Below are 114,433 nucleotides of genomic sequence, written 5' to 3'. Positions count from 1 at the left end.
GATTAGACGCATATCGCCATCAACGGCAGACGCCACCAGATTGTTGCCTGCGCCTGAGGTATGCCCGGTTTTAATGCCGTCCACTTTCAGGTTGGAGCTCCAGAGCAGCCGGTTGCGGTTGCGCTGTTTGATATTGTTAAACGTAAACTCTTTCTCGCTGTTGAGCGCATACTCATCCGGCACATCGCTTATCAGCCGCTGGCCGATAATCGCCATATCGCGGGCGGTGCTGTACTGCCCTTCCGCGTCCAGACCATGCACCGTCATAAAATGCGTATTTTGCAGACCGAAGGCTTTAACGTAGTTGTTCATCAGCCCGATAAAGGCGTCCTGACTGCCGGCAACATAATCTGCCAGCGCAATACAGGCATCGTTGCCGGACTGAATAACAATGCCTTTATTTAATTCTGATACCGGAATACGGTCACCGGGCTTGAGGAACATCAGCGATGAGCCGCGCAGTTTTGGATTACCGGTTGCCCAGGCATCCTGACCAATTGTCACCATATCACCGTTATTGATCTTTCCTGATTTCAGCGCCTGCCCTACCACATAGCTGGTCATCATCTTGGTCAGACTGGCGGGATCGAGCCGCTGATCGGCATTCGATTCAGCCAGAACTTTGCCGCTGTTATAGTCCATCAGAACCCAGGCTTTGGCCTCGATTTGCGGAGCAGCCGGAGCGTCAACGGCCTGAGAAACAGCCGGGAAAATAAACAACAGCGAGGTGGCAGCCAGAGGCCGTAATAACGATGCGCAAAGGTGTAGTTTCATGGGCGTAACCAGATTGTCCTTGTAAAATCGGGGCTTTCGCGGGCGGGGAAGATCTCGTGTAAAACGCTAACGGTTCGCGCTGGCGAAAAAAACCGTTGAATCGTAAAGTTAATTAAGTTTTCTTATATTAATCCAGGTCAACATCCTGTCCGGTCCAGTGTATGCCGTCACCCGAAGTAAAAAACTGCGCACAATTCTGAATTTGTCCGGAAAAGCTAAGCCTGTCACAAAATTCCGCTACGCTGGAATCAGTCAGCCTGAGGAGAGCGTTATGGATCTTGCCGTGTTCGATCTCGATGAAACCCTGATATGTGATGACAGTACCAGCCTCTGGTTGCGCTGGCTGGTGTCACAGGGATTTGCGCCTGAAACAGTGATTGATGAGGATCGCAGGCTGATGCAGCGTTATTACGCTGGCGAGCTGCCCATTGAAGAGTATATGCACACCACACTGGCACCGCTGGCTGGCATGGCCACGCCGACCGTGGCTGGCTGGATAAGACGCTTTATCCACCGCGACATCCTGCCGCGTGTGTTTCCTGCCGCGCGGGAGCGCATTCAGTGGCATCAGCAGCGCGGTGATAAGATACTGATCATTACCGCCAGCGGCGACCACCTTGCCATTCCTATCGCTGAACGTCTGGGCGTGGACGGCGCGCTGGCCATCCATGCTGAAGTGGTTAATGCGCGCTACAGCGGTGCTATTCTCGGTACCGCAACCTATCGCGAAGGTAAAGTGGTTCGCCTGCGCGACTGGCAGGCCCGTCAGCAGGCGCTCAGTTTCACACATACCTGGGCCTATAGCGACTCGTTTAATGACCTGCCGCTGCTGGCCTGGGCTGACCACGCCTGGGCAGTCAATCCGGATGCGCGCCTGCAGCACGAGGCGGAGCAGCGCGGCTGGCAGATTTGCCGCTGGGCGCGCTGATTAGTTACCTGTTTCAGCCTGCTCCGGCTGCACGCCTACCCGGAGCAATTTACCGCTGGCTTCATCAGTCAGTACGTAGAGCCAGCCATCCGGTCCCTGACGCACATCCCGGATACGTTCATTACGATCGCTCAGCAGCCGCTCCTCCTCCGTGACCCGATCGCCCTCAACGCGCAGCCGGATCAGGCTTTTATCTTTCAGTGCACCGATAAACAGCGCGTTTTTCCACTGCGGAAAGCGCGTACTGGTGTAGAACGCCATGCCGCTGAGAGCCGGTGACACTTTCCACCAGAACAGCGGCTGGTCAGTTCCTGCTACCTGCGTGCCCTTCGCTTCCGGCACCGGCTGCCCGCTGTAATCGATGCCGTAAGTGGCAAGCGGCCAGCCATAGTTGTGACCTTTCTCCAGCCGGTTTACCTCATCGCCGCCGCGCGGCCCGTGCTCACTCTCCCACATCTGCCCCGTCCAGGGATTCAGCGCCAGCCCCTGAGGATTACGCACGCCATAGCTCCAGATCTCCGGACGAGCGCCCTGCGTGTGAACAAACGGATTATCCTGCGGTACGCCGCCCTCCTGCGTCAGGCGAACAATTTTTCCTGACAGCTTATCCAGCTGCTGGGCGCTACTGCTGACAAAATTGTCGCCGAAAGCCACATAGAGAAAGCCCTGCCGGTCAAAGGCCAGCCGCGTACCGATATTCGCACCACCGGAGAGTTTAGGCGTCTGCTCCAGCACCACGCGAAACCCGTTAAGCTTCTGCATATCCTCGCTCAGCTGACCGTAACCCACGACGCCGCCGGCACGCCCGCGGCTATCGGCCGTGGTGTAACTCAGCCATACGCGGCGGCTTTGCGCGAAATCAGGTGCCGGAACCACATCCAGTAATCCGCCCTGCCGCTCAGCCCAGACCTGCGGCACGCCCTGTATCGGCTTCGACAGGCCGCCTTCAGGCTGCCAGCTGCGCAGCTGACCGGTGCGCTCGGTGATAAGCAGCGTGCGATTATCCGGCAAAAAGGCCACCGACCAGGGATGAGAGAGGTTGTCCTGCAGCACCTCTACCGCTACATCCGCGGCCAGCGCCAGAGAAGAACAGCTTAGTGCGCCGGAAATCAGCGCTGCTCGCCAGATATGCATAGGTTGCTCCTGTATTCGCTCTGCCGTTAAGGGTAGACAGCGCGTACGCAGCAGCGGGGGAAATTTACAAAACATTAAGCCCGGCGCAGGCCGGGCTGGAGGGGATTACTCGAAGCAGGTTTCCGGGTTGTCAGACAGGCAGATAAACTCCGCGCCGCCTTTAGTCAGGGCGTTGATTTTCCCCGTTTCGATATCGTAAACCCAGCCGTGCAGACGCAGCTTGCCTTTACGCAAAGCAACCGAGACGGAAGGATGCGTTTTGATATTGTTCAGCTGCGCTATAACGTTCTCTTTCACCATCTCATTAAGGCGCACCTCAACAGAATCGTAGTTGCGCTCGTCAACCACAGATTTTGCTGCGTTAGCGTAGTGCAGCCAGTGATCGACCGCCGGCATGTTTTTCAGGTCGGCATTGGAGGCGATCGCGTTCATTGCGCCACAGTTAGAGTGTCCGCAAATGATAATTTCCGTTACGCCCAGCGCCAGTACCGCATACTCGATGGTGGCAGAGACGCCGCCTGGCTCCGGGCCAAATGGCGGCACAATGTTGCCGGCGTTACGGATCACAAACAGCTGTCCTGGCTCCTGCTGCGTGACCAGCTCCGGCACCAGACGGCTGTCTGAACAGGAGATAAACAGCGCTTTAGGATTCTGGTTGGAAGCCAGACTCTTGAAAAGATCCTTCCTTTCAGGGAATACGTTCTGTTGAAAATTCAGAAAACCTTTGACGATCTCTTGCATTTGTCTGCTCTCACTCTATGCACTGCTGCGCTGTCATCTCGTAGCCTGCCAGCGCATGCGTTTAAATTCTTCAGCGTTGAGAATAAGTTACCTTCAACAACCCGTCATTTAAGCAAAATCGCAGCAACCGCACAACCCGCTGCGGGCTGAAATACCCGGCGTCAGGCTGCGCCATGCACTCTAAGCATAGCCATGCATTCATATTCTGCAGGCAGGCAGATTATTGCTTAAGCTATACATTTTCCGCTGCAACCTCTGTACAATCGCGCTCCTGTCCATACTAATTATGATGAATTTTTATCCTTATGAGCCATGTCACTAATCCGCCACGCGTGGGCTTCGTCTCACTCGGTTGTCCTAAAAACCTCGTTGACTCAGAACGTATCCTGACGGAACTGCGTACTGAAGGCTATGACGTGGTGCCACGCTACGATGACGCGGAGATCGTTATCGTTAATACCTGCGGATTTATTGACAGCGCGGTTCAGGAATCTCTGGAAGCGATTGGTGAAGCGCTGAATGAAAACGGCAAAGTGATCGTCACCGGCTGTCTGGGCGCCAAAGTGGATCAGATCCGCGAAGTGCATCCGAAAGTGCTGGAGATCACCGGTCCGCACAGCTATGAGCAGGTGCTTGAGCACGTGCATACCTACGTACCTAAACCTGTTCATAACCCGTTTCTGAGCCTGGTGCCTGAGCAGGGCGTGAAACTGACGCCGCGCCACTACGCCTATCTGAAAATCTCGGAAGGCTGCAACCACCGCTGTACGTTCTGTATTATTCCATCCATGCGTGGCGATCTCGACAGCCGTCCGATTGGCAGCGTGCTGGATGAGGCGAAGCGTCTGGTTGAGTCAGGGGTGAAAGAGCTGCTGGTGATTTCGCAGGATACGTCTGCTTACGGCGTGGATGTAAAACATCGTACCGGTTTCTGGAACGGCGCGCCGGTAAAAACCAGCATGGTAAGCCTGTGTGAACAGCTGGCGAAACTCGGCGTCTGGGTACGTCTGCACTATGTTTATCCCTATCCGCACGTGGATGATGTCATTCCGCTCATGGCCGAAGGCAAAATTTTGCCCTATCTCGACATTCCGCTGCAGCACGCCAGCCCGCGCATTCTGAAGCTGATGAAGCGTCCGGGCGCCGTGGAGCGTACGCTGGAGCGCATCAAGCGCTGGCGCGAGATCTGTCCGGAGCTGACGCTGCGCTCTACGTTTATCGTGGGCTTCCCGGGTGAAACCGAAGAAGATTTCCAGATGCTGCTCGATTTTCTCAAAGAGGCGCGTCTCGATCGCGTAGGCTGCTTCCAGTACAGCCCGGTAGAAGGCGCCACCGCCAATCAGCTGCCGGATCAGGTTCCTGATGAGGTAAAACAGGCGCGTTTTGACCGCTTTATGCAGCTGCAGCAGCAGATCTCCAGCGAACGCCTGCAGGAGAAAGTGGGCCGCGAAATTCTGGTCATCATCGATGAAGTGGATGAAGAGGGTGCCGTCGGACGCAGCATGGCAGACGCACCGGAAATCGACGGTGCCGTCTATCTCAACGGCGACCGGCAGGTAAAAGCAGGTGATGTGGTGCGGGTGAAAGTAGAGCACGCGGACGAATACGATCTGTGGGGCAGCCGCGTCTAACCATATTTCTGCTGGTGCGCTTTTTTACGCTTCAGATAATCTTCGTCGGCGCGTAATTTATCCCAGCACGCTTTAAAGATGGCCGCCGCTGCGGCCTTCTCTTTTTCTACCGTTCGCGGCAGCTCTTTGCCATCCGCATCATATTTACGTCCACCCTGATGATTGCTGTAGCGCCGGGCGCGCGTATACCCCATCTGAATAAATTTGCGCGCCATATCCATACCGACAAAATCATCTTTTTCGCGATACTCTTCAAACAGCTGCATAATTTTTTCAGAAGACTCTTTCGCTACCTCTACGGTACGAAAACGCCACCAGGGCAAAATTTCACTTTTGTAAGGCTCTACCATCAGTACGCCCTGCTCGCCCCGCCCTACGCGATAAAGCTCGGGGTGCTGTCGTAAATCAAGATTTTTATAATCCTGCTGATAATCAAACGGTTCCATCTCTTTTCTCCTTTACGCCCTGAGCTGTCACCGGAACTGCTTTGCGCCGGCAGCATCCTTACCGGCGGAGCAACGTCCTGCGCAACGGCCCGGGAAAAATCTGTGAAAGCGTTATCGCTGCTCCTTCAATATTAGACACATTTAGTGGCCCGGGCCGGTTTGCTGCTCAGCTTTTCAGTTTCGGATCCAGCGCATCGCGCAGGCCGTCACCCAGCAGGTTAAACGCCAGAACGGTCAGGAAAATCGCCAGGCTGGGGAAAATGGCGACGTGAGGCGACATGACCATATCTGCCCGCGCTTCATTCAGCATCGCTCCCCACTCCGGCGTGGGCGGCTGTGCGCCGAGCCCCAGAAAAGAGAGGCTGGCGGCGGTAATAATTGAGGTGCCAATACGCATGGTGAAATAGACCATGATGGAGGAGATCGTGCCGGGCAGAATATGCCGGAAAATAATCGTGCGATCTGACGCGCCAATACTGCGCGCCGACTCGATATAGGTCTGCTGCTTGAGCACCAGCGTGTTACCGCGCACCAGCCGGGCGAACGCAGGTATGCTGAAAATCGCCACCGCCACAATAACGTTGCTCATCCCGCTGCCCATAATGGCGACGACCGCTATCGCCAGCAGAATACCGGGAAACGCAAACAGCACGTCGCAGATGCGCATAATCAGTCGATCCCACCAGCCCTCATAGTACCCCGCCAGCAGACCCAGCAGCGTACCGATAAGCGCACCGATGATCACAGAGAAGAACCCCGCCATCAGCGAAATACGGGTACCTGCCAGCACCCGGCTGAAAATATCACGCCCCAGCGAGTCCACGCCAAACAGGTGCAGCCACGACGGCCCTTCATTCAGACGATCGTAGTCAAAATAGTTTTCCGCATCGAAAGGGGCGATCCACGGCGCAACAAAGGCCAGCATAATCAGCAGCAGGACAAAGCTGCCTGCCAGCAGCGCCACATGCTGCTGGCGAAAACGGCGCCAGAACTCACGCCACGGGGTACGCACCCGGTTTTCCGTCAGGTGCGGCAGCTGTTTCACTGCCGCATCACGTCGCCAGTTTTTCAATTGCGACTCCTTATTTGTAGCGAATAGCCGGATTGATTGCCGCGTAAAGCATATCGACAATCAGATTGATCAGGATAAATTCCAGTGAAAACAGCAGCACTTCCGCCTGGATCACCGGGTAATCCCGCATCTCAACGGAGTCCACCAGCAGGCGACCGAGGCCAGGCCAGTTAAACACCACCTCCACCACAATGGATCCGCCCAGCAGAAAACCGAACTGCAGGCCCATCATCGTGACCACCGGGATCAGGGCGTTGCGCAGCCCATGTTTTACCACCACCAGCGATTCGCGCACGCCTTTGGCCCGGGCGGTGCGCATGTAATCTTCCTGCAAAACCTCAATAAATGAGGCGCGGGTAAAGCGCGCCATGATCGCGGCAACGGCCGCGCCCAGCGTGAGAGAGGGCAGAATATAGTGCTGCCAGCTATCCGCGCCCACGGTGGGCAGCCAGCCCAGCTCCACCGAAAAAATCTGCATCAGCAGCATCCCCAGCGCAAAGGCCGGGAACGAGATGCCGGAAACCGCCAGCGTCATGCCGATGCGATCGGGCCAGCGGTTGCGCCACACGGCAGAGATAATACCCAGCGCCATACCCAGCAGCACTGACCACGCCATACTGGTCAGCGTCAGCCACAGCGTCGGGTAGAAGCGCATCGCGATTTCGTCCGCTACCGGGCGTTTAGAGACCAGCGACTGGCCGAACTCCCCCTGCAGCGCGTTGAAAATAAAATGCCAGAACTGCTGGATCAGCGGCTGATCCAGTCCGAGCTCGCTGCGTACCAGCGCAACAACGGAAGCATCCGCTTCGGGACCGGCAATCAGACGTGCCGGATCGCCAGGCAGCAGATGCACGAACAGAAACACCAGTACGGCAACAATCAGCAGCGTGGGGATCAGTCCCAGCAAGCGTTTTAAAAAGTAGTTGAGCATGCAACATCCTGCGCAGCAGCGGCCAGCCGGAGCGGCTGGCCAGTCTGGTTACTTCAGATCCGCTTCGTCGAAATTAAACGAGGTATCCGGCATGACGTAGAACCCGGTCAGGTTTTTGTTGCTGGCCGAGAGCAGCTGTTCGACAACCAGCGGGATCCACGGATGGTCATTCCAGATGCGATCCTGTGCATCTTTGTAGAGCTGCGCTTTGCGTTCACGATCGGTGGTCTTTAATGCATCAGCCAGATCTTTATCCACCTGCGGATTACTGTAAAACGCGGTATTGAAGATCGCTGGCGGCCAGGAGGTCGTGGCGAACAGCGGCGTCAGCGCCCAGTCGGCCTCACCAGTCGAGGCGGACCAGCCGGTATAGAACATGCGTACGCCACTCTCTTTTTGCCCTTTGCTTTCCACTTCCGCAGCGCGCTGTCCGGCATCCATAGCGGTGACTTTCACCTTCACGCCCACCTGCGCCAGCTGCTGCTGGGTAAACTGCAGCACTTTCTGCGCCGTGCTGTGGTTATGCGAAGACCAGAGCGTGGTCTCAAAGCCGTTGCCGTAGCCCGCTTCTTTCAGCAGCGCCCGCGCTTTAGCCGGATCGTATTTGATAGCCGGATAACGCTGAGCGAAATCGATAGAGGGCGGCACGATACCGGTAGCGGGCGTGGCATAACCGGCAAACGCCACTTTTGCCAGCGCCTCGCGGTTAATGGCATATTCCAGCGCTTCACGCACTTTCGGGTTATCAAACGGCTTTTGCGTCACGTTCAGGCTGATATAACGCTGCATGATTGAAGGCGTGGTAATGACGTTCAGCTTATCGTTGCTTTCAAGGCGTTTGGCCTGCTCAAAAGGCACCGGAAAAGCAAACGTCGCCTCGCCGGTCTGCAGCATGGCCGCGCGGGTGTTGTTATCCACGACTGGCCGCCAGGTAATGGTATCGAGTTTCGGATAGCCCGGCTTCCAGTATCCCGCCCACTTTTTCACTTTGACAAAATCGGTCTGATTCCAGGTTTCAAACTCATAAGGTCCGGTGCCGACCGGATGGAAGCCAATCTCTTTGCCATATTTTTTCAGCGCGGTGGGTGAAATCATCGCCGCCGCCGGATGCGCCAGATTGTTGATAAACGCTGAAAATGGCTGCTTCAGCGTGATTTTTACCGTGAGCGGATCGACCACTTCCGTGGTCGCAATATATTTGAACAGGTTATAGCGTTTAAGATGGTTGTCGGGGTTACTGGCGCGATCGAGGTTAACCTTCACCGCCTCAGCGTTGAAATCGGTACCATCCTGAAATTTGATGCCGGAACGCAGTTTGATGGTGTAAGTGAGCCCGTCAGCGCTGGCCTGAGAGCTTTCGGCCAGCACGTTTACCAGCTTCATCTCTTTATCAAAGCTGAACAGCCCCTGATAGAAGGATTTGGCAACCGCCTGCGACAATGTGTCGTTGGCGTCATAAGGATCCAGCGTGGTAAAGGTTGAGCTCACGGCAATGACTGCATCTTTTGCCGCCCAGGCGGGCAGCGACAGCGCAGCGCTCAGCACGCCAGCGGTGATAATCCCGTTACGCATAATCTGGTGCATGATGGTGCTTCTCCTGTAGTCCCTTGTGCTGCGTCCTGGGTTCAGGACGCTCTGTTATTCGTCAGGCGCCACCGATCGCATGGCGTGCCACAAAGTGTCCTGGCGCCACCTCCAGCAGCGGCGCGACTTCCGGCTCATCCCCCAGCGGATGTACGGCGCTGGGGATCTCATCAACCATTAACGCCCGTTCGCGATGCCGGTGTGCCGGATCCGCCACCGGTACGGCCGCCATCAGTTTGCGGGTGTAGGGATGACGCGGCTGCTCAAACACCGCCTGGCGCGGTCCTGTCTCAACGATCTGCCCCAGATACATCACCGCTACACGGTGGCTGATACGCTCCACTACCGCCATATCGTGCGAAATGAACAGAAAAGCGATGCCGGTTTCCCGCTGCAGATCCAGCATCAGATTGATGATCTGTGCCTGAACCGAGACATCCAGCGCTGACACTGATTCATCCGCGATGACCACTTTGGGATTCAGCGCCAGCGCTCGCGCAATACAGATGCGCTGACGCTGGCCGCCTGAAAACTCATGCGGATAGCGCTGCGCATGCTCCGGCTGCAGCCCTACCCGCTCCAGCAGCCAGGCAACGCGCTTCTCCGCCTGCGCGCGACTCATCACGCGATGGACCAGCAGCGGCTCCATCACAGAAAAGCCCACGGTGAGGCGCGGATCGAGCGAGGCGTAGGGGTCCTGAAAAATAAACTGAATATCGCGCCGCAGCGCCGCCAGCGCGCTTCCCTGCAGCGCGTCGATACGCTGACCGTTAAAGGTGATGCTGCCGCCCTGACTGGCGACCAGCCGCAGCAGTGAACGACCGGTGGTTGACTTACCGCATCCCGACTCACCGACCAGCGCCAGCGTCTCACCGGCATAGAGATCAAAGCTCACTTTCTCTACCGCGTGTACCCGGCGCGTAACCCGGTTAAAGAGACCGCTACGCAGGTCGAAGCGGGTTGTCAGGTCACGCACCTGCAGCACCGGCGGGCGATCGCGACGCACGGTATCCTGCGGCAGAGCCGGCGCCTCCTGTCCGGCGGCGTTCAGCAGAGGAAATTTTGCCGGCAGTGGCTGCCCGCTCATCGCACCGAGCCGGGGCACGGCCGCCAGCAGCGCGCGGGTGTAGGGCTGAGCCGGTGCGTTGAACAGCTGCTGCACCGGCGCCTGTTCGATAACATCGCCGCGATACATGACCTGTACCCGATCGGCCATTTCAGCGACGACGCCCATGTCGTGCGTGATAAAAATCACGCCCATCTGCATCTCTTTTTGCAGCACGCGGATAAGCTGCAGGATCTGCGCCTGAATAGTGACATCCAGCGCCGTCGTCGGCTCATCGGCAATCAGCAGTGCAGGCCGGCAGGAGAGCGCCATCGCAATCATGACGCGCTGGCGCATCCCGCCAGAGAGCTGATGCGGGTAGCGCGACAGGATAGCGTGCGCATCCGGAATGCGTACCAGATCCAGCATGCGCCGCGCTTCAGCGAGCGCCTGCTGATGGCTCATCTTCTGATGTAATCGTACTGACTCAGCAATCTGTTCGCCCACGGTAAATACCGGATTCAGCGAGGTCATCGGCTCCTGAAAGATCATCGCCATGTCAGCGCCGCGCACCTGCCGCATCTGACCGGCCGACGCGCGCATGACGTCCAGGATCTCCCCGTTTCGGCGGCGCAGCTTTATCTCACCGCTTATCTCGCTGCCCGCCTGCTGAATCAGGCGCATCAGCGCCAGTGACGTCACGGATTTCCCTGAGCCAGACTCCCCGACCAGCGCCAGGGTTTCTCCCCGCAGCAGATCGAGCGAAAGATGACGCACCGCTTCAGTTTTACTCTCTTCATGCTGAAAAGTGACGCACAGATCGCGTACCGCCAGCACCTGTTGCTGTTCCATTCTGCCTGCTCCTTAGCTGTCGCGGTAAATGGCCACCTCGACTGTACCCTCAACGTAAGCAAAACCGCGGTACATGCCTTCGCTGTTAAACGGCAGAGCAAGGTTGCCCTGTGCATCAACCGCAATCAGCCCGCCGCTGCCTTCCAGCTCCGTAATGGTGTCGTGGATGACGCTGGCGGTCGCCTGCTGCAGCGAGCGTCCTGCATATTTCATCTGTGCCGCAACGTCATAAGCGGCCAGCGTTCGCATAAAGACTTCGCCGGTACCGGTACAGGAGACAGCCGCGCTGTCGTTGCTGGCATAGCAGCCGGCGCCAATCAGCGGCGAGTCGCCCACGCGGCCAGCCTGCTTGTTGGTCATGCCCCCGGTTGAGGTCGCCGCGGCAAGATTGCCGTGCAGATCCAGCGCCACCGCACCTACGGTGCCGAGTTTGCGATCCTCATCCAGCGGCGTGGCAGCCGCGTCGTGATCGAGCTGCGTGGTGTTGCTGTCGCGCACGCGCAGCAGCTGCGCCAGGCGTTCTGGCGTTGAGAAAAAGTCAGCGGCAACGGGTTCCAGCCCCTGCGCCACGGCAAAGGCTTCTGCGCCGGCGCCGATCAGCAGCACATGGGGACTCGCCTCCAGCACTTTACGCGCGGCGAGGATCGGATGTTCAATATGGCTGACGCCCGCTACTGCGCCCGCCTGCAGCGTGCGGCCATCCATGATGCTGGCATCCAGCTCGTGTGTGCCCTGATGGGTGAACACCGCGCCCCGCCCGGCATTAAACAGCGGGCACGCCTCCAGCCGCCGCACCGCGTCAGTCACCGCATCCAGCGCGCTGCCGCCCGCGGCCAGGAGCTGCTGTCCTGCTGCGACAATGTCGTGCAGCTGCTGCCGGTATTGCTGCTCGCGCGCCGCGCTCATGGTACTGCGGGAAAGCGCACCCGCGCCGCCGTGGATAGCGATTACTGCCCTGGTCATTAGCTGCACCTGTCAGGATTATCAGCAGAAAAAACACTGATTTAGAATGGTTTTCATCATTTTCAGACAATTTTCGACTATAGGAAGCACCCGGCAGCTTGTAAAGCAGAAAGTGCATCAGCCCTCATAACCTTTTTTCAGGCTTTATATCTTTTTCCTTTTCCGGCAGGCCCCGTTTACGGCTCACCGCGCGATCTGTGCGGCCGCGCCAAACGGGTCTGGCCTTACGCCAGCGCCTTAACCCATAATAGATGACATCTGACATTTATCCGCCAGGGAGCGATATGGAACCTAACACCGCAGGCTTAATTTCACTGGAAGAGGCGCAGCACATGATGCTGCAACCGCTGCAACCGGTCAGCGGGACCGAACAGGTTAGCCTGGCTAATGCTGCCGGGCGTATTACCGCAGAGGCGGTGGTTTCACCGCTGGATGTCCCCTCATTTGATAACTCCGCAATGGATGGCTACGCGGTGCGGCTGAGCGATCTCCGCGCTGGCGCACCGCTCGCGGTGGCGGGCAAAGCCTTTGCCGGCGCCCCCTGGCACGGTGAATGGCCGGCAGGCAGCGCGATCCGTATCATGACCGGCGCCCCGATACCGGCAGGCTGCGACGCGGTGGTCATGCAGGAGCAAACGGAACAGCACGCAGAGGGTATTGTGATCACTGCGCCGGTCAGCGCAGGCCAGAATATCCGCCGTATTGGTGAAGATATTCGCGCCGGTCATCAGGTTCTGGCAGCGGGTGTGCGGCTGGGTGCCGCTGAGCTGCCGCTGCTCGCCTCGCTGGGCATTGCCCGGGTAACGGTACGGCGCAGGCTGCGCGTAGCGATATTCTCTACCGGAGATGAGCTGCAGGCGGTGGGTGAACCGCTGGCAGAGGGCCAGATTTATGATACCAATCGCCTTACCGTCTCTCTGATGCTCAGCAAACTGGGCTGCGAGGTTATTGACCTCGGCGTTATCGCGGACGACCCGGCCGCGCTGCGTCACGCCTTCACGGCAGCAGACAGCCAGGCCGATGTGGTCATCAGCACCGGCGGTGTCTCCGTAGGTGAAGCTGATTTTACCCGCGAGATCCTCGACGAACTCGGATCTGTCAGCTTCTGGAAGCTGGCGATTAAGCCAGGTAAGCCGTTCGCTTTCGGCCAGCTGGCGAATAGCCTGTTCTGCGGGCTGCCGGGCAATCCGGTCTCCGCCGCCGTGACCTTTTATCAGCTGGTGCAGCCGCTGCTGGTCAGGCTGAGCGGCCAGACAACGCCGGCAATGCCGCTGCGCCAGCGTGCGCGGACGCTGGATCGTCTGAAAAAATCGCCGGGGCGCCTCGATTTTCAGCGTGGCGTACTCAGCCGCAGCAGCGAAGGCGTGCTGGAGGTGCGCTCCACCGGTGCGCAGGGCTCTCATGTTTTCAGTTCATTTGCGCTGGCCGACTGCTTTATTGTGCTGGAGCGCGAACGCGGTACGGCAGAAGCGGGTGAATGGGTTGAGGTTGAGCCCTTTAACAGCCTGCTGGAGGGGTAATGTCGCGTGAACTGACGCATGAAGAGATGCTGCGCTACAACCGGCAGATTGTCCTGCGCGGCTTCGACTTTGCCGCACAGGAGCAGCTCGCTGAGTCACGCGTGCTGATCGTCGGCCTGGGGGGGCTGGGATGCGCGGCTGCGCCCTGGCTCGCCTCCGCCGGCGTGGGGCATCTGACGCTGCTCGACTTTGATACCGTCAGCCTGAGCAATCTGCAGCGGCAGATCCTGCATCGTGATGAGATGATTGGCCAGCCCAAAGTAGAATCAGCGCGCGCGCAGCTGGCGGCAATCAATCCGCACTGCATTATTGAAACCTGTGACGTGCAGGCCGACGATGCGACGCTAAGCGCACTGATTGCGCGGCATGACGCGGTGCTGGACTGCACGGATAATGTGGCTACGCGTGAGCAGCTGAACCGCCTCTGTTTCCGGCAAAAAGTCCCGCTGATTTCCGGTGCGGCGATCCGCATGGAAGGTCAGCTGAGCGTTTTTACCTGGCAGCCTGGCGAGCCCTGTTACCGCTGCATCAGCCGCCTGTTTGGCGAACAGACGCTGAGCTGCGTGGAAGCTGGCGTCATGGCCCCGCTGGTGGGCGTAATCGGCGCGATGCAGGCGATGGAGACGCTGAAACTGCTTACCGCGTTTGGTGAACCCGCCCGCTCACGCCTGCTGATGTATGACGCAATGCGCGCTGAATTTCGCACTATGAAGGTGATGCAGGACGCACACTGTGACGTGTGTGGCGTCCCCTGAAATGCAAACAGGCCGCCCGGTCGGGCGGCCTGTTAAGCAGACAGAAAGAGCAGGGTTTATGAAATGCCCTGACTGCGCAGGTAATCTTCATAGTTACCGGTGAAGTCAACGATGCGCTCACCTTTCATCTCCATCACGCGCGTCGCCAGCGAGCTGACAAATTCACGGTNCGCACTATGAAGGTGATGCAGGACGCACACTGTGACGTGTGTGGCGTCCCCTGAAATGCAAACAGGCCGCCCGGTCGGGCGGCCTGTTAAGCAGACAGAAAGAGCAGGGTTTATGAAATGCCCTGACTGCGCAGGTAATCTTCATAGTTACCGGTGAAGTCAACGATGCGCTCACCTTTCATCTCCATCACGCGCGTCGCCAGCGAGCTGACAAATTCACGGTCATGTGAAACAAAGATCAGCGTGCCTTCATACATCTCCAGCGCCATGTTCAGTGATTCGATCGATTCCATATCCAGGTGGTTGGTCGGCTCATCCATGATCAGAATGTTTGGCTTCTGCATCATCAGCTTGCCAAACAGCATCCGTCCTTTCTCACCGCCCGACAGCACTTTAGCTGGTTTTTTGATGTCGTCATGGCTGAACAGTAAGCGGCCCAGTACGCTGCGCACGGCCTGTTCATCATCGCCATCCTGCTTCCACTGGCTCATCCAGTCGAACACGCTAAGGTCTTCGGCAAAATCTTCGGCATGATCCTGTGCGTAATAGCCGATGCGCGCATTTTCAGACCATTTAACGCTGCCGCTATCCGGCGTTAATTCGCCCACCAGCGTTTTCAGCAGCGTGGATTTACCAATACCGTTGGCACCCAGAATTGCCAGCTTCTCGCCCACTTCCAGCATCAGGTTCAGCTTATTAAAGAGCGGGCCGTTATCAAATCCTTTCGTCAGCGCTTCAACTTCCAGCGCATTACGGAATAATTTCTTATCCTGCTCAAAGCGAATATAAGGATTCTGACGACTGGAGGCTTTGACTTCATCCAGTTTGATTTTATCAATCTGTTTTGCGCGCGATGTTGCCTGACGGGATTTAGAGGCGTTAGCACTGAAGCGGCTGACAAAAGATTGCAGGTCAGCAATCTGCGCTTTCTTTTTCGCGTTATCGGCCAGCAGACGTTCGCGCGCCTGCGTCGCCGCGGTCATATATTCATCATAATTACCGGGATAGACGCGCAGCTCACCATAATCAAGATCCGCCATATGGGTGCAGACCATATTTAAAAAGTGACGGTCATGCGAAATGATGATCATGGTACTGTTACGATCGTTCAGCACCTGCTCAAGCCAGCGGATAGTATCAATATCCAGGTTGTTCGTCGGCTCATCAAGCAGCAGAATATCGGGATTAGAGAACAGCGCCTGCGCCAGCAGCACACGCAGTTTCCAGCCCGGTGCGATTTCGCTCATCGGCCCGTAATGCTGCTCCACCGGAATACCGACGCCCAGCAATAACTCACCGGCTCTGGATTCCGCGCTATATCCATCCATTTCACCGTAGGCGACTTCGAGATCGGCAACTTTGTAGCCTTCTGCTTCACTCATTTCTGGCAGTGCGTAAATACGATCGCGCTCTTCTTTTACGGCCCAGAGTTCCTGGTGCCCCATTATGACCGTATCCAGCACACTATATTGTTCAAAGGCAAACTGATCCTGACGAAGCTTACCAATACGCTCGTTGGGATCGAGTGAGACATTGCCGTTGGTAGGCACCAGATCGCCGCCCAGTATTTTCATAAAGGTCGATTTACCGCTGCCGTTTGCACCGATTAAACCGTAACGGTTACCTCCGCCAAACTTAACGGAGATATTCTCAAACAGCGGCTTGCTGCCGAACTGCATAGTGATATTGCTGGAAACTAACACGGCATTGACCTTTGTTACACGGTGGATGAAAAAACAGCGGGCATTATGCCAGAGATGGGCTATATGAGCCAGTCTGCGCCTGGCAATGGCGCAGCTTTTACGCAAAGGGATTGTTAGCAGACGCAAAATAGCGTTGCTGGCATCCGGTAGCAGACGCTTCTCGCCTGCCGACGTTACGTCATCGTTATCAGTTAGCGCAGTTTGTTACATAAATTAAAACGTCAGCCAATAAAAAAGCCGGAGGCAATATGCCTCCGGCTCCCATATACAAGGATTGCGTCGCTTATTTAATCAGGAAACTGTCCAGGCTCTTGCCGGCATCCAGCGCTTTTTTAATCGCTGCTGGCGTGCGGCCCTGACCGGTCCAGGATTTTTCATCACCGTTTTCGTCGGTATAAGTATATTTAGCCGGACGCGGTGCGCGCTTGGCGCGTTTTTTACCGGTTTCAAGTGCGCCCAGTAATTCGTTAGGATCGATGCCATCAGCCAGCAGCATTTCGCGATATTTAGACAGCTTCTCTTCTTTTTCGCGGTTTTGCGCTTCTTCGGCTTCAACTTCTTCACGACGCTCAGTCACAACGACAGTTAATTTTTCCAGAATCTCTTCCAGATCGCTCAGTGGCAGTTCACGCGCCTGCGCACGTAATGTGCGAATGTTGTTCAGTACTTTAAATGCGTCACTCATCACAATGTCCTTGTTAAGGGGTATAAATAAACTGTAGCGGCAAGATTACCCAATTCAAATAAAAAAATAAATTAATTTTGCAGACCGGATTATTCTTAACAGGTTCGCTTATTGTTATTGTTCAGTAAGGATAAGCCTTACCGGTTAACATTAAGCGTTAATAAACTGATAAGGTTTCCGGGCAGCTATTGCATTGATATCGATTTCATTTGCTAATCCCGCGAGCGAAACAAGTAGTTAGCGAAATTTTAGTTTGTGACATCCTGCAGGCGAAGCGTAAAAATAATTAATCATGTATCCGTTATTCACTTTTAATGCGCGTTTTATTGATGTGGCTCTCAGCCTGACTGACCGACTAAAAAGAAAAACCGGCCTGCGCCGGTTTTATCAGAGAAATCTATTTTTAACTCCCCTTCTGGGCCGATGGCCTCATTACCTGACGCGGCGATGTTTCCGTCAGCCAGTCGCGCAGATAATGCTCAATCTGCTCCAGCGAACGATTACGGGTTTCCGGTACGCAGCAGAAAACAAACAGCGTTCCGAACAGGCCGGCTGCGGCAAAAATAAAAAAGGCCCCTGACAGCCCCACCCATGCAAGCAGCAGCGGAAACAGTAACGAGATAGTAAAATTAGTCAGCCACATGGCAAATACCGCCCCGCCCATAAATATACCGCGCAGCCGCGTCGGAAAGATTTCGGATAAGAGCAGCCAGGTAACCGGTGATAATGCTCCCTGCTGAAAACTTAAAAACAGCAGCATGCCCAGCAGGACCATATAGCTGCGTAGCATATCAGGCTGACCATTTACCGTTTCCGGCATGAAGTAGCTGACGGCCCCGATAAAAACCAGGCAGGCGGTACACCCTATCTGTCCGATAAGCGCGAGGGGGCGGCGTCCGATACGCCCCAGCAGCCAGATCCCCGCAAAGGTCATCAGCACTGAGATAACGCCATTGGCGATGGTGGCAACCAGCGCCGCATTATCATCCATACCTACGGCTTTCAGCATTACCGGCGCATAGTACATGATGGTGTTGACGCCGGTGAGCTGCTGAATAGCGGCTATGCCTGTGCCGATGAAAAAGAGTTTCAGCAGCCAGGGCTGGCGTAACTCGCGCAGGCGCGGACGCTGCTGCTGCTCCTCTTCCAGCGTCTCAGTGATCTCGATCATCTCCCACTCCACGTCCTCACGTGCGCGGGTCCGCTCCAGGACTCTGCGGGCTTCAGCCAGACGCCCTTTCATGGCATACCAGCGCGGCGTATCCGGCATAAACATCATGCCAAACCAGAGCAGCACTGCGGGCAGCGTCGCCACCGCCAGCATCCAGCGCCAGGTACTTTCACCGCCCCAGGCGGCATGAAACCCGGCATTGGAGATATAGGCCAGCATCTGGCCGGAGACGATCATCAGCTCCTGCATTGTGACCAGCTGACCGCGTTTATTGGCAGGCGCCATCTCCGCAATGTAAACCGGAACGGTGGCAGACGCGCCGCCGACGGCGACCCCGAGGACCAGGCGGAAGAAAATCATCCATTCAGCATCCGGCGCCAGCGCCGTGCCCAGCGCGCCGGCCGCAAAAATGGTTGCCAGTACCAGAATGATTTTTCTCCGCCCGACCGCTGCGGCAAAATGCCCCGATATCAGCGCACCAAATGCCGCACCAAACAGCAGACTGCTGGTGACAAGGCCGGTGGTTAACGGCGTCAGATGTATATCATCCCCCATGAAGAGCAGTGCGCCGGAGATGACGCCGGTGTCATAGCCGAACAGCAGCCCGCCGAGAGTGGCAACGGCCGCTATCACTTTAACGAAGGGTTCAGTACGCGTATTACTGTTCGGTCCTGAGGCTTTATTGAGGGTAAGCCAGGTTTCACGAGGCATAGCTAACTCCATTTCTGAAAGATGCATCAAAAATAGAGTATTTTTGCCATAAAAATTAAATATGAAATTTTAGTTTTGCCATGTTCATCATAACTGATGCCAGGAAATTAGATACCGATCACATAAACTCAGCGTGAATCTCTTTTTATGTCAGCGACAATACGCTCAAAATTTAATCCTTACATAAAAAGGAACATTTATTTCAATTATCAGGTCGTCCTTTTATCGGGACGACCTGAACGTCAGTTGACCTGCGTGGCCGGACCAAATACTGCGTAGTCTGGCAGAGTCACCTGCTGATAATTTTCCCAGCCGCCGCCCAGCGCTTTATAGAGCGCGACCAGATCGAGCGCGCTTTGCGTACGCGCCTGTACCGACTGTGCTTTTGCCTGCGCCAGCTGTCGCTGCGCATCCAGCACGTCAAGAAAGGTTGTCAGGCCCTGTCGGTAGCTGTCACTGGCCAGATCGAATGTTCGCTGCAGTGCACCGGTGGTTTCATCCAGCGCGGTAACCTGCTGCTGATCCGCCCGGTAGCTGACCAGCGCATTCTCCACATCCTGCAGCGCCGTCAGCACTGTCTGCCGGTAATCCAGTGCGGCGCTGGCCTGCTGTGCCCGCGCCAGCTTCACGCTGGAAACCAGCCGTCCGCCCTGAAAGATTGGAATAGAGAGTGACGGACCGATGCTGAAAAAGTGGCTGCTCCAGTCATCAAGGTAGCTGGCGTCGGTATTGCNGGAAAGAGGCTGGCAACCGAAACGCCAATATTGGCGGTCTGCGCATGAAGCGTGGCTTCAGCCTGGCGAATATCGGGCCGCCGGCGCGCCAGCGTCGCCGGGATCCCCACTGGTACCAGGCCTGGCAAAGCCGGCAGCGCTTTCGCCGTCATCAGCTCACTATCCAGCGCGCCGGGCGTTTTCCCGAGCAGGACCGCCAGACCGTTCATCGCCTGCCGCGCCTGCGCCTCATACTGCGGCAGCTGCGCATTAAGCGAGGCGAGCTGTGCCCGGGCGTTTTCCACATTTGTCGCCGGTGCCAGCCCGTTTTGCTGCTGGCTTTGCGTCAGCTCCCAGGTCTCCTGCGCAACTTTTATCTGCGTCTGCAGCGTAGCCAGCACCGCCTGCGCTCCGCGCAGCTGCAGATAGGCGCGCGCCACTTCAGCTTCTACTGAAATCAGTACGTCATCACGCTGTGCAACAGCTGCCTGCTGCTGCGCATCGGCGGCCTCCATCTGCCGGCGTACCTTGCCCCAGATATCCAGCTCCCAGCTGGCATCGAAGCTGCCCTGATAGAGCGTGACGGAGTGGTTCAGTCCATCCAGCTGTCCGGCAATATCATCATCCACCCGATCGTATACGCCGTTGGATTTCAGCAGGCCTTTCAGACCCAGCTGCTGCCGCGTGACTTTGGCTGAGCCATTTAGCGCGGGAAACAGCCCCCCGCGCGCCTGCGCCAGCTGCTGCCGCGCACCGGCGATGCGTAACACCGCCTGCTGCAGCGAGAGGTTACCGCTGATGGCGCGATCGATCAGGCTGTTAAGCTGCGGATCGTTAAAGCTGCGCCACCAGAGCGGGTTGGGTGCAGCAGCCAGCGGCTTAGAGGTTTCCTGTGACGACAGTGCGTGAAAGCTGCCGGGCGTCTGCGGGCGCGGAGGCTGATAGTCGGGGCCGACGGCACAGCCCGCCAGCAGCAGCGTCAGCGGCAGCGCAACGCGTGAAAAGGTTCTCATTTTAGTGTGCTCCTGCACTGCCTTCGCTCTTAATCGGCGAAAGTAACCAACATAGAGGGATCAGTATCATGGCGACGATGCTCAGTCCCGTGAACACGTCGATATAGGCAAGGATGCGCGCCTGAGCGATCATCTCCTGATAGAGCTGACCCGCGGCAAGCTGCAGCGGATCGCCAGCCACTTGGGTAAAATCGCGGATCGCCTGAGCCCACTGCTGCAGTGTCAGGTTGAACTGCTCATTCAGCGGCGACATGTTATGCACCATGTGCGCGGAACGCACCTGTTCACGCTCGGTGATCCCGGCGGTTGCCAGTGAGATACCGATGGATCCGGCCACGTTACGAAACATGGTAAACAGCGCGGACGCATCGGCATTAAGCTTCTGCGGGATCGTGACAAACGCAATGGTGGTAAGCGGAACAAACAGAAAGCCCAGCCCGATAGACTGCGCGCTGCGCATCAGCACCAGGGTTTTGAAATCCACGTCCGGCGTCAGCGTACTGGAGTAAAAAAAGGCCAGCGCCAGGCAGCTGAAGCCGAAGGCGATAATATAGCGCGTCTGCACAACTGGCATCAGCTTCAGTACCAGCGGAATGGTCAGCACGATCAATACGGCACCGGGCGACAGCACCAGCCCTGACCAGGTGGCGGTATACCCCAGATCCTGCTGCGCCAGCTGCGGCAGCACTACTGAGCTGCCGTAGAGGATCATAGCCATACCGGCCATCAGCAGACCAGCGACCCAGAAGTTACGATCTTTCATCACGCGGATATCCACGACCGGTTTACGCGCATAGAGCAGCCAGTAAACCGCGCCCACCAGCCCCACCGCGGCCAGCATGGCGAACAGACGAATAAAGTGCGAAGCGAACCAGTCTTCATCCTCACCGCGATCGAGAAACACCTGCAGACAGCCAAGACCCAGCGTAATCAGGCTGATGCCGATATAGTCAATTTTCAGCCGGCCTTTATCCCATTTGCGCTCCCACGGCGGATCTTCAAGCAGCTGATAGATCGCCAGCACGGTTAAAATCCCTACCGGAATATTAATAAAGAAGACCCAGCGCCAGCTGTAATTGTCGGTGATCCAGCCGCCCAGCGTCGGGCCAATCACCGGTGCCACAATAATTGCAATCGAAGAGAGACCAAAAGCTTTACCGCGATCGGCCGGCTTGAAGTAATCGAGCAGTACCGATTGCTGAACCGGCTGCAGGCCGCCGCCAAAAAAGCCCTGCAGCACACGAAACAGAATGATTTGCCACAGCTCGGTGGCAATGCCGCAAAGAAACGAGCAGATAGTGAACATCACAATACAGATCAGGAAAAACTGCTTGCGGCCAAATAAGCGGCTGAAGAAAGCGGAGATCGGCAGCACAATGCCATTCGCGACCAGGTAGGAGGTCAGTACCCAGGTGGATTCGTCATAGCTGGAGGAGAGCGAACCCGCGATATGCGGCAGCGCAACGTTAACGATGGTGGTGTCCAGGATCTCCATGAACACCGCCAGCGTGACCGTAATGGCGACCAGCCAGGGGTTGCTGGCCGGGCGCCAGCTCTCGCCTGCACTCATTCTACCGTCACCTCAGGCTCTACCGAGAGTCCAAGCGGCAGCGGATGGTCAGGATCCAGTCCGCTATCAATAACGATTTTAACCGGGACGCGCTGCACGATTTTCACATAGTTACCGGTAGCGTTCTCTGACGGGAAGGCGGAGAAACGTGAGCCTGAACCCATCTGAATGCTGTCGACGTGGCCGTGCAGTTTCATATCAGGCCATGCGTCCACGCTGATCTCGACTTTGTCACCCGGATTCATGCGCGCCAGCTGTGACTCTTTGAAATTCGCGGTGATCCAGATATCGGGTGACACCAGCGAAAAGAGGGCTGAGCCCGCCTGCACCAGCGTACCGAGCTGCACGTTGCGTTTGGTGACAAAACCGTCGTAAGGGGCACGTACTTCAGTATAAGAGAGATTCAGCTCTGCGGTATTAAGCTGCGCCTGCGCCTGCTCCACCTGCTGCTGGCGCGCTTCCACATTTGTTTCCTGTTGCCGGATCTGCAGTTTGACCTGTGAGGCGACCTCAACCTGCGCTTTAGCACTCTGCAGCTGCGCTTCCGCTGAGCGCAGCTGCGCCGCGGCGGTGTCGATATTACGCTGAGACGTGGCGCGGGGATCCACGCCGCGCTGACGGCGGTAATCCGCCTGCGCATTGAGTAAGTTCGCCTGCGCGCTCGCCTGCTGCGCCAGCGCCTGATCGCGCTGCGCCGGATACTGCACGCGCGAAAGCGCCAGCTGCGCCTGCGCCTGATGCAGCTGAGCCTGAGCCAGCCCCAGCTGTGCTTTCGCCTGATCGCGCTGTGCAGCGCTGTCGCGCGGATCGATCACCACCAGCAGGTCGCCTTTTTTCACCCGCTGGTTATCTTTTACCAGCAGCTGCACCACGTAGCCTGAAGCTTTAGGTGCCACGGTAACGGCGTTACCCTCTGTAAAGGCGTCATCGGTGGTTTCAATATTGCGGGTGGTAAACCAGAACCAGAACCCCACTATCAGCATAATCACCACAACAATCGCGAGAATAATCAGCGGCTTTTTACCCGGCCGCTTACGCGGCTGATCGTCATCCTGATTATCTTTGTCCTGTTGCTGCTGCTGCTGACTGTTATCCTTCTGCGGATCGTTGTCGTTATCTGACGGCTTCTGCGGGTCCTGCTGCTGATTTTCGCTCATAATTTGTCATCACTGGCTGAAAGCCCGATCCCCGGGCATAAACGGTCAACTTAACATTAGATAATAAATTGACAAATTCCAGTGTAACTTTACATAAGTGGAGACGGGCGGCACGTTATGCCACAGCAGCGGCTAAGGCGCTGAAGAGCCAGCGCCCGTACTCAGTGAAGCCACTGCAGCAGCAGCCAGCCGCACAGCATTGACCACGCCAGCATCGGCAGTGAGAAGAGATGAAAACGCCACCACACTTTTTTATCCTGCGCCATGCGCAGCGCAATCAGGTTCGCCAGCGACCCTGGCAGCAGGCCAAAGCCGCCGATATTCACCGCCCAGGCGAGCACCACAGAGGGATCGGTTTTTTGCAGCAGCAGGATAGTGGCCGGGACGTTACTGATAAACTGCGACAGGCCGATAGCCAGTAAATAGATACCGCCCTCCCCCAGCTGTCCGATACGGGCAAACCACGGCTGCAGGGCAGGCAGATGCATGAGCAAAAAGACGTCGATAAACATCGCGACAAAAACCAGCAGCAGGCTCCAGTCGATTGCGGCCAGCACCCCTCGCGCCATGATCAGAAAGCAGGCGGCGACCAGCAGCAGCGCCCAGCCCGTCATCTTCAGCTCCAGCGCCACAATAAACACGATATAGAGCAGCAGACTGACGCTGAACAGGCGCCGGCTCCACTGCTGCGACCCGGCGTCGCTGTGTTTGTCTATGCGCTGTGCCGGGAAGCTCCACCAGGTCAGCGCGATCAGCGTTATCATCAGCACAGCCGCCAGCGGCAGCATCTGCAGGATGAATCCGCCCACGCTCAGCGAGCCGTGACTCCACAGCAGAATATTTTGCGGATTGCCGACCGGGGTCAGCAGCGATCCAGCGTTGACCGCCAGTGCTTCAAAGATAATGAGCCGCGAGACAGGCAGATGGGAAAATTTACGCAGCGTCAGCGTCAACGGCACCAGAATAAATAGCGCGACATCGTTGGTCAGGAAGGTTGAAAGCAGCGCGGCGGCGCAGACCATAAACAGCGCCAGCGCACGTTCATGCTGAAAACGCTGAATCAGGCGGGCGCCCAGTACGTCAAAATACCCGCTGTTCTCCAGCCCTTTCGTCAGCATCAGCAGGCCGGTCAGCGTCATGATGGTCTGCCAGTCTACGGCAGCCGGCAGCTGCGACCAGCGATACTCTGCCAGCGGCAGCAGTATCACACCCAGCAGTAACAACAAATGCAAAATACGGTCACGCATTAAGGATCGAAGCACGATGGGCATGATAGCGGCAGGCCTTATAAGTTAACGGTTCTCATAAAATTTCTGAAAGACGGCCAGGGTTTCGTCGCTGACGTGATGCTCCAGCCCTTCAGAGTCGCGGCGCGCGGTCTCCGGGCTGACGCCTAATGCCAGCAAAAACGTTTCAACGATATGGTGGCGAACGCGGCTCGCCTCTGCGAGTTTTTCACCTTCCGGCGTCAGGAATACGCCACGATAGGGCACCTGCTCTACCAGGCCGGTGGTGCTCAGACGCTTCAGCATTTTTGCCACGGTAGGCTGCGATACGCCGAGGCGCGCCGCCATATCTACCTGACGCGCCTCACCAAATTCACGAATGAGATCGGAGATCAGCTCGACGTAATCATCAATCAGTTCACGACGATGAGCTTCGCGCACCTGACGAAAGCCTTCAACATGCTCCTCAATATCCTTAAGCGGCCCCTGAGGGGTATTGATGGCACTTTTCGCACGACGACTCATTAAGCTTCCTCTTTATTATCTGCCGCACCTTACCTGCCGTGCGGACTGGCTGCGCTCATTGTAAACCAGGCGCAAATAAGCACAAATTTTTCATGAATAGTGTTGGCTAAAGAGTATAGCCAATGCTATCTTTGTACATGATGTAAGCGAAAAGCGTGAAAAGGCAGCAATGTCCGGTACGCACCAGCGCTTACGCATCATCTGTTATTCATGGGGAGGTGAAGATGAGCACCCTGAAAAACTGCCTTGATTGCGGCAAGTGCCCGCAAGCCGCTCAGCGCAAGCCCGCTTTTGATATCAAATCGCTGCTCTGCCTGTTCAGCCGCTCGCCCTTTGCGCTCCGCCTGATGCTGCTGGAAAAGCTCGCAGGCAAAAAGTGTGAACGCCCGTGCAACCAGATTATCTGGCGCGGCTGAAAGCCCGCAAGGCTACTGCTTAACCCGCCTGATGGCGGGTTTTTGTTTTTCTGCCCTGCTGTACCGGCATCCTCTTCAGGCAAAAAAAAACGGCCCCCTGCGGGACCGTTTCATGTGCAACTCTGGTCTAAGCTGAACTTAGAAGCTGTAGCCGACGCCAGCGATCCAGGTGCCTACGTCAACGTTGCGGATGCGGCTCTGCTCGTAGCCCACGTCCAGTGCAACGTTTTCAATTGGGTTGAACTGCAGACCTGCGCCATACGCGATGCCTACGTCGCTGCTGTCAGATTTAGACTGACCGGCAGATTCGTTCTGCTGGAATTTACCGTAGCCGATACCTACAACGCCGTAGATGCTCGCCCAGTCATTCAGACGGTAAGCCGGGCCGCCGGTGAAGCCGTAGTACTGGCCTTTGTTGTAAAAGCCATCTTCAGTACGATCTTTTTCGGTGTAGGTGAAAGAACCGATCCAGCCCAGTGGGTTGGAACCGTCTTCGTAGCGGTATTTCAGGTTGAAGCCGTTAGCTTTGTTAGCAACGCCCTGATAATCGCTCTGTGCGTAACCGCCAGAAACGGTGCTCTGTGCCATGGCTGAGCCAGCAGAAACTGCCAGTACACAAGCCAGTGCTGAAAGACATGCAATTTTTTTCATAACCACCTCAAATGTGAAAATACTTCTCTCCTGACAACGCTAAAAATATAACAAAAGTCAGGGAGAAACTCTGCCCGGATTTTGTTGTCCAAGAGATTGTTTGGTGTAACAGAAAGTTAATGAATTTTCCTATGTCATTCATTTTACTTATAAAATGCGTCGATATTTAGTTCAATAATTCTGCGAACAAAAAATGCCTTTAAGTAAATTCCTAAAGTAATCTGACAATTCTTTACAAAATTGGCCCTGTAAACGGCTCTTTTTTAGCCATTTTCTGAAGGGTAACTGGCCTTATTTTTTCCCGTCAGCCTGCATTTGCTTTAAGCTACTCTCCTTCGCTCACCCCTCATTTCCGGAATCGACAACAGGATGTCTGCGCCTCTTTCTCGTAAAAATAGCTTTCCCGTATGGCTGCCCATTGTGATTTTGCTTGTCGCTATGATGTCGCTGCAGGGTGGCGCCTCGCTGGCAAAATCGCTGTTTGACGTCGCGGGCGCGCCTGGCATCACTGCGCTGCGTCTCGGACTCGGTACGCTGCTGCTTTGTCTCTTCTTTAAACCCTGGCGTTTGCGCTTTACTCCGGCACAGCGTAAACCGCTGCTGATATATGGCCTGGCGCTCGGCTGTATGAACTTTCTGTTTTACCTCGCCCTGCGGACAATCCCGCTGGGTGTGGGCGTGGCCCTGGAGTTTCTCGGTCCGCTGGCGCTGGCGCTGGCAGGCGCACGCCGGCTGCTTGATTTTCTCTGGATAGCACTGGCGGTCGCCGGACTCTGGTTTCTGCTGCCAATCGGTGACGGCATCAGCCATATTGATCCGCTCGGCGCACTGCTGGCAGTAGGCGCCGGCGTCTGCTGGGCCATTTATATTCTTTCCGGACAGCGTGCCGGCGCGGAGCACGGCCCGGCAACCGTGGCAATGGGCTCGCTTATCGCTTCCGTTATCTTTGTGCCGCTGGGACTGCTGTTTGCCTCGCCCGGCATCTGGCACTGGGAGATTCTGCCGCTGGCGCTGCTGATCGCGCTGCTCTCCAGCGCCATTCCCTATTCACTGGAGATGGTTGCCATGACCCGCCTGCCGGCGCGGATCTTTGGCACGCTGATGAGCCTCGAACCTGCTGTAGCCGCCCTTTCCGGCATGCTGTTTCTGGGTGAACAGCTCACCCTGCCGCAGTGGTCAGGATTGCTGGCGATTATCACCGCGTCGGCAGGCACCACGCTGACCATGCGCCAGAAAGCCCGTCTGAAAGAAGTCACCTGAATTACGCTTAATTATCGCTGTCCATCGCAGCCTGTTATTTCAGCAGGCTGCGCCGGCATCCGGAATCATTATCATTCCTTATTGCATTGCCGGGCCGTTATTATTTTGTCACACTGATAACATCTTTCAGACATATATAATAAACATATGATTATTAAGAACTAATGCATGATCTAATCCGCAGCGCTGCATGATGTCTTTATCTATCTCTGCTATCGGCCAGATCGCTTCAGCATATTTTATAACAGCTGCTATACTTATTTCCGTGCTTGATTAGGACAACATCAATTAGAGGACATAAATGATGAGTACCGCAAAACTGGTTAAAAACAACGCTTCCGATCTGATTTACACCCGCAATGATGTGGCTGACAGCGAAAAGAAAGCCACCATTGAGGTGCTCAACCGTCTGGTTGTGGAATTCATTGACCTGTCCCTGATCACCAAACAGGCGCACTGGAACATGCGTGGCGCAAACTTCATTGGCGTACATGAAATGCTGGATGGTTTCCGTGCCGCTATCACCGAACATCAGGACACCATCGCCGAGCGCGTTATTCAGCTGGGTGGTGTGGCGCTGGGCACCACGCAGGTCGTGAATGATAAAACGCCGCTGCAGAGCTATCCGCTGAACATTCACAGCGTTCAGGATCACCTCAAAGCGCTGGCCGATCGCTATGCCATTGTGGCTAACGATACCCGCAAAGCGATCACCGAAGTCAAAGATGAAGACACTGCCGATATCTTTACCGCAGCGTCCCGTGACCTCGATAAGTTCCTGTGGTTTATCGAAGCCAATATCGAATAACTATCAGAGGCGGGGTTAACCCGCCTTTTTTATTGCCTCAGCTCCGCTTTTTTGACCCTGTTAACACTTCTTTCATCCCACCCTTTCCTTGTCATCATCCTGATGCACACTGTGGCTGCACCAAAAATGTCGCATGCACCATAATAGTGCCCACAGATGGTGCAAATGATCATTTTTCTGCAAAATCGTGTCAGCTGATAGCCCCGCCATCAGTAATTTCGGGCTGTTATTAAAGTTGGCATAGTTTTTTCATATGACAGCCGTAGTGCAGGCCATCAGGTCTGCAGAGCAATAAAGGATAAAATGATGAAGTCTCTGTTTAACGTCTCTGTGGCCGCGCTGGCGCTGGCCTTTTCTCTTTCTTCTACTGCCGCAGATAAAAAACTGATTGTCGCAACCGACACCGCATTTGTTCCTTTTGAATTTAAGCAGGGCGACAAATATGTGGGTTTTGATATCGACCTGTGGGATGCGGTGGCAAAAGAGCTGAAGCTCGATTACACCCTGAAACCCATGGATTTCAGCGGGATTATTCCGGCTCTGCAAACCAAAAATGTTGATCTGGCCCTGGCCGGTATTACCATTACTGACGAACGCAAAAAAGCTATCGACTTCTCTGATGGCTACTATAAAAGCGGTCTGCTGGTGATGGTGCGCAATAACGAAAACGATATCAAAGGCATTGACGACCTCAACGGCAAAACCGTTGCGGTAAAAAGCGGGACCGGTTCGGTCGACTACGCTAAAGCGCATATCAAAACCAAAGATTTACGTCAGTTCCCGAATATCGATAACGCCTATATGGAGCTGGGAACCAATCGCGCCGACGCCGTGCTGCACGATACGCCAAATATTCTCTACTTTATCAATACCGCCGGTAAAGGTCGTTTCAAAGCGGTTGGCGAGTCGATTGAAGCTCAGCAGTATGGTGTGGCGCTGCCAAAAGGCAGTGATGAACTGCGTGACAAAATCAACGGCGCGCTGAAAACGCTGCGCGACAACGGTACGTACAACACAATCTATAAAAAATGGTTCGGTACTGAGCCAAAATAATGCCTGCATAAGCAGGCTTATGCAGCAGGGCGCCCTTTGCGCCCTGCTTTTACCTTTTCCATTGCAACATATTCCGGAGTAACACCATGGAGTTTGACTGGAGTGTCATCTGGCCAGCCCTGCCGATTCTGATCGAAGGCGCCAAAATGACCCTGCTGATTTCCGTTCTTGGCCTGATAGGCGGCCTGATTATCGGCCTGGTGGCTGGCTTTGCCCGCGCCTACGGCGGCTGGATCACCAACAACGTCGCGCTGGTATTTATTGAGCTGATCCGCGGCACGCCCATTGTCGTGCAGGTCATGTTTATTTACTTTGCGCTGCCAATGGCTTTTCCCGATCTGCGCATCGATCCTTTCACGGCGGCAGTCGTGACCATCATGATCAACTCAGGCGCCTATATTGCTGAGATTACGCGCGGCGCCGTGCTCTCTATCAACAAAGGGTTTCGTGAAGCGGGACTGGCGCTGGGCCTGTCACGCCGCGAGACCCTGCGCTATGTGATTATGCCGCTGGCCCTGCGCCGTATGCTCCCGCCGCTGGGCAACCAGTGGATTGTCAGTATTAAAGATACCTCGCTGTTTATTGTTATCGGCGTGGCGGAACTGACGCGACAGGGCCAGGAGATTATTGCCGGTAACTTCCGTGCGCTGGAGATCTGGAGCGCGGTTGCCATTATCTATCTGATTATTACGCTGGTGTTGAGCTTTGTGCTGCGCCGTATTGAGAAAAGGGTGAAAATCCTGTGATTGAATTTAAAAACGTCTCTAAAAATTTCGGTCAGACGCAGGTTCTGCACGACATCAATCTGAAAATTAATCAGGGCGAAGTGGTGGTAATTATCGGTCCTTCCGGCTCCGGTAAATCAACGCTGCTGCGCTGTATCAACAAACTGGAAGAGATCACCAGCGGCGAACTGATTGTGGACGGCATGAAAGTCAACGATCCGAAAGTGGATGAGCGGCTGATCCGTCAGGAAGCGGGCATGGTGTTTCAGCAGTTTCATCTGTTTCCGCAGATGAGCGCGCTGGACAACGTTGCCTTTGGTCCGATTCGCGTCCGCGGCGCGAAAAAAGAGGAGGCCCACAGGCTGGCGCGCGAGCTGCTGGGCAAAGTGGGCCTGGCGGAACGGGCGCATCATTTTCCGGCTGAGCTCTCCGGCGGTCAGCAGCAGCGCGTGGCCATTGCGCGGGCGCTGGCCGTGAAGCCAAAAATGATGCTGTTTGATGAGCCGACGTCAGCGCTCGATCCGGAGCTGCGTCATGAAGTCCTGAAAGTGATGCAGGATCTGGCCGAGGAAGGCATGACAATGGTGATCGTCACGCATGAAGTGGGTTTTGCACAGAAAGTCGCGTCGCGTCTGATCTTCATTGATAAAGGTACGATTGCAGAAGATGGCGATCCGGATACCCTGATCACCACGCCGCCAAGCGAACGCCTGCGCGAGTTTCTCCAGCACGTTTCCTGACGCGCTGCGCGCGTTGAAAAAGGCCGCACCGGGTAACCGGGCGGCCTTTTTTATCAGATAATACGCTTAGCGCTTCATCCGCTGCGCGCGGGTGGCGGGCGTCATAAAGCTCCAGGCAAGGAAGCGGCTCTGTTTCTGACCCTGCGCCATATTGACGATGCGCACCTCACAGGCTTCCGCCGCAAGCCGATCGCGCAGCGCCGGTAAGTTCTCTTTTCGCGAAACCAGCGACGTAAACCAGACAATGCTGCTGCCCTGCGCGACGCTCTCATCGATCATACTGCCGATAAACGCCAGCTCGCCCCCTTCACACCACAGCTCATTCTGCTGACCGCCAAAATTGAGCGGCGCGTTCTGCTTCAGTCCCAGGTTGCGTACTTTGCGCTGGCTGCCGGCTGCGGCATCAGCTGCCGATGCGTGAAACGGCGGATTACACATAACGGCATGGTAGCGCTCATTTTTATGGATCACGCCGCTGAAAATCGCCTGCGGCTGCTTCTGGCGGCGCAGGCGTACCGCACGCTGCAGGCCGGGGTTAGCCGCCACAATCTGGCTGGCGGCGGTAATCGCCTCAGCGCTGGTATCCGTTCCGGTAAAACGCCAGCCATATTCGGCGTGACCAATCAGGGGATAAATGCAGTTGGCACCGCAGCCAATATCCATGATGTCCAGATCGCGCGGGATCGCGCCGCCGTTATCACCCGCCAGCAGATCGGCCAGCGCATGAACGTAATCAGCACGCCCTGGTACCGGCGGCGTCAGATACCCTTCCGGCAGCTGCCAGTTAAGGTTATAAAAGCGCTTCAGCAGCGCCTGATTAAGCAGCATTACCGCCTGCGGATCGGCGAAATCGATCGACTGCTCGCCGTGTCCGTTAGGACGAACCTTCGGCGCGAGCGGCGGATGCGCGGCAATCAGCGCAGGAAAATCGTAACGCCCCTGATGGCGATTACGCGGATGAAAGGGCGCACTGGCGGCTGGCTTATTCATAGTCTCTCCGGAAAGTAAGGCGGGCGTAAGATACTCCGGCTGCCGCCAGCGCACAATCCGCTTACCGCAATTTTACGTTTACACCAGACTCTCTGCGAACCCTTTTTCCTGCAACGCACGCCGCCTGCCGCGACGTGCCTTCACCCTGACTCAGGAGTTTTTATGACGCGCCATCGCTACAGCTACCAGCCCCGGACCGGACACGGCCTGCCCCACGATCCGCTGAACGCCATTATCGGTCCGCGTCCGATTGGCTGGATCAGCTCCCGGAGCCGCAGCGGTCAGGACAATCTTGCGCCATACAGCTTTTTTAACTGCTTTAATTACCAGCCTCCGATCATCGGCTTTGCCAGCAGCGGCTGGAAAGATAGCGTGCAGAACATCAGCGAAAACAAGGTGTTTGTCTGGAATCTGGCCACGCGTCCGCTGGCGGAAGCGATGAACGAAAGCTCCGCTTCGGTCAGCAGTGATGAGTTCGCGCTCGCGGGCCTGACGCCGGTTGCCGCTTCCCATATCGACTGCAGCATGGTGGCAGAGAGCCCGGTTAACTTTGAGTGTCGCCTGACGCAGCTGATCCGGCTGCAGGATGCGCAGGGCGGAGAGCTGGAGAGCTGGCTGGTGCTGGGTGAAGCGGTTGCCATTCATATTGATGAGGCCCTGCTGGAGGATGGCATTTACCAGACCGCCAGAGCGCAGCCGATTCTGCGCGCCGGCGGGCCTTCTGCCTATTACGGCATCAGTGAGGCGCAGCGTTTTGATCTGGTTCGCCCGGACGCGCGTAAGCGGTAAGCGTTTAACGCTTTCCTGCCGCCAGCAGCGCGCCGATCAGCTGCTGCAGCACCGGCTGCAGCTGTGAGGCGCGCGCTGGCTGCCAGGCAAAAGGCAGCGACTCATCCATATAGTTGTGCTGCGCCAGCTCCAGCTGTACCGCCTCGACGCCCTGCGCCGGCTGACCATAGGCGCGCGTAATATAACCGCCTTTAAAACGGCCATTCAGTACCCAGCTATAGTGCTGCTGAGCGCTGCACACCTGCTCCAGCGCGTCGCTCACCGCCGCTGAACAGCTGGCGCCATCGCTGGTTCCCAGGTTCAGATCGGGCAGCACGCCGCTGAACAGCCGGGGCACCCGTGAAGCGATAGAGTGCGCATCAAACAGCAGCGCATAGCCATATTGCGCTTTCAGGCGCGCCAGCTCCTGCTGCAGCTGCTGGTGATAGGGCTGCCAGAGGGTCTGCAGATAGCGCTGACGCGTCGCCCGATCCGGCGTCATGCCCGGTTTAAACACCGGCGTGCCGTCAAACAGCGTATCTGGCCAGAGTCCGGTAGTGGCAGTGGTATAGAGCGGCCGGTCGTCAGGCGGTCGGTTGAGATCGATAACGAAACGGGAATAGTGCCCGGTCAGCACGCTGGCGCCGATATCCTGCGCAAAATCGTACAGCTGCGGCAGATGCCAGTCGGTGTCTGGCAGCGGGCGCGCTGCGTCACTCAGCCCCGCCTCAACCTCCGGCGTAAGCTGCGTACCGGCATGCGGTATTGAGATCAGCAGCGGCAGCCTGCCCGGTGTAAAATCAAAGCTCATTGTGCTTCTCCACGATAGATAACCCGGCACGGCAGTTCGCCGCCCAGCCAGTAAGCCAGCTCGCCCGGACGCGTCAGCGGCCAGTGAACGAAGCTGGCGACTTTGCCCGCCTCCAGTGAGCCGTGCGTCTGCTGCAGACCCAGCGCCTTCGCGCCCCACAGCGTCACCCCCGCCAGCGCCTCCTCCGGCGTCATGCCAAACAGCGTACAGCCCATATTCATCATCAGCCGCAGTGAAAGCGCGGGTGACGTCCCTGGATTGGCGTCGCTGGCGAGCGCCATCGGGACGCCGTAGCGGCGGAACAGGGCGACCGGTGGCCGCTGCGTTTCGCGCAGCAGGTAGAACGCGCCCGGCAACAGCACAGCAACGGTGCCATGCTCTGCCATCGCGCGGACATCCTTCTCGCTGGCGTACTCCAGATGGTCAGCGGAGAGCGCGCCATAGCGTGCGGCCAGCGCCGCCCCGCCCTGCGCCGAGAGCTGCTCAGCGTGCAGTTTGACCGGCAGATCCAGCGCGCGCGCCGCATCAAACACCGCGCTGACCTGCGCAGGCGACAGCGCCAGATGTTCACAGAACGCATCCACCGCATCCGCCAGTCCCTCCTCTTTTACCCGCGGCAGCAGCCGCTGGCAGATAATATCGATCCAGCCCGACGGATTGTCCTGAAACGCCGGCGGGATCGCATGTGCGGCCAGGCAGGTTGCGATGACATCAGCCGGCACGCCGGCTGCCAGCTGGCGTATGGCACGCAGCATTTTCAGCTCGCTCTCTTCATCCAGCCCGTAACCCGATTTGATTTCTACCGTGGTGACGCCCTCTGCCAGCAGATGCGCCAGCCGCCCGCGCGCTGACGCCACCAGCGCCTCCTGTGAGGCGGACCGCGTGGCGCGTACCGTGGCGAAAATGCCGCCGCCCTGCGCAGCAATTTCTGCATAGCTGGCACCGTTCAGGCGCTGCTCAAATTCCGCACTGCGATCGCCGGCGAACAGCAGATGCGTATGGCAATCCACCAGCCCCGGCGTAATGATGCCGCCGCTGAACCGATGACGCTGACGCGGCGCAAACGCCGGCAGTTCACTGCGCGCCCCAACCCATATCAGCACGCCGTTATCCACGGCCAGCGCGCCATCGGTGATGATGTTGTAGCGCCCGTCGCGCAGCGTAACGATATCTGCGCCCAGCCACAGGCTGTCGATCTGCTTCGCGTCTCTCATGCCCTGTTCCCTGCGTGCGGGCGATTTACACGCCCGGTTAAAGTATGTATATGTATATACAACTTTCCAGCCTGAAGGATCAACCATGACCACCTATTTTGCCCCGTGCGCTCAGCTGGCAGATGGCTGGCACAGCCACGTTACGCTGGAGGTTAGCGACGCCGGTTTTATCACCCGCGTTACGCCAGAGAGCGCGCCGGGCGCTGCCATACCGCTGGCGGGGGCTGTTATTCCCGCCATGACCAACCTGCACTCGCACGCCTTTCAGCGCGCGATGGCAGGACTGGCCGAGGTGGCGGGCGATCCGCAGGAGAGCTTCTGGACCTGGCGCGAGCTGATGTATCGCATGGTGGCGCGGCTGACGCCACAGCAGGTAGGCGACATCGCGACCTGGCTCTACATTGAGCTGCTGAAAGGGGGCTACAGTCAGGTTGCTGAGTTTCACTATCTGCATCACGATCCGCAGGGCCAGCCCTACCCGGATGATGCCATGCTGCAGCAGCTGATGCTGGCCGCTGAGCGCACCGGCATCGGCCAGACGCTGCTGCCGGTGCTTTACAGCTACAGCGGTTTTGGCGCACAGCCCGCCAGCGCCGGACAGCGTCGTTTTATCCAGCAGACCGGCGCTTATCTGCAGCAGCTGCAGCGCGTGGCCGCGGCCTGCGCAGATAAACCGCTGCTGAACTACGGCGTCTGCTTTCATTCGCTGCGTGCGGTCAGCGAAGCGCAGATGCACGACGTGCTGACCGCCGCGCCAGACGATCTGCCGGTCCATATCCACATTGCCGAGCAGGAAAAAGAGGTCAGCGACAGCCTGGCGTGGAGCGGTGAGCGTCCCATCGCCTGGCTGATGCGCCGCTTTAACGTTGATGCACGCTGGTGCCTGATCCACGCCACCCATCCGGATGAGAGCGAGCTGCAGCAGCTCGCCGCGAGCGGTGCCGTTGCAGGATTATGCCCGACGACTGAAGCTAACCTCGGCGACGGTATTTTTCCGGCGAGTGCCTATATTGCCCGGGGCGGGCGCTGGGGGATCGGCTCTGACAGCCACGTCTCGGTCAGCGCCCGTGAGGAGCTGCGCTGGCTGGAGTATGGGCAGCGGCTGCGCGACAGGCGGCGTAACCGTCTTGCGCTGCCGCAGCAGCCGTCGGTGGGCGATCTGCTGTGGCAGCAGGCCGCAGCCGGAGGTGCTCAGGCGTGCGGCATCCGCAGCGGCGTACTGGCACCCGGCCTGCGTGCCGACTGGCTGGTACTGCGCGACGACCCGCTGCTCAGCGCAACCCCTTCCGATGCGCTGCTCAATCGCTGGCTGTTTGCCGGCGCGCGCAGCGGGATCCGCGATACGTTTGTCGCCGGCCGGCAGGTGATCGCTGACGGCCAGCATGCCGAAGAGGCGCAGGCGGCCATCCGCGTGGCCGACGCGCTGCGGGCGCTGCAGTGATCCGCCGCTTTTGCTACGACGCGCTGCCGGTCAGCCGCTGGCGCAACGGCGGCGGCGAGACGCGCGAAATCGTCAGCTTTCCCCCCGGCGCGGCGGACTTCGCCTGGCGCGCCAGCATCGCCACGCTTGACGCCAGCGGCCCTTTTTCGCTGTTTCCTGGCGTAGACCGGGTGATTACCCTGCTGCAGGGCGACAGCCCGCTGCTGCAGAGCGGCGGGCTGTCGCACCGGCTGCAGCCCTGTCAGCCGTGGCGCTTTGCCGGAGAAGCTCCGGTGCAGGCGACGGTGCACGGCCGCTGCAGCGATTTCAATATCATGACCCGCCGCGACAGCTGGCGGGCGGAGGTCAGCATCCTGCAGCAGGCATCGCAGCCGGGCCGGCACGGCGTGGCGTATGTGTTAGCCGGTGCGTGGCAGTACGCCTCCGGTGAGATCCTGCTCCAGTCGCAGGGCATCTGGTGGCTGGATGAGGCGCTGACGCTGTCGCCGCAAAGCCGCGATGCCCGGCTGCTCTGGTGCCGGCTCAGCCATGTCCTTTAAAACGACCCAGCAGCTTATAGCGCGAGCCAGGATAGAGCAGCCGCGCATAGGTCACGATCTTACTGTCGCTCCACGTCTGCCGCCGAATCAATAAGCAGGGTTCATGCTCCTCCAGCGCGAGATGCCTGCGCTGGCGTAAATCGGGCAGTACCGCCTCAACAATATGCTCGCCGGCGGTCAGCGGCGCGACCCGCATCAGATAGGTATAAGGGGTAACGCTGTGATAATCCTGCTTCAGGTAGTCCGGCGCCATCTGCGGGTTCACCAGGCGATCTTCCAGCTGTACCGGCAGATCGTTTTCGTAATGCACCATCAGCGAATGAAATAACGGCTGACCGGTGCGCATGCCCAGCAGCGCCGCCTGCTCCGGATCCGCCCGCCCCTGCGTCAGGGTCAGGATCTGGCAGCGGTGCTGATGACCGCGCTGCGCAATCTCATCCGCAATATTATGCACTTCCAGCATCGCCGTGTAGCCTTTCATCTCCGCGACAAAGGTGCCCACTCCCTGCATACGCAGCAGGTAGCCCTCGGCGGTGAGTTCACGCAGCGCGCGGTTGATGGTCATCCGGCTCACGCCCAGCTCGCTGACCAGCTCGCTTTCAGAGGGCACGCGCTGCCTGGCTTTCCACTCTCCCGCGCGGATCTGACTGATAATCGCCTGTTTAACGCGCTGGTAAATCGGTGCCGGTTCATCGCCCATGGCGGCGGCTAACTGCGCCAGTGCCGTTTGCTCGGTCATCTGCTGTTCCTTTCTGCTCTGAGAAGGAAAGTTTACTGTTCCGCCCGGCAGATGTATAGACATGCAGTGGTGCAGCGCAGCGGCTGCAGGTGCAGTAGCTGCTGCTTTAGCGTGCAAGAGACTGGCTGATAAGCCTGTCTGCCCGCAGTGCGGCATGTTTCACAAATCACAGTGAAACTGGCATAGCGCTTGCTGCTTGTATAGACAGGAATAATAAACCTGTGCTTCACTCGGTTTACCGCGGGCGAAGTAACCTGACGTATGACGTCAAGAAGCATGACGTTCCCCCGCCACTTACTTGTATATACAGGAGTAGATCATGTCGCATGCACTGCAGGAAATCTGCCTGGAACCCGGTGAGGTGGATCTCGCGACCCTGCGCACTATCTATCAGCAGCCGGTGACGTTACAGCTGACGCCAGCGGCGCGCAGTGCTATTCACCGCGCCCATGCGACCGTCGACGATATCGTTGCGTCCGGCAGCGTGGTGTATGGCATCAATACCGGCTTTGGCAAGCTGGCACAAACGCAAATCCCCGCTGCCCGCCTGGCTGAGCTGCAGCGTAACCTGGTGCTGTCGCACAGCGTTGGTCTCGGCGATCTGCTGCCGGATAACGTCACGCGTCTGGTGGTCGCCAGCAAGATTATCAGTCTGGCGCGCGGTCATTCCGGCGTCCGTATTGAGCTGGTAGACGCCCTGCTGGCGCTGTTTAACGCCGGCGTTATGCCCTGTATCCCCGCTAAAGGCTCAGTGGGCGCATCGGGCGATCTGGCTCCGCTGGCACACCTGTCGCTGATGCTGCTGGGTGAAGGCGAGGTGCGCATTGCCGGTGAACGACTGCCGGCAACGGAAGGCCTGGCGCGCGCCGGGCTGACGCCGGTTCTGCTCGGGCCAAAAGAGGGGCTGGCGCTGCTGAACGGGACCCAGGTCTCAACTGCTCTGGCGCTGCGCGGCCTGTTTGAAGCGGAAAATCTCTTTGCCGCCGCACTGATGGCGGGCGCGCTCTCGCTGGAGGCGATTAAAGGCTCGGTTAAACCCTATGATGCGCGCATTCATCAGGCGCGCGGCCAGCCTGGCCAGATCGCTGTCGCCGCCGCCGTCAGCTCGCTGCTCAGCGGCAGCGGGATCCTGCAGTCGCACACTCACTGCGGACGGGTTCAGGATCCCTACTCTGTTCGCTGTGTGCCGCAGGTCATGGGCGCCTGCCTTGATAATCTCAGTCACGCCGCGCGCGTCCTGCAGATTGAGGCCAATGCCGCCTCGGATAACCCGCTGGTTTTCAGCGACAGCGGTGAAGTGATCTCCGGGGGCAACTTCCACGCCGAGCCGGTGGCGTTTGCGGCTGATATTATCGCACTCGCCGTAGCCGAAACAGGCGCTATCTCCGAGCGCCGTCTGGCGCTGCTGCTCGACAGCACTCTCTCCGGCCTGCCGCCTTTCCTGGTGCAGGATGGCGGCGTCAACTCCGGCTTTATGATTGCCCAGGTGACCGCTGCCGCGCTGGCATCAGAAAACAAATCGCTGGCGCACCCTGGCAGCGTAGACAGCCTGCCTACGTCAGCGAATCAGGAAGATCACGTCTCTATGGCCACCTATGCAGCACGTCGTCTCGGAGAGATGTGTTTTAACACCGCTGCGGTGGTCGGCATTGAAGCGATGGCCGCCGCCCAAGGCATTGAGTTTCACCGGCCGCTGCAGAGTTCGGCCACCCTTGAACAGGAGATGCAGCGCATCCGCAGCAGGGTGGCGTTTCTTGCCAGCGACCGCCTGCTGGCACCCGATATTGAAGCGATGCGTCTGTGGGCTGCGGGTACGCAGTGGCCCGACGCGCTAATAACGTTGCTGCCGAGCCAGCGCCAGAACCAGCACTGAGGAGTGAATCATGAGCGAAACCCTGACGCAGGCCGTGGCCCGCGAAATCCGTGCCCCGCATGGCAGTGAACTGCACTGCGCTAACTGGCTTATCGAAGCGGCCTGGCGCATGATCCAGAATAACCTCGATCCCGATGTCGCCGAGCGCCCGGACGATCTGGTGGTCTACGGCGGCATCGGTAAAGCCGCACGTAACTGGCCCTGTTTTGAGCAGATCCTGCGCTCGCTGCGCCTGCTGCAGCCGGATGAGACGCTGCTGATCCAGTCCGGTAAACCGGTGGGCGTGTTTCGCACCCATGCCGATGCACCGCGCGTGCTGCTGGCTAACTCTAACCTGGTACCGCACTGGGCCAGCTGGGATCACTTTCATGAGCTCGATCGCGCCGGCCTGATGATGTATGGCCAGATGACCGCCGGCTCGTGGATCTACATCGGCGCCCAGGGCATTGTGCAGGGGACGTTTGAGACTTTCGCCGAAGCGGGCCGGCAGCACTATAACGGCGATCTTGCCGGCCGCTGGATCCTCACCGCGGGCCTCGGCGGCATGGGCGGCGCACAGCCGCTGGCCGGGGTACTGGCGGGTGCCTGCGTATTAGCGATTGAGTGCCAGGAGTCGCGCATCGATTTTCGCCTGCGCACCCGCTATCTCGATCACAAAGCCCGCACGCTGGATGAGGCGCTGGCGCTGATTGAACAGGCCACGGCGGCAAAAGAGGCGATCTCTGTCGGCCTGCTGGGTAATGCGGCGGAGATCCTGCCGGAGCTGGTAAAGCGCGCCCGCGCCGGCGGCATACGCCCCGATATCGTGACCGATCAGACTTCTGCGCACGATCCAGTCAACGGCTATCTGCCGCAGGGCTGGGAGGTGGCACGCTGGCAGGCGGAGCGCCAGCGCAATCCCAAAGGCGTTGAACAGGCAGCGCGGGCCTCCATGGCGGTGCACGTCCGGGCCATGCTCGATTTTCACCATATGGGCGTGCCGACCGTGGACTACGGCAATAATATCCGGCAGGTGGCGCTGGACGAGGGGGTCAGCAACGCTTTTGACTTCCCAGGCTTTGTTCCCGCCTATATACGACCGCTGTTCTGCGAGGGTAAAGGTCCGTTCCGCTGGGTAGCGCTCTCGGGCGATCCGGAAGACATTTATAAAACGGACGCAAAATTGAAGTCGCTGTTTCCGGATAACCTCAATCTGCATCGCTGGCTCGATATGGCGCAGGCGCGTATCGCTTTTCAGGGCCTGCCCGCCCGTATCTGCTGGCTCGGACTGGGCGAGCGCCATCTGGCCGCGCTGGCATTCAACGAGATGGTACGCAGCGGCGAGCTGAAAGCGCCGGTGGTGATTGGCCGCGATCATCTCGACTGCGGTTCGGTGGCATCGCCTAACCGCGAAACGGAAGCGATGCGCGACGGCTCGGACGCGGTCTCTGACTGGCCGCTGCTTAACGCGCTGCTGAATACGGCTGGCGGCGCCACCTGGGTCAGCCTGCATCATGGCGGCGGTGTCGGTATGGGGTTTTCCCAGCACGCCGGCGTCGTGATTGTCTGTGACGGTACGCCTGAAGCGGATGCACGCCTGGCGCGCGTCTTGTGGAATGACCCCGCCACCGGAGTTATGCGCCATGCCGATGCCGGCTATGAGCAGGCGCAGGCGTGCGCCGTGCGGCACGGGCTGAACCTGCCGATGCTGACGTAACGGCCGGTTACGCAGGGAAGCGTAGCCGCTGCCGGTCGGGGTTATATATTCCACAAGGATATAATCTATAGCCAAATTATTCCTTTTAGCGATAGACGCTCCGGCGACATATCACTACAGTGATGACTTATCCCCTGCGCTGGCGCGCGTTGCAAACGGAGCCCTCTGCTATGAGTCTGCCTGCTCTCCTGCTGGAAAATGCCCTTAACTGGCGTCATCAGTTACATCAACTGCCTGAGCTGGGCTATCAGGAACAGCAGACCAGCGAGCTGGTCGCCCGCGTACTGGAGCAGGCAGGGCTTCAGGTATTCCGCGGCATAGCGGGCACCGGCGTCATTGGTACGCTGGAAAACGGTCCGGGACCGGTGATTGGGCTGCGCGCTGATATGGATGCGCTGCCGATTACGGAGAAAGGCAGCGCGGCGTGGAAATCGACCCGGCCCGGCGTCATGCACGCCTGCGGTCACGACGGCCATACCGCCATTCTGCTGGCCGCCGCCTGCCAGCTCGCTGCCACGCGCGATTTCAGCGGTACCGTCCACTTTCTGTTTCAGCCCGCCGAAGAGAACCTCGGCGGCGCACGCCGCATGACAGAAGAAGGTCTTTTCTCGCGCTTCCCTATGGATGCCGTCTATGCGATGCACAACTGGCCCGGATTGCCGCTCGGCACGCTGGCGGTGAATCCGGGAGCGATGATGGCGTCGCTCGACTCCTTTGAGATCACCCTTTCCGGCCGCAGCTGTCATGCAGCCATGCCGGAAAGCGGTGCCGATCCGATGGTCGTGGCGGCTGAGCTGGTGCTGGCGCTGCAGACCATCCCTTCACGCCGCCTTTCACCGCTGGCGTCCGCCGTGGTGAGCGTGACGCAGATCCACGGCGGCGAGGCGATTAATGTCATCCCGGAGCAGATCACGCTGCGCGGCACGGTACGCTGCCTGCAGCCGGAGGTGCGCGAGCGGGTGCGCGGCCTGATTGAAGAGTTTGTGACCGCACTGCCGCGGCCGTTTGGCGTCAGCGGTGACATTCACTGGTATCCCGGCTATCCGGTGACCGCGAATCACCCTGCCCCGGCACAACAGGTGCGCGAGGTGGCGGAGCAGATGCTGGGTGACGCGCAGGTAAAATGGGCGTGCAGCCCGTCGATGGCGTCAGAAGATTTCGCCTGTATGCTGGAAGCCTGCCCGGGCGCCTACTTCTGGCTGGGCGCCGACGGCGAGGCGCCTTCTGCGCCGCTGCACAACGCCAGCTACGACTTTAATGATGCGCTGCTGCCGGTGGGGATCGCTTTCTGGCAGAAGCTGGTGGAGAGCGTACTGGCGAAACGCTGAGCGGCTGCCGTCCGGTAAACCGGGTGCACAGCACGCCCTGCGCATCGCGCTTACATGCCCGCCTGCTGCAGCCTGATCTCAGCAGCAGATAAATTTGCCGCTTCACCCGTTGCCACCAGGCAGCAGGCGAGCTGCAGCCGCAGCGACTGCGGCACGGCACGCGTGCCGTTCAGCACCTCATCACTCCAGCGCGCAGTGGTTTCAGCCTGTTTGTTCTCCGGCAGCGCTTCCACACGTTCCGGCTGCCGCTCAACCCAGATCTGCGCCTCAGCCGCCGCGCCAGCAATATAGTTGATCGCCGGGCAGCGCAGCGGACTGGCATACACCTCACCTTCCGTGCCGTTGAGCAAAATAGCGGGCGCATCTATCGCCTGGAAAAATGCGCCGACGCGCGGCACATATTCAGGATGCGACACGCTGGCAAGACGCAGCGCGGCGCGTTCCGCAAACGGCGTGGCCAGCTTTGCCAGCGTATGCGCACTGTTGCGCACGCCCATCCGCCAGCGCAGCGCCAGCTGTCTGGCCACAGGCGGGCAGAGGTTATCGATGGTGATAAACGCCAGCTCGCCGTTATCCAGCGCCGCCTGCGCCTGCGCGGCGGTCGTTACCGCCGCGATGCCTGACGCGGCAAGCACCGCTTCACTGGTTACGCGCGTGGCGTCTTCGCTGACGCCGTGCAGCAGCACCGGAAAGCCCAGCTTTACCAGCAGCCGCGCCAGCAGCGGCGTCAGATTGCCCTGCCGGCGCGCGCCGTTATAGCTGGGGATCACAATCGGCATGGGCCGGCCAGCCGGTGCCTGCAGCCGCAGCATACGCTGCTGCATGGCGTGGTAGAAACCGCGCATCTCCGCTTCGCCTTCGCCTTTAATCCGCAGCGCAATCAGGATCGCGCCCAGCTCCAGCTCCGGCACTTCCTCTGCCAGCATGGCGCTGTAAAGCGCCACCGCACTGTCGAAATCGATATCGCGCGCATGATTTTTACCGCGCCCAATCTCTTTAATAATTTTATTCAGTTCCATAAATTCGCTTCCTGCTCTCTGGGCGCGCCGTAATACGACGGCCGGAACGAGTAGCCGCTCAGCGCGGCTACTCAGGCTTTTCGTTTGCGCCTGGCGCTTTTTTTCACTTCCGGCACCGCAGGCTGCTCGATCGGAAACACCGGCAGCGCCGCCAGCAGCCGGCTGCCGTAGCTTTTACTGAGCAGACGGCGATCGTAAATCACAATCTCACCAAAACAGTGATGGCTGCGGATCAGTCGCCCGACCTGCTGTATCAGCGTAAACGAGGCGCTGGGCAGGCTCTGGACTTCAAACGGATAGCGGCGCAGGCTTTTCAGCCACTCGCCTTCAGTCAAAATTACCGGACTGTCTACCGGCGGAAAAGCGATTTTGTGAATATGCACCTGTGACAGCAGATTGCCTTTAAGATCGAGCCCTTCGGCAAACGACTGCAGGCCTACCAGAATGCTGCTGTTTCCTGCGGCCACCCGTTCGCGATGCAGCGTCACCAGCCGGGAGCGCGGCTGATCGCCCTGCACCAGCATCGTGAGACGCAGCTCCGGCAGCTGCGCAACAAACTGCTGCATCGCCCGTCCGCTGGCAAATAGCACCAGCACGCCTTTATGTTCCCCTTCCGCCATCTGCTGGCGGAAAAAGCGCGCCATTTCGGCGATGTGCTCAGCTTCATTTGCCAGCAGCGGCTCATAGCGCATCTGCGGGATCACCAGCTTGCCCTGGTCGACATGATTAAACGGGGAGTCCAGCGCCACGAAACGATCGCCCGCTTTCTCACTCAGTCCCGACATCTCCTGCAGGCGGCTGAAGCTGCTGAGCGAACGCAGCGTGGCTGATGTCACGACCACATGCGGAATTTTACGCCACAGCAGCTTCTCCAGCTGGTCACTGACGCGGATCCCGGCACAGTGAAACAGCAGGTGCGCCTGCCCCTCGCGCAGTTCACGCGTAACCCATTTAGAGACCGGCGCGTTTGAGGCTTTTTCCATCGCGGCCAGCCGCCAGAGTTTGCTGATGGCTTCAAACCAGCCAAAGTGCCGGTTGAGCTGCAGAATCGCTTTATGCAGGCGCATAATATCCGCCTTACCGGTCTGCTCGCCCAGCTCATTCAGCAGCCCTTCACTCAGACCGCGCAGCGCGTCGCTGAGCTTAAACAGCCGCGCGCAGAGCGTGAGCAGCGTTTCCGGCAGCTCTCCCAGCACAAAACGAAACTCACCCGGCTGATTATCGGGCGGCAGCAGCGGATTGAGCGCCTGACTCAGCGTCTGCAGTAGCTCACGCATCTCTTCACAGTGCTGTTTAAGCCGTTCAGGATTGGCCAGCGGCGGGGGCGATTTGGGCCGGAACTGCGCCATGATCGTCTCCACCAGCCGTATGAAGAGATCGAGCTGCAGCCCGCTCCAGCCTGGCGTAATCTCGGCGCTCATCTCCAGCGCGTCACGCGCCACTTCCGGCAGATGATGGCCCTCATCCAGTACCAGCATCAGATGCTTTGCCGGCGGCAGCACCGACTCATTCTCCATGGCTGCCATCACCAGCGCATGGTTAGCGACGACGACGTCAGCCTGCTCAATCTCGCGCCGGGCGACAAAAAAGGGACATTCACGATACCAGCGGCAGTGGTGAGCCAGACAGTTGGCTTTATCGGTCGAGAGGCGCCGCCACAGGCTGTCATCAATCGCCTTCTCCGCGTGATCGCGCAGGCCATCCCATGTATGGCGGCTGAGATCTTTCTCCAGCCCGGAACAGATTTTCTGCTCCTCTTTTGAGCCGGTCACCGCCTCTTCATCCAGATAGAACAGCAGGTCGCCCTGCTGATCGTCGCTGGCGGCCAGCGCGGCCAGATTACGCGGGCAGACATAGCGCCCGCGGCCGAAAGCTGCCGTAAAGGTGAGATCGGGGATGATCTTTTTCAGCAGCGGGAGATCTTTGGTAAAAATCTGATCCTGCAGCGCCACGTTAGCCGTGCTGATCACCAGCCGTTTTTCATCGGCACGGCTTACCGCAATGCCGGGGATCAGATAAGAGAGCGTTTTACCCACGCCGGTAGGGGCTTCAATAGCCAGATGGCGCCCCTCATCGCCCGCCAGACTTTTTGCCACTTCGGCGATCATCTGGCGCTGCGGCGCGCGCGGGATAAAGTCAGGAACCTGCTGCTGCAGCGCCTTATACCATTGCGCAATCTGGCTTTTAATCGCTGCTGTCAGAGCCATAATTATTACTGTTGAGTTAATCCGGCCTGTATTTTTACACAGTAATCTGGCAGCGTCAGCCTCAGCGCATCTTTTTTCGCTCCCGCTGACTGTTACAGCAGTTTGTACATCAGGGTGGTTGCCTCCATGAGCCCTTCCGTTGAGCAGGCATAGTGCGGTATCTCTCCGGCAACCTGCCAGCCCAGAGAGAGATAGAGCCGGCTGGCCGCGTCTCCGCTGCGGGTATCCAGCACCAGCAGCGTTTTTTTCTGCGCCCGGGCCAGCTCTTCCGCCTGCAGCATTAGCTGACGCGCAATGCCCTGCCGTCGCTGCTGCGGGTGCACCAGCAGCTTGCTGATTTCTGCGCGGTGATAACCGTTAGGCATCGGACTGCCGCTCAGCGTTACGGTCGCCACCGGAATCTGATCCTGCCAGGCCACCAGCAAAATATGGCTTCCATCTGCCAGCGCAGCGGCTCTCGCCTGCCAGAAGCGCTCTATAACCTCCCGATCGCCGGCGTCGGTAAACCCCACGCTGGCACCGTCTGCAACACAGGCCTGCAGCAGATCGCTCAGCGGAGCGATAGCGTGTGCTGCGCTGGCAGCCGTAAGCTGAGAAAACGCGATCATGGTTTGCATACCGCCAGAATATAGCGGGCGCCCGCTTGCGCATCGGCGCTGAAGGCGGAGCGTCCCGTCAGGTGAAAACGCAGGCAATCGCCGGCAGCCAGCGTCCAGCGCTGCTGCTCCATCACGATCGTTAAGCCGCCGCTCTGCAGCCAGATATGCTGCTCAAGCCCCTGAAGAGGAGGCGTGTCATAATAAATATGTGCGCCTGGCGGGAGTACCCCTTCAATCAATTCTGTTTTAAACTGCCTTGCAGGAGGAGAAAGGGTGCGACGCTGAAAGCCGCTATCGGGATCGCGCCAGCAGGTTTGCTGGTCAGCTTTTATCAGCAGCAGCGTCTCATCTTCGACCTCCTGCAGCAAACGTGACATTGTCATGTTATAAGCATGACATAACCGGTTAAGTAATGCGGCGGTAGGACTGGTCTCAGCGCGTTCAATGCGCGACAATGAGGCCCGGCTGATGCCCGTAGCCTGAGCGAGTTCATCCAGCGACCAGCCCTGCTGTTCACGAAGCTCAGCGAGCCGCAGCGCCAGCCGGTTATCCGTTTCAGTTACTGACATAGTGCCCTCTCAGATATGAGAAATTACTCTCTTATTTGAGAATTAACCGAAAATCGGGAAAAAACTCAAGTTGTACAATAAAATAAAGATTGTACAAGGCAGCCCCGACGGTTAAGGTATTTTTATGCAGGTCGCAATATTTGAGGACATTATGGCCTTATACAGTATCGGCGATGTTGCCGAGCGCTGTGGAATAAACCCGGTAACACTTCGCGCCTGGCAGCGACGTTACGGTCTGTTAAAGCCCCAGCGCACCGAAGGTGGTCATCGACAATTTGATGATGAAGATGTTCAGCGTATTGAAGAGATTAAACGCTGGATAGAGAGCGGCGTGCCCGTTGGTAAAGTAAAAGCGCTGCTTGAGGGTGAAACGGTCAACGTGCACGACGGCTGGACGGCGCTGCAGGAAGAGCTGATGAGCGTGCTGCGTCACGTTCGCGCGTCAAAGCTGCGCACCAAGATTGCCACCATCGGTCGTGAGCATCCGATTGATGCACTGATCGATCACGTTTTTGTTCCGGTGCGCCAGCGTCTGGGCCTCGATCAAAACACCGCCCGCACCATGTGCAGCCTGCTGGACGGCGCTATCATCGATTACGTCGCGTTTTGTCTGTCAGGTGCCCGCAAAAAACCAGGTAAAGATGCGCTGATTATCGGCTGGGCAGTGGAAGATCGCACCCGCATCTGGCTGGAAGCCTGGCGTCTGGCGCAGCACGGCTGGCGTATGGATGTGCTGGCTGAACCGCTGGATATGCCGCGTCCTGAACTCTTTCCGGGCCAGCATCTGTTTATCTGGACCGGAAAACGGCCAACGCGGCGTCAGCAGGAGCAGTTTGAGCACTGGCAGGCGCAGGGTTTTTCCATACAGATGCATGAACCGGCTTAATGTAAAACCGCACGTCAGGCCTTTTTCCTCTGCCGGGCGCGCGTTATTATGCCTGACTCACAGCATTAATCAGGTACTGCAATGAACTGGAATAAAATATTTATCGGCACGCTGTTCGCAATCATGGCGATAGGCGGTATGGGTGGCATGATGCTGGTAGGTTACAGCCTTATTCTGCATACCCGGTAAACCAGCGCTGCACCCGCTCCAGCAGCCGGTCGCAAATCAGTGCCAGCAGCGCAACCAGTATGGCTCCCTGAATGACATAGGCGGTGTTAAAGCCGCTCAGACCAATAATCACGGGCGAGCCCAGGCTGGCCGCGCCTACCGTTGACGCGATAGCCGCAGTCCCGATATTGATCATCACCGATGTGCGTATACCCGCCATCATCACCGGCGCAGCCAGCGCCAGTTCAATCTGCCAGAGGCGCCGCCACGGTCCCATGCCAAGTCCGGTTGCGATCTCCCGGTTACTGGCCGGCACGCTCTCAATACCCGCCAGCGTCCCCTGCAATACCGGCAGCACACCATACAGAAACAGCGCTACGAGCGCAGGCGTTGCGCCAAATCCCATCACCGGCACGGCAATCGCTAACACCGCAACCGGCGGAATGGTCTGTCCTGCCGCAGCCAGCGTCTCCAGCGTTGGCCGGAACGCCTCGCCAGCGCGGCGCGTGGCGAAAATTGCCCCGCCCACGCCCACAATCGTTGCCAGCAGGGTGCCGCTGGCTACCAGCCAGAGATGGGCCAGCGTCAGACGCCAGAAGCTCTCCTGCTGATAGAGCGGACGCTCCAGCCGGGGAAACCACCAGGCAAACAGCGCTTCACTGTGCGGTAATCCCCACAGCAGCAGTAAAAACAGCGTAATCAGCCAGCTAAGCGGCTCGCGTAACAGGCGCTTCATTGCGCCTCCCGCGGGCGCAGCAGATCGCTGAAATGCAGCACACCCACCCGCTGCTGCTGCTGATCCACCACCGGTAAGGTATCGGTCCCGCGCGCAATAAACTGCGACAGCGCTTCACGCAGCGACAGCGTAGCAGTAATGGGCTCGGCATCAACCCATTCGCCGCGGCGCGCCATGCTGCCCGCCTGTCCCAGCGCCAGCAGCCGCACGCCCAGCTCGCTGCGGCCAAAAAAGTTGCGGACAAAGTCGCTGGCGGGCTGCGTTAGCAGCGTAACCGGTGCGCCCTGCTGCACAATCTTACCGTTATCCATCAATACCAGCTGGTCAGCCAGCGTCAGCGCCTCATCAATGTCGTGCGTCACCAGCACAATGGTGCGGCCAGTGAGCCGCTGAATGCGCAGCATCTCCTGCTGCAGCGCCTGACGGTTTACCGGATCGAGCGCCCCGAAAGGCTCATCCATCAGCAGCAGTTCCGGATCGGCAGCCAGCGCGCGCGCTACCCCCACCCGCTGCTGCTGCCCGCCGGAGAGCTGATGCGGATAGCGGGTCGCCAGCCGGGGATCAAGATTCAGCAGCGCCAGCAGCTCTGCCACCCGGGCCGCAATTTTCTGCGCGGGCCAGCCCAGCAGCGATGGCACGGTGGCGATGTTTTTCGCCACGCTCCAGTGCGGGAATAAGCCGATTGACTGAATGGCGTAGCCGATGCGCCGGCGCAGTGCGCGGACGTTCATCTGGCCGATAGGCTCCCCCGCAAAGCGGATCTCGCCGCTGTCATGCTCCACCAGCCGGTTGATCATCTTCAGCAGGGTCGATTTGCCGGAGCCGGAGGTGCCGATCAGGACCGTAAAACTCCCCTGCCCGATCTGCAAAGAGAGATCCGAAATCGCCGTTTTACCGGCAAATTGTTTGCTCACGTTGTGAAATTCAATCATCTTTTCTCTCCAGCAGCGCGGACAGCAGCCGCAGCAGCGCATCACAGAGTACCGCCAGCGCCACTACCGGGATCACCCCCAGCAGAACCAGATCCAGCGCGCTGCTCAGCAATCCCTGAAAGACGATAGCCCCAAAGCCGCCCGCACCAATCAGCGCCGCGACGACTGCCAGACCCACGGTTTGCACCACTACCACCCGCAAACCGGCAAGCCAGACCGGCAGCGCCAGCGGCAGCTCTGCCTGCCAGAACTGCTGTCCGGAACTCATGCCCATGGCGCGTGCGGTTTCGCGTACTTCAGGCGGCACCTGCTCCAGCCCGGCGACCACGCTGCGTACCAGCGGCAGTAGCGCATAGAGCACCAGCGCAATCAGCGCCGGCGCCATACCGATACCGCTGATGCCAAAACGGCCAAGCAGGGGAAAATGCGCAGCCAGTCCGGCCAGCGGCGCGATAAGCAGCCCGAAAAGCGCCACAGAGGGAATGGTCTGGATAAGATTCAGCAGGCTGAATACCGGCCGCTGCCAGCCAGGACGTCGCGCTATGGCCAGCCCCAGCGGCACTCCCACCAGCAGCACCGGCACCAGCGTACCGCAGACCAGCAGCAGATGCTGGCTAAAGGCCGCATGAAACGTGGTGCTGCGGCTGGCATACTCTTTCAGCAGCGCAAGCTGATCCAGCCAGCCGGTCAGTAAAAGCAGCAGCGGCAGCACGCCGGTCTGCAGATTCAGCAGAATACGCCAGACAGCCTGCCGGCTTATTGCCCTGATCGCTTCTGCTGCCAGCAGCAGGGTTAATCCGGCCGCACACCATAAACCGCTGCCAAACGCCGTGCGCGCCAGCGGTGAACTGCTGTGCGCCAGCTCGCTGGCACCGCTGCCGCCGAGGCCAATAAGCAGTGCAAACAGTCCCTGCGCGCCCAGCAGGGTTAGCAGAGCCGTACGCCGGTCCGGCGGTCCGAACAGGCTCAGCCAGAGCAGTGCGACCGGCAGCGCCAGCCAGCCGGCGTGCGCAACCTGCCACACCATCAGCGGCTCGCCCGATACCAGCCGGTTAGCCGCAAAGCGCAGAAACGGCAGCGTCAGCAGCGTTAACGTGATAAGCGCCGTCAGCAGCAGCGTGACCGGCTGACGGCCGGGGCGCAACAGCAGCTGTCGCACCTTTTACAGCAACTTGTTCTGCTGCAGCCACGCGGTTGCGACCTGGCTGGCGTCCTGCCCTTCTACCGCAATCTGCGCATTAAGCTGCTGCAGCGTTTTTTCATCCAGCTTGCTGAACACCGGCTGCAGCCACTCTGCCATCTGCGGATACTGCTTCAGTACCGCTTCACGCACGACCGGCGCCGGCGCATAGATTGGCTGTACGCCTTTCGGATCGCTCAGCGTCTGCAGTCCCAGCGCCGCGACCGGGCCGTCCGTTCCATACGCCATCGCCGCATTGACGCCTGAGGTTTGCTGCGCCGCGGCTTTGATAGTGACCGCCGTATCGCCGCCTGCCAGCGAAAGCAGCTGTGACTGACTGAGTTTGAAGTTATACGCTTTTTCAAACGCCGGCAGGGCATCCCCGCGTTCAATAAACTCCGCAGAAGCAGCCAGTTTGAACGTGCCGCCCTGTTTCAGATATGCGCTGAGATCGTCAAGCGAGTTCAGCTTATGCTGCTGCGCCACGTCGCCACGCACGGCGATGGTCCAGGTGTTATTGGCGGGTGCCGGCGTCAGCCAGATAAGATGATTCTTCTCTGCATCGAGCTGTCTGACTTTCTCATAGCCCTGCTGCGCATTTTTCCACGCGCTCGCTTTTTCATCGTTAAAAAAGAAAGCGCCGTTGCCGGTATATTCCGGATAGATATCCAGCTCGCCCGCAATGATGGCACCGCGAACAACCTGCGTATTGCCGAGCTGAATTTTGTTGACGGTTTTGACCCCGTGCTTATTGAGCACCTGCAGAATAATATTGCCCAGCAGCGAACCTTCTGTATCGATCTTCGACCCGACCTTGACCGCATCGGCGGCGTGCACCGCGCCCATGCTCAGCGACAGGGCAATCAGCCCCAGTAACCCCTGTTTAATCATGATGTTTTCCTTATGCCCTGTTTAGCACCTGGTGATAAACAAGCGTAGCCTGGCGCAGCAGGCGACGGGAAAAAAGCGCAGAGTTTACGTCTGTTTTGTTAAGCCGGGCAAAAATTGCCCCGCACAGAAGGTGCGAGGTGTGTCCAAAGAGAGGCGTGTCAGGCGGTCAGGCGAAAGTCACCCAGCGTATGCGGGATGCGCGGGAAGGTATGCAGAAACCACGGCGTAAACTGCTCCGGCTCGGTCTCCATCTGCTGCTGGATCTGCCCGACTGAACGGTAGCACCAGGCGTCCGCCTCTTCCGGGTTCAGCACCGGCTCTTCATCACTGATGGCAAAAAAGACGTGGCCATACTCATGTTCAATCAAACCGTTGCTGAGGGGCAGATTGTAGCTCAGCTCAAAGACCGGCGTCAGCGCCAGGTTCAGTCCCATCTCTTCACGCAGACGGCGCTCAGCGGCATCGAGCGTTGGCTCCTGCGGAAACGGATGGCTGCAGCAGGTATTACTCCAGAGTCCGCCGCAGTGATATTTACTGCTGGCACGCCGCTGCAGCAGCAGCTCATGACGCGAATTAAACACGTAAACCGTTACTGCGCGATGCAGTAAGCCTTTTTCATGCACTTCCAGCTTTTCCATCTTGCCGGTGGGACGATCGAGGTGGTCAACAAGAATAACTTCTATGGCAGGCATGAGGGCTCCTTCAGAAAAATCCCTGCTATTGTACACAATCGCCGTGGCAGCAGCGGAGAAAAACGCGCACGTTTCGTGCGCTGGCGCGGTAAAAAATAAGCTTAGCAGGCATAATCTGAATCGGCGAAGAAGAAGGTATGCAGAGGTAAAGCATGATGAGATTGCGGCAGCATGTAAGCCGCCGCAATGGTGATGAGTGCGGTTATAGTCTGAAGCTCTGCACCACCTGTTCCAGCTGCACGCTCTGCTCCTCCATCGCACGCGCGGCTGAAGAGACCTGCTCTACCAGCGCGGCGTTCTGCTGCGTGCTGCCATCCAGCTGCGTGATCGCGACGTTAACCTGATCGATACCCATGCTCTGCTCACGGCTGGCAGACATAATTTCGCTCATCAGGGTGGTGACGCTGCTGACGCCCTGCATCAGCTCATCCATGGTCTGTCCCGCCTGTTCAACCAGCTGGCTGCCGGTATCAATATTTGCCACTGACTCTTCAATCAGCTTTTTAATTTCCCGCGCTGAGTTAGCTGAGCGCTGCGCGAGGTTGCGTACTTCTGAGGCTACCACGGCAAAACCGCGCCCCTGCTCTCCGGCGCGCGCCGCTTCAACCGCCGCGTTCAGAGCCAGAATATTGGTCTGAAACGCGATGCTGTCGATGACGCTGATGATGTCGACGACTTTACGCGATGAGTGGTGGATCTCCCCCATGGTGGTCACGACCTGACGCACGACTTCACTGCCGCGTGCCGCCACGGTGGCCGCACCGTCAGCCAGCTGATTAGCATGGGTGGCGTTATCGGCGTTTTGGCGCACGGTGCCGGTCAGCTCCTCCATTGAGGCTGCCGTCTCGACAATGGAGCTGGCCTGCGATTCGGTGCGCGCCGAGAGATCGGCGTTGCCGCTGGCAATTTCGCGCGAGGCCGCCGTGATCGCCAGCGCGCTGTCGCCCACCTGACGCATCAGCCCCTGCAGGTAGCTGATGAACTGGTTAAAGCTCTCAGCCACGGCGTTAAATTCCGGACTATTGCTGGACGGCAGGCGCTGTGTGAGGTCGGCGCCGCCGGTTGAGAGTGCTTCAATATTTTTATGCAGCACGCCCAGACGCTTCATCATTGCGCGGACAAAGCCCAGCGATACCAGCAGCAGAATAATAGCCAGCGGGATCTGCACCACCCCCAGCCGCGTCAGCATACTGTGCGTCTGCGCATCCAGCAGGCTGGAGGGCACGTCGCTGGCGAGATACCACGGGCTGCCGGGGATCGCCTGCAGGAACAGCGTATGCTCACCATCCTCACCGCTAAACGTGGTCTGCGCCGGCTCACTCCCCGCCTGCGTCAGCAGCGACTTCAGCGCAGCGGCCATCGGCAGCCGGGTATCGCTCAGGTTTTCCAGCTTTGGCGCACCGTCCAGTAGCGCCGCGTTCCCGACCACTTTGCCATCCGCTTCAACAATCAGCACGCGGCCTTTAATGGCGTCACCCATCTGCTTCGCCAGCTGATTAAAAAAGCCCAGCGTGACGTCAATTGTGGCGACGCCCCAGACGCTGCCGTCGCGATAGATAGCCATCGCACAGTTGGTACGCGGCTGCGGGCTGGCCGCATCCTGATAGGCTTTAGCCCAGGCGCACTGCCCTTTTGCTGCGGCCATACCCGCTTTGTACCACGGCTGCTCCCAGTACTTATCGGCCGCATCGGAGTTCCAGTAGGTATTGACCTGCAGCTGATTGCTGGCATTGCGCGCAAAGAAAGTGCTGTCTTTCTCTTTTGCCGGATCGCGCCGGTTCGGCAGCGGCCAGATCCCGCCGCCAAATACGTTGCTATCCTGGTACTGGTTTACCAGCGCCGGCAGCAGCGTTTCTATCGTTGCGCTCTCCATCACGCCCGCTGCTTCCGTTATCGCCCGCTGCTGCGCCTGAACCCGGTTCATCTGTTCAACAATGCGTCCGGCCAGACCATCAACTTCATAGCGCACCAGGCGGCTCTCATTCTGACTCAGCTGCGGTGCGATAAACTGATTGATCACCATTACAGTGACCAGCATCAGCACAACAAAAAATGCGACCAGCGTCGCGGTAAAACGGGATTGTGTCGTTTTAAACATTCGGATGCCCTTACCCTGGTTGGCGAGTTGCCTGATCGAGGTTAACGGCGTGTTAATGGGGAACTTGAGAGGCGCGGGATCACAAAAAAAGCAAATAGTTGAATCGGGTGACTATTTTTATAGGGTAAGAATAACCGGCGGTCAGCAGAGCGGAGAATTGCCTGCCTGGAGACAGCGCGCCCCTCTTCACAGAAGAAGGGCGGGCGTTTACTGAGGCGGCGCCACCACCTCCTGACGCGGGCGGAAGATATGGCTGTTGCCCTCGGCCAGCAGCCGCTGAAGCAGCTGCTGACCGCCCTGTTCATCCGACTGCGCAAAGTGGCGCTCCGCTTCGGTGATCGGCGTCGCCCAGAGCAGTTCCGGCCGATCGCCGTCGCGCTTCGGCAATCGCAGCGACGCCGCCTCCGGTGCCAGCGCGTTAGCCAGCAGAAAACTTTCAAAGCCGACCGGTGCCACTTCAGATGCCAGCGTATGCCCTTCGCCAATCCACGTCAGCCGCGCCCACGGCAGATGGGCAAACTCAGCCAGCGCGCTCGCCATCTGCACCGCGTTGGCCTCGGTCATCACCTCGCCATCTACCGCCAGCGCCAGCTCAACCCGCCGGTACTGGGGGGCCAGCTCTTCAAACAGATAATCGACCTGCGGCATCGGACGAATGCTCATTCCCAGCGTGACAAAATACCAGACGCCGTTGTGCCAGTGCTGAGAAAGCGCCATCGGCGGCCAGCTGCCCTGATCGATAGCATAATATTTGACCGACTCACCCCACCGCGCCTGGTAGACCTGCAGCATTTCATGCTGGATTTTTTCCCACTGCTGGTCGTCGTGCCAGTCGCGCCAGAAGTGACGCTGCTGCTCAGCACGCGCATAGTATTCATTGGTAGAGGCGGAACCCAGCGGCGCCGTCAGGCGGTTTTTCCTGATACAGCCGGCTGAGAAGCTGACCTGTTTGCTCTGATAGAGACTCCAGCCGGGGATCACCGCCAGCAACTGACCGTAGTACCACAGGGCAGCCCCGGTATCATCCGGCTCCCACAGTACCTGCAGGCCTGCGGGATCGAGCATCGGCTCCGCCTCCAGCGTGCGGCAATACTCTGCGCTCAGCAGCGGCGCGATCCCCTGCTCCATCGCTTCACGATCTTCCTCTGCCGGTGCCGGCAGAAGGTTGCGCAGCCAGCAGCCGCGAACAGCGTACTGGCTGCGAAACAGGTCGCTGGGCCAGATATAAAAATAGGCGGTGCGCGCATCCTGTTCGACGATCGCGGTTAAAGTATGTTGCTGATTCGGCACCTCAGCAATCAGAGGGTAACTGGTCATAACGCCTCGACAATGCCTGGAGGGATCCATTTTCCCCGAGAATAGAGCAGGATCGGCACTCGCGCCATGTGAGACAAGGGTAAAACTCTCAAAGTGCGGCTGCGCTCGCGCTGAGCGCCTGGCTTTGCTTCAGCGGTAGCGGGCGTCACGCCCCATACGCTGCATCGCCCGTGACCAGGCGCCGCGCTGTATCGACCAGCGCAGCAGGCGCGCCAGCAGCAGCATCTGCCGATCGGTACGCCACTGCGTCAGCGGGCTGACCGGGCGCTGCAGCTGCTGCTGTGCCCACGCCGGCAGCAGACCGATGCCCGCCTGCAGCATCGTGCGCATTGCCGGTCGCGCCTGCCAGCCGGGTGCCGGCGCATTCATCAGCAGCGCCATCACCTCCTGCGTGCGCGCATCAAAACAGAGTTCCGGACGTATCGCCTCCAGATAGTGCGCGACGTCGGTCACGCTGCACGGCACCTGCTCTGCGCCCAGCGCAATCGCCACCTGCGCCGCCTCCTGATAGTAGCGATCCTGCTCAGCCCGGCTGAGCGTCGGGTTTTTATAGCGCAGATGGGCTGCCAGAAAACGGCTGGTTTCCGCCACGTGCACCCAGGTCAGCAGATGCGGATCGCTGGCAGCGTAAGGATTACCGTTGCTGTCGGTGCCGCTAACCTGCAGATGGATCCGCTTCACCCGATCAATCAGCGTCCGGGCATCAGCACTATTGCCGAAGGTCGTTACGGCGATGAACTGGCTGGTGCGGCGCAGCCGGCCGAGCATATCCTGACGGAAGCTGGAGTGATCCCAGACCCCGGCCAGCGCCGCCGGATGCAGCATCTGCAGCATCAGGGCGCTGATACCGCCGCAGAGCATCGCCGGAAAATCACCGTGGATGCGCCAGATAGTGGAGTCGGGGCCAAACAGGCCGGGATCGCCAGGCGGCTGCGAGAGGTCAAACTCGTTGAGTGCCAGCCCGTTAAGGCGAAAGATCTGCTGTTCAATGCGATTGCGAAGCGTCATGGTGGCGTGGTGTCGGATAAAAAGGCGTCAGGGATAGCGCTCCCGGCCTGGCGACCGGGAGACGCGGTTATCCGTTAAAGATAGTCGAACTGCGCATCCTGAGTGCGTACGGAATCCAGGCCAATCATAACGTTAAATTTGCCAGGTTCCGCCACGTGCTGCATCTGCTGATTCCAGAATTTCAGCGCGTCAGCATCAATCGTAAAGCGCACGGTTTGTGACTCACCAGCTTTCAGCATAATGCGCCGGAAGCCGCGCAGCTCCTGAACCGGACGGCTGATACTCGCCACCGGATCGTTGAGATACATCTGTACCACCGTTGCCCCGTCACGTTTACCGCTGTTGGTCACCGTTACGCTCGCTTCAATGCTGCCGCTGCGCGGCATCGTGCGGGCGGAGAGCGTCACCGGTGAAACGGTAAAGCGGGTATAGCTCAGGCCGTAACCAAACGGATAGAGCGGGCCGTTGATGGTGTCATAGTAGTGAGAAGTATATTTATTGGGTTTTTCCGGATTATAAGGCCGCCCGGTTGGCAGATGATTATAATACAGCGGGATCTGTCCCACTGACCGCGGGAACGTGACCGGCAGCTTGCCGGAAGGGTTGTAATCGCCAAACAGCACGTCCGCGATAGCATTGCCGCCTTCGGTGCCGCTGAACCAGGTTTCCAGCATCGCATCCGCCATGCGGTCTTCATTCACCAGCGTCAGCGGCCGGCCATTCATCAGCACAATCACCAGCGGCTTGCCGGTGGCTTTCAGAGCCGCCAGTAATTTCTGCTGGCTGGCGGGGATCGCCAGTTCGCTGCGGCTGGACGCTTCATGCGCCATGCCCTGCGCCTCACCCACCGCAGCGACGACCACGTCCGCCTTCTCTGCCTGGGCTACCGCCTCATCAATCATCTGCTGCGGGGTGCGTGTATCGACGCTGACCGCCTGCTCGTAGAGGTTGAGGAAGCCCTGAATACCTTTGTTGTCAGAAACGTTAGCCCCTTTGGCGTAGAGCAGCGTGCCTTTATCTGCCATGGCATTGCGCATCCCCTGCAGCAGCGTCACCGACTGCTTTGCCACGCCCGCGGCTGACCAGCTGCCCATGATATCGCGCTGGCTGTCCGCCAGCGGCCCCACCAGCGCAACGGTCGCGTCACGCTTCAGCGGCAGCGTTTCGTGCCAGTTCTTGAGCAGCACCATGCTCTTACGCGCCACGTCGCGCGCTTCAGCACGGTGCAGACGGCTCTCCGCGTTGGTGTCCTGCGGATCGCTGCTCTGCGGTCCGAGGTGGCTGTACGGATCGTTAAACAGCCCCATGTCATATTTGACGTTGAGCACGTGACGGGCGGCATCATCAATTTCACGCATACTCACCGCCCCGCTTTTCACCAGCGCCGGCAGATATTTGCTGTAGTACTCATCGCTCATGCTCATGTCGATGCCTGACTTCAGCGCAATGCGCACCGCATCCTGCGGATCGCTCGCCACACCATGTTTGATCAGCTCTTTAATCGCACCGTGATCGCTGATGGTAATGCCTTTGAATTTCCACTGGTCGCGCAGCAGATCTTTCAGCAGCCAGCCATCCGCGGTGGCCGGGGTGCCGTTCAGCGAATTCAGCGCCACCATCACGCCACCGCTGCCGGCATCGAGCGAGGCTTTATAAGGCGGCAGATAGTCCTGCGCCAGCCGCTGCGGACTCATATCTACAGTGTTGTAGTCACGCCCCCCTTCTACCGCGCCGTAGGCGGCAAAATGTTTCACGCTGGTCATCACGGCGTAACGATCGGCCGGGCTTTTGCCCTGCATCGCTCTGACCATGGTGCTGCCCATCTGCGACGTAAGATAGGTATCTTCGCCAAAGCCTTCTGAGCCGCGCCCCCAGCGCGGTTCGCGGCTGACATCCACCATTGGCGCCCAGGTCATATTCAGACCATCATCTGCGGCCTCATAAGCAGAAATACGCCCCACTTCACCAATTGCATCGCGATCCCAGCTGGCCGCAAGGCCCAGCGGAATCGGAAAAATAGTGCGCTGCCCGTGCACCACATCGTAGGCAAAGAAGAGTGGAATTTTCAGGCGGCTTAACTGCATCACCTGATCCTGCATGGCGCGGATATCCTGACGGGTGACGGTATTAAAAATCGCCCCAACCTGACCCTGCTGGATCATGTCGCGAATCGCCTCTTTCGGCGTGTCGGGTCCGACGCTGATCAGCCGCATCTGGCCAATCTTTTCGTCCAGCGTCATTTTGCTGAGCAGCTGGCTGACATACGCGTCGCGCGCCTGCTCCGTCATGGGATGTGTTTCACGCAGCGTATCGGCAAACGCCGGCTGCAGAGCCAGGGAGACCGCGAGGCTAACAGAGTAAATCCATTTCATCAGGTTGGGTTCTCTTAAGTAACTGCGCACAATGAAGATTACCGGGGCAGTGTGCCACAAGATGAGGATAGCAGGTAGCCGCCTTTGTCACACGGCGACCAGAGCCGCGCCGCGTGCTACAGTAGAAACGCCACGTTAACGACAAGGACAGGCTCATGAATTCTCACCTTTCTCACCCTGCACTGGTTGCCGACCTGCGCCGTCTGGTTGGTGCCTCTCATCTGCTGACTGATGCGGAACAGACCGCGCGCTATCGTACCGGCTTTCGCTCCGGCGCAGGCGATGCGCTGGCGGTGGTCTTTCCGGGGTCGCTGCTTGAACTCTGGCGGGTCCTGCAGGCGCTGGTCAGCGCGGACGCCATTATCCTGATGCAGGCGGCAAATACCGGCCTGACGGAGGGTTCCACGCCTAACGGCAATGATTACGATCGTCCGGTGGTGATCGTCAGCACCCTGCGTCTCGACCGGCTGCAGCTGATTGATGGCGGCAAACAGATCCTCGCGTTTCCCGGCAGCACGCTCTATCAGCTGGAAAAAACGCTCAAACCGCTCGGGCGCGAGCCGCACTCGGTCATCGGCTCCTCCTGTATCGGTGCGTCGGTGCTGGGCGGGATCTGTAATAACTCCGGCGGCTCGCTGATCAAACGCGGCCCGGCCTACAGTGAGATGGCGCTGTTTGCGCAGGTAGACGCCAGCGGTAAACTCAAGCTGGTTAACCATCTGGGAATCGATCTGGGCCACTCACCGGAAGAGATCCTCGGGCGGCTGGATGATGAGCGCTGGCAGCAGAGCGATGTCCGCTGGGATGAGCGCCACGCCTCGGACCATGAATACGCCGGGCGGGTACGTGACATTCACGCCGATACGCCGGCGCGCTTTAACGCTGACGCCCGCCGGCTGTTTGAAGCCTCCGGCTGCGCCGGTAAGCTTGCCGTGTTTGCCGTGCGTCTGGATACCTTTCCGACTGAGCCACAGCAGCAGGTATTTTATATCGGCACTAACGACCCCGCCGTGCTGGGTGAGATCCGCCGTCATATCCTGGCAGAGTTCACCCATCTGCCGGTAGCGGGTGAATATATGCACCGCGATATCTTCGATATTGCCGAAGTGTACGGCAAAGATACTTTCGTGATGATCGACAAGCTCGGCACCGATAAGATGCCGCTCTTCTTCACCCTCAAGGGCCGGGTTGATGCCTGGCTGAACAAGCTCAGCTTTGTGAAGCCGCACTTCACCGATCGTCTGCTGCAGCGTATCAGTCGCCTCTTCCCGGCTCATCTGCCGAAACGTCTTAAGCACTATCGCGATAAATATGAGCACCACCTGATGCTGAAGATGTCCGGCGAAGGCGTTGCCGAAGCGCAGGCGTATCTGCAGGACTATTTCCGTGAGGGCGGCGGCGAGTTTTTCGCCTGCGACAGCAAAGAGGGATCGCATGCGTTTTTACATCGGTTTGCCGCCGCCGGTGCCGCCGTGCGCTATCACGCGGTGCATGCGGATGAAGTGGAGGATATTCTGGCGCTGGATATCGCCCTGCGCCGCAACGATGAAGCCTGGTTTGAACAGCTGCCGCCGGAGTTTGATAACGATCTGATCCACCGGCTCTACTATGGCCACTTCTTCTGCCACGTATTCCATCAGGATTACATTGTGAAAAAAGGCGTGGATGTGCACGCGCTGAAAGAGAGGATGCTGGCGCTGCTCAGCGCGCGCGGGGCAGAGTATCCGGCGGAACATAACGTCGGCCATCTCTATAAAGCGAAACCGCAGCTGCAGGCGTTTTACCGTGAACTGGACCCGACCAATACCTTCAATCCCGGCATCGGCAAAACCAGCAAACAGAAAGGCTGGGCAGTCAAAGCCTGAGACCGGCAGTTATGTGCAGGGTGGTCTGATAACCACCCTGCCGTTGACTCAGGATTGCGGCGCATCCTGCTCCTGCGTAGCCGCCGCCAGGGCGCGGCGCTCAATGATCATGGTCTGCGGCGCCGACAGCACGATGCCCTCTTTACGCAGCCGCGTCAGAATATCGAACAGCAGATCGCTTTTAGCACCTGAAATCTGGCGCTGGCTGGCGACGTTCCCGGTTACGCTCAGCACTATGCCCGACGGGGTAAGATCTTTAAATGATACCGAAGGTTCAGGCGTCTCCAGAATGCGCTCATTCTCGTTATAGACCTCCAGCAGCAGCTCGCGCACCCGCACCGGATCGATATCGAGCGGGAACGTCAGCTGAATGGTCACCACCCCCTGCGCATTTCCCATAGTGGCATTACGTACGTTTTGTGAAATCAGCTGCGAATTGGGCACGATCACCGTTGATTTGTCGCCCAGCTGAATCTCCGTGGCGCGAACGTTAATCCGCCGGATATCGCCCTCAATGCCGCTGATGCTGACCAGGTCGCCTACTTTGACTGGCCGTTCGGTGAGCAGGATCAGACCGGAAATAAAGTTTTTAACGATCTCCTGCAGACCAAAACCGATACCCACCGATAGCGCGCTGACGATCCACGCCAGCTTGTTCCACTGCAGCCCCATGATGGAGAGCGTCAGCAGGATAATCAGCACGTAACCGATATTGCTGAACAGCGTCACCAGCGAGACGCGCATGCCGACATCCATGGTGGTTTTCGGCAGAAAATCGTTATCCAGCCAGCGGCGCACTGAACGCAATATCCAGATGCCCGCCACAAGGCAAATAAGGGCATTTACCATATGCGCCGGTACAATATTCAGCGACTCCAGCCCTTTGCCACCCCAGAACTCAATCACCTTCTGAATAAGCTCTACCGGCGTAGAGGAGGCAAACGTGCCGGTCATCAGCGCCAGCGCCACAATCCCCATCAGCAGCGCTTTACCCAGCGCGCTGAGCAGCGTGGCGGCCTGCTGCAGATAGCGCTCATCGATATTGAGCGAACTCTGCAGGCGGCGCCCGGCGGCGCTGCTGGTGGAAAACAGGCTTTCACAGCCGTCGGTAATGACGTGGCTTAAAAAGTAGAAGGAGCCAAACAGGATCCCGCACCACACCACTTCATAGCTCAGAAAGCGCGCCAGCGTCACATAGCCGATCGTCAGTGAAATCAGAATCGCAACGGCAGTCAGCGTGAGCGCCAGCTGAACCAGCCCGACCACCGTCGGACGCGCCTCCGGCGGATTGCCGAGCCGCGCCATGCGGCGGCGCACGCGGTTGGTACGCATACTGATAGCGAGCCCGGTGCTGCCAATCAGCAGCGCGGTCAGGCCATTAGCAAAAATCGTCGTGCTGAGACTGGTGCCTACCGTGTAGTTAAACGCTTCTGCGGTCTGAAAGATAAACACCAGCGCAGCGGTAATCGGCGGGAACGGCTTCAGCGCCAGCGCAACCTCATTAGAGATGGCCGGCAGACGCCAGCTGGGACGGCGGGTCGAGAGAAATGCCCGTCCCAGACCGGCAATCAGCCCGCAGTAGACGCTCAGCTGCACCAGACGGGTAACAAAATCCTGTACGTCGCCGGAGACTTCATCCCGGCGGGTAAACGCCAGCGCGCTGAAGTTAAAGGTCAGCACCACCGCAGCCAGCGTGGTCAGCGCGATGGCAGCCGCGAGGAAGCTGCGCCGCAGCCGCCCTTCGGGCAGCTTGTTAATACTCACCCAGGCGAGAAACTCTTCGCTATAGCGCCGTCCCAGCGTCATCACCAGCATCGCAGCCACCAGCCAGCCGATGGTACCGGCACGCCAGTCCGGCTCCCACGACAGTGCCGCCGACGCTTTCAGCTCCGTAATAAAGTCACTGATTTTTTCGCCATCAAGATCCTGCTGGCTCACCAGCGGCGCCCAGAAGCGCGGGCCAAAAATACTGCCGGAATTGAGCGCCAGCTGATTTTTCAGCTGATCGCGGCGCAGGTTCACGATTTGCGAAGAAAGCACCAGCGCACCGTTTTTAATGCCTTCGGCCTGCTTGATCTGATCGTCCAGCTTGCCTTTCTGGTTTTCCAGCGAGCGGCGCTTGCGCGTCACCTCCGGCGTCTCTTTAACGCCGCTGTCCGCTTTGGGCGCGGGGCCCAGTACCGCCAGCTGCGCATCAAGCTGCTGGCGCTGCGGGACTAACGCCTGCCCCAGCGTCTCTGCATTGCCCGACAGCTCCAGCGCCATCTCATTAAGCTGGTTGAGCTGGTTTTCGCTGGTTTCTCCCGAGACCTGTCCTTTGATCTTATCGAGAATTTTTTGCATTTTTGGCAGCTCAACCGCCGGATTCGCCTGCGGCGGCGCTTCTTCTTCCTGTGCCGGCTGCTGTTGCGTCACATCGGGCGCGTCATCCGCCTGGCTCAGCGCGGGCACGCACAGCATGAGCAGTAACAGCGGAACAGTGAAAAAACGAAACTTGATCATAGAACGACATTCCAGCGAAAAAGCCAGTTAAACGAGTATGGCGGCCAGTACAGGAGGTCGCCGCCGGGATGAAAACAGGTGTGATAAGGCTAAATCAGGGTACTGATGATACGCCAGTTTGCAAGTGGCGCGCCCCTCCTGCTGACGGGCGCGCCCTCGTCGTTACTCCACTACCGTATTGCTGGTGGTGAGGCCCGCTTTCTGTTTTTTATACGCCAGCGCTGCCGCCGGAACCGGGGCCGCTTTACCGGTTTCCAGCCAGTCGCGCAGGCGATTAGCATCGGCAAAGTGGGTATATTTGCCAAACGCATCGAGGACTACCAGCGCCACCGGGCGGTTGTTGATCACGGTACGCATCACCAGGCAGTGGCCCGCCTCATCGGTATAGCCGGTTTTCGTCAGCTGGATCCGCCAGCCCTCTTTGTAAACCAGGTGATTGGTATTGCGGAACGGCAGTGCGTAGTTCGGGTGCTGAAACACCGCCGTCTGCTCTTTCGTGGTGCTGAGCTGGCCCAGCAGCGGATACTGACGCGTCGCTTTCAGCAACTTAACCAGATCGCTGGCGCTGGAGACGTTCTGCGTGGAGAGACCGGTGGGTTCCACATAGCGCGTATGCGTCATACCCAGCGCGCGCGCTTTGGCATTCATGGCGCGGATAAAGGCGTTATAGCCGCCCGGATAGTGGTGCGCCAGGCTCGCCGCCGCGCGGTTTTCAGACGACATCAGCGCCAGCAGCAGCATCGAGCGGCGACTGATTTCGCTGTTGAGTTTGACGCGCGAAAATACGCCGCGCATCTCGCGCGTCTGGCTGATATCCACCGAAAGCATCTCATCCATCGGCAGCTTTGCATCCAGCACAACCATCGCCGTCATCACTTTAGTAATGGAGGCGATAGGCCGCACGCGGTCGGGATGGCTGGAGAACAGCACCTTGCCGGTATCGAGATCAACAATCATTGCGCTGCCGGAGGCGATTTGCGGCTGGGCCAGCGGCGCCAGACCCGACAGCGTGGCCGGTGCAGCCAGTACAGGTGTTACCGCCGCCGGGGCCGTCATAAACAGCGCCAGCGACAGCAGAGAAACAGGTAATTTAACAGACATCGTGTCAGTGAGATCCGATCAGGAGTTTTGCGCTGTGAAAGCTCCACAGGCCGCCCGCATCAGGCCTGTCAGGGTGCGGGCTGGCAGCGGCATAATACGCGCAAATGCGGCAAATTTCTTAGTGAGATTGTTTCCGGGCGTTAAAAAGGCCGCAGTTATGTGCGGCCTCAGAAAAAAGCGGGGAAATCAGAACAGCCGCGGTCCATAGCCCCACAGCACAACCGTCAGCGCCAGCAGCACTTCAAATACCAGCACCCCTATCGCCAGCGTTGAACCGGAGAAGCGCATGCTCTCTTCGCGGTCAATATTCAAAAACACCGGGATGCCGACATAGAGCAGGTAGCCGGTGTAGACCAGCGCCACGGCACCCGCCAGTACGCAGAGCCATACCAGCGGATAAAGCGCGACCAGACCGCTGAGAAACAGCGGCGTGGCGACATAGCCGGCGAACACGGTACAGCGCTGAATACCGGGACGCTGCGGATAGTCGCGCGCCATCCAGTGAATGACCCGCCCCATTACCGCGACGCCACCCAGAATCAACAGATAAAAGAGAATACCCAGACCGAGGCCAGTGAGCAGATTGAGCTGAATAAAGCGATTATCGCCCAGATTCCAGCCGAATTGTGTCGTGCCGATAAAGGCGCAGATAACCGGTATCGCTGCCATCAGCAGCACGTGATGCGTGTAATGATGTGAAACGCTTTCGTTTTCCTGCTTGATATGGCGCATTTCCTGATACGGATGCGCCAGAAGACCCCAGACATGATTCATAAAATCACTCCTCTGATGCAGTGGGCCGCCCCTTTAGCATTCAGTCAGACTCCGACAGGCAGCGTCTCTTCAAGTATAACCAGCGCGCCTGTTTTTGCGGCCCGCTGCACAAAAAAAGCCGCCTGCAGCTACACTGCTCAGGTGTCTGTTCTGTCCAGGGAGAAAAAATTGCATCTCGATATCAATGGATTAATCACTCAGTATGGTTATCTGGCCCTGATGATTGGCTGTATTGCCGAAGGGGAAACCTTTACCTTGCTGGGCGGCGTGGCGGCGCATGAGGGGCTGCTGCATTATGGCGGCGTGGTGCTGGCGGCGATGGCAGGCGGCATCATTGGCGACCAGCTGCTGTTCTGGCTTGGCCGCCGCTACGGTACGCGCATTTTGCGCCGCTTCAGTAAACATCAGGCGACAATTGGCAAAGCTAACCGCCTGATCCAGAAGCATCCCAGCCTGTTTGTTATCGGCGTGCGCTTTATGTACGGTTTTCGCCTGATTGGGCCGATTATCATCGGCACCAGCCGCCTGAAGCCGCTGCGCTTTTTTGTGCTTAATGTTATCGGTGCTGCGCTCTGGGCGCTGATTTTTGTCACGCTGGGCTATTTCGCCGGCGAAATCATTGCGCCCTGGCTGCATAAGCTTGATCAGCATCTTAAACATCTGGTCTGGCTGGCGGCGGCTATCGTCACCGGTATTGTATTACGCTATCTGATCCGCCGCTGGAACCACCGCCGCGCCGGTTAGCTATGGTAGCCTTTGAACTGCGGATTCGCCAGGGTGAATCCGCCGTCAACCACAAACGACTGCCCGGTGGTATAGGTTGCCCACTCTGAACAGAGCCACGCCACCAGACTGGCAATTTCACGCGTGTCGCCGGGGCGACCAATCGGGATCTCCGGCATATGGCGGCGATGCGCGTCGCTGTTTTCCATATCGTTCATGGGCGTGGCTATCGCGCCGGGTGCGACGGCGTTAACCAGAATATGATGCGGCAGCAGACTCAGCGCCATCGATTTGGTCAGCCCGCCCAGCGCATGCTTCGCTGCGGTATAGGCCACGGCGCCGGGGAGCGGCGTATGCTCATGAACGGAGGTAATATTGATAATTCGCCCGCCGTCGCCCTGATCCACCATATGATGCGCGGCAATCTGACCACAGACAAACGCGCCGTCAACGTCAACATCAAACACCTTACGCCACTCACTAAAGTTCATTTCAAGAAAATCAGCCTGCGACACTACCCCGGCGTTGTTAACCAGCACATCAATGCGTCCCAGCGAGTTAATCAACTGCGCCAGCTGTTTACCGCCCGCCTGCGGATCGGAGAGATCGAGCTGGCGCACCTGCGCCTGCTGCCCCTTGCTCTCCACCAGACGCGCGGTCTCCTGCGCGCCCTCCTCATCGGTGTGCCAGGTAATGCCCAGGGTATAGCCCGCTTCCGCCAGCATCACCGCACAGCTGCGGCCGATGCCTGAATCCGATCCGGTGACCACTGCGACTCTCTGTTTGCCTGTCGTCATCACGCTCTCCTCACTGTTAACGATTTTTTCAGTATAGAAGTTATCCATCCGTGCCACGGCGCTGCCCTGTCAGCCGTTTCGTCTATAGTTAACAGTCAGATAAGGTACCGGAGGCGGGATGAGCAAAATTAAACGCAGAATTGATGACCACGGGGTAATCGGCGATTTGCGCACCTGCGCCCTGATCGCAAACGACGGCACTATCGACTATCTCTGCTGGCCAGAGCTGGACAGCCCTTCTGTTTTTGCGGCACTGCTCGACAGCGAAGAGGCGGGCCGTTTTACCCTTGCGCCTGACTGGCCGCAGGCGCGTCGCCAGCAGCTCTACCTGCCTGATACCAATATTCTGCAGACCCGCTGGCTGGCTGATGAGGGGGTGGCGGAAATCACCGACTATATGCCGATCTGCGATGAGAGCAGCAAAGTCCCGCGGCTGGTACGCCGGGTAAAAATGGTGCGCGGCACCGCCACTTTTCAGCTGGTCTGCGCGCCGCGTCACGATTACGCCCGGGCTGAGACGCGCGCTGAAGCGCGTGAAGGCGGCGTGGCGTTTCTGGCGGAGGGGCAGCCCGCGCTGCGCCTGAGCGCCACGCTGCCGCTGCGCTGCGAAAATCAGGCAGCGGTAGCGGAATTTACGCTGCAGAGTGGCGAACACGCGGAGTTTGTCTTTGGCAACGATGACGATCCGCACGTTGAAACCATCTCAACGGCGCGCTGCTTTCAGGACACGCTCGATTACTGGCTGCGCTGGAGCAATCACAGCTCCTATCAGGGGCGCTGGCGCGAAATGGTGACGCGTTCAGCGCTGACGCTGAAACTGCTTACCTCACATGAGCATGGTTCGATCGCCGCTGCCGCCACCTTTGGTCTGCCGGAGGAGCTGGGCGGTGAGCGCAACTGGGACTACCGCGCCTCCTGGATCCGCGACGCTTCGTTCAGCATGTATGCGCTGATGCGCCTCGGCTATGTAGAAGAGGCGCACGATTTTACCCGCTGGGTTGGCCGCTGCATTGAGCACAGCCACGATGACACGCCGCATCTGCAGGTGATGTATCGTCTCGATAGCGGCACCGAACTGCATGAAAGCGAACTGCTGAATCTCTCTGGCTACGCCGATTCACGGCCGGTTCGCATCGGTAATGACGCGTGGCATCAGACGCAGCTTGATATTTATGGCGAGCTGATGGACGCCATCTACCTGGCCAACAAATATGGCGACGCCATCTCTCATCGCGGCTGGCTGCACGTCTCCAGCATGATTGATTACGTCTGTGATAACTGGAATCAGCCGGACGCCGGTATCTGGGAGATGCGCGGTGAGCCGGAGCATTTTCTTCACTCGCGCCTGATGTGCTGGGTGGCACTGGATCGCGCGCTGCGGCTGGGCATGAAGCGTTCACTGCCGATGCCTTACGATCGCTGGGACCGGGTGCGCAGCGAGATCCGCGACGATATCTGGCAGAACTTCTGGAACGCCGACCTGGGGCACTTCACCGCGACGCGTGGCGGCACTGCTCTGGATGCCTCAATGTTGCTGATGCCGCTGGTGCGCTTTGTCAGCTCCACCGACCCCGACTGGCTGGCCACGCTGGATGCCATCAAGGCTAATCTGGTCAGCGATGGCCTGGTACGGCGCTATAATATCAGCGAAACACCGGCTGACGGACTGGCCGGCGGCGAAGGCTCTTTTGTCGCCTGCTCTTTCTGGTACGTGGAGTGTCTGGCGCGCGCCGGCCGGGTACAGGAGGCGCATTTCGAGTTTGAAAAGCTGCTAAGCTACGCCAATCCACTGGGTCTGTATGCCGAAGAGTTTACCGAGCGCGGCTATGCCCTGGGCAACATTCCACAGGCGCTGAGCCACCTGGCGCTGATCAGTGCCGCCTTTTTTCTTAACCGGAAACTCAGCGGTGAAGTGACGCTCTGGCAGCCCTGACTATTCACAATTTGGGGCATTGCGCCAACAGATTTATCTGTTAAGAAGGACTTTTTGCGTAAAGTATCTTCAGGCAGTAAAAATCATCATTCCCATCGCCGCAGCAATGCACATATAATGCGCAGCGGGTCACACCGACCACGATGGGTTCGATACACTGACAAGCCTGAAACACGGCCATAACGACTTGTAAAAACATGAAAAAAAGCATTCGCGCGTTCGCTTCACTAGCTCTTGCCCTGGCCGCTTTCAGCCAGTCAGCCTTTGCTGTCGTCTATCCGCTTCCTGCAGCGAATAGCCGCCTGATTGGCGAAAATATTGAAATCACCGTGCCGGAAGAGAGTAAACTTCCGCTGGAAGCTTTTGCGGCTCAGTACCAGATGGGCCTCAGCAATATGCTGGAAGCGAATCCCGGCGTTGACGTTTACCTGCCTAAAGCGGGCAGCAAAATGGTGATCCCACAGCAGCTGATCCTGCCTGACGCACCGCGTGAAGGCATCGTGATCAACAGCGCTGAGATGCGTCTCTACTACTACCCGAAAGGCACAAAGACCGTGGTCGTGCTGCCTATCGGTATCGGTGAGCTGGGTAAAGATACTCCGGTAAACTGGACCACCAAAGTAGAGCGTAAAAAAGCGGGTCCGACCTGGACGCCAACCAAGGCGATGCACGCTGAATATGCGGCACGCGGTGAAAGCATCCCTGCGGTCTTCCCGGCTGGCCCGGATAACCCGATGGGTCTGCACGCACTCTATATCGGCCGCCTGTATGCTATTCACGGCACCAACGCCAACTTCGGTATCGGCCTGCGCGTCAGCCACGGCTGCGTCCGCCTGCGTGCTGACGATATCAAATGGCTGTTTGACAACGTGCCGGTCGGCACCCGCGTTCAGTTTATCGATCAGCCGGTTAAAGCGACCGTTGAGCCAGATGGCTCTCGCTGGATTGAGGTGCACAACCCGCTCTCCACCACGGAAGAGCAGTTCAACTCACGTGAGCTGGTTCCGATCAATCTGACTTCAGCCGTAACAAAAGTGGTTGCTGACGCCAGCACGCGTCAGGACGCGGTCAACAACGCCATCCAGGCTCGCAGCGGCATGCCGACCAAAATCAACGGTCAGGCTGACGATGCGCAGCCGGCAGCGATTGCCGTGCAGGAATCGGCTGATGCGATGCCAAAAGAGGAACCGATGACGCCGCAGGGCGCAACCGCCGTCGCACCGCCAGCCGATCAGCCTGCGGCGCAGCCGCAGGCCGACGCGCAGCCGGCACCGGTCGATCAGGCGCAGCCAGCGACCAGCAGCAGCCTTTGATACCCTACTGACGCCGTCAGAAAAGCCAGCCTCCGGGCTGGCTTTTTTATTGCCATCATCATTCTGTCACACTGCAGGCGTATCACACTGCCAGTAGCGGATGCCGTGGGCGCATCCGATCGTCAATGGGGTGTGTCATGGCTGAAACCAGTTTACCGGCGGCGCGCGGACGTCCCGATCTGCAGCGCGGCAGCGGTCCGCTCTCCCGCATACTGTTTCTGCTGCTGCTGGCTGCAGGGCTGATTTTTACCGGGGTTAATCTGTTTAACGATGTGGCGGAAACCGGCGCGGCGATCACCACCTATACGCCCTTTGTGCTGCTGACGCTGGCGTTACTGATTGCGCTGGGATTTGAATTTGTAAATGGCTTTCACGACACCGCCAATGCCGTAGCCACGGTGATCTACACTCACTCTCTGACGCCCGGCGTGGCGGTGGTCTGGTCCGGCATCTGCAACTTTCTCGGCGTGCTGCTCTCCAGCGGCGTGGTGGCGTTTGGCATTATTTCGCTGCTGCCGGTCGAGCTTATTCTTCAGGCGGGCAGCGGGCACGGCTTTGCCATGGTCTATGCGCTGCTCTTCTCTGCCATTATCTGGAATCTGGGAACCTGGTATTTGGGTCTGCCGAGCTCCTCATCCCATACGCTGATTGGCTCCATCATCGGCGTCGGGGTAGCGAATGCGCTGCTGCATGGCCGCAGCGGCACCAGCGGCGTTGACTGGGATCAGGCGCTGAAAGTGGGCTACGCCCTGCTGCTCTCGCCGGTTATCGGTTTTGTCTGCGCGGCTCTGCTGCTGCTGGCGCTGAAAGCGCTGGTGCGTAATCGTCAGCTCTACCGGGCGCCCGACAGCGCCCGCCCGCCGCCGGTCTGGATCCGCGGGCTGCTGATCCTGACCTGCACCGGCGTCTCTTTTGCACACGGCTCCAATGATGGTCAGAAAGGCATGGGGCTTATCATGCTGATTCTGGTCGGCACGATGCCCATTGCCTATGCGCTAAACCGGTCGCTGCCGCCGGAGCAGATCCCGCGCGTCGCCGCGCTGGCGCAGGTCACGGAGCAGCAGCTGCTGACGCTGCAGCCAGCGCCCGGCGCCATGCCGGCACCGCGTACGGTACTGACTGAGTTTGTCCGCAGCCGTCAGCCCCGGCCTCAGGTGCTGCCGGCGCTGGGCCTGCTGCTGGGTGATATCAGCGATCAGATCCGGCGCTACGGCTCGGTGAATAATATTCCGGCACAGGCGGTAACCAATACCCGTAACGATATGTACCTGGCTTCAGAGAGTATCCGGCACCTGCAGAGCAGCAGCGTAACGCTGCCCGAAGAGACCGCCCGCAATCTCAGCGCCGTGAAGCGCGAGCTGGACAGCGCCACGCGCTTTATTCCGCTCTGGGTAAAAGTGGTGGTGGCGCTGGCGCTGGGTCTGGGCACGCTGGTGGGCTGGCGACGAATCGTCATTACGGTAGGCGAGCGCATCGGCAAATCGCACCTCAGCTATGCCCAGGGTGCCAGCGCCGAACTGGTTGCGATGGCGACTATCGGCGCAGCTGATGCGTTTGGCCTGCCGGTCTCCACCACGCACGTGCTCTCATCGGGCGTGGCGGGAACCATGGCCGCCAACCGTTCCGGCCTGCAGCTTGCCACGCTGCGCAACCTGGCGATGGCCTGGATCCTGACGCTGCCGGTCTCCGTGCTGCTGGCGGGCGTGCTCTATGCGCTATTTGCCCGAATATGAGCGCCGGTAAAGCAAAAAAAAGCCAGCGCGGAGGCTGGCTTTTACTGTGGAAAGCGCATAACGCTTAGCGCACCAGGCGCGCCGCATAGCGCTCAATTGCGGCGGCGATATCGGCAGATACCCGCAGCGTCCGCACTTCGCTGAAAAGATCGTTCGCTTCGGCGTAGGCTTTACGCAGATAGCCCAGCCACTGTTTGATGCGCGCAACGTGATAGTTGCCGGTATCTCCCTGCTTCTCCAGCTGGGTATATTTCAGCAGCAGCGCCACCACGTCCGGCCAGGCCATTGGTGCCTCGTTATGCTTCACCACGCGCCCGAGGTTAGGCACATTCAGCGCACCGCGGCCCAGCATCACCGCATCGCAGCCAGTGATACGCATACAGGCCTGCGCATCTTCCCAGCTCCAGATCTCACCGTTGGCGATAACCGGAATAGAGAGCCGCTGACGAATTTCGCCAATCGCCTGCCAGTTAATGCATTCAGCCCGGTAGCCATCCTCTTTGGTGCGGCCGTGTACCACCAACTCGCTGGCGCCCGCCTGCTCTACCGCATCGGCAATTTCAAAGCGGCGATCGCTGGCATCCCAGCCGAGCCGCACTTTAACCGTGACCGGCAGGTGATCCGGCACGGCGGCACGCATCGCCTGCGCGGCGCGGTAAATCAGCTCCGGATCTTTCAGCAGCGTAGCGCCGCCGCCGCTGCCGTTGACCAGCTTTGACGGGCAGCCGCAGTTGAGATCGACGCCCCACGAGCCGAGTTCAGCTGCGCGGGCGGCGTTTTCTGCCAGCCAGGCGGGATGCTGTCCCAGCAGCTGCAGCCGCACCCGCGTACCGGATGGCGTGCGGCTCTGGTGGCGCAGTTCCGGACAGAGGCGATAGAACGACTTTACCGGCAGCAGCTGATCGACCACGCGCAGAAACTCAGTCACGCAGAGATCGTAATCATTGACGCCGGAGAGCAGTTCACGCACCAGTGAATCCAGTACGCCCTCCATCGGAGCCAGTAACACCCGCATCGCGTTATGCGTTCCCGTTGCCTTTGGCAGCCGGACGACGTGAACGTGCCGGTTTGCCCGCGTGACCTGCCGCCGGGCCATTACCGCCCTGACGACGCGGCGCGCGCGACTCACTCTGCGGACGTGCCGCGCCGTTGCCCTGACGCTGACCGCCGCCGGAGCGACCGGCGTTGCCGCCCTGCCCCTGACCACGACCGCGCGGCTGCTGCTGGCGACCATTCTGGATCGGCTCCGCTTTAATGCTCGGATCCGGCTCAAAGCCCGGCAGCGCAATGCGCGGGATCTCACGCTTCAGGAGGCGTTCGATATCACGCAGCAGCTTGTGCTCATCAACGCAGACCAGCGACAGCGCGGCACCGGTTGCCGCCGCGCGTCCGGTACGGCCGATACGGTGTACGTAATCTTCCGCGACGTTTGGCAGCTCATAGTTCACTACGTGCGGCAGCTCTTCGATATCAAGACCGCGTGCGGCGATATCGGTAGCAACCAGCACGCGAATGCTGCCCGATTTAAAATCAGCCAGCGCGCGGGTACGGGCACCCTGACTCTTGTTACCGTGGATAGCCGCCGCGGTGATGCCATCTTTATTTAGCTGCTCAGCCAGATGGTTGGCACCATGCTTGGTACGGGTAAACACCAGTACCTGCTGCCAGTTGTCACGGCCAATCATCAGCGACAGCAGTTCCCGCTTGCGCTTTTTATCAACAAAGTGCACCTGCTGCGACACCTGCTCTGACGCGGTGTTGCGGCGGGCCACTTCGACCTGCTCCGGATTAGTCAGCAGTTTTTCTGCCAGCGTTTTGATTTCGTCGGAGAAGGTTGCTGAGAACAGCAGGTTCTGACGCTTCGCCGGCAGCTTCGCCAGAACGCGGCGGATATCGTGAATAAAGCCCATATCGAGCATGCGATCGGCTTCATCCAGCACCAGAATTTCTACCTGCGAGAGATCAACCGCATTCTGATGCGCCAGATCCAGCAGACGGCCTGGCGTCGCCACCAGCACGTCAACGCCGCCGCGCAGTTTCATCATCTGCGGATTAATGCTGACGCCACCAAATACCACCAGAGAACGCATATTCAGGTACTGGCTGTACTCGCGCACGTTCTCACCGACCTGGGCGGCCAGCTCACGCGTTGGCGTCAGGATCAGCGCGCGCACCGGGCGGCGGCCGCGTGTAGCGGCAGGGTTTTCAGAAAGACGCTGCAGCAGAGGCAGCGTAAACCCGGCGGTCTTACCGGTGCCGGTCTGGGCACTCGCCAGCAGGTCGCGGCCAGCCAGTACCACGGGAATTGCCTGACGCTGAATTGGCGTCGGTTCGCGATAGCCCTGTTCTGCTACCGCACGCAAAATATCGGCATTCAAGCCGAGAGAGTCAAAGGACATGCAGGTGTATTACTCCGAACCGCCCTGATCGCGCTGCGCGATGTAGTTTTCAGGGGGGATATGACGCAGCCCCGGGGGCCTGCGTGTGAAAAGGGCACAAACTACCATGCGTAAGGGGGCGAGTGTATCAGCTTTCCCTGCACACTGCGACCTGCAAAACAGGCGCGTCGCCGGTTGCTGCTGCGTGGCGTGGCGTGCAGCAGGCAATAAAAAGGGAGCCTTTAAGGCTCCCTGACTGGCGGGATGCGCAGCGGTCAGCTACGCTTTTTCTCCACGCGGGGGGCGGGTTCTCTGGCCAGCAGAGAGACCAGCGCCGGACCCACCAGCATGACCACGCCCAGGCAACCAATCAGCAGGTTGTTATGGAAAAAGCGTGAGATCAGGAACAGCGTCAGCATCGCTGCGCCAAAATAGTAGGTAGTGGTGACCTCTTCCAGCGTGTCACCCATACGGCGTAAACGGGCACTACGCTGCAGGGCCAGCATGGAGATAAACACCACTGCATAAGCTGCCACCAGGGTACTGCTCACTTCAACCAGTGCCTTGTGTTTCCAGCCCCAGACCAGTGCAGCAATCACCAGCAGATGCGTGGCGATGTGCAGACAGGTTTGACCGGTAACAATCTGAACACGATTAGACCATTTCATACTTTTCTCCTGGCAGACCCAACAGGTCGCCCAAGTGTATCTGACCGAAGCCAAACGGATTTCCTCAATGTAAAACAAATTTCAGATAAGACCTTAATTTTCTCGCCCCGGCACCACCCGTTTGTGACAAAGACTACACTTTGTTCTATTCATGATGAAAAGGAGCGCGTCGCAGTATGCCACAAAACACGCAAGGATTTTCATTTAAAGTCCTGACGATCAATACCCATAAAGGTTTCACCACGTTTAATCGTCGTTTTATTCTGCCGGAATTACGCGACGCCGTACGCGCCACATCAGCGGATATCGTCTTTCTACAGGAGGTAATGGGCACCCACGCTATTCATGCTGCACAGATAGAAGCGTGGCCTGAGAGCTCACATTATGAGTATCTGGCTGACACCATGTGGCACGACTTCGCCTATGGGCGCAACGCAGTTTATCCTGAAGGCCATCACGGCAACGCGATATTGTCACGCTTTCCTATTGCTGAATATCAAAATCGCGACATTTCTGTTGCCGGCAGCGAAAAGCGCGGCATGCTGCACTGCCAGATTACGCTGCCCGATCGGGCGCAGCCGCTGCATGTTATTTGCGTCCATCTTGGCCTGAAAGAGAAGCACCGGCTGACGCAGATGAAGATGATGTGCGATGTGATTAACGCGCTGCCAGCGGATGCACCACTGGTCGTGGCCGGGGATTTCAACGACTGGCAGGTGCGCGCTAACCGTTTTCTGCAGCGCGGTGCCGGTTTAAAAGAGGTGTTCAGCCTGAAAAATGGCCGGCCCGCGCGCACGTTCCCGGCGCGTTTTCCGCTCTTACGCCTCGATCGCATCTATATTCGTAATGCGTCCGTCAGCCAGCCCTGGGCGCTGCCGGTCAAACCCTGGTCTCATCTGTCCGATCATGCGCCGCTGGCGGTGGAGATATTCCTATGAATTTCAACTGGCGTGACGGCAATCAGCTACGCCTGCTGGAGAATGGCGAAGCGTTTTTTCCGCGCGTATCGGGCGCCATCCAGCGCGCCGAACGCACGCTGCTGCTCGAAACCTTTATTCTCTTTGAGGACAACGTTGGTAAGGCGCTGCACCGTGACCTGCTGGCGGCGGCGCAGCGCGGTGTAAAGGTCGAAGTCATGGTCGATGGCTATGGCTCTCCCGATCTCTCTGATGAGTTTGTTAATACCCTGACCGAGGCGGGCGTTCGGTTTATCTACTACGATCCGCGCCCGCTGGTCATGGGGATGCGTACCAATCTCTTTCGCCGTCTGCACCGCAAAATCGTGGTGATCGATGAGCAGATCGCCTTTGTTGGCGGCATCAATTTCTCGGCTGAGCACAATACCGATTACGGTCCGGAAGCGAAGCAGGATTATGCCGTGGAGGTAAAGGGGCCGGTGGTGATCGATATCGCCCGCTTTGTTCAGATGGCGATGGGCAGCGATCAGATCACCCGCCGCTGGTGGGGAAAACCGTCAAGGCATGTGGCCGTTAATGCCCAGCCCGGCAGCGCTCAGGTGCTGTTTGTTTATCGCGACAACAATGAACATCGCGATGACATTGAGCAGCACTATCTGGATATGCTGCGCAAAGCGAAACGCGACGTGATCATCGCTAACGCCTACTTCTTCCCCGGCTATCGCCTGCTGCGCGAGATGCGCAACGCTGCCCGGCGCGGCGTACGCGTACGGCTGATTGTGCAGGGTGAGCCCGATATGCCGATTGTGAAAGTGGGAGCTGAGCTGCTCTATAACTACCTGGTGGATGGCGGTGTGGAGGTCTATGAGTATTGCCGCCGGCCACTGCATGGCAAGGTCGCGGTGCAGGATCAGCACTGGACCACCGTTGGCTCCAGTAACCTCGACCCGCTGAGCCTGTCGCTTAATCTCGAAGCTAATCTGATCATTCACGATCGCGCATTTAACCAGACGCTGCGCGATAATCTGGAAGGTCTGATTCAGCACGACTGCGTCCGCGTCCAGGATGACAAACTGCCGCCGCGTAACTGGTGGCAGTTAACCAAGGGCGTCATTGTCTTCCACTTTCTGCGCCACTTCCCGGCCATCGCTGGCTGGCTGCCTGCGCATACGCCTCAGCTGTCCCAGGTATCGCCACCGGTCCAGCCTGAGATGGAGACACAGGATCGGGTGGAAGCCAATAATGAAGGAGCGAAATCCTGATGAGTAAAAAGAATCCAAAGTGGCGGCTGGCAAAAAAAATCCTGACGTGGCTCTTTTTTATTGCCGTCATTGTTCTGCTGGTGATCTACGCGCGCAAAGTCAACTGGGAGGATGTCTACAAGGTTATTACCGGCTACAACCGCTATGTGGTGCTGGGTGCCGCCGGGCTGGTGATTGTCAGTTATATCACCTACGGCTTGTACGATCTGATCGGCCGGGTCTACTGCGGCCATAAGCTGTCGAAGCGGCAGGTCATGCTGGTGTCATTTATCTGCTACGCCTTCAATCTGACCCTCAGCACCTGGGTGGGCGGCGTCGCCATGCGCTACCGCCTCTATTCACGCCTAGGTCTGTCAGGCAGCACCATCACCCGTATTTTTTCACTGAGCATTGCCACTAACTGGCTTGGCTATATTTTGCTGGGCGGCGTGGTGTTTGTCTCCGGCATGGTGCCGATTCCGCCACGCTGGTTTATCGGTGAAGGCACGCTGCGTATCATCGGAGGCATACTGCTGCTGCTGACGGCAGTCTATCTCTGGGCCTGCGCCTTTGCGAAAAAGCGGCAGTGGACGGTGAAGGGACAGCGGCTGCAACTGCCTTCACTGCGTATGGCGCTATTCCAGTTTGCCGTCTCCTGCGCGAACTGGATGGTGATGGGCACCATTATCTGGCTGCTGCTGATGCGTGAAGTGGACTATCCCATCGTACTGGGCGTGCTGCTGATCAGCAGTATTGCCGGCGTCATTATTCATATTCCGGCGGGTATCGGCGTACTGGAAGCGGTGTTTCTGGCGCTGCTGAGCGGTCAGCATGCGTCACACGGTGAAATCATCGCCGCGCTGCTTGCCTACCGTGTCCTCTACTTCATTCTGCCGCTGCTGCTGGCGCTGGTGCTTTATCTCTGGCTGGAGAGCCGGGCGAAGCATCTGCGACACAAAAATCAGCAGAAAATGGCAGAACAGTAACCGCAGCTGGAAGGATGAAAAACGGGGGCGCATCGCTGCGCCCCCGGTAAAGATAAAGCCGGCGTCTTAGCGGCGGTTGCCGAAAATCCGCAGCAGCATCAAAAAGAGATTGATGAAATCGAGGTAGAGCGTCAGCGCCCCCATAATGGAGTAGCGACGCAGATTTTCGCTATCGCGGGCGTCAATATTTTCACCTACCGCTTTCAGTTTCTGCGTGTCATAGGCGGTCAGCCCCACAAACACCACCACGCCGATATAGGTAATAGCCCACATCAGCGCCGGGCTTTTCAGCCAGAAGTTCACCAGCGATGCCAGTACGATACCGATCAGTGCCATAAACAGCAGGCTGCCGATACGGCTCAGATCGCGTTTGGTGGTGTAGCCGTAAAAGCTCATCGCCCCGAACATCCCGGCGGTAACAAAAAAGGTGCTGGCGATAGACGAGTAGGTGTAAACCAGAAAAATACTCGCCATGGTCAGGCCGGTCAGCGCCGAATAGAGCATAAACAGCGCCGTCGCCACGGCCCCGCTCATACGCTGTACCAGACCCGACAGCACAAAGACCAGCGCCAGCTGCGCGATGATCAGGCCAAAGAAGGTGATGCGGTTAGCGAACACCAGCTCCATGACCGCAGGCGTACGGGCGGCAAACCAGGAGACAAACGCGGTGAGCAGCAGGCCGCAGGTCATCCAGCCGTACACCTGAGCCATATAGGCCTGCAGCCCGGCCGACGCCGGCTGCACAAACGAATCATTACGTGGATATCGATCCATGATGCACCTCTCAAAAAAAATTACAGGGTCAGAGTGAAGTGTATACCATGCCGTCTCAACGGCGCGTCATACACTGCTGATATCGGCTGTTAACCCGCTGAGCAAACCACGCGGTGGTCAGATTACGGGTGATTTTCGGGCTCTCCAGTTTGATCCCCGGCAGCATTTCACGCGGCACCCGCTTGCCCGCCATTTTGTCCGCCAGAATAAAGGTCTGTTTCCACAAGGTTGTGTTGCTGAAGTCCGCCGTGTCCCCTTTTTCCAGATCGCGGCGAATTTCCCGGTCGCTCATATCAAGGCGTTTACCCAGCGTACGCACCGCCAGCTCAGTTGAGCCCGCCTGCTCGCTGCCATAATTGATCAGGTCGCCATCCAGCGCGAGGCGGATCCCGCTGGCGCGCGCAATCGCGGCCTGAAACGCGGCGTTGCGGCTGGCATACCAGCCTGCGTTAAAGTCGGCAAAGCGATAGAGCGGCTGACTATAGTCTGCCGGGTAGCCCAGCAGATGCTTCGTGCCGAACCAGATCCCTCCGCGCCGGCTGAACACCTCGCGCCGGATCGAACCATCGATGGCATACGGGTAGCCCTGCGCATGCGCCTCAGCAAAGGCAACGCTTACCTGCATCGGCCCGCCGGTGTGTACCGGGTTCAGCTTGCCAAACAGCGTCTGCCCCATCGGCACCATATCGATAAAGTCATCAAAAATGGCGCTCAGCTCTTTTTCACTGCGCACCTTATCCAGCCGCGCGGCGTAGCTTTCACCATTAGAGGATTTGATCAGCAGCGCAGTACGCACCAGAAATGCCGGAATGTGCAGCTTTGCCGCACGCCGGTCAATCTCACCCCAGGCAATTTTTGGCAGTCCGGGCACTTCAGCATCGGCGCTGAAATTTGACTCCTGCCCGGCGACGGCAATCACCGCGCACAGATTGCTGGCGCTCGTATCGAGCTGCTGAACACGGAAAGCGGTATAGATGTCATCAGCCCAGGCTGATTTTTGCGTCACGTATCCGGGCAGCAGCTGCTGAATCTGCGCTTTGACATCTGCGGGCTGGCGCGCCGGCGCCTGCGGCTCTTTTTTACTGCTGCAGCCGGCCACGATCAGCGCGGTCAGCAGAAGTGCGCCGCGGCGTAAGAAGGTTGATTTCATCCTGCTCCCTGATAATAAAAAGCGTGCTTCAGGCACGTTGCGGGCGCGAGGCTCCCGGCCCCCGCCCTGTCCGTTATTACTCCCAGCGCGCCGCTGCCTGATGGTCGCTGTCACGCGCATCCACCCAGCGCTCCCCCTCCGGGGTCGCTTCGCGCTTCCAGAACGGCGCACGGGTTTTAAGATAATCCATAATAAATTCTGCGGCCGCGAATGCGCTGCCGCGGTGTGCGCTGCTGACGCCCACCAGCACTATCTCATCACCGGGGAAGAGTTCACCCACGCGATGGATCACCGTTATCTGCTGCAATGGCCAGCGCTGCCGGGCAGCCTCAGCGATTTCCGCCAGCGCTTTTTCCGTCATCCCCGGATAGTGTTCCAGCGTCAGCGCCGCTACGTCGGCGCCAAGGTTATGATTGCGCACTTTACCGGTAAAGGTGACGATAGCGCCATCCCGATCGTCTGCGGCCAGCAGCCGGTATTCAGCCCCGGTATCAAACGGCTCAGGGCCAACGCGAATACGGGTTGTCATGGTTAACCTCCGGTGACCGGCGGGAAAAACGCAACTTCATCACCCGCCTGCAGCGGATGCGTCATGGGAACCAGCGTCTGATTGACTGCGGCCAGCAGCCTGCCCGATTCCAGCGCCAGCGCCCAGCGGTCGCTGCGCTGCGCCAGGGCAGCACGCAGTGCCGCCACGTCAGGATAGGCTTCCGGCAGCGTCAGCTCGCTGGTGCCGGTCAGCTCACGCACCTGGGCAAAAAACAGGACTTTAATCATGGCTGACCGCCCTGAAGTCACCTGACTTCCCGCCGCTTTTGCTCAGCAGGCGCAGCTGGTCAATCACGATATCTTTCTGCACCGCTTTGCACATGTCATAGATGGTCAGCGCCGCCACGGAGGCGGCCGTCAGCGCCTCCATCTCCACCCCGGTTTTACCGGTCAGGCGGCAGCGCGAGGTGACGCGTACCCGGCTCTGCGCCGGTTCCGCTTCCAGCGTCACTTCCACTTTACTCAGCATCAGCGGATGACAGAGCGGTATCAGCTCCCAGGTGCGCTTTGCCGCCTGAATGCCGGCGATACGGGCCGTGGCAAAGACATCGCCTTTATGATGGCTGCCTTCCATGATCATCTGCAGCGTGGCAGGTGACATTAAAACCAGCGCCTCCGCCTGCGCTTCACGCACGGTTTCACTTTTCCCGGAGACATCAACCATGTGCGCTTCGCCAGCGGCGTTAATATGCGTTAACTGATTCATACAGTGACTTTCTTCAGATGAGAGACAAAATTACAGGGCCGGGTGCGCGCATCCAGCTGATCGGCGATGATGCGTTCCCAGCCGCAGCGGCAGGCGCTGGTGGAACCTGGCAGGGCAAAAATCAGAGTCTGGTTGGCGAGGCCGGCAACGGCTCGCGACTGCAGCGTTGCGCTGCCGATATCTTCATACGAGAACATACGGAACAGTTCGCCAAAGCCCTCTATTTCGCGATCAAACAGCGGCAGCAGCGCTTCCGGCGTACTGTTTTTGCTGTTGAAGCCGGTGCCACCGTTCACAATCACCACCTGGATATCGTCGCTGGCGATCCAGCGCGACACCGCGGCGCGAATGCGGTAGCGATTGTCAGGCAGAATAGCGTGATCCACCACCTGATGCCCTGCGTCCGCCAGCGCCTCACGCAGATAGTCTCCTGAGGTGTCACTCGCCGCATCGCGGCTGTCGGATATGGTCAGCACCGCGGCAGTCAGAGCGGTAAATTCGCCGGTTGGTTTAGCCATGGCTGTAACTCCTGTGTTTAGCCACCAATAAAAGAGAGATTTTGCGTAATACCGGTCTGGCCCTGATGCAGAAAATGGGTCTGCTTTTTCTGGCCAAGACTATGGGCGATACGCGCCTGCAGCTCGCCCTGCTGTGCATCGGAGGCGAGCAGATCGCGCAGCTCTACCCCACCGTCACCAAACAGACAGAGGTGCAGTTTTCCGGTGGCCGAGACGCGCAGCCGGTTGCAGCTGGCGCAGAAATCTTTTTCATAAGGCATAATCAGCCCGACCTCACCCTGATAGTCGGGATGACGAAATACCTGTGCCGGCCCGTCGCTGCGGCCGCGCGGCTGCCGCTGCCAGCCCTGCACGATCAGCCGATCGCGGATCACCTCACCGGAGATATGGTGACGCCGGAACAGATCGCCCCCTTCACCGGTTTCCATCAGCTCAATAAAACGCAGCTGAATCGGACGCGTGCGGATCCAGGCCAGAAACGTATCCAGACTCTGGCTGTTAACATCGCGCATCAGCACGCTGTTGACTTTGACTTTTTCGAATCCGGCGTCAAATGCGGCGTCGATACCGGCCATGACCTCAGCAAATTTGTTCTGCCCGGTGATGGCGTGAAACTGCCGCGCATCCAGGCTGTCCACGCTGACGTTAATGTGCGTCAGACCTGCATCGCGCCATGACTGTACATCACGCGCCATGCGATAGCCGTTGGTGGTCACCGCGATCTGTCGCAGCGCGGCGTTTTCACGCACGGCAGCGATGATGTCGGTAAAGTCGCGACGCATCGAGGGTTCACCGCCGGTAAGCCGGATTTTCTCCGTTCCCGCAGCGGTAAAGGCGCGGGTCACCCGGCGGATCTCATCCAGCGAGAGAAAGCTTTTGTTGCGGGTACTGCCGGGCTTGTAGCCGTCCGGCAGACAGTAAGTACAACGGAAATTACATACATCCGTGATCGACAGGCGCAAATAGTAGAAGCTGCGCGCCCAGGCATCTGTAAATTGTGGCACCTTAACACCTTTCCAAAGTCGGGAGATGCAGGCATTTCTTTCTGCACCCTGGCAGCATGACGCTGCGGCCAGGCGGCCTTATCATTTGACTTAGGCGCGCAAGGCTTGGGAGTTTGTTGTCATTGAGGACAACGCGGTCTCTGGATGGTAGCGCGCTTTGCGTCAGTCAGCCAGTCACTGCGTGCGTTGTATAATATGATATATAACGATTTTTCGCGGCATTATCGCAGCAGAATAGGCTAAACTGCGCCACATGACGCTGCCTCCCGGCAGCAAAAGATTGGCTTTCAGCGCAGTGGACCGATAAGGAGCAGCATGAATCGAACGCTGGCAGATTTAGATCGCGTGGTGGCACTGGGCGGCGGACACGGTCTGGGCCGCGTCATGTCAGCGCTGGCGCCGCTGGGCTCGCGACTCACCGGTATTGTGACCACCACGGACAATGGCGGTTCCACCGGGCGTATCCGCCGTTCAGAGGGAGGGATCGCCTGGGGAGACATGCGCAACTGTCTTAATCAGCTCATCACCGAGCCCAGCGTCGCTTCCGCGATGTTTGAGTATCGGTTTGCCGGTAACGGCGAACTGGCGGGCCACAATCTTGGCAACCTGATCCTGAAAGCGCTGGATCATCTCAGCGTGCGTCCGCTGGAAGCGATTAATATTATCCGCAATTTGCTCAAGGTTGATGCGTTTCTTATCCCGATGTCGGAGCAGCCGGTCGATCTGGTCGCGCAGGATGCCGAAGGCAACATGGTGTATGGCGAAACCGCGATTGATGAGATGCGTCAGGCGCCTCAGGCGCTGATGCTGCATCCGGCGGTCAATCCTACCCGCGAAGCGCTGGACGCCGTGGCTGAAGCCGATCTGATCCTGATTGGTCCGGGCAGTTTCTACACCAGCCTGATGCCGATTTTGCTGATGGAAGAGATGGCGCGCGCGCTGCGGCGTACGCCCGCTACGATGGTATTTATTGGCAATCTTGGCCGCGAGCTGAGTCCGGCAGCCGCCCGTCTTAGCATGGCAGATAAGCTGGCCATTATGGAGCAGGCAATTGGTAAGCGGGTTATTGATGCCGTAGTGATTAGCCCGACCGCCGACACGCAGGGTCTGGCGCAGCGCATTATTGTGCAGGAGCCGCTGGAAGCCGAGGATATCCGTTATCGCCACGATCGACAGCTTCTGCGCCTGGCGCTGGAGCACGCCATCCAGGCGCTGTAAGCGCGCCAGGGCCGCATAAATACGCCAGGGCCGCATGAATGCGGCCCCTACGGGGATTTGCGTAGGGGCGCCATTCATGGCGCCCTGGTCACGTATAAATCCGGTGGTGAATGGATACGCCAGGGCCGCATGAACACGCCAGGGCCGCATAAATGCGGCCCCTACAGCAGAATGAACGTAGGGGCGCCATTTATGGCGCCCTGGTTGCGTATAAATTTGCGGAATTCGCGTAGGGGCGCCATTAATGGCGCCCTGGTTACGTATGAGTCCGGTGGTGAATGGATGCGCCAGGGCCGCATAAATGCGGCCCCTACGGAATACGTTCCGTGCGGAATGCGGCACCGATTGATGGTTATGAGGCGGCGATAAACAGTTCGCGCAACTCGTGCAGCCGGTCGCGCAGGCTGGCGGCTTCTTCAAACTCCAGGTTTTGCGCATGCTGCTGCATCTGCGCTTCCAGTTCGTGGATTTTCTTCTGCATCGCCTGCGGCGTAAGCGCCAGGTAATCAGCGTCATTCTCTGCCGCCGTGCGCGTGGCGGTTTTGCCCTTGCCGCGCGTTTTCACCACGTTTTTGCCCAGCTCAAGAATATCCGTGATCTTTTTATTCAGTCCCTGCGGCACAATGCCGTGCTCGGTGTTGTAACGCTCCTGCTTCTCGCGACGTCGCTCTGTCTCTTCAATTGCGCGTGCCATAGAGGGCGTAATTTTATCAGCATAAAGAATCGCTTTGCCGTTCACGTTACGCGCTGCACGACCAATCGTCTGGATCAGAGAGCGTTCCGAACGCAGGAAGCCCTCTTTATCGGCGTCGAGAATCGCCACCAGAGAAACCTCCGGCATATCGAGTCCCTCACGCAGCAGGTTAATCCCTACCAGCACGTCAAACTCGCCCAGGCGCAGGTCGCGAATAATCTCCATGCGCTCAACGGTATCGATATCAGAGTGCAGATAGCGCACCTTCTCACCGTGCTCTTCAAGATATTCAGTCAGGTCTTCAGCCATACGCTTGGTCAGCGTCGTCACCAGCACGCGTTCGTTGATCTCCACGCGTTTGCGGATTTCAGAGAGCAAATCATCCACCTGTGTGCCGACCGGGCGCACCTCAAGAATAGGATCGAGCAGACCTGTCGGACGCACTACCTGATCGATCACTTCCGTGCCCGATTTTTCCAGCTCATATTTACCCGGCGTGGCGGAGACATAAATGGTTTGCGGGGCCAGCGCCTCAAACTCTTCAAAACGAAGCGGGCGGTTGTCCAGCGCGGATGGCAGGCGGAAACCGTACTCCACCAGCGTCTCTTTACGCGCGCGGTCGCCGCGATACATGCCGCCAATCTGCGGAATAGTGACGTGCGACTCATCCACCACCAGCAGACCATCGGCTGGCAGATAGTCAAACAGGGTCGGCGGCGCTTCACCCGGCCCGCGCCCCGAGAGATAGCGGGAGTAGTTCTCAATCCCCGAGCAGTAACCCAGCTCGTTCATCATCTCCAGGTCGAACTGGGTGCGCTGCGTAATGCGCTGCTCTTCCAGCAGCTTGTTGTTTTCCAGCAGCACCTTACGGCGCAGGGCCAGCTCATCTTTGATCTCTTCCATCGCCTGCAGGATGCGCTCGCGTGGCGTAACGTAGTGCGTTTTAGGATAGATGGTAAAGCGTGGGATCACTGACTCAATTTGCCCGGTAAGCGGATCAAACAGTGAGAGCCGCTCGACCTCTTCATCAAACAGCTCTACCCGCAGAGCCATATCGTCGGACTCCGCCGGAAAGATATCGATCACTTCTCCGCGCACGCGGAACGTACCGCGCTGAAACGCCTGATCGTTACGCGCATACTGCAGCTCAGCCAGACGCCGCAGAATACTGCGCTGATCGATAATCATACCGCGCGTCAGATGCAGCATCATTTTCAGATAGAGATCGGGATCGCCCAGACCATAAATTGCTGAGACCGACGCCACCACAATGACATCGCGTCGTTCCAGCATCGCTTTGGTGGCAGAGAGGCGCATCTGCTCAATGTGCTCGTTCACCGCCGCATCTTTTTCGATAAAGGTGTCAGAACTCGGCACATAGGCTTCAGGCTGATAGTAGTCATAGTAAGAGACGAAAAATTCTACCGCGTTATCCGGAAAAAACTCTTTCATCTCCCCATAGAGCTGCGCCGCCAGCGTTTTGTTAGGCGCCAGCACCATCGTCGGCCGGTTGAGATCGGCAATCACATTGGCAACGGTAAAAGTTTTGCCCGATCCCGTTACGCCAAGCAGGGTCTGATGCGCAAGGCCATCTTCCAGCCCCTCCTCCAGACGACGGATCGCTTCAGGCTGATCGCCTGAAGGCTTAAAGGCGGAGTTGAGTTTAAAGACTTTGCTCATGATTTCAGAATTCCTGCTGAAGAAAAGGGCTGGCAGGCTGATAATTCTACTCTGCTATGGCGATTTTGCCAGAAAAAAACACTGGATATATTTACAGATAAACGCCACGATGGTCCTGCTGCCCGCGGCGCCGCTTCAGAGGCATTAAAGCGGCAGCTGGCTAAAATATGTCGCGCCAGGTTATCCCCAGGCGAGCCGGGCTTTTAACAATTGTCAAGAGAACGTCATTAAAATGCAGCGGTAAACTTCAGCCGGAATTTTACAGGCTTGCTTTTAGATAACATACTGAATTTAATTAAAATAGACCAAAAGCCCAGTTTCGCAGCATAATGTATCCAGGCCGCGTATTTCCTCGCTTGCGCCCGGTTTTCAGTCGCTAATGCACAAGGTTATCCACAGGAATAGTGGATAAGTGAAGCCAGCCCCGAGCCCGCAGGCTGTGTATAAAAAATCCCGGCCTCTTCTGCGCCAACAAAAAAAAATTTTTTATGATTATTTTTCCAGCACGAGTGGCGCAATTAACTATTCTTTTTTGATTACACAGCGCCGCCACGCCTGGGCTGCGCTGTTTTCCTGCACTGACCCGCTGCCTTATTAATGAACAGATGCACCAGAAAAGCTTAGTAATCAGCACCGTCAAAGTGCAGCAGCTTAATTACCCCTTTTCACAGTTAAGATTTCCTGATGTTTAGGGCGCGGTGACGGAGATTTATCAACGCCAGAAGCGCGCGATTATCGATCTGGCCCGTTGCTTGCATCTTTTTACCCGCGGCAGAACATTCAGGTTTAACAGGGACGCCCTGATGTCTGATACCACCGCGTTACTTAATCTGTCACTGCATGCCAGACGACACAGAGCGGGTGCATTCAGGCTAACTATCTGTAAGGAGAAGATCAGATGCTGAGTTTACGTTCGGTGAATCAGTTTTATGGCCAGAATCAGATTCTGTGGGATGTCGATCTTGATCTGCCTCCGGGATCCTGCACCGGCGTGCTGGGCAGTCCGGGAATGGGGAAAACCACGCTGGTAAACTGCATTATGGGCCATCTGCCGGTTAACAGCGGCTCCATCTGCTGGCAGGAGGCGGGCTATCCGCCGGAGAACCTGCTGCTGCAGCCCGCCGTGCAGCGGGCGCGGATGGGCATCGGATATGTGCCGCAAAAGCGCCATATCTTTACGCAGATGAGCGTTGAGGACAATCTGCTGATCGCCCTGCTGGCGGCTGAAGATGAGCGCAACCACGCCATTCCGGAGATGGTGTTTGAGCTGTTTCCCGCGCTCTATTCACTGCGCCATCAGCGCAGCGGTGAGCTGCCGGTTAATCTGCAGCAGCAGCTGGCACTGGCGCGCGCGCTGGTGCTGAAACCGCGTCTGCTGATCCTCGATGAGCCTTCCGGTACGATGTCGCCCTGGCTGGAGGAGGAGACGGGCAACCTCATCCGGCGGCTCAACCGGGAGTATGGTCTGACCATCCTGCTGCTGGAGCAGCACGTCTCGTTTATACGCCGCGTCGCCGACTACTTTCTGCTGCTGTACCGCGGACGTAATGTGGCGCAGGGCCGCGTTGCGCAGCTGGACGATCTTACCGTAAACAAATGGCTGACGCCGGCCTGATCTCTTAAGGAACTCTTGCCGCTCAGGGCAGCGTCAGGTAACGTCCGCAGGTCGCCTGCTCCGCTTCCGACGCCAGCCAGGGGATTTCACCCAGAAATGGCGCGTCGATGCGCTGGCGCAGCGACGCAATATATTCACGATGCCGCTTGCCCGGCGGCTGAATATCGTTCGCGATCCAGCCTGCCAGCGGTAAGCCGGCTGCCCTGATCGCCGCGGCGGTCAGCATGGCGTGATTAATACAGCCCAGCTTTACGCCCACCACCAGTATCACCGGCAGCTGCTCTGCGATGACCCAGTCCGCATAGGTCTGCGTCTCAGAAAGCGGCGTAAACCAGCCGCCCGCGCCTTCAACCAGCAGCCATTCAGCCTGCGTTTCGACGCTGCGCAGACCCGCTGAGAGCTGTGCAAAGTCGATCGGCCTGCCCTCTTCCGCGCTCACGATATGCGGTGAGGTCGGCTCCATAAATGCCAGCGGGTTAACCTGTTCATAGCGCAGCGGCACGCTGCTGTAGCGCTGCAGCGCCAGCGCATCGCTGTTGCGCACGCCCTCCGCCGTCATTTCACAGCCCGACGCTACCGGTTTATACCCTGCCGTACGCAGCCCGGCCGCGCTGGCCGCCTGCAGCAGCGCGCCGCTGGCGACTGTTTTTCCCACTTCGGTGTCGGTTCCGGTGATAAACCAGCGTTTCATTTTTGCAAAACTCCATACATCAGGTGATAAGTGAGGCGATAGCCCTGTTCATCCTGCGGCCAGTGCCGCTCAAGCTGCGCCAGCTGCTGACGCGTCAGTACGCTGTTGCTGCGTCCGCCGTGCAGGTGGGTCGCGCCAATTCCCTTCAGCGAGCGCATCGCACTCAGCGCATCCGGAAAGTGCAGCGTAATAATCTGCTGTGTGCTGCGCAGCAACTGCCCACGCGCGGCAGCGATAATCTCACCGGCCTGAAGAAAGCGGTTGGCGTGACGACGGGAATCTATCGCTGCCCATGCGCGATCCACCTCCGGCAGCGATCCCGCCAGCAGCGTGGAAAAAAGCGCGGTGCCGCCGGGCCGCAGCACGCGATAAAACTGCTGCAGAGCCACGCTCAGATCGCTGCTCCACTGCACCGCCAGGTTGCTCCAGACGCCATCCATGCTGCCGTCCGCCAGCGGCAGCCGGTCGATATCGCCCTGCAGATAATGGTGCGCCGATCGCTGCGCGCGCGCGGCGGCCAGCATCGGCAAGGAGAGATCGAGTGCAGTTACCCGGCGGTCGCGATCGCGCCAGTACCGGCTGTACCAGCCGGTGCCGCAGCCGGCATCGAGCAGGTGCGGACCGAATCCGGCTGGCGCACAGGCCAGCAGCGCATCGCCGCTCAGGCGCTGCAGCGCGGCGTGCTGCTCATAGTGCGGCGCGGCGCGGCCAAACGCCTGCGCCACCGCCTGCTTATTAACCTGCAGCGTCATACAGCGCCTCCAGCAGCGCGTCGATATCTTCCGGCTCATGCGCCGCCGTGAGGGTAATGCGCAGCCGGGACGTACCGGGCGGCACGGTGGGCGGGCGGATGGCGCTGACCCAGCACCCCGCCTGCGCCAGCCGCTGCGAGAGCGCCAGCGCGGCCGCGTTTTCACCCACGATCAGCGGCTGAATGGCACTCTCGGAGGCGGGCAGCACCCACGGCAGCTGCGCCGCACCGGCGCGAAAGCGGCTGATATTGGCCCGCAGTCGTGCCCGCAGCGCATCGCCCTGCTGCACCTGCTGCAGCGCCGCCAGCAGCGCACAGCACTGCGCCGGCGGCATGGCGGTAGAGTAAATAAGGTGGCGCGAGAACTGTTCAGCGTAATCGGCGGTCGCATCATCGCACAGCAGCGCCGCGCCGCTGACGCCAAAGCCTTTGCCAAACGTTACCACCAGCAGCTCGGGTTTCACCTGCTGCTGCCAGCAGCTGCCGCGCCCCTGTTCACCGCTCACGCCAATGCCGTGCGCGTCATCGACCAGCAGCCAGCCGCCCGCAGCCCGGGTCGCCGCAGCGATCTCTGCCAGCGGTGCACTGTCGCCATCCATGCTGAAAACGCCTTCGGTGACTACCAGCGTGGCGCCCGCCCCCGGCTGCGCCAGCAGCTTTTGCAGACTTGCCGGCTGATTATGTGCAAAACGCCGCAGCGTGGCCGGGCTGTGACTGGCGGCATCCAGCAGCGACGCGTGCGCCAGTTTATCCGCCACGATGCGGTCCTGCTTTTGCGCCAGCAGATGCACAATCGCCTGATTAGCGGCAAAGCCGGAGATAAACAGCAGCGCGCGTGAATAGCCGAGCCAGCCTGCCAGCTGCTGCTCCAGCTCTGCGTGATAACGGCTATAGCCGGTCACATGCGCGGACGCCCCTGCCCCGGCTCCCGCCTGCGCCGCACCCTGCTGCCAGGCCGCAATCACCGCCGGATGCCGGCTCAGCCCGAGATAGTCGTTACCGGAGAAGTGGCGATAGCGCTGACCGTCCAGCGTGATTTCCCGCACGCTGTTCTGCTCAATACAGCGCCGGTAGCGCCAGCCATCTGCGCTCCGGCGCGCCTGCAGCGCTTCAGTGATACGTTCAGCCCACATTTACACCGCCGCGTTGTAAAACTGCGGCGTATCGGCCTCAGCCAGCTGCGCCTGCAGCTGATGCTGCTGCGCGTTATCCCCGCTCGCGGTTGTGGTATGTTCCGGATTCAGGCCCAGCTTGCGGAACAGGATCAGATCTTTATCCTCCTCCGGATTGGGCGTGGTCAGCAGTTTGCAGCCATAGAAAATAGAGTTAGCGCCCGCCATAAAACACATCGCCTGCGTCTGCTCGCTCATCTGCTCGCGCCCCGCTGAGAGACGCACGTGTGAAGAGGGCATCATGATGCGCGCTACGGCGATAGTGCGAATAAAATCAAACGGCTCCACGTCAGCGTTATCCGCCATCGGCGTGCCTTTGACTTTTACCAGCATGTTGATCGGCACGCTCTCTGGCGGCACCGGCAGGTTTGCCAGCTGCACCAGCAGTCCGGCGCGATCGGTGACCGTTTCACCGAGGCCGACAATGCCGCCGGAACAGACCTTGATACCGGCATCGCGCACTTTATCCAGCGTATCGAGACGCTCCTGATAAGTCCGGGTGGTGATAACGCTGCCGTAGAACTCCGGTGAGGTGTCGAGGTTATGGTTGTAGAAGTCGAGCCCGGCCTCTGCCAGACGCTGCGCCTGGGTTTGCTCCAGCGTTCCCAGCGTCATGCAGGTTTCCATGCCCAGCGCTTTCACGCCCTGCACCATCTGCTCCAGATAAGGCATATCGCGCTCGTGCGGGTTTTTCCACGCGGCGCCCATGCAGAAACGGCTGGAGCCAGCGGCTTTGGCTTTGCGCGCCGAGGCGAGCACCGCCTCAACTTCCATCAGCCGTTCAGACTCCAGTCCGGTTTTATAGCGCGCGCTCTGCGGGCAATATTTACAATCTTCCGGGCAGGCGCCGGTTTTTATCGACAGCAGCGTGCTGACCTGCACCTGGCGCGGGTCAAAATGCTGGCGATGCACCTGCTGCGCCTCAAACATCAGTTCCAGAAAAGGTTTATCAAACAGGGCCTGAGCCTGAGCCAGCGTCCAGCGGTTAGCCATTACATACTCCAAAAAAGGGGTTCATCCCGACGATTATCGTGGTTATACTTGTAAACTAAATCTTTTCAAAATGGTTTACAAGACAGATGTTCACGCCTGACGACCTCGATTTTGACCGCCAGCATATCTGGCATCCCTACACCTCAATGCGCGATCCGCTGCCCTGTTATCCTGTGGTCGCCGCGCAGGGCTGCCAGCTGCAGCTGGCGGATGGACGCGAGCTGGTTGACGGTATGTCCTCGTGGTGGGCGGCGATCCACGGCTACAACCATCCGCGCCTTAACCAGGCGCTGCAGCAGCAGATGATGCAGATGTCGCACGTGATGTTTGGCGGCATTACCCATCCGGCAGCGGTCGCGCTGTGCCGTCAGCTGGTGGCGATGACGCCTGAAGCGCTGGAGTGCGTGTTTCTGGCTGACTCCGGCTCCATTGCGGTAGAGGTCGCGATGAAAATGGCGCTGCAGTACTGGCTGGGGCGCGGCGAAAAGCGCCAGACATTCCTGACCCTCAGGCGCGGTTATCACGGGGATACGTTTGCGGCGATGGCGGTATGCGATCCGGAAAACTCAATGCACAGCCTGTGGCGCGGCTATCTGCCGGAGCATCTGTTTGCCGCTGCGCCGCAGTGCGGTTTCACTGATACATGGGATGATGCCGATTTCAACGACTTCGCCCGGCTGGCGGAACAGCACCATCGCGACATTGCCGCGGTGATCCTGGAACCGATCGTGCAGGGTGCGGGCGGGATGCGCTTTTACCATCCGCGCTATCTGCAGCAGGTGCGGGCGCTGTGCGATCGCTACGGGCTGCTGCTGATCGCCGATGAGATCGCCACCGGCTTCGGCCGCAGCGGCAAGCTGTTTGCCTGTGAACACGCCGGCGTGACGCCCGATATTTTATGCCTCGGCAAAGCGCTGACCGGCGGGATGATGACGCTCGCCGCCACGCTGACCACGCGTGAGGTGGCTGACACCATCAGCCGCAGCGCGGCGGGCTGCTTTATGCATGGCCCGACCTTTATGGGCAACCCGCTTGCCTGCGCGGTCGCGGCTGAAAGTCTGGCCATGGTGGCTGAAGGCGGGTGGCAGACGCAGGTCGCGGCTATCGGGCAGCAGTTGCAGCGGGAGCTGCTGCCGCTGCAGGCGCATCCCGCCGTGGCGCAGGCGCGCGTGCTGGGTGCCATCGGCGTTATCGAAACGCATCAGCCGGTGAATATGGCCGCGCTGCAGCAGTTCTTTGTTGAGCGCGGCGTCTGGATCCGTCCGTTTGGCCGGCTCATCTATCTGATGCCACCTTATCTGATTTCTGCTCAGGCGCTGAGCCAGCTCACCCGCGCCATTCGGGACGCGCTGGATCACGCCGGCCATTTTCAGCCCTGACGCCGCTGGCATCTGCTGCGGTTTTGCACCATGATGGCCTTCCGCGATTAGCAAAAAGGAGGAGTTATGCGCCTGTTTAGCCAGGATTTTAACGACGGCGATAAGATGCCAGAGCGCCACGTGTTTAACGGCATGGGTTATCAGGGCGATAACCTGTCGCCCCATCTCGCCTGGGATGAGGTGCCGGAAGGCACTAAGAGCTTTGTGGTCACCTGCTACGATCCCGATGCGCCGACCGGTTCCGGCTGGTGGCACTGGGTGGTAGCCAATATTCCGGCTGACGTCACCGTGTTGCCGCAGGGTGCCGGTTCCGGCGTGGCAGAGCTGCCTGAAAGCGCTATCCAGACCCGTACTGACTTCGGTCAGACCGGCTACGGCGGTGCTGCGCCGCCGCAGGGAGAATCACACCGCTACATTTTCAGCGTGCACGCGCTGGACGTGGAGACGCTGGAGGTTGATGAAGGTGCCAGCGGTGCAATGGTCGGCTTTAACGTGCATTTCCATGCGCTTGCCAGCGCTTCGATTACGGTAAAATACGCCTGATCGCATCGGGCGCGCCTCGCTGCGCGTCCTGATAAAGGTCGCCTCTGAGGGCGACCTTGCATGACATCATCACGCCAGCGCGAGGATCGCTACCCACATCGGCCCCTGCCCGACCGCGTAACGCGCCAGCGGCTGCAGCAGGCCACGCTCCGCAATCCGGTAAACTTCAATATGATGCGATTTCTGTCCCGCTGCGACCAGGTAAGCGCCACGGTTATCGATATTAAAACCGCGCGGCTGCGTTTCCGTTGGCTGATAGCCCTCAATGGTCAGCGCATCGCCCGCTTCACTAATGCTAAATACCGTAATCGTGCTGCTGGTGCGATCGCAGGCGTAGAGCGAACGGCCATCCGGTGTGATATGAATATCTGCCGCCCAGCGTGTGCCGCTGAAATCAGCCGGCATCATATCCAGACTCTGTACGCACCTCATCTCGCCCTGCAGTGACCAGACATCCACCGTGCTGTTGAGTTCATTGACCACATAGCCATAAGCGCCGCCGGGATGAAACGCCATATGACGCGGGCCTGCACCTGCGGCGGTCGTGACGTCTGCCTGCGCGCACGGCGTCAGCGTGCCATCCTGATGCAGCTGAAAACGGCAGATGCGATCCTGCTTCAGCGCCGGCACCAGCAGCGTCTCGTTATTCAGGTCGATGTTGGCGGAGTGGCATCCCTCAAGGCCGTTGATCACCTGCGACGGAGCCTGCGGCAGTCCGTTCTCATCCAGCGGAGTGATGCTGACGCAGGCGTCGTTATAGGAGCCGCAGAAGAGAAACCGGCCTTCGCGATCGGTGGAGATATGCGTCGGGCTGCCTGGCAGCGGCGCTTCACCCGCCAGCGTCAGCGTTCCGTCTGCCGCGATACGGTAGGCGAGCACGCGAAAATCGGGACGTACGCCCACATAAAGAAAATCTTTTTTCGGGCTCACCACCATTGGCTGCACCTGACCGGCCACATCGGTAACCTGCAGTAGCGTCAGCGCGCCATCTTCCTGAAGCTGCCAGGCGTGGATCTGCTGGCTCTCGGGACTGGCGGTATACACGACTTGTTTCATGCGTTTTTCCTTATTCGCTGCCTGATGAAAGGGATAACTGTAGCCTGTTTCAGCCGGCTACGCTGGCGGGATTTTTGCCCGCTTTTTTGTCTCAGCGCGGCTGGCAGGTGTAGACTTGATGCCTGGTTATTCAAAGACGGAACCCGTAATGAGCTATCGCGTAATCGCCCTCGATCTGGATGGCACCCTGCTGACACCCAATAAAACTATTCTGCCTGAATCGCTGGGGGCGCTGGCCCGCGCGCAGCAGGCGGGCGTTAAAGTGCTGATCGTCACTGGCCGCCATCACTGCGCTATCCACCCTTTTTATCAGGCGCTGCAGCTGGATACACCCGCAATCTGCTGTAACGGCACCTATTTGTATGATTATCAGGCAAAAAAAGTGCTGGCCGCCGATCCGCTGGCGAAAAGTCAGGCTGCAAGGGTAATAGAGATGCTCGACGAGGAGAACATCCACGGTCTGCTGTACGTCGACGATGCCATGCTGTATCAGGAGCCGACCGGCCACGTCACGCGCACGCTGAACTGGGCGCAATCGCTGCCGGAAGCGCAGCGTCCGCTGTTTCTGCAGGTGCCCAGCCTGGCGCAGGCGGCGCAGGATGCTGAAGCGATCTGGAAGTTTGCCCTGTCACATCCGGATACCCGCGCATTACAGCAGTTTGCTGAACGTACCGAAGCGGAGCTGGGCCTGGCGTGCGAATGGTCATGGCACGATCAGGTTGATATCGCCCAGGCGGGTAACAGTAAAGGCAAACGCCTGGCGCAGTGGGTGGAGAGCCAGGGCTTCAGCATGCAGGAGGTGCTGGCGTTTGGCGACAACTATAACGACCTTAGCATGCTGGAGCAGGTGGGGCTGGGCGTGGCGATGGGCAACGCCGAGGACGCCATCAAAGCGCGCGCGGCAGAGGTGATCGGCACTAACCTTGAGCCGGGCATTGCTGAGATTATTCGCCGGGAAGTGCTGTGACGGCAGCCCTGTTCGTCAGGCGATAACTGAAACGCTTTTGAGCTGGACATAGAGCCACTGATCGACGCGAATGCCCAGCTCATCGCGTGCCCACGGCGTGATGCGTGCCCAGAGCTCGCTGCTGCCGATGCGGACCCGGACTTCAACCTGATCGTCAATATCCAGCAGCTCCATGACCTGCGCAGGCAGAATGTTACGTACGGAGGTATGCTGGGCCGGCTGCAGCGCCAGTGAGACATCGGCTGACGCGATGCGAATACGCAGCGTGCTTTTTGCCGGCAGATTAACGCGACTCACCCAGATATGCTGATCCCCCAGCAGCAGTGCGGTCATGGGATAGTAAGGATGCTGCTCCAGCACCTGCACGCGCAGCACGCTGGTACGTTCGCTGACCGGCAGCCAGGGACGCATTGCGCTGCTGCTCCAGACTTTCTCCAGCGGGCCTGCCGCTTTAACGCTGCCGTTATCCAGCACCAGCACGTTGTCCGCGAGCTGCACAATCTCATCCAGGCTGTGCGAGACGTAGAGCACCGGTACGGCAATCTGTTTTGTCAGCTGCTGCAGCCACGGCAGCAGCTCACGCTTGCGCGGCAGATCCAGTGACGCCAGAGGTTCATCCATCAGCAGCAGATCGGGCGCGCTCAGCAGCGCCCGGCCAATCGCCACGCGCTGTTTTTCACCGCCTGAAAGCGTGGCCGGAAAGCGATCCAGCAGCGCATCCAGCCCCAGCAGCGTTACCAGCTGCGCAAACTGCGGCTTCATTGATGCGGCCATGCTGTACTGCAGATTGCCGCGCACCCGATAGTGCGGAAAGAGTCGCGCGTCCTGAAACACATAGCCGATACGCCGCTGCTCCGGCGGCAGATTGATGCCGCGCGCGCTGTCAAACAGCAGCCGGTCATTGATCTGTATGCGGCCCTGCTGCGGCTGCGTCAGACCGCTGATAGCGTTGATCAGCGACGTCTTACCCGCGCCCGAGACGCCAAACACGGCGGTAATACCGTGCGCCGGCAGCGTCGTATCCACCTCCAGCAGATGGTCACCCAGCCGCTGTGAAAACTGCAGCGTCAGCATCAGGCGATCCCCCAGCGTTTGCGGCCCCAGCGCGCCAGTAATTCTGACGCCACCAGCGACAGCAGCGCCAGGGCGATAGCCACCGCACAGAGCCGCGCGGCGGTGCTTTCTGCACCCGGCGTTTCAATCAGGGAAAACATCGCGGAAGGGATAGTACGGGTTTCGCCGGGGATACTGGAGACAAAGGTAATCGTGGCGCCAAACTCCCCCAGTGAACGGGCAAACGCCAGCACGGTACCGGCAATAATGCCCGGCAGCGTCAGCGGCAGCGTAATAGTGAAAAAGACCCGCCAGCGCCCCGCTCCCAGCGTTCGCGCGGCCTGCTCCAGCCGGGTATCCACCGCCTCCAGCGCCAGCCGGATGGCGCGTACCATCAGCGGAAATGCCATCACCGCCGCCGCCAGCGCTGCGCCGCGCCAGCTGAAGGCGAAGGTAAAGCCAAACCACTCCCATAGCCAGGCACCGATCGCGCCGCGACGTCCCAGCGCCAGCAGCAGCAGATAGCCCACCACCACCGGCGGCAGCACCAGCGGCAGATGCACCAGGCTATCGAGCAGCGTTTTACCCGGAAAACGGCAGCGTGCCAGAATCCACGCCATGAGAATGCCAAACGGCAGGCTGCACAGCACCGCCACGCAGGAAACTTTCAGGCTGAGTGCAACAGCCTGCCATTCGGGATCGCTCAGTATCATTTTTTCGGCGTAAATCCATACTGTTTAAAAATAGCCGCGGCCTCAGGCCCCTGCAGATAGTGCCAGAACGCGCTGACCGCTGCATTCTGATGCGCTTTGACTATAGCCATCGGATACTCCACCGGTGGATGAGAATCGGCGGGAAAACGCCCGGCCACAACAACCCCTTTACTCGCGACGGCGTCAGATCCATATACGATGCCATAGGGGGTTTCGTTACGCTCAACCAGCGCCAGCGCGGCGCGCACGTTGCTGGCTGGCGCAAGCTGTGACGCGAGCTGCTGCCAGGCGCCCAGCTTCTGCAGCGCTGCTTTGGCGTAAATTCCGGCGGGCACATGTGCCGGATCGCCCACCGCCAGGCGCTGCCCCTGCAGCAGATTTTTCCAGTTGGTGGCGGCAGAGATCGCTACGGGTGTCGTGCCGGCAGCTACAGGCGCGATCAGCACCAGATCGTTACCCAATAGCGTTACGCGCGTCTCCGCTTCAATACTCTGCTTTGCCGCCGCGTCATCCATCCACTGCTGATCGGCAGAGATAAAGAGATCGGCCGGCGCGCCCTGCTCAATCTGGCGTGCCAGCGTGGAGGAGGAGGCAAAAGAGGAGACCACTTCGGTCCCGCTCTGCTGCTGATACCGGGTCGCGATCTCCTGCAGCGCATTGGTCAGTGATGCCGCAGCAAACACCGTAATTTTATCAGCCGCCACCGCCTGGCCCGCCAGCGAAAAGGTCAGCGTAGCCGCGGCCAGCCAGTAAGAAGATTTGTTCAGCATGTCAGACTCCCTGTTTCGTTGTATACGGAATGATACAACGCCTGGGCAGATGCTGCTATGCGCAGCATGCGGATAAATGTCATCAGAGTGGGTATCGGCAGGAGCGTGCGGAAATTGATAAAAAAACGCCCGCAGCGTGCGGGCGGGTCAATCAGTGCTGTGAGCTTTTCGCCGGGCGGTCATTGCGGCGGCCAAATTTGGAGATAATGTTAAACACCTCTCCGAGGCCGTAAATCAGACCCAGCATAATCGCCATCACAATCGGCACCATGATGACCGCGACGGCCAGGCTTTTTATCAGTTCCAGCATGGAAACCTCACGCAGAATTTAAAAAAGTGATTGTAGCGGCAGCGGAAAAAAAGGCACTGCCCTTTTCGTGCTTTTACTTTACGCCGTACACTACCCGCTTCCGACTAAAGGAGCTGACATGCAAGCCGATCTCTCACTTCATATTCGTCTTCAGCAGAAACTGTTTGCCGATCCGCGCCGTATTGAACTGCTGCGGCGGGTTGCTGAGACGGGATCAATCAGTCAGGGTGCCCGGCTGGCGGGCATCAGTTATAAAAGCGCCTGGGACGCCATCAACGAGATGAACCAGCTGGCGGATGAGACGCTGGTTGAGCGGGCTACCGGCGGCAAAGGCGGTGGCGGCGCCCGTCTGACGCGCTATGGCACACGGCTGATCCAGCTGTTCGATCTGCTGGCGCAGATCCAGCAGAAAGCGTTTGATGCCCTGCAGCAGGATAACCTGCCGCTCGACAGCCTGCTGGCTGCGATTGCGCGCTTCTCGCTGCAGACCAGCGCGCGTAATCAGCTGTTTGCCACCGTGCGCAGCCGTGATAACCGGCCGGTGCAGCAGCATATTGAGGTGGTACTGGCCGATGGCGTGACCCCGGTTAACGTGGCGCTGACCGCGCGCAGCGCGCAGCGGCTACAGCTGGTACCCGGAAAAGAGGTGCTGGTGTTGATTAAAGCGCCGTGGATCCGGCTCGGTGACGAAGGTGAACCCGACGATAACGCCCTCTCTGCCCGGGTCAGCGCCATTGAAGAGGGTGAAGAGATGAGCGAAGTGCTGCTGACGCTGAGCGGGGGTGAAACGCTGTGCGCTACTCTGAGCGCGGCGCAGCTGGCGCAGCAGCCGCTGCGGCCAGGCGACGCTGTCACCGCCTGCTTCAGCGCTGAACAGGCGATTATTGCCACGCTAATCTGACGCTTCTGCCCTGATTGACTTCCGCTGCAGCGGCCGTTACAACAGTAATAACGCTGCATAAAACGGAATACATCATGTCTTTATTGCAAATTTCGCAAGGCACATTTCATCTTAGTCACCATCGTGCGCTCAGCATTGACGCGCTGACCATACAGCGCGGTGAAAGCTGGGCCTTTGTTGGCGCTAACGGCAGCGGTAAATCTGCCCTGGCCCGGGTGCTGGCAGGTGAACTTGACGCGGGGAAAGGCCACTTCAGCAGCGATTTTCGCCGGCCGATCCGCCTCTCATTTGAGCAGCTGCAGCAGCTGGTGAGTGAGGAGTGGGAGCGCAATAACACCGATATGCTCAGCGAAGGGGAAGAAGATACCGGCCGCACCGCTGCAGAGATCGTCCAGGCGGACGTCAGCGATGAGGTTCGCTGCCGCGCACTGGCGCAGCAGTTTGGTATCCAGGATCTGCTGCATCGCCGCTTTAAATATCTCTCGACCGGTGAAACCCGTAAAACTCTGCTTTGTCAGGCGCTGATGGCAGAGCCGGATCTGCTGATCCTGGATGAGCCGTTTGACGGGCTGGACGTCGCGTCGCGCGCCAGCCTGAGCGCGCTGCTGCAGCAGCTGCATACGCAGGGCTATACGCTGGTGCTGGTGCTGAACCGGTTTGAGGATATCCCCGATTTCATTCAGCAGGCGGGCGTGCTGGCAGAGTGCACCCTGACCCACGCCGGTGACCGCAGGACGCTGCTGGCGGAAGCGCTGGTGGCCCAGCTGGCGCACAGTGAGCGGCTGCAGGGCATGGCGCTGCCGGAGGCAGATCGCCCCGATCTGCTGCCGGCGCTGGCCGCTGAGACCCCGCGCGTGATACTGCGTCATGGCCGGGTCGCCTATGACGATTGCCCCATCATCGATAACCTCAGCTGGCAGGTTAACGCCGGCGAACACTGGCAGATTACCGGGCCAAACGGTGCCGGCAAATCCACCCTGCTTAGCCTGGTGACCGGCGATCATCCGCAGGGCTACAGCAACGACTTAACGCTGTTTGGCATCCGGCGCGGCAGCGGCGAAACCATCTGGGATATTAAGCAGCATATCGGCTACGTCAGCAGCAGCCTGCACCTTGACTACCGGGTAAGCTGCAGCGTGCGCACCGTGGTGCTCTCCGGCTTTTTTGACTCGATTGGCCTTTACCAGGCCGTTTCAGAGCGGCAGAAAGCGCTGGCGCGTCAGTGGCTGGCGCTGCTCGGCATGGATAACGCGCTGGCAGATGCCCCTTTTCACAGCCTCTCCTGGGGTCAGCAGCGGCTGGTGCTGATTGCGCGCGCGCTGGTCAAACACCCCGCCCTGCTGATTCTGGATGAGCCGCTGCAGGGGCTGGACCCGATTAACCGTCAGCTGGTACGCCGCTTTACGGATGTGCTGATTGGTGAAGGCCGCACCCAGCTGCTGTTCGTCTCGCACCACGCTGAAGATGCGCCGCGCTGTATTACCCATCGCCTCAGCTTTGTCAAAACCCCGCAGGGTTACTGTTATCAGCAGGAGGCGCTGCGCACGCCGCAGCCCTGACCGCCTTCTGTCCCGCTTACTCTGCATTGCCGATCGCCTGCTCCGTCAGGCAGGCGATCGGTGCCGCACCTGTCAATGTAATCGCTACCACTAATCTGTGCTAAATTTGAATTCGTCCGTTTCACAGACCGCAAAATTAAGAATAAGCGACTTGTGTAAACGATACCATTTATCCAGACTTGATCACGCTTTTGCCTGCGGGCATATGCTAGTTTGAGCGCAGAAAACGTTTACTGTTTGCCGTTACCAGGACAAGTTATGCAAAAATTTAATCCGGTGGATCATCCGCATCGCCGCTATAACCCGTTAACCGATCAGTGGGTCCTGGTGTCACCGCACCGGGCGAAACGCCCGTGGCAGGGGGCGCAGGAGACGCCAGCGCGTGAGACGCTGCCGGCGCACGATCCCGACTGCTTCCTGTGCGCGGGCAATACCCGCATCACCGGTGATAAAAACCCTGATTACACCAACACCTATGTCTTTACTAACGACTTTGCTGCGCTGATGGAGGAGACCCCGGATGCGCCGCAGAGCGACGACCTGCTGATGCGCTGTGAAAGCGCCCGCGGCACCAGCCGGGTGATCTGCTTTTCGCCCGATCACAGCAAAACGCTGCCGGAGCTGTCGCTGAGCAACCTTGAAGCTATTGTCGCGACCTGGCAGCAGCAGAGCGCTGAGCTGGGGCAGCACTATCCGTGGGTGCAGGTGTTTGAGAACAAAGGCGCGGCCATGGGCTGCTCCAATCCGCATCCGCACGGTCAGATCTGGGCCAACAGCTTTCTGCCTAATGAAGCGCAGAAAGAGGATGATAACCAGCGCCGTTACTATGCCGAAAAAGGCACGCCGCTGCTGCTGGATTACGCGGCACGCGAGCAGCACGACGGCAGCCGTACCGTCGTGGAGACGGCGCACTGGATCGCCGTGGTGCCGTGGTGGGCCGCCTGGCCGTTTGAAACCCTGCTGCTGCCAAAAACGCACGTAAAACGCCTGACCGAACTCAGCGCAGAGCAGAGCAGCGACCTGGCGCGCGCGCTTAAGCTGCTGACCAGCCGCTATGACAATCTGTTCCAGTGCTCATTCCCGTACTCGATGGGCTGGCACGGCGCGCCGTTTACCGAAGAGGCTGGCGATCACTGGCAGCTGCATGCGCACTTCTATCCACCGCTGCTGCGCTCGGCAACGGTGCGTAAATTTATGGTCGGCTACGAAATGCTGGCTGAAACCCAACGTGATTTAACGGCGGAGCAGGCAGCAGAACGTCTGCGCTCTGTCAGCGATATCCATTTTCGTGAGGCGCAATAAATGTCTTTGAAATCGACAACCCGCCAGCTGTTCGCTGACACCTTTGGTTATGCTGCCACCCATACCATTCAGGCGCCGGGCCGCGTCAATCTGATTGGTGAACACACCGATTACAATGACGGCTTTGTGCTGCCGTGCGCTATCGATTATCAGACGGTGATCGCCTGCGCCCGCCGCGACGATCGTCAGGTACGGGTGATCGCCATGGATTATGACAACCAGCAGGACAGCTTCTCGCTGGATGCGCCGATCGAACCGGTAAAAGAGCCGATGTGGGCCAACTATGTGCGCGGTGTGGTGAAGCATCTGCAGCAGCGTGACGCCGGCATCGGCGGCGTGGATATGGTGATCAGCGGCAACGTGCCGCAGGGGGCCGGCCTCAGCTCTTCTGCGTCGCTGGAAGTGGCCGTCGGCACGGTATTCCGTGAACTCTGGCAGCTGGATCTCGATGGCGCGGCGATTGCGGTCAACGGCCAGGAGGCGGAGAACCAGTTTGTTGGCTGTAACTGCGGCATTATGGATCAGCTGATTTCAGCGCTCGGCAAACAGGATCACGCCATGCTGCTCGACTGCCGCACTCTGGCGACCCGTGCGGTGCCGATGCCGGACAACGTCGCCGTGGTTATTATCAACAGCAATTTCCGCCGCTCGCTGGTAGGCAGTGAATATAATACCCGCCGCGAGCAGTGTGAGACCGGCGCGCGCTTCTTTAACAAACCGGCGCTGCGCGACGTCACGCTGGAGGAGTTTGAAGCACGCGAGCATGAGCTGGATAAGCTGGTGGCGAAGCGCGTGCGCCATGTTATTACCGAAAACGCCCGGACGCTGGAGGCGGCCGACGCGCTGAGTCAGGGCGATCTTGAACGCATGGGCGAGCTGATGGCCGCTTCCCACGCCTCTATGCGCGACGATTTTGAGATCACCGTGCCGGCAATCGATCAGCTGGTGGCGATTGTTAAACAGGAAGTGGGTCCGCACGGCGGCGTGCGCATGACCGGCGGCGGCTTTGGCGGCTGCATCGTGGCGCTGATGCCGGCAGAGCGGGTGGAGCAGGTCAGAGCGGCCGTGGCGGAAAAATATGAAGCGCAGACCGGTATCAAAGAGACCTTCTACGTCTGCAAAGCCTCAGAGGGAGCGGGTCAATGGTAAGCGACGTCAACTCCCATGCGCCAGACGGCCAGCCGTGGCGCATCACGGTTCTGCGCAACCGTCACGGCATGGTGGCCACTTTTATGGACTGGGGTGCCACCTGGCTTTCGGCGCGCGTGCCGATGCGGGATGGCAGCGTGCGTGAAGCGCTGCTGGGCTGCGCCACGCCGTCAGATTATCTGCATCAGGACGCCTATCTCGGCGCCACGATTGGCCGCTACGCCAACCGCATCGCGCAGGCTGAGCTAAAGACGCTTAATCTGAAGCTGGCTGCCAATCAGGGGCCGCATCAGCTGCACGGCGGTCCGGAAGGGTTTGACAAACGCCGCTGGCAGATTGTCAGCCAGAGCGACAGCAGCGTGCACTACCGGCTCGACTCGTCGGATGGCGATCAGGGCTATCCGGGTAATCTTATCGCCTCGGTGACCTATGAACTGACGGAGGATAATATGCTGGCGATCCGCTATCAGGCGGAGACCGATCGCCCCTGCCCGGTTAATCTGACTAACCACGCCTACTTTAACCTTGATGCGCATCATGGCGACGCCCGCCAGCATCGGTTACAACTGCAGGCAGATCGTTACCTGCCGGTAGACAGCGCGGGCATTCCTGCTGCGCCGCTGAAAGCCGTTGCGGCGACCAGCTTCGACTTCCGCCAGCCTAAACGCGTGGCGGACGAGTTTCTGGCTGATGCCGATCAGCAGGCGGTCAAAGGCTACGACCATGCGTTTTTACTGAACGCGGCAGGCGACATTACGCAGTGTGCCGCCGGGCTATGGTCCGCTGACGGCGCGCTGCAGCTCAGCGTATTTACCACCGCACCGGCGCTGCAGTTCTACACCGGCAACTACCTGGCGGGAACGCGCGCCCGCGAGCAGGAGAGCTATACTGCATTCCAGGGCATCGCGCTGGAGAGTGAATTTTTACCCGATTCGCCTAACCATAGCGAGTGGCCGCAGCCCGATTGCTGGCTGCAACCCGGTGACATCTGGCGCTCAGAGACGCGGTATCGCTTTACGGCACATTGAGATGCCGGCTGAAAAACGCGCACTGCGCATGCGACAGACTTACGCCGTGCGCCGTTTTCCGCTATGGTATGGCGCTATCAGTGTGCCGCCGCCTCAGGCGGCCGCAGCCGGGTTCATTACTAATCTACTTAAGCATTAAGGAGTAAAGCTATGGCCGTAACTAAGCTGGTTCTGGTCCGCCACGGCGAAAGCCAGTGGAATCAGGAAAACCGCTTCACCGGATGGTATGATGTGGATCTCTCTGACAAAGGTCGTACCGAAGCAAAAGCGGCGGGTCAGCTGCTAAAGAAAGAGGGCTTCGTGTTCGATTTCGCCTACACCTCCGTGCTGAAACGTGCCATCCACACCCTGTGGAACGTGCTGGATGAACTGGATCAGGCCTGGCTGCCGGTAGAAAAAACCTGGCGTCTGAATGAGCGCCACTACGGTGCGCTGCAGGGTCTGGATAAAGCAGAAACCGCGGCTAAATATGGTGATGACCAGGTTAAGCAGTGGCGTCGTGGTTTTGCCATTACTCCGCCAGAGCTGGATCGCAGCGATGAGCGTTTCCCTGGCCACGATGCGCGTTACAAATCACTGACCGACGCGCAGCTGCCTACCACCGAGAGCCTGGCGCTGACCATCGACCGCGTTATCCCTTACTGGAACGAAACCATTCTGCCGCGCATTAAAAGCGGTGAGAAAGTTATCATTGCCGCACACGGTAACTCGCTGCGCGCGCTGGTAAAATACCTTGATAACATGAGCGAAGATGAGATCCTCGAACTGAACATCCCGACCGGCGTGCCGCTGGTGTATGAGTTCGATGAAAACTTCAAGCCAATCAAACACTACTATCTGGGTGATGCCGATGAGATCGCAGCGAAAGCCGCGGCTGTGGCAAACCAGGGTAAAGCGAAGTAACGTTTCGCAGTAAATCTGAAGGCCAGACGTTCGTCTGGCCTTTTTTATGCGTCACGCTCAGCCGCGACGGGTACGGATCGCCTGCGCCAGCTGACGCAGCGCCGTTTCCGTATCTTCCCAGCCAATGCAGGCATCGGTTACGCTCTGGCCGTACACCAGCGGTTTCCCGCTCTCCAGACTCTGATTGCCTTCTACCAGATGGCTCTCAATCATCACGCCGGTAATCGCCTGCTCGCCGCCGGCAATCTGCTGTGCCACATCTTCCGCCACAACCATCTGCCGCTGGAACTGCTTGCTGCTATTGGCATGACTGAAATCGATCATCACCTGCGGACGCAGGCCCGCTTTTTCCAGCCCGCTCTTCACTGCTGCAACGTGCTCAGCGCTGTAGTTTGGCTCTCTGCCGCCGCGCAGGATGATATGGCAATCTTCGTTGCCGCGCGTCTCAACGATGGCCGAGTGCCCATATTTGGTTACTGACAGGAAGCAGTGCGGCGCGCTGGCCGCGCCGATGGCGTCAATCGCGACTTTGATCGTGCCGTCGGTGCCATTTTTGAATCCTACCGGACAGGAGAGACCGGAAGAGAGTTCGCGATGCACCTGTGATTCGGTGGTGCGTGCACCGATGGCGCCCCAGCTCATCAGATCGGCCATATATTGCGGCGTGATCATATCCAGAAACTCGCCGGCGGCCGGCAGACCGGTGTCATTGATGTCCACCAGCAGCTTACGGGCCAGACGCAATCCTTCATTAATCTGAAAGCTGCCATCCATATGGGGATCGTTGATCAGCCCTTTCCAGCCCACCGTAGTGCGCGGCTTTTCAAAATAGACGCGCATCACCACTTCCAGCTCGCCGCTCAGCTCATCGCGCAGCGTCAGCAGGCGTGCAGCGTACTCTTTCGCCGCTGCCGTGTCATGAATTGAGCAGGGACCGATCACCACCAGCAGACGATCGTCTTCGCCATGCAAAATCCGGTGAATGGCCTGACGCGCCTGCGATACGGTCGCCGCCGCGCGCTCCGTTGCCGGATATTTTTCCAGCAGCGCAACCGGGGGAAGTAACTCTTTGATTTCTTTAATGCGTAAATCGTCGTTCTGGTAATCCATACTTATTCCATTCAGATTTTTGCCCTGCGTGCGCCGGGCGTAACCCTTTCAATCTATCCCTTCAGGCGGCATGAGTAAATTAAGAGCGTGATGAAAATGCTTTTGTCTCATTTGCATTTATAGAGCCATAGACTAAGCTTTTTAAACGTAAGCACTGAGGAACGAGTCGCTTACACTATATATTTTTACGCCGAACACTCCTGACGAAATTTAATTTCGTTACGGCCCGCTTTTTTNAGCACCCGTGGGTGTCAAACGGCAACTATCCATTTATTACAGGAGCATAATGATGAATAAGTTTGCAATTGTTTTTCTGACGGCAGCAATGACTCTGGGTAGCGGTGCAGCGATGGCTGCAAGCAACAATGGACAGGCCAACGCATCAGCTGAAGCGGGTGCGGCAGCGGGCGGCGCAAAACAGAATCTGCCACCGCACAATGTTGATAACAGTGATATCAACACCGGCAACACCAATACCAACGGCGCAGCAATGTCAGGCACCGAATCAGGCGACATGTCTGCCAAAGAGGTGCACAAAAACACCATGTGTAAAGATGGCCGCTGCCCGGACATGAACAAAAAAGTCGAAACCCAGACGGGTAGCGACAACGTGAATACCAAAACCGACGGCACAACTCAGTAAGAGATGCCTCTGCGGTAATTAGGGCGGGCGCAGGCTCGCCCTTTATTTTTTCCGGCCCCGCTTTTCCGCTATGCTAACCGCCATGAAATTCACAGGAACGGTGACATGGCTACCCTACTGCTTATTGACGATCACCCGCTGGTTGAAGTCGCACTTCAGGCTGCCTGCCAGCACGCCCCTATCCCTTTGCAGCTCTATGCCGCCGCTGATGAATCTCAGGCACGCGCCTGCCTGCAGCAGCATAATATTGACATCATTATCCTTGATATCGGCCTGCCGGATTGTGATGGTCTGGAGCTGCTGCGCCGCCTGCGCGCCCGCGATGCACAGCGCCCGGTGCTGATCTACTCTGCGCAGCAGAGCCGCCACACCTTACTGAGCGCCGCTTCGCTGGGGGCGGCAGGCTATGTGGTAAAAAGCCAGAGCATGGCTCAGCTGCTCAGCGCCATCCTTGCGGTGCTGGGGGGACAGCAGGCCTTTCCGCCGCTGCCGGAGCGCCTGGACCTGCCGCTGACGGAAAAAGAGCAGCAGATTGTAGCGCTGCTGGTGCGCGGCCTCTCTAATCTGCAGATTGGTGAACAGCTGCATATCAGCAACAAAACCGTCAGCACACATAAAAAAAATATCATGGCCAAAACCGGCGTGACCTCGGTGGTTGAGCTGGCTGAACTGTGGAAAGCGCAGCAGTGAGGCGGCTCTGGCTGCTCTGTTTGCTGCTGGTGGCCAGCGCACGCGCTGAGCTGCTGCCCGCCAGCAGCGTCATGCTGCCTGCGGTTATGCCGGTGCCTCACGCTGCGCCGCCGCCCGCCACGCAGCTGCGCGTGGCGGTGCCGGTGCAGAATAGCGCGCCCTGGTCGATGCGCATTGGCGATCGCCTGTGGGGCATTGATGCTGACTATCTCAGCGCCCTCAGCCAGCAGAGCGGCGTACGGTTTCAGCTGCAGGGCTACCCTGACCGGCGCGCGCAGCTGCAGGCGCTGAAGCGCGGTGAGGTGGATCTGGTTCTGACGACTGAAAGCGCACCGCTGCCTGCCGGCGCCTCGCTCAGCGCCAGCTGGTTCAGCACGCCGCTCCGTATTTACCGCAACCGTGCAAATCAGCGCGCGGTAATGTTTAACAGCGATAACGCTCAGCTGACGATTGCCGGCAGCACGCTGACGCAGCTGCCGCCGGAGCTGGCAGCGCGCCACCGCTGGCATCCGCTGCCCGGCAATTTACAGGCGCTCTACGCCCTGCTCAATCAGCAGAGTGATTATCTGGTCGCCGATGAAGCCAGCGCCGGCTTTCTGCTCAGCCAGCTGCAGCAGGGAGAGATCTACCAGATCACCGCCGATCCGGATGCGGTACTGACGCTGCGTACGATCGCCCGCGATCCGGCGCTGACGACATGGATCGATGCGCAGCTTCGCCTGCTGCCGGCAGAGTTCAGTCGTCAGGTTGCTCAGCGCTGGAGCCCGCCGCTGCCGCGCTATCAGGATACGCAGACGCTGATGCTCAGCCCGGCTGAGCAGCAGTGGCTGGCGGCGCATCCCGTTGTCACCTACGCCGCCGCGCCAGACAATGCCCCCTGGAGCTACCGGGACGCCAGCGGTAACGCGCGCGGCTTTGGTATCGACCTGCTTAATGCGCTGAGTCAGAGCACCGGCATCCGCTTCACGCCGCGCTGGGTCGCTAACCCGCAGCAGGCGCAGGCGCTGCTGGCACAGCAGGCGGTGATGCTTACGCTGCTGGAGCCTCTGGATACGCCCGATGCGGCCTCCACCACGCTTCCGGTATGGCGTGCTATCTGGGGCGTTTACAGCCGGATGCCGCTTGCGCCTGCCGACTGGTCCTCGCTGCAGGGCAAACGTCTTGGCGTACTGCGCGGCGATCTGGCCCGGCAGCTGCTGCTGCCGGGCATTACGCCACAGTGGTTTGACGACCGCACCCGGCTCTGGCAGGCGCTCAGCAGCGGACAGATTGATGCGCTGGTGGATAATGTGATCTCAGCGCGCTGGCGGCTGGCCAGCCGCGATGACACCGCGCTGCGTCTGGCGTTTGCCGCCAGCGATATCGCCTGGCCGATGGCGCCGCGGGTGGCTCCGCAGCAGCCGCAGCTGCGCGCCCTGCTCGATCGTGCGCTGCAGCAGATACCGCCAGAAACGCTGAACCAGATGCGGGCAAGCTGGGCGCAGCCGCCGCAGCCCGGTAGCACGATGATGATGCGCAGCATACCAAAACTGCTGCTGTTTGCAGCGGCGCTGATGATTGCAGGGCTGCTGCTGTTGCAGCTGCGTCACATGCTGCAGCAGCGGCGTGAACGGCGACAGCGCGCAGAAGCGGAGCGCGCCAGTGCGGCTAAAAGCCAGTTTCTCGCGACCGTCAGTCATGAACTGCGTACGCCGATGCAGGCGATCCTTGGCCTGCTGGAGCTGGAGCAGCAGCAGCATGTGCCCTCACGGGTAGCGCTGATGCACAGCAGCGCCCGCTCGTTGATGGCGCTGCTGAACGATTTGCAGGATCATGCGCGGATTGAGAATCAGAGTTTCCGCCTGAATCCGCACCCGCTGAATCTCTCCCGCTGGCTGCAGCAGCAGCGGCAGCTTTACCATCCGCTGATGCGCCCCGGCGGCTCGCAGCTGCGCGTAACGGCCCTGACGCCGCTGCCCGCCAGCGTGCTGCTGGATAGCGATCGCCTGCAGCAGGTCATCAATAACCTGGTGGCTAATGCACTGAAGTTTACCCGTGAAGGCGAAATAAGCCTTACGCTGGCGGCGGAGGAGCAGATTAGGCTTGTTGTGACGGACAGCGGCAGCGGCATTCCGCTCAGCGAACAGGCTCACCTGTTCGAGCCGTGGTATCAGGCGCCGTCTGGCCGGCGTCATGCGGTGCAGGGCAGCGGGCTGGGGCTCTTTATCTGCCGGGAAATCGTACAGCGAATGGGCGGTACGCTGCAGCTGAGCTCTGCGCCGGGCCAGGGCACACGCGTCAGCGTAACGCTGCCGCTGACGCCCTGTGACATTGCGGATGCCGGCGACGATCCGGCCTGGCCGCGCTATCCGCAGCTGCGGGTGGCGATTGTTGACGATCATCCCGCTAATCTGCTGGTATTGCAGCAGCAGCTGGCTGCTTTTGGCATTCAGGCTGAGACCTTTGATGCGGGACGCGCCCTGCTGCTCGCCGATGCCAGGCAGCCGTTTGATGTGCTGTTTATCGATCAGATGATGCCGCATCCCGATGGCCTGATGCTGCTGCGCATTCTGCGTCGCCGCCAGCGACAACGACCTCACCCTGCCCTGCGCGTGATCTGTTCCGCCGATGTGCAGCGTTTGCGCCTGCCGCTGCAGGCGCATGAGGCGCAGCTGGTGAAGCCCGTTACGCTGCAGGCGCTGTCCGCGCTGCTGGCGCAGGCGCAGTCCGATCCGCTGGCACAGCTGCCGGCAACGCTGCAGCAGCTGGCTCAGCACGACGCCAGCTGGCTGCCGCGCATCTGTGAAACGCTGCAGCGCGCCGTTACGCAGGATCGCGATGCGCTGCTGCAGGCCAGCGGGCAGCGCGACTGGGCGGCGATTGAAAAAGCGGCTCACCGCCTGAAAGGCAGCTGGCTGATGCTGGGCATTGAAGATGCTGCCGGAGCGTGTCAGCAGCTGATTGACGCCGCGAAACAGCAGCAGCTCCATCCTGACACGCTCAATTTACTGATAGTATTAACCAACAGGCTACTCAACCAACTGGAACGCTATGGCACACTCTCACTCTCACGGTGACCACAATGCTAATCGCACCCGCCTGGCGGCGGCGTTTGGCGTCACGGCACTGTTTATGCTGGCCGAAGTGATCGGCGGCCTTCTTTCAGGTTCACTGGCGCTGCTGGCCGACGCCGGACATATGCTGACCGACGCTGCCGCGCTGCTGATGGCGCTGCTGGCGGTGCAGTTTGCGCGCCGCAAACCCAATGCGCGGCATACCTTTGGCCTGCTGCGTCTGACCACGCTGGCGGCGTTTGTAAACGCGATTGCGCTGCTGGTGATTACCGTGCTGATCGTCTGGGAGGCGATCCGGCGTTTTACGCATCCGCAGCCGATTGAGGGTGGCCTGATGCTCGGCATCGCTATCGCCGGGCTGTTTGCTAACCTGCTCTCATTCTGGCTGCTGCATCGCGGCAGCGGCGAGAAAAATCTCAACGTGCGCGCCGCCGCGCTGCATGTTCTGGGAGACCTGCTTGGCTCAGTGGGTGCCATTGCCGCCGCGGTTATCGTTATGCTCACCGGCTGGACGCCCATCGATCCGATTCTTTCACTGCTGGTTTCCGTGCTGGTAGTACGCAGCGCCTGGACGCTGCTGCGTGAAAGCCTGCATGAGCTGCTGGAGGGCGCACCGGTGAATATCAATATTGATAAGCTGGGGCGCGAGCTGAAGCTGAACATTGATGAGGTGCGTAACGTCCATCATATCCACCTGTGGCAGGTGGGAGAGAAGCCGGTGCTCACGCTGCATGTCCAGGTAGTGCCGCCGTACGATCACGACGGCCTGCTGCGAAAAATCCATCATTATCTGCATCAGCACTATCAGATTGAACATGCCACGGTGCAGATGGAGTATCAGGCGTGCAGCCTGCCCGACTGTGCGCTCGGTTCAGAACATGCGGCTCATGATGATGGCCATGCGGTGCTGGACGGACACGCGCATCATCATCACTAACCCGCCAGCGCGCGTGAGCCCTGCTCGCGTGCGCTCTGTATCCACAGACGCGAGCCGTTCAGCGCAATCAGCGTGAGAATGGCGTATTCCAGCGACATCGCATACCCCCCCTGCCGGGCAAAAATCATTACGCTAATGACGTTGATGACCACCCACAACAGCCAGTTTTCGACATATTTACGCGTCATCAGAATCATTGCCACGACAGAGAGCACCATCATGCAGGAATCCCAGAAGGGAAACGCGTCAGGCTGCAGCTGCGGCATGGTGACCTGCAGGCCAATTCCCTGCATGATCTGCACCGCGCTGCGGGTAAGGAAGCCAAATACCACGTCGATATAGCGCGTCATCAGCGCAATCGCGATAACGCAGGCCGCGCCCCATGCCAGCGCTTTCGGCAGCGACAGCCAGCGAATTTTTAACGCGCGCTCATGGTCACTGGTCTGCCGGCTCCATGCATACCAGCCATAGAGATTGGCGACAAAGAAAAAGAGCTGCAGCAGCAGGCTGGCGTAGAGCTGGATCTGAAAGAAAATCACCGCAAACAGCGTGACGTTAATCAGGCCAAACAGGTAGTTACTGATTTTTTCCTGGCTTGCCAGCCAGATACAGAGCAGCCCGGCCAGCGTGCCGAACGCTTCAATCCATGAGAGATCATATCCGCCGGCGCCCAGAGGGATATGTACCAGGATATTTTGCGTGCTGAAAATGTCCATTACTGGCTCCTGTGCCTGAAATGCAGGGTGCGAAAAAGCGCAGATGGCTGCTGCCCGATCCGGAAGCGCACCACCGCATTAATGTTTTATGTAATAAACAACAGAAGCTACGAAAATACTATAAAGAATAATAAAGCGCCATTTAGTTTTTTATACTAAACAGCCAGCGCATCCGGTTTTTTAGCTGCCCGCTCCAGCTCCAGCAAAAACGCTTTAACCGGCAGGCCACCGGCAAAGCCGGTCAGTTTGCCGTTGCTGCCAATGACACGGTGGCAGGGAGCCATAATAGAGAGCGGGTTTTTACCGTTGGCAGCCCCTACCGCGCGCACGGCTTTGGGATGCCCAATCTGCTCAGCTATCTGCCGGTAGCTGCGCGTCTCCCCAAACGGAATAGTCAGCAGGGCGGCCCATACCTTTTGCTGGAACGGCGTGCCGGACGGGTCGTAGCTCAGGGTAAAACGCTGCCGGGTGCCGGCAAAATACTCCTGCAGCTGACGCTCAGCCTCGCACAGCACCGGATGCAGCTCGTTACGTGACAGCGGCGTCAGCGGCACGCGCTGCGATCCTTCATTTTCCCACAGCACGGCTGCCAGGCCTTTATCGCTGGCAATCAGCGTCAGCTCGCCGACCGGCGTCACGATGGTTTTAGTATGGTACATAACAGATCTCCGCAGTGGATGACTCCCGACTATTATTGCATTAATCACGCCGCAAACTGGCTGTTTTCGGACAGGCACATAAACTGATTAGCTGTCCAAAAGCAGCGTGTTTCCGCACCCGGACTGCGCCATGATGCCCTTTATTTACCGGAGAAGACGATGCTTGATCCTGAAATTGCTTACCAGGCGCTGACGTCGCGCGACAGTCGCTTTGACGGGCTGCTCTACGTGGGCGTAACCTCAACCGGTATTTACTGTCGTCCCGTCTGTCCGGTACGCAAACCGCTGCTGAAAAATTGCCGCTTTTTTCATAATGCAGAAGCGGCGGAAAAGGCGCGCTTTCGCCCGTGCCTGCGCTGCCGCCCGGAGCTGGCACCGGGATTTGCGCCGGTAGATAACCATCACCGTATTGCCGATCGTCTGATCCGTCGCGTTGAAGAGGGCATGCTGGAGGAGCAGACCTCGCTGGCAGATATTGCCGGTGAGTTCTTTCTGAGTGAACGTCAGCTGCGGCGCGTGATTCAGCAGGAGCTGGGCGTTTCGCCGCTGGAGCTGCGTCAGACGCGGCGCATGCTGCTGGCGAAACAGCTGCTGACCGAAACCGCCCTGCCCGTAACGGAGATCGCTTACGCCAGCGGCTTTCGCAGCCTGCGCCGCTTTAATGATGTGTTTCAGGCGCGCTATCACATGACACCTTCCGCGCTGCGTAAGCGGAGCCAGCCGGAAGGCGCTGCGCTGCCACAGCAGAGCGCCACCCTGCAGCTGAGCTATCGGCCGCCCTATGACTGGGCGGCGATGCTGGAGTTTCTTGAAGCGCACGTTATGAAGCAGGCTGAGTGGGTGGCCGATGGCGCTTATCACCGCACCGTCGCGCTGGGCGGCTGTCGCGGCTGGGTGCGCGTCAGCGCCCTGCCCGATAAGCATGCGCTGCAGGTTGAGTTCACTACCACACTGACGCCGGTGCTGCCTGCCCTGCTGCGCCGGCTGCGCGATCTGTTCGATCTGGATGCTCAGCCGCAGGCGGTAAGCGATCTGCTGGGCCGCGATCCGCTGCTGGCAGAGAGCCTGGCGCGCCATCCGGGTCTGCGCGTGCCCGGCGCGTTCGATGCGTTTGAGTTAAGCGTGCGCGCGATTCTCGGCCAGCAGGTTACGGTAAAAGCGGCTGTAACGCTCAGCAGCCGTCTGACAGAGCGCTTTGGCGAGCCGCTGGAGACGCCCTGGCCAGCGCTCTCCCGCCTCTCTCCGGACGCGGCCACGCTGGCAGCAGCAACGGTCGATGATATTGCGGTGCTCGGCATAGTCAGCGCCCGTTCAAATGCGATTATCGCGCTGGCCCACGCCTGCGCCAGCGGCGCACTGCGCTTTAACGGCTCTCTGCCGCCGGATACCGTACAGCAGCAGCTGCTGGCACTGAAGGGTGTCGGCCCGTGGACCGCCAGCTATATCGCCATGCGCGCGCTGCGCTGGCCTGATGCTTTCCCGAAAGAAGATATCGCTATCCGTAATAATCTCGGCGGCGTAACGGCCAGAGAGGCAGAGCAGCTGTCACAGGTATGGCGGCCGTGGCGCAGCTATGCCGTGCAGCATATCTGGAAAAGCCTGATGCCCGAAAAAGCCCCCCGGAAAAAGCCGGTACGGTAGCGCGCCAGTGGCATCTTCATTCACCATCGGAGGTTAATGCGCGGCCAGGGCGCCATAAATGGCGCCCCTACGTATGGATGGGCATATCCCGTCAATGCATTACCGCGTCCGTAACCATATTAACGTACCCGTAGGGGCCGCATTAATGCGGCCCTGGCG

The 114,433-nt window shown here is 58.9% G+C and carries 103 protein-coding genes, 2 pseudogenes and 1 riboswitch (1 of these 106 cut by a window edge); of the genes and pseudogenes, 42 read left to right on the top strand and 63 right to left on the bottom strand.

Annotated features, from left to right (window positions below):
* On the bottom strand, positions 1-774 hold the 5' portion of the coding sequence (locus F3I15_RS14265) for a serine hydrolase (protein WP_150018357.1). 429 nt of this gene lie to the left of the window's left edge; only the first 774 of its 1,203 coding nucleotides appear in the window; the start codon lies at positions 772-774; its stop codon lies beyond the left edge, outside the window.
* 271 nt (positions 775-1,045) lie between these two features.
* Between F3I15_RS14265 and F3I15_RS14260 the strand changes: the two genes are divergently transcribed.
* Positions 1,046-1,702 carry an HAD family phosphatase gene (locus F3I15_RS14260; protein ID WP_150018356.1) on the top strand — a complete coding sequence of 219 codons (657 nt, stop codon included), beginning with the start codon at positions 1,046-1,048 and terminating at the stop codon, positions 1,700-1,702.
* Here the strand turns inward: F3I15_RS14260 and F3I15_RS14255 are convergent, their stop codons facing one another.
* Complete coding sequence (locus F3I15_RS14255) at positions 1,703-2,836, bottom strand: PQQ-dependent sugar dehydrogenase (protein ID WP_150018355.1); 1,134 nt, start codon at positions 2,834-2,836, stop codon at positions 1,703-1,705.
* 105 nt (positions 2,837-2,941) lie between these two features.
* Positions 2,942-3,577 (bottom strand): carbonic anhydrase, encoded by a 636-nt coding sequence (locus F3I15_RS14250; protein ID WP_150018354.1) that lies wholly within the window; start codon positions 3,575-3,577, stop codon positions 2,942-2,944.
* Positions 3,578-3,882: 305 nt separating this feature from the next.
* Between F3I15_RS14250 and rimO the strand changes: the two genes are divergently transcribed.
* Complete coding sequence (rimO, locus tag F3I15_RS14245; RefSeq protein WP_150018353.1) at positions 3,883-5,208, top strand: 30S ribosomal protein S12 methylthiotransferase RimO; 1,326 nt, start codon at positions 3,883-3,885, stop codon at positions 5,206-5,208.
* On the opposite strand, the gene F3I15_RS14240 is transcribed toward rimO, so the two are convergent.
* From F3I15_RS14240 to F3I15_RS14215, 6 genes are all read right to left on the bottom strand, one after another.
* Positions 5,205-5,654 carry a DUF4385 domain-containing protein gene (locus F3I15_RS14240; RefSeq protein WP_150018352.1) on the bottom strand — a complete coding sequence of 150 codons (450 nt, stop codon included), beginning with the start codon at positions 5,652-5,654 and terminating at the stop codon, positions 5,205-5,207. The two genes, rimO and F3I15_RS14240, sit on opposite strands and share 4 nt — an antisense overlap.
* A gap of 166 nt (positions 5,655-5,820) precedes the next feature.
* Positions 5,821-6,726, bottom strand: coding sequence for a glutathione ABC transporter permease GsiD (gene gsiD, locus F3I15_RS14235; protein ID WP_150018351.1), 906 nt, complete (start codon positions 6,724-6,726; stop codon positions 5,821-5,823).
* A gap of 10 nt (positions 6,727-6,736) precedes the next feature.
* Positions 6,737-7,657, bottom strand: coding sequence for a glutathione ABC transporter permease GsiC (gene gsiC / locus F3I15_RS14230; protein ID WP_150018350.1), 921 nt, complete (start codon positions 7,655-7,657; stop codon positions 6,737-6,739).
* A gap of 48 nt (positions 7,658-7,705) precedes the next feature.
* Complete coding sequence (gene gsiB, locus F3I15_RS14225; protein ID WP_150018349.1) at positions 7,706-9,241, bottom strand: glutathione ABC transporter substrate-binding protein GsiB; 1,536 nt, start codon at positions 9,239-9,241, stop codon at positions 7,706-7,708.
* A gap of 61 nt (positions 9,242-9,302) precedes the next feature.
* On the bottom strand, positions 9,303-11,138 hold the full coding sequence (gene gsiA, locus F3I15_RS14220) for a glutathione ABC transporter ATP-binding protein GsiA (protein ID WP_150018348.1): 1,836 nt from the start codon (positions 11,136-11,138) through the stop codon (positions 9,303-9,305).
* 12 nt (positions 11,139-11,150) lie between these two features.
* Positions 11,151-12,101, bottom strand: a complete 951-nt coding sequence (locus tag F3I15_RS14215) for an isoaspartyl peptidase/L-asparaginase family protein (RefSeq protein ID WP_150018347.1) — start codon at positions 12,099-12,101, stop codon at positions 11,151-11,153.
* A gap of 284 nt (positions 12,102-12,385) precedes the next feature.
* On the opposite strand from F3I15_RS14215, the gene moeA reads away from it, so the two are divergent.
* Both moeA and moeB read left to right on the top strand, forming a co-directional pair.
* Complete coding sequence (gene moeA / locus F3I15_RS14210) at positions 12,386-13,621, top strand: molybdopterin molybdotransferase MoeA (protein ID WP_150018346.1); 1,236 nt, start codon at positions 12,386-12,388, stop codon at positions 13,619-13,621.
* Positions 13,621-14,376, top strand: coding sequence for a molybdopterin-synthase adenylyltransferase MoeB (gene moeB / locus F3I15_RS14205; protein ID WP_150018345.1), 756 nt, complete (start codon positions 13,621-13,623; stop codon positions 14,374-14,376). Before moeA ends, moeB begins: the two co-directional genes overlap by 1 nt.
* Positions 14,377-14,432: 56 nt before the next feature.
* On the opposite strand, the pseudogene F3I15_RS18485 reads toward moeB, so the two are convergent.
* The 9 genes and pseudogenes from F3I15_RS18485 to mntR all read right to left on the bottom strand — a co-directional run.
* Positions 14,433-14,543 (bottom strand): annotated as a pseudogene (locus F3I15_RS18485) (hypothetical protein); the annotation flags it as partial.
* Between the two features lie 113 nt (positions 14,544-14,656).
* Positions 14,657-16,249, bottom strand: coding sequence for an ABC-F family ATPase (locus F3I15_RS14195; RefSeq protein ID WP_039383434.1), 1,593 nt, complete (start codon positions 16,247-16,249; stop codon positions 14,657-14,659).
* A gap of 283 nt (positions 16,250-16,532) precedes the next feature.
* Positions 16,533-16,934, bottom strand: coding sequence for an H-NS family nucleoid-associated regulatory protein (locus tag F3I15_RS14190; protein WP_039383432.1), 402 nt, complete (start codon positions 16,932-16,934; stop codon positions 16,533-16,535).
* Between the two features lie 403 nt (positions 16,935-17,337).
* Positions 17,338-18,816 carry a sugar porter family MFS transporter gene (locus F3I15_RS14185; protein WP_150018344.1) on the bottom strand — a complete coding sequence of 493 codons (1,479 nt, stop codon included), beginning with the start codon at positions 18,814-18,816 and terminating at the stop codon, positions 17,338-17,340.
* Positions 18,817-19,058: 242 nt separating this feature from the next.
* Positions 19,059-20,542, bottom strand: a pseudogene (locus tag F3I15_RS14180) (efflux transporter outer membrane subunit).
* A gap of 1 nt (position 20,543) precedes the next feature.
* Positions 20,544-22,112 carry a DHA2 family efflux MFS transporter permease subunit gene (locus F3I15_RS14175; protein WP_150018343.1) on the bottom strand — a complete coding sequence of 523 codons (1,569 nt, stop codon included), beginning with the start codon at positions 22,110-22,112 and terminating at the stop codon, positions 20,544-20,546.
* On the bottom strand, positions 22,109-23,269 hold the full coding sequence (locus tag F3I15_RS14170) for an HlyD family secretion protein (protein ID WP_150018342.1): 1,161 nt from the start codon (positions 23,267-23,269) through the stop codon (positions 22,109-22,111). The genes F3I15_RS14175 and F3I15_RS14170 overlap by 4 nt, the downstream gene beginning before the upstream one ends.
* Before the next feature lie 161 nt (positions 23,270-23,430).
* Positions 23,431-24,540, bottom strand: a complete 1,110-nt coding sequence (locus tag F3I15_RS14165; protein WP_150018341.1) for an SLC13 family permease — start codon at positions 24,538-24,540, stop codon at positions 23,431-23,433.
* A 21-nt stretch (positions 24,541-24,561) separates the two neighbouring features.
* Entirely contained in the window at positions 24,562-25,020 is a 459-nt protein-coding gene (gene mntR / locus F3I15_RS14160; RefSeq protein WP_150018340.1) for a manganese-binding transcriptional regulator MntR, read from the bottom strand.
* Positions 25,021-25,244: 224 nt separating this feature from the next.
* On the opposite strand from mntR, the gene F3I15_RS14155 reads away from it, so the two are divergent.
* Positions 25,245-25,436: a hypothetical protein gene (locus F3I15_RS14155; RefSeq protein ID WP_071669023.1), complete on the top strand. Its 192-nt coding sequence runs from the start codon at positions 25,245-25,247 to the stop codon at positions 25,434-25,436.
* A gap of 138 nt (positions 25,437-25,574) precedes the next feature.
* Here the strand turns inward: F3I15_RS14155 and ompX are convergent, their stop codons facing one another.
* Positions 25,575-26,087 carry an outer membrane protein OmpX gene (gene ompX / locus F3I15_RS14150; RefSeq protein WP_150018339.1) on the bottom strand — a complete coding sequence of 171 codons (513 nt, stop codon included), beginning with the start codon at positions 26,085-26,087 and terminating at the stop codon, positions 25,575-25,577.
* Between the two features lie 369 nt (positions 26,088-26,456).
* Here ompX and rhtA point away from each other — a divergent pair, with 369 nt between their 5' ends.
* The 5 genes from rhtA (at position 26,457) to glnQ (ending at position 30,673) form a co-directional block, all read left to right on the top strand.
* On the top strand, positions 26,457-27,347 hold the full coding sequence (rhtA, locus tag F3I15_RS14145; protein WP_150018338.1) for a threonine/homoserine exporter RhtA: 891 nt from the start codon (positions 26,457-26,459) through the stop codon (positions 27,345-27,347).
* 304 nt (positions 27,348-27,651) lie between these two features.
* Positions 27,652-28,155: a DNA starvation/stationary phase protection protein Dps gene (gene dps, locus F3I15_RS14140; protein ID WP_039383410.1), complete on the top strand. Its 504-nt coding sequence runs from the start codon at positions 27,652-27,654 to the stop codon at positions 28,153-28,155.
* 306 nt (positions 28,156-28,461) lie between these two features.
* Positions 28,462-29,208: a glutamine ABC transporter substrate-binding protein GlnH gene (gene glnH / locus F3I15_RS14135; RefSeq protein ID WP_094111980.1), complete on the top strand. Its 747-nt coding sequence runs from the start codon at positions 28,462-28,464 to the stop codon at positions 29,206-29,208.
* A gap of 86 nt (positions 29,209-29,294) precedes the next feature.
* Entirely contained in the window at positions 29,295-29,954 is a 660-nt protein-coding gene (glnP, locus tag F3I15_RS14130) for a glutamine ABC transporter permease GlnP (protein ID WP_039383407.1), read from the top strand.
* Positions 29,951-30,673 (top strand): glutamine ABC transporter ATP-binding protein GlnQ, encoded by a 723-nt coding sequence (glnQ, locus tag F3I15_RS14125; protein ID WP_150018337.1) that lies wholly within the window; start codon positions 29,951-29,953, stop codon positions 30,671-30,673. The genes glnP and glnQ overlap by 4 nt, the downstream gene beginning before the upstream one ends.
* Before the next feature lie 66 nt (positions 30,674-30,739).
* Here glnQ and rlmF read toward each other — a convergent pair whose 3' ends face one another.
* Positions 30,740-31,663, bottom strand: coding sequence for a 23S rRNA (adenine(1618)-N(6))-methyltransferase RlmF (rlmF, locus tag F3I15_RS14120; RefSeq protein WP_150018336.1), 924 nt, complete (start codon positions 31,661-31,663; stop codon positions 30,740-30,742).
* A 162-nt stretch (positions 31,664-31,825) separates the two neighbouring features.
* Between rlmF and F3I15_RS14115 the strand changes: the two genes are divergently transcribed.
* Positions 31,826-32,452, top strand: a complete 627-nt coding sequence (locus F3I15_RS14115; RefSeq protein ID WP_150018335.1) for a flavin reductase family protein — start codon at positions 31,826-31,828, stop codon at positions 32,450-32,452.
* A gap of 4 nt (positions 32,453-32,456) precedes the next feature.
* On the opposite strand, the gene hutG is transcribed toward F3I15_RS14115, so the two are convergent.
* Positions 32,457-33,242: an N-formylglutamate deformylase gene (gene hutG, locus F3I15_RS14110; protein WP_150018334.1), complete on the bottom strand. Its 786-nt coding sequence runs from the start codon at positions 33,240-33,242 to the stop codon at positions 32,457-32,459.
* Complete coding sequence (gene hutI / locus F3I15_RS14105) at positions 33,239-34,456, bottom strand: imidazolonepropionase (protein ID WP_150018333.1); 1,218 nt, start codon at positions 34,454-34,456, stop codon at positions 33,239-33,241. Before hutI ends, hutG begins: the two co-directional genes overlap by 4 nt.
* Before the next feature lie 85 nt (positions 34,457-34,541).
* Here hutI and F3I15_RS14100 point away from each other — a divergent pair, with 85 nt between their 5' ends.
* Together F3I15_RS14100 and F3I15_RS14095 are read left to right on the top strand one after the other, a co-directional pair.
* On the top strand, positions 34,542-35,897 hold the full coding sequence (locus F3I15_RS14100; protein ID WP_150018332.1) for a formimidoylglutamate deiminase: 1,356 nt from the start codon (positions 34,542-34,544) through the stop codon (positions 35,895-35,897).
* On the top strand, positions 35,894-36,436 hold the full coding sequence (locus F3I15_RS14095; protein WP_150018331.1) for a HutD family protein: 543 nt from the start codon (positions 35,894-35,896) through the stop codon (positions 36,434-36,436). The genes F3I15_RS14100 and F3I15_RS14095 overlap by 4 nt, the downstream gene beginning before the upstream one ends.
* Here the strand turns inward: F3I15_RS14095 and hutC are convergent.
* Positions 36,420-37,175, bottom strand: a complete 756-nt coding sequence (gene hutC / locus F3I15_RS14090) for a histidine utilization repressor (RefSeq protein WP_039383392.1) — start codon at positions 37,173-37,175, stop codon at positions 36,420-36,422. The two genes, F3I15_RS14095 and hutC, sit on opposite strands and share 17 nt — an antisense overlap.
* Before the next feature lie 319 nt (positions 37,176-37,494).
* Between hutC and hutH the strand changes: the two genes are divergently transcribed.
* The 3 genes from hutH to F3I15_RS14075 all read left to right on the top strand — a co-directional run bounded on the left by hutH (position 37,495) and on the right by F3I15_RS14075 (position 42,072).
* Positions 37,495-39,048 (top strand): histidine ammonia-lyase, encoded by a 1,554-nt coding sequence (gene hutH / locus F3I15_RS14085; RefSeq protein ID WP_150018330.1) that lies wholly within the window; start codon positions 37,495-37,497, stop codon positions 39,046-39,048.
* Between the two features lie 10 nt (positions 39,049-39,058).
* Positions 39,059-40,744 (top strand): urocanate hydratase, encoded by a 1,686-nt coding sequence (gene hutU, locus F3I15_RS14080; RefSeq protein ID WP_150018329.1) that lies wholly within the window; start codon positions 39,059-39,061, stop codon positions 40,742-40,744.
* A gap of 170 nt (positions 40,745-40,914) precedes the next feature.
* Positions 40,915-42,072, top strand: a complete 1,158-nt coding sequence (locus F3I15_RS14075; RefSeq protein ID WP_150018328.1) for a M20 aminoacylase family protein — start codon at positions 40,915-40,917, stop codon at positions 42,070-42,072.
* Positions 42,073-42,122: 50 nt separating this feature from the next.
* Here the strand turns inward: F3I15_RS14075 and ybiB are convergent, their stop codons facing one another.
* The 4 genes from ybiB to F3I15_RS14055 all read right to left on the bottom strand — a co-directional run bounded on the left by ybiB (position 42,123) and on the right by F3I15_RS14055 (position 46,466).
* Positions 42,123-43,091, bottom strand: coding sequence for a DNA-binding protein YbiB (gene ybiB, locus F3I15_RS14070; RefSeq protein ID WP_150018327.1), 969 nt, complete (start codon positions 43,089-43,091; stop codon positions 42,123-42,125).
* 71 nt (positions 43,092-43,162) lie between these two features.
* Entirely contained in the window at positions 43,163-45,298 is a 2,136-nt protein-coding gene (gene dinG / locus F3I15_RS14065) for an ATP-dependent DNA helicase DinG (protein WP_150018326.1), read from the bottom strand.
* A 92-nt stretch (positions 45,299-45,390) separates the two neighbouring features.
* The gene (locus F3I15_RS14060; protein WP_150018325.1) at positions 45,391-45,906 is read right to left on the bottom strand and encodes a GNAT family N-acetyltransferase; all 516 of its coding nucleotides are present in this window, start codon (positions 45,904-45,906) and stop codon (positions 45,391-45,393) included.
* Positions 45,903-46,466, bottom strand: coding sequence for a helix-turn-helix domain-containing protein (locus tag F3I15_RS14055; protein WP_150018324.1), 564 nt, complete (start codon positions 46,464-46,466; stop codon positions 45,903-45,905). The genes F3I15_RS14060 and F3I15_RS14055 overlap by 4 nt, the downstream gene beginning before the upstream one ends.
* A 151-nt stretch (positions 46,467-46,617) precedes the next feature.
* Here F3I15_RS14055 and F3I15_RS14050 point away from each other — a divergent pair, with 151 nt between their 5' ends.
* Entirely contained in the window at positions 46,618-47,352 is a 735-nt protein-coding gene (locus F3I15_RS14050; RefSeq protein ID WP_150018323.1) for a MerR family transcriptional regulator, read from the top strand.
* A gap of 169 nt (positions 47,353-47,521) precedes the next feature.
* Here the strand turns inward: F3I15_RS14050 and F3I15_RS14045 are convergent, their stop codons facing one another.
* The 9 genes from F3I15_RS14045 to bglX all read right to left on the bottom strand — a co-directional run bounded on the left by F3I15_RS14045 (position 47,522) and on the right by bglX (position 58,746).
* Positions 47,522-48,256, bottom strand: a complete 735-nt coding sequence (locus tag F3I15_RS14045; RefSeq protein ID WP_150018322.1) for an ABC transporter permease — start codon at positions 48,254-48,256, stop codon at positions 47,522-47,524.
* Positions 48,253-49,188 (bottom strand): ABC transporter ATP-binding protein, encoded by a 936-nt coding sequence (locus F3I15_RS14040; protein WP_150018321.1) that lies wholly within the window; start codon positions 49,186-49,188, stop codon positions 48,253-48,255. The genes F3I15_RS14045 and F3I15_RS14040 overlap by 4 nt, the downstream gene beginning before the upstream one ends.
* Positions 49,181-50,347 (bottom strand): ABC transporter permease, encoded by a 1,167-nt coding sequence (locus F3I15_RS14035; protein ID WP_150018320.1) that lies wholly within the window; start codon positions 50,345-50,347, stop codon positions 49,181-49,183. Before F3I15_RS14035 ends, F3I15_RS14040 begins: the two co-directional genes overlap by 8 nt.
* A 3-nt stretch (positions 50,348-50,350) precedes the next feature.
* The gene (locus F3I15_RS14030; protein WP_150018319.1) at positions 50,351-51,259 is read right to left on the bottom strand and encodes an ABC transporter substrate-binding protein; all 909 of its coding nucleotides are present in this window, start codon (positions 51,257-51,259) and stop codon (positions 50,351-50,353) included.
* Positions 51,260-51,417: 158 nt separating this feature from the next.
* The gene (gene idi / locus F3I15_RS14025) at positions 51,418-51,951 is read right to left on the bottom strand and encodes an isopentenyl-diphosphate Delta-isomerase (RefSeq protein ID WP_039383369.1); all 534 of its coding nucleotides are present in this window, start codon (positions 51,949-51,951) and stop codon (positions 51,418-51,420) included.
* Between the two features lie 202 nt (positions 51,952-52,153).
* On the bottom strand, positions 52,154-54,049 hold the full coding sequence (locus F3I15_RS14020) for a methyl-accepting chemotaxis protein (RefSeq protein WP_150018318.1): 1,896 nt from the start codon (positions 54,047-54,049) through the stop codon (positions 52,154-52,156).
* A gap of 207 nt (positions 54,050-54,256) precedes the next feature.
* Complete coding sequence (locus tag F3I15_RS14015; protein WP_150018317.1) at positions 54,257-55,366, bottom strand: suppressor of fused domain protein; 1,110 nt, start codon at positions 55,364-55,366, stop codon at positions 54,257-54,259.
* A 129-nt stretch (positions 55,367-55,495) separates the two neighbouring features.
* A complete protein-coding gene (locus F3I15_RS14010) occupies positions 55,496-56,374 on the bottom strand; it encodes an oxygenase MpaB family protein (RefSeq protein ID WP_150018316.1) in 879 nt (292 codons plus the stop codon).
* Between the two features lie 74 nt (positions 56,375-56,448).
* On the bottom strand, positions 56,449-58,746 hold the full coding sequence (bglX, locus tag F3I15_RS14005; protein ID WP_150018315.1) for a beta-glucosidase BglX: 2,298 nt from the start codon (positions 58,744-58,746) through the stop codon (positions 56,449-56,451).
* Positions 58,747-58,901: 155 nt separating this feature from the next.
* Here bglX and dld point away from each other — a divergent pair, with 155 nt between their 5' ends.
* The gene (gene dld, locus F3I15_RS14000) at positions 58,902-60,611 is read left to right on the top strand and encodes a D-lactate dehydrogenase (RefSeq protein WP_150018314.1); all 1,710 of its coding nucleotides are present in this window, start codon (positions 58,902-58,904) and stop codon (positions 60,609-60,611) included.
* A gap of 48 nt (positions 60,612-60,659) precedes the next feature.
* Here the strand turns inward: dld and F3I15_RS13995 are convergent, their stop codons facing one another.
* The 3 genes from F3I15_RS13995 to F3I15_RS13985 all read right to left on the bottom strand — a co-directional run bounded on the left by F3I15_RS13995 (position 60,660) and on the right by F3I15_RS13985 (position 64,988).
* Complete coding sequence (locus F3I15_RS13995; protein WP_150018313.1) at positions 60,660-63,113, bottom strand: DUF3772 domain-containing protein; 2,454 nt, start codon at positions 63,111-63,113, stop codon at positions 60,660-60,662.
* Between the two features lie 162 nt (positions 63,114-63,275).
* On the bottom strand, positions 63,276-64,214 hold the full coding sequence (gene pbpG / locus F3I15_RS13990) for a D-alanyl-D-alanine endopeptidase (protein ID WP_150018312.1): 939 nt from the start codon (positions 64,212-64,214) through the stop codon (positions 63,276-63,278).
* Between the two features lie 186 nt (positions 64,215-64,400).
* Entirely contained in the window at positions 64,401-64,988 is a 588-nt protein-coding gene (locus F3I15_RS13985; protein WP_150018311.1) for a Yip1 family protein, read from the bottom strand.
* 168 nt (positions 64,989-65,156) lie between these two features.
* Here F3I15_RS13985 and F3I15_RS13980 point away from each other — a divergent pair, with 168 nt between their 5' ends.
* The gene (locus F3I15_RS13980; protein ID WP_150018310.1) at positions 65,157-65,732 is read left to right on the top strand and encodes a DedA family protein; all 576 of its coding nucleotides are present in this window, start codon (positions 65,157-65,159) and stop codon (positions 65,730-65,732) included.
* On the opposite strand, the gene F3I15_RS13975 is transcribed toward F3I15_RS13980, so the two are convergent.
* Positions 65,729-66,508: an SDR family oxidoreductase gene (locus F3I15_RS13975; RefSeq protein ID WP_150018309.1), complete on the bottom strand. Its 780-nt coding sequence runs from the start codon at positions 66,506-66,508 to the stop codon at positions 65,729-65,731. The two genes, F3I15_RS13980 and F3I15_RS13975, sit on opposite strands and share 4 nt — an antisense overlap.
* 118 nt (positions 66,509-66,626) lie before the next feature.
* Between F3I15_RS13975 and F3I15_RS13970 the strand changes: the two genes are divergently transcribed.
* The 3 genes from F3I15_RS13970 to F3I15_RS13960 all read left to right on the top strand — a co-directional run bounded on the left by F3I15_RS13970 (position 66,627) and on the right by F3I15_RS13960 (position 71,487).
* Positions 66,627-68,441, top strand: a complete 1,815-nt coding sequence (locus F3I15_RS13970; RefSeq protein ID WP_150018308.1) for a glycoside hydrolase family 15 protein — start codon at positions 66,627-66,629, stop codon at positions 68,439-68,441.
* Between the two features lie 197 nt (positions 68,442-68,638).
* The gene (locus F3I15_RS13965; RefSeq protein ID WP_150018307.1) at positions 68,639-69,754 is read left to right on the top strand and encodes a L,D-transpeptidase family protein; all 1,116 of its coding nucleotides are present in this window, start codon (positions 68,639-68,641) and stop codon (positions 69,752-69,754) included.
* Between the two features lie 137 nt (positions 69,755-69,891).
* Positions 69,892-71,487 (top strand): inorganic phosphate transporter, encoded by a 1,596-nt coding sequence (locus F3I15_RS13960; RefSeq protein WP_150018306.1) that lies wholly within the window; start codon positions 69,892-69,894, stop codon positions 71,485-71,487.
* Between the two features lie 64 nt (positions 71,488-71,551).
* On the opposite strand, the gene dusC is transcribed toward F3I15_RS13960, so the two are convergent.
* The 3 genes from dusC to F3I15_RS13945 all read right to left on the bottom strand — a co-directional run bounded on the left by dusC (position 71,552) and on the right by F3I15_RS13945 (position 74,533).
* Positions 71,552-72,502: a tRNA dihydrouridine(16) synthase DusC gene (gene dusC, locus F3I15_RS13955; protein WP_150018305.1), complete on the bottom strand. Its 951-nt coding sequence runs from the start codon at positions 72,500-72,502 to the stop codon at positions 71,552-71,554.
* Positions 72,503-72,506: 4 nt separating this feature from the next.
* Complete coding sequence (gene rhlE / locus F3I15_RS13950; RefSeq protein ID WP_150018304.1) at positions 72,507-73,886, bottom strand: ATP-dependent RNA helicase RhlE; 1,380 nt, start codon at positions 73,884-73,886, stop codon at positions 72,507-72,509.
* Between the two features lie 254 nt (positions 73,887-74,140).
* Positions 74,141-74,533, bottom strand: a complete 393-nt coding sequence (locus F3I15_RS13945; RefSeq protein WP_039383339.1) for a YbhQ family protein — start codon at positions 74,531-74,533, stop codon at positions 74,141-74,143.
* Between the two features lie 176 nt (positions 74,534-74,709).
* On the opposite strand from F3I15_RS13945, the gene F3I15_RS13940 reads away from it, so the two are divergent.
* From F3I15_RS13940 to F3I15_RS13930, 3 genes are read left to right on the top strand one after another with little or no spacing between them, the layout of a single operon-like run.
* Positions 74,710-75,471, top strand: a complete 762-nt coding sequence (locus F3I15_RS13940; RefSeq protein WP_150018303.1) for an endonuclease/exonuclease/phosphatase family protein — start codon at positions 74,710-74,712, stop codon at positions 75,469-75,471.
* Positions 75,468-76,712 carry a cardiolipin synthase ClsB gene (clsB, locus tag F3I15_RS13935; protein WP_039383337.1) on the top strand — a complete coding sequence of 415 codons (1,245 nt, stop codon included), beginning with the start codon at positions 75,468-75,470 and terminating at the stop codon, positions 76,710-76,712. Before F3I15_RS13940 ends, clsB begins: the two co-directional genes overlap by 4 nt.
* Positions 76,712-77,677, top strand: a complete 966-nt coding sequence (locus F3I15_RS13930; RefSeq protein WP_150018302.1) for a lysylphosphatidylglycerol synthase domain-containing protein — start codon at positions 76,712-76,714, stop codon at positions 77,675-77,677. Before clsB ends, F3I15_RS13930 begins: the two co-directional genes overlap by 1 nt.
* A 66-nt stretch (positions 77,678-77,743) precedes the next feature.
* Here F3I15_RS13930 and F3I15_RS13925 read toward each other — a convergent pair whose 3' ends face one another.
* The 7 genes from F3I15_RS13925 to moaA all read right to left on the bottom strand — a co-directional run bounded on the left by F3I15_RS13925 (position 77,744) and on the right by moaA (position 82,378).
* A complete protein-coding gene (locus F3I15_RS13925) occupies positions 77,744-78,451 on the bottom strand; it encodes a Bax inhibitor-1/YccA family protein (RefSeq protein WP_039383334.1) in 708 nt (235 codons plus the stop codon).
* Positions 78,452-78,506: 55 nt separating this feature from the next.
* The gene (locus F3I15_RS13920; protein ID WP_150018301.1) at positions 78,507-79,601 is read right to left on the bottom strand and encodes a DUF1615 domain-containing protein; all 1,095 of its coding nucleotides are present in this window, start codon (positions 79,599-79,601) and stop codon (positions 78,507-78,509) included.
* 76 nt (positions 79,602-79,677) lie between these two features.
* Entirely contained in the window at positions 79,678-80,130 is a 453-nt protein-coding gene (moaE, locus tag F3I15_RS13915; protein ID WP_150018300.1) for a molybdopterin synthase catalytic subunit MoaE, read from the bottom strand.
* Between the two features lie 2 nt (positions 80,131-80,132).
* A complete protein-coding gene (gene moaD, locus F3I15_RS13910; protein WP_094112270.1) occupies positions 80,133-80,378 on the bottom strand; it encodes a molybdopterin synthase sulfur carrier subunit in 246 nt (81 codons plus the stop codon).
* Positions 80,371-80,856 carry a cyclic pyranopterin monophosphate synthase MoaC gene (gene moaC, locus F3I15_RS13905; RefSeq protein WP_150018299.1) on the bottom strand — a complete coding sequence of 162 codons (486 nt, stop codon included), beginning with the start codon at positions 80,854-80,856 and terminating at the stop codon, positions 80,371-80,373. Before moaC ends, moaD begins: the two co-directional genes overlap by 8 nt.
* Positions 80,853-81,374 (bottom strand): molybdenum cofactor biosynthesis protein B, encoded by a 522-nt coding sequence (gene moaB, locus F3I15_RS13900; RefSeq protein WP_150018298.1) that lies wholly within the window; start codon positions 81,372-81,374, stop codon positions 80,853-80,855. The genes moaC and moaB overlap by 4 nt, the downstream gene beginning before the upstream one ends.
* Positions 81,375-81,391: 17 nt before the next feature.
* Positions 81,392-82,378: a GTP 3',8-cyclase MoaA gene (gene moaA / locus F3I15_RS13895; protein WP_113654893.1), complete on the bottom strand. Its 987-nt coding sequence runs from the start codon at positions 82,376-82,378 to the stop codon at positions 81,392-81,394.
* Positions 82,368-82,502, bottom strand: a riboswitch (molybdenum cofactor riboswitch). It overlaps the preceding gene by 11 nt.
* A gap of 191 nt (positions 82,503-82,693) precedes the next feature.
* Here moaA and yvcK point away from each other — a divergent pair.
* Complete coding sequence (gene yvcK / locus F3I15_RS13890) at positions 82,694-83,596, top strand: uridine diphosphate-N-acetylglucosamine-binding protein YvcK (RefSeq protein ID WP_150018297.1); 903 nt, start codon at positions 82,694-82,696, stop codon at positions 83,594-83,596.
* Between the two features lie 352 nt (positions 83,597-83,948).
* Here yvcK and uvrB read toward each other — a convergent pair whose 3' ends face one another.
* Positions 83,949-85,970 carry an excinuclease ABC subunit UvrB gene (uvrB, locus tag F3I15_RS13885; protein WP_039383316.1) on the bottom strand — a complete coding sequence of 674 codons (2,022 nt, stop codon included), beginning with the start codon at positions 85,968-85,970 and terminating at the stop codon, positions 83,949-83,951.
* Positions 85,971-86,382: 412 nt separating this feature from the next.
* Here uvrB and F3I15_RS13880 point away from each other — a divergent pair, with 412 nt between their 5' ends.
* Both F3I15_RS13880 and F3I15_RS13875 read left to right on the top strand, forming a co-directional pair.
* The gene (locus tag F3I15_RS13880) at positions 86,383-86,568 is read left to right on the top strand and encodes a hypothetical protein (protein ID WP_150018296.1); all 186 of its coding nucleotides are present in this window, start codon (positions 86,383-86,385) and stop codon (positions 86,566-86,568) included.
* Between the two features lie 300 nt (positions 86,569-86,868).
* A complete protein-coding gene (locus F3I15_RS13875; protein ID WP_150018295.1) occupies positions 86,869-87,585 on the top strand; it encodes an ABC transporter ATP-binding protein in 717 nt (238 codons plus the stop codon).
* Between the two features lie 22 nt (positions 87,586-87,607).
* Here F3I15_RS13875 and bioD read toward each other — a convergent pair whose 3' ends face one another.
* Genes bioD through bioB form a run of 4 tightly spaced genes read right to left on the bottom strand, consistent with a single transcriptional unit; the run spans position 87,608 to position 91,192 of the window.
* The gene (gene bioD / locus F3I15_RS13870) at positions 87,608-88,276 is read right to left on the bottom strand and encodes a dethiobiotin synthase (protein WP_150018294.1); all 669 of its coding nucleotides are present in this window, start codon (positions 88,274-88,276) and stop codon (positions 87,608-87,610) included.
* Positions 88,273-89,028: a malonyl-ACP O-methyltransferase BioC gene (bioC, locus tag F3I15_RS13865; protein WP_150018293.1), complete on the bottom strand. Its 756-nt coding sequence runs from the start codon at positions 89,026-89,028 to the stop codon at positions 88,273-88,275. The genes bioD and bioC overlap by 4 nt, the downstream gene beginning before the upstream one ends.
* Complete coding sequence (bioF, locus tag F3I15_RS13860; RefSeq protein WP_150018292.1) at positions 89,012-90,160, bottom strand: 8-amino-7-oxononanoate synthase; 1,149 nt, start codon at positions 90,158-90,160, stop codon at positions 89,012-89,014. The genes bioC and bioF overlap by 17 nt, the downstream gene beginning before the upstream one ends.
* A complete protein-coding gene (bioB, locus tag F3I15_RS13855) occupies positions 90,161-91,192 on the bottom strand; it encodes a biotin synthase BioB (protein ID WP_094112175.1) in 1,032 nt (343 codons plus the stop codon).
* 86 nt (positions 91,193-91,278) lie between these two features.
* Here bioB and bioA point away from each other — a divergent pair, with 86 nt between their 5' ends.
* Together bioA and F3I15_RS13845 are read left to right on the top strand one after the other, a co-directional pair.
* Positions 91,279-92,571, top strand: a complete 1,293-nt coding sequence (bioA, locus tag F3I15_RS13850; protein ID WP_150018291.1) for an adenosylmethionine--8-amino-7-oxononanoate transaminase — start codon at positions 91,279-91,281, stop codon at positions 92,569-92,571.
* A gap of 66 nt (positions 92,572-92,637) precedes the next feature.
* A complete protein-coding gene (locus F3I15_RS13845) occupies positions 92,638-93,114 on the top strand; it encodes a kinase inhibitor (protein WP_150018290.1) in 477 nt (158 codons plus the stop codon).
* A 69-nt stretch (positions 93,115-93,183) separates the two neighbouring features.
* On the opposite strand, the gene pgl is transcribed toward F3I15_RS13845, so the two are convergent.
* Positions 93,184-94,170 (bottom strand): 6-phosphogluconolactonase, encoded by a 987-nt coding sequence (gene pgl / locus F3I15_RS13840; RefSeq protein WP_150018289.1) that lies wholly within the window; start codon positions 94,168-94,170, stop codon positions 93,184-93,186.
* A gap of 148 nt (positions 94,171-94,318) precedes the next feature.
* Between pgl and F3I15_RS13835 the strand changes: the two genes are divergently transcribed.
* Positions 94,319-95,137: a pyridoxal phosphatase gene (locus F3I15_RS13835; RefSeq protein ID WP_150018288.1), complete on the top strand. Its 819-nt coding sequence runs from the start codon at positions 94,319-94,321 to the stop codon at positions 95,135-95,137.
* A gap of 15 nt (positions 95,138-95,152) precedes the next feature.
* Here the strand turns inward: F3I15_RS13835 and modC are convergent, their stop codons facing one another.
* The 4 genes from modC to F3I15_RS13815 form a co-directional block, all read right to left on the bottom strand.
* On the bottom strand, positions 95,153-96,211 hold the full coding sequence (modC, locus tag F3I15_RS13830; protein WP_150018287.1) for a molybdenum ABC transporter ATP-binding protein ModC: 1,059 nt from the start codon (positions 96,209-96,211) through the stop codon (positions 95,153-95,155).
* Positions 96,211-96,903, bottom strand: coding sequence for a molybdate ABC transporter permease subunit (modB, locus tag F3I15_RS13825; protein WP_150018286.1), 693 nt, complete (start codon positions 96,901-96,903; stop codon positions 96,211-96,213). The genes modC and modB overlap by 1 nt, the downstream gene beginning before the upstream one ends.
* Positions 96,900-97,673: a molybdate ABC transporter substrate-binding protein gene (gene modA, locus F3I15_RS13820; protein WP_150018285.1), complete on the bottom strand. Its 774-nt coding sequence runs from the start codon at positions 97,671-97,673 to the stop codon at positions 96,900-96,902. The genes modB and modA overlap by 4 nt, the downstream gene beginning before the upstream one ends.
* A 151-nt stretch (positions 97,674-97,824) precedes the next feature.
* Complete coding sequence (locus F3I15_RS13815) at positions 97,825-97,983, bottom strand: AcrZ family multidrug efflux pump-associated protein (RefSeq protein ID WP_039383289.1); 159 nt, start codon at positions 97,981-97,983, stop codon at positions 97,825-97,827.
* Positions 97,984-98,101: 118 nt separating this feature from the next.
* On the opposite strand from F3I15_RS13815, the gene modE reads away from it, so the two are divergent.
* From modE to gpmA, 6 genes are all read left to right on the top strand, one after another.
* Positions 98,102-98,884 (top strand): molybdenum-dependent transcriptional regulator, encoded by a 783-nt coding sequence (gene modE, locus F3I15_RS13810; protein ID WP_150018284.1) that lies wholly within the window; start codon positions 98,102-98,104, stop codon positions 98,882-98,884.
* A 74-nt stretch (positions 98,885-98,958) separates the two neighbouring features.
* A complete protein-coding gene (gene modF, locus F3I15_RS13805; protein ID WP_150018283.1) occupies positions 98,959-100,443 on the top strand; it encodes a molybdate ABC transporter ATP-binding protein ModF in 1,485 nt (494 codons plus the stop codon).
* Between the two features lie 258 nt (positions 100,444-100,701).
* Entirely contained in the window at positions 100,702-101,745 is a 1,044-nt protein-coding gene (gene galT, locus F3I15_RS13800) for a galactose-1-phosphate uridylyltransferase (RefSeq protein WP_150018282.1), read from the top strand.
* Positions 101,746-102,894: a galactokinase gene (gene galK / locus F3I15_RS13795; protein WP_150018281.1), complete on the top strand. Its 1,149-nt coding sequence runs from the start codon at positions 101,746-101,748 to the stop codon at positions 102,892-102,894.
* Entirely contained in the window at positions 102,888-103,922 is a 1,035-nt protein-coding gene (gene galM / locus F3I15_RS13790; protein ID WP_150018280.1) for a galactose-1-epimerase, read from the top strand. Before galK ends, galM begins: the two co-directional genes overlap by 7 nt.
* A gap of 150 nt (positions 103,923-104,072) precedes the next feature.
* A complete protein-coding gene (gene gpmA, locus F3I15_RS13785) occupies positions 104,073-104,825 on the top strand; it encodes a 2,3-diphosphoglycerate-dependent phosphoglycerate mutase (RefSeq protein ID WP_104084674.1) in 753 nt (250 codons plus the stop codon).
* A 57-nt stretch (positions 104,826-104,882) separates the two neighbouring features.
* Here gpmA and aroG read toward each other — a convergent pair whose 3' ends face one another.
* Complete coding sequence (gene aroG, locus F3I15_RS13780; protein WP_039383273.1) at positions 104,883-105,935, bottom strand: 3-deoxy-7-phosphoheptulonate synthase AroG; 1,053 nt, start codon at positions 105,933-105,935, stop codon at positions 104,883-104,885.
* A gap of 289 nt (positions 105,936-106,224) precedes the next feature.
* On the opposite strand from aroG, the gene F3I15_RS13775 reads away from it, so the two are divergent.
* From F3I15_RS13775 to zitB, 4 genes are all read left to right on the top strand, one after another.
* On the top strand, positions 106,225-106,578 hold the full coding sequence (locus F3I15_RS13775) for a YbgS-like family protein (RefSeq protein ID WP_150018358.1): 354 nt from the start codon (positions 106,225-106,227) through the stop codon (positions 106,576-106,578).
* Between the two features lie 105 nt (positions 106,579-106,683).
* Positions 106,684-107,268 (top strand): response regulator transcription factor, encoded by a 585-nt coding sequence (locus F3I15_RS13770; RefSeq protein WP_150018279.1) that lies wholly within the window; start codon positions 106,684-106,686, stop codon positions 107,266-107,268.
* On the top strand, positions 107,250-110,324 hold the full coding sequence (locus F3I15_RS13765) for an ATP-binding protein (RefSeq protein WP_150018278.1): 3,075 nt from the start codon (positions 107,250-107,252) through the stop codon (positions 110,322-110,324). Before F3I15_RS13770 ends, F3I15_RS13765 begins: the two co-directional genes overlap by 19 nt.
* Positions 110,299-111,258, top strand: a complete 960-nt coding sequence (gene zitB, locus F3I15_RS13760; RefSeq protein WP_150018277.1) for a CDF family zinc transporter ZitB — start codon at positions 110,299-110,301, stop codon at positions 111,256-111,258. The genes F3I15_RS13765 and zitB overlap by 26 nt, the downstream gene beginning before the upstream one ends.
* Here zitB and pnuC read toward each other — a convergent pair.
* Entirely contained in the window at positions 111,255-111,974 is a 720-nt protein-coding gene (gene pnuC / locus F3I15_RS13755) for a nicotinamide riboside transporter PnuC (RefSeq protein WP_150018276.1), read from the bottom strand. The two genes, zitB and pnuC, sit on opposite strands and share 4 nt — an antisense overlap.
* A 155-nt stretch (positions 111,975-112,129) precedes the next feature.
* A complete protein-coding gene (locus F3I15_RS13750) occupies positions 112,130-112,633 on the bottom strand; it encodes a methylated-DNA--[protein]-cysteine S-methyltransferase (RefSeq protein ID WP_150018275.1) in 504 nt (167 codons plus the stop codon).
* A gap of 159 nt (positions 112,634-112,792) precedes the next feature.
* Between F3I15_RS13750 and F3I15_RS13745 the strand changes: the two genes are divergently transcribed.
* Entirely contained in the window at positions 112,793-114,274 is a 1,482-nt protein-coding gene (locus F3I15_RS13745) for an AlkA N-terminal domain-containing protein (RefSeq protein ID WP_150018274.1), read from the top strand.
* Positions 114,275-114,433: the final 159 nt, after the last annotated feature.

This window comes from Pantoea sp. M_9 (assembly GCF_008631385.1).
GTDB lineage: Bacteria > Pseudomonadota > Gammaproteobacteria > Enterobacterales > Enterobacteriaceae > Pantoea > Pantoea eucrina.
This window is presented reverse-complemented; position numbering and strand designations above follow the sequence as displayed.

Excerpts from the sequence above, each read along its gene's own strand:
- F3I15_RS13775 (WP_150018358.1), top strand. The coding sequence starts at position 106,225 with ATGAATAAGTTTGCAATTGTTTTTCTGACGGCAGCAATGACTCTGGGT.
- F3I15_RS14115 (WP_150018335.1), top strand. The coding sequence starts at position 31,826 with ATGACGCGCCATCGCTACAGCTACCAGCCCCGGACCGGACACGGCCTG.
- F3I15_RS13945 (WP_039383339.1), bottom strand. The coding sequence starts at position 74,533 with ATGAAATGGTCTAATCGTGTTCAGATTGTTACCGGTCAAACCTGTCTG.
- pgl (WP_150018289.1), bottom strand. The coding sequence starts at position 94,170 with ATGAAACAAGTCGTGTATACCGCCAGTCCCGAGAGCCAGCAGATCCAC.
- F3I15_RS13970 (WP_150018308.1), top strand. The coding sequence starts at position 66,627 with ATGAGCAAAATTAAACGCAGAATTGATGACCACGGGGTAATCGGCGAT.
- F3I15_RS14165 (WP_150018341.1), bottom strand. The coding sequence starts at position 24,540 with ATGCCCATCGTGCTTCGATCCTTAATGCGTGACCGTATTTTGCATTTG.
- F3I15_RS14030 (WP_150018319.1), bottom strand. The coding sequence starts at position 51,259 with ATGATTAAACAGGGGTTACTGGGGCTGATTGCCCTGTCGCTGAGCATG.
- F3I15_RS14050 (WP_150018323.1), top strand. The coding sequence starts at position 46,618 with ATGGCCTTATACAGTATCGGCGATGTTGCCGAGCGCTGTGGAATAAAC.
- F3I15_RS13975 (WP_150018309.1), bottom strand. The coding sequence starts at position 66,508 with ATGACGACAGGCAAACAGAGAGTCGCAGTGGTCACCGGATCGGATTCA.
- idi (WP_039383369.1), bottom strand. The coding sequence starts at position 51,951 with ATGCCTGCCATAGAAGTTATTCTTGTTGACCACCTCGATCGTCCCACC.
- F3I15_RS13995 (WP_150018313.1), bottom strand. The coding sequence starts at position 63,113 with ATGATCAAGTTTCGTTTTTTCACTGTTCCGCTGTTACTGCTCATGCTG.
- F3I15_RS14055 (WP_150018324.1), bottom strand. The coding sequence starts at position 46,466 with ATGTCAGTAACTGAAACGGATAACCGGCTGGCGCTGCGGCTCGCTGAG.
- hutI (WP_150018333.1), bottom strand. The coding sequence starts at position 34,456 with ATGAGAGACGCGAAGCAGATCGACAGCCTGTGGCTGGGCGCAGATATC.
- modE (WP_150018284.1), top strand. The coding sequence starts at position 98,102 with ATGCAAGCCGATCTCTCACTTCATATTCGTCTTCAGCAGAAACTGTTT.
- hutC (WP_039383392.1), bottom strand. The coding sequence starts at position 37,175 with ATGACCGAGCAAACGGCACTGGCGCAGTTAGCCGCCGCCATGGGCGAT.
- rlmF (WP_150018336.1), bottom strand. The coding sequence starts at position 31,663 with ATGAATAAGCCAGCCGCCAGTGCGCCCTTTCATCCGCGTAATCGCCAT.
- F3I15_RS13875 (WP_150018295.1), top strand. The coding sequence starts at position 86,869 with ATGCTGAGTTTACGTTCGGTGAATCAGTTTTATGGCCAGAATCAGATT.
- rimO (WP_150018353.1), top strand. The coding sequence starts at position 3,883 with ATGAGCCATGTCACTAATCCGCCACGCGTGGGCTTCGTCTCACTCGGT.
- F3I15_RS14045 (WP_150018322.1), bottom strand. The coding sequence starts at position 48,256 with ATGAAGCGCCTGTTACGCGAGCCGCTTAGCTGGCTGATTACGCTGTTT.
- moaE (WP_150018300.1), bottom strand. The coding sequence starts at position 80,130 with ATGACAACCCGTATTCGCGTTGGCCCTGAGCCGTTTGATACCGGGGCT.
- bioC (WP_150018293.1), bottom strand. The coding sequence starts at position 89,028 with ATGACGCTGCAGGTTAATAAGCAGGCGGTGGCGCAGGCGTTTGGCCGC.
- clsB (WP_039383337.1), top strand. The coding sequence starts at position 75,468 with ATGAATTTCAACTGGCGTGACGGCAATCAGCTACGCCTGCTGGAGAAT.
- F3I15_RS14185 (WP_150018344.1), bottom strand. The coding sequence starts at position 18,816 with ATGCCTCGTGAAACCTGGCTTACCCTCAATAAAGCCTCAGGACCGAAC.
- dusC (WP_150018305.1), bottom strand. The coding sequence starts at position 72,502 with ATGCGGGTGTTACTGGCTCCGATGGAGGGCGTACTGGATTCACTGGTG.
- gsiB (WP_150018349.1), bottom strand. The coding sequence starts at position 9,241 with ATGCACCAGATTATGCGTAACGGGATTATCACCGCTGGCGTGCTGAGC.
- moeA (WP_150018346.1), top strand. The coding sequence starts at position 12,386 with ATGGAACCTAACACCGCAGGCTTAATTTCACTGGAAGAGGCGCAGCAC.
- zitB (WP_150018277.1), top strand. The coding sequence starts at position 110,299 with ATGGCACACTCTCACTCTCACGGTGACCACAATGCTAATCGCACCCGC.
- F3I15_RS13815 (WP_039383289.1), bottom strand. The coding sequence starts at position 97,983 with ATGCTGGAACTGATAAAAAGCCTGGCCGTCGCGGTCATCATGGTGCCG.
- hutH (WP_150018330.1), top strand. The coding sequence starts at position 37,495 with ATGTCGCATGCACTGCAGGAAATCTGCCTGGAACCCGGTGAGGTGGAT.
- F3I15_RS13985 (WP_150018311.1), bottom strand. The coding sequence starts at position 64,988 with ATGAATCATGTCTGGGGTCTTCTGGCGCATCCGTATCAGGAAATGCGC.
- F3I15_RS14175 (WP_150018343.1), bottom strand. The coding sequence starts at position 22,112 with ATGAGTGCAGGCGAGAGCTGGCGCCCGGCCAGCAACCCCTGGCTGGTC.
- dinG (WP_150018326.1), bottom strand. The coding sequence starts at position 45,298 with ATGGCTCTGACAGCAGCGATTAAAAGCCAGATTGCGCAATGGTATAAG.
- yvcK (WP_150018297.1), top strand. The coding sequence starts at position 82,694 with ATGAATCGAACGCTGGCAGATTTAGATCGCGTGGTGGCACTGGGCGGC.
- galM (WP_150018280.1), top strand. The coding sequence starts at position 102,888 with ATGGTAAGCGACGTCAACTCCCATGCGCCAGACGGCCAGCCGTGGCGC.
- ompX (WP_150018339.1), bottom strand. The coding sequence starts at position 26,087 with ATGAAAAAAATTGCATGTCTTTCAGCACTGGCTTGTGTACTGGCAGTT.
- F3I15_RS14250 (WP_150018354.1), bottom strand. The coding sequence starts at position 3,577 with ATGCAAGAGATCGTCAAAGGTTTTCTGAATTTTCAACAGAACGTATTC.
- F3I15_RS14240 (WP_150018352.1), bottom strand. The coding sequence starts at position 5,654 with ATGGAACCGTTTGATTATCAGCAGGATTATAAAAATCTTGATTTACGA.
- glnH (WP_094111980.1), top strand. The coding sequence starts at position 28,462 with ATGAAGTCTCTGTTTAACGTCTCTGTGGCCGCGCTGGCGCTGGCCTTT.
- glnP (WP_039383407.1), top strand. The coding sequence starts at position 29,295 with ATGGAGTTTGACTGGAGTGTCATCTGGCCAGCCCTGCCGATTCTGATC.
- dld (WP_150018314.1), top strand. The coding sequence starts at position 58,902 with ATGAATTCTCACCTTTCTCACCCTGCACTGGTTGCCGACCTGCGCCGT.
- F3I15_RS14020 (WP_150018318.1), bottom strand. The coding sequence starts at position 54,049 with ATGTTTAAAACGACACAATCCCGTTTTACCGCGACGCTGGTCGCATTT.
- rhlE (WP_150018304.1), bottom strand. The coding sequence starts at position 73,886 with ATGTCCTTTGACTCTCTCGGCTTGAATGCCGATATTTTGCGTGCGGTA.
- bglX (WP_150018315.1), bottom strand. The coding sequence starts at position 58,746 with ATGAAATGGATTTACTCTGTTAGCCTCGCGGTCTCCCTGGCTCTGCAG.
- gsiA (WP_150018348.1), bottom strand. The coding sequence starts at position 11,138 with ATGGAACAGCAACAGGTGCTGGCGGTACGCGATCTGTGCGTCACTTTT.
- F3I15_RS14015 (WP_150018317.1), bottom strand. The coding sequence starts at position 55,366 with ATGACCAGTTACCCTCTGATTGCTGAGGTGCCGAATCAGCAACATACT.
- F3I15_RS14190 (WP_039383432.1), bottom strand. The coding sequence starts at position 16,934 with ATGAGTGACGCATTTAAAGTACTGAACAACATTCGCACATTACGTGCG.
- F3I15_RS14155 (WP_071669023.1), top strand. The coding sequence starts at position 25,245 with ATGAGCACCCTGAAAAACTGCCTTGATTGCGGCAAGTGCCCGCAAGCC.
- hutU (WP_150018329.1), top strand. The coding sequence starts at position 39,059 with ATGAGCGAAACCCTGACGCAGGCCGTGGCCCGCGAAATCCGTGCCCCG.
- bioD (WP_150018294.1), bottom strand. The coding sequence starts at position 88,276 with ATGAAACGCTGGTTTATCACCGGAACCGACACCGAAGTGGGAAAAACA.
- gpmA (WP_104084674.1), top strand. The coding sequence starts at position 104,073 with ATGGCCGTAACTAAGCTGGTTCTGGTCCGCCACGGCGAAAGCCAGTGG.
- F3I15_RS13960 (WP_150018306.1), top strand. The coding sequence starts at position 69,892 with ATGGCTGAAACCAGTTTACCGGCGGCGCGCGGACGTCCCGATCTGCAG.
- F3I15_RS13750 (WP_150018275.1), bottom strand. The coding sequence starts at position 112,633 with ATGTACCATACTAAAACCATCGTGACGCCGGTCGGCGAGCTGACGCTG.
- pnuC (WP_150018276.1), bottom strand. The coding sequence starts at position 111,974 with ATGGACATTTTCAGCACGCAAAATATCCTGGTACATATCCCTCTGGGC.
- F3I15_RS14170 (WP_150018342.1), bottom strand. The coding sequence starts at position 23,269 with ATGAGCGAAAATCAGCAGCAGGACCCGCAGAAGCCGTCAGATAACGAC.
- rhtA (WP_150018338.1), top strand. The coding sequence starts at position 26,457 with ATGTCTGCGCCTCTTTCTCGTAAAAATAGCTTTCCCGTATGGCTGCCC.
- F3I15_RS13835 (WP_150018288.1), top strand. The coding sequence starts at position 94,319 with ATGAGCTATCGCGTAATCGCCCTCGATCTGGATGGCACCCTGCTGACA.
- F3I15_RS13965 (WP_150018307.1), top strand. The coding sequence starts at position 68,639 with ATGAAAAAAAGCATTCGCGCGTTCGCTTCACTAGCTCTTGCCCTGGCC.
- modA (WP_150018285.1), bottom strand. The coding sequence starts at position 97,673 with ATGCTGAACAAATCTTCTTACTGGCTGGCCGCGGCTACGCTGACCTTT.
- F3I15_RS14040 (WP_150018321.1), bottom strand. The coding sequence starts at position 49,188 with ATGATTGAATTTCACAACGTGAGCAAACAATTTGCCGGTAAAACGGCG.
- modC (WP_150018287.1), bottom strand. The coding sequence starts at position 96,211 with ATGCTGACGCTGCAGTTTTCACAGCGGCTGGGTGACCATCTGCTGGAG.
- dps (WP_039383410.1), top strand. The coding sequence starts at position 27,652 with ATGAGTACCGCAAAACTGGTTAAAAACAACGCTTCCGATCTGATTTAC.
- bioF (WP_150018292.1), bottom strand. The coding sequence starts at position 90,160 with ATGTGGGCTGAACGTATCACTGAAGCGCTGCAGGCGCGCCGGAGCGCA.
- moaB (WP_150018298.1), bottom strand. The coding sequence starts at position 81,374 with ATGGCTAAACCAACCGGCGAATTTACCGCTCTGACTGCCGCGGTGCTG.
- F3I15_RS14060 (WP_150018325.1), bottom strand. The coding sequence starts at position 45,906 with ATGATCGCGTTTTCTCAGCTTACGGCTGCCAGCGCAGCACACGCTATC.
- F3I15_RS14215 (WP_150018347.1), bottom strand. The coding sequence starts at position 12,101 with ATGACCAGGGCAGTAATCGCTATCCACGGCGGCGCGGGTGCGCTTTCC.
- mntR (WP_150018340.1), bottom strand. The coding sequence starts at position 25,020 with ATGAGTCGTCGTGCGAAAAGTGCCATCAATACCCCTCAGGGGCCGCTT.
- modF (WP_150018283.1), top strand. The coding sequence starts at position 98,959 with ATGTCTTTATTGCAAATTTCGCAAGGCACATTTCATCTTAGTCACCAT.
- F3I15_RS13930 (WP_150018302.1), top strand. The coding sequence starts at position 76,712 with ATGAGTAAAAAGAATCCAAAGTGGCGGCTGGCAAAAAAAATCCTGACG.
- moaC (WP_150018299.1), bottom strand. The coding sequence starts at position 80,856 with ATGAATCAGTTAACGCATATTAACGCCGCTGGCGAAGCGCACATGGTT.
- F3I15_RS14100 (WP_150018332.1), top strand. The coding sequence starts at position 34,542 with ATGACCACCTATTTTGCCCCGTGCGCTCAGCTGGCAGATGGCTGGCAC.
- gsiC (WP_150018350.1), bottom strand. The coding sequence starts at position 7,657 with ATGCTCAACTACTTTTTAAAACGCTTGCTGGGACTGATCCCCACGCTG.
- moaD (WP_094112270.1), bottom strand. The coding sequence starts at position 80,378 with ATGATTAAAGTCCTGTTTTTTGCCCAGGTGCGTGAGCTGACCGGCACC.
- galT (WP_150018282.1), top strand. The coding sequence starts at position 100,702 with ATGCAAAAATTTAATCCGGTGGATCATCCGCATCGCCGCTATAACCCG.
- moeB (WP_150018345.1), top strand. The coding sequence starts at position 13,621 with ATGTCGCGTGAACTGACGCATGAAGAGATGCTGCGCTACAACCGGCAG.
- pbpG (WP_150018312.1), bottom strand. The coding sequence starts at position 64,214 with ATGTCTGTTAAATTACCTGTTTCTCTGCTGTCGCTGGCGCTGTTTATG.
- F3I15_RS13940 (WP_150018303.1), top strand. The coding sequence starts at position 74,710 with ATGCCACAAAACACGCAAGGATTTTCATTTAAAGTCCTGACGATCAAT.
- bioA (WP_150018291.1), top strand. The coding sequence starts at position 91,279 with ATGTTCACGCCTGACGACCTCGATTTTGACCGCCAGCATATCTGGCAT.
- F3I15_RS14010 (WP_150018316.1), bottom strand. The coding sequence starts at position 56,374 with ATGACGCTTCGCAATCGCATTGAACAGCAGATCTTTCGCCTTAACGGG.
- uvrB (WP_039383316.1), bottom strand. The coding sequence starts at position 85,970 with ATGAGCAAAGTCTTTAAACTCAACTCCGCCTTTAAGCCTTCAGGCGAT.
- F3I15_RS13845 (WP_150018290.1), top strand. The coding sequence starts at position 92,638 with ATGCGCCTGTTTAGCCAGGATTTTAACGACGGCGATAAGATGCCAGAG.
- bioB (WP_094112175.1), bottom strand. The coding sequence starts at position 91,192 with ATGGCTAACCGCTGGACGCTGGCTCAGGCTCAGGCCCTGTTTGATAAA.
- galK (WP_150018281.1), top strand. The coding sequence starts at position 101,746 with ATGTCTTTGAAATCGACAACCCGCCAGCTGTTCGCTGACACCTTTGGT.
- F3I15_RS14075 (WP_150018328.1), top strand. The coding sequence starts at position 40,915 with ATGAGTCTGCCTGCTCTCCTGCTGGAAAATGCCCTTAACTGGCGTCAT.
- F3I15_RS13770 (WP_150018279.1), top strand. The coding sequence starts at position 106,684 with ATGGCTACCCTACTGCTTATTGACGATCACCCGCTGGTTGAAGTCGCA.
- ybiB (WP_150018327.1), bottom strand. The coding sequence starts at position 43,091 with ATGGAACTGAATAAAATTATTAAAGAGATTGGGCGCGGTAAAAATCAT.
- hutG (WP_150018334.1), bottom strand. The coding sequence starts at position 33,242 with ATGAGCTTTGATTTTACACCGGGCAGGCTGCCGCTGCTGATCTCAATA.
- F3I15_RS13745 (WP_150018274.1), top strand. The coding sequence starts at position 112,793 with ATGCTTGATCCTGAAATTGCTTACCAGGCGCTGACGTCGCGCGACAGT.
- modB (WP_150018286.1), bottom strand. The coding sequence starts at position 96,903 with ATGATACTGAGCGATCCCGAATGGCAGGCTGTTGCACTCAGCCTGAAA.
- F3I15_RS13925 (WP_039383334.1), bottom strand. The coding sequence starts at position 78,451 with ATGGATCGATATCCACGTAATGATTCGTTTGTGCAGCCGGCGTCGGCC.
- F3I15_RS14260 (WP_150018356.1), top strand. The coding sequence starts at position 1,046 with ATGGATCTTGCCGTGTTCGATCTCGATGAAACCCTGATATGTGATGAC.
- aroG (WP_039383273.1), bottom strand. The coding sequence starts at position 105,935 with ATGGATTACCAGAACGACGATTTACGCATTAAAGAAATCAAAGAGTTA.
- F3I15_RS13920 (WP_150018301.1), bottom strand. The coding sequence starts at position 79,601 with ATGAAATCAACCTTCTTACGCCGCGGCGCACTTCTGCTGACCGCGCTG.
- F3I15_RS14255 (WP_150018355.1), bottom strand. The coding sequence starts at position 2,836 with ATGCATATCTGGCGAGCAGCGCTGATTTCCGGCGCACTAAGCTGTTCT.